The sequence below is a fragment of the Robertmurraya mangrovi genome, from assembly GCF_034427655.1.
In the GTDB taxonomy this organism is placed as follows: Bacteria; Bacillota; Bacilli; order Bacillales; family Cytobacillaceae; genus Robertmurraya_A; species Robertmurraya_A mangrovi.
Genome location: NZ_JAXOFX010000006.1, coordinates 115,344 through 219,829 on the forward strand (window position 1 = coordinate 115,344; position 104,486 = coordinate 219,829).

General features: G+C 34.5%; 123 protein-coding genes and 4 pseudogenes (1 of these 127 only partly in view). 36 read left to right on the forward strand and 91 right to left on the reverse strand.

Annotation, left to right across the window (positions count from 1 at the left end; all coding sequences use genetic code 11):
- On the reverse strand, positions 1-6 hold the 5' portion of the coding sequence (locus tag SM124_RS11280) for an NAD(P)-binding domain-containing protein (protein ID WP_322446624.1). It extends 1,359 nt beyond the left edge of the window; only the first 6 of its 1,365 coding nucleotides appear in the window; the start codon lies at positions 4-6; its stop codon lies beyond the left edge, outside the window.
- 18 nt (positions 7-24) lie between these two features.
- Positions 25-1,155: an NAD(P)-binding domain-containing protein gene (locus SM124_RS11285; protein WP_322446625.1), complete on the reverse strand. Its 1,131-nt coding sequence runs from the start codon at positions 1,153-1,155 to the stop codon at positions 25-27.
- A gap of 230 nt (positions 1,156-1,385) precedes the next feature.
- Here SM124_RS11285 and SM124_RS11290 point away from each other — a divergent pair, with 230 nt between their 5' ends.
- A complete protein-coding gene (locus SM124_RS11290; protein WP_322446626.1) occupies positions 1,386-1,832 on the forward strand; it encodes a MarR family winged helix-turn-helix transcriptional regulator in 447 nt (148 codons plus the stop codon).
- A gap of 95 nt (positions 1,833-1,927) precedes the next feature.
- Here SM124_RS11290 and SM124_RS11295 read toward each other — a convergent pair whose 3' ends face one another.
- Positions 1,928-3,478, reverse strand: coding sequence for a stalk domain-containing protein (locus SM124_RS11295; RefSeq protein ID WP_322446627.1), 1,551 nt, complete (start codon positions 3,476-3,478; stop codon positions 1,928-1,930).
- 227 nt (positions 3,479-3,705) lie between these two features.
- Between SM124_RS11295 and SM124_RS11300 the strand changes: the two genes are divergently transcribed.
- Positions 3,706-4,179 (forward strand): exosporium leader peptide, encoded by a 474-nt coding sequence (locus SM124_RS11300; protein ID WP_322446628.1) that lies wholly within the window; start codon positions 3,706-3,708, stop codon positions 4,177-4,179.
- Between the two features lie 161 nt (positions 4,180-4,340).
- Here the strand turns inward: SM124_RS11300 and SM124_RS11305 are convergent, their stop codons facing one another.
- The 3 genes from SM124_RS11305 to tagD form a co-directional block, all read right to left on the reverse strand.
- Complete coding sequence (locus SM124_RS11305; RefSeq protein ID WP_322446629.1) at positions 4,341-5,570, reverse strand: DUF5068 domain-containing protein; 1,230 nt, start codon at positions 5,568-5,570, stop codon at positions 4,341-4,343.
- 658 nt (positions 5,571-6,228) lie between these two features.
- Positions 6,229-7,059 carry an ABC transporter permease gene (locus SM124_RS11310; protein ID WP_322446630.1) on the reverse strand — a complete coding sequence of 277 codons (831 nt, stop codon included), beginning with the start codon at positions 7,057-7,059 and terminating at the stop codon, positions 6,229-6,231.
- A gap of 270 nt (positions 7,060-7,329) precedes the next feature.
- Positions 7,330-7,728, reverse strand: coding sequence for a glycerol-3-phosphate cytidylyltransferase (gene tagD / locus SM124_RS11315; protein WP_322446631.1), 399 nt, complete (start codon positions 7,726-7,728; stop codon positions 7,330-7,332).
- 258 nt (positions 7,729-7,986) lie between these two features.
- Between tagD and SM124_RS11320 the strand changes: the two genes are divergently transcribed.
- The gene (locus tag SM124_RS11320; RefSeq protein ID WP_322446632.1) at positions 7,987-10,089 is read left to right on the forward strand and encodes a CDP-glycerol glycerophosphotransferase family protein; all 2,103 of its coding nucleotides are present in this window, start codon (positions 7,987-7,989) and stop codon (positions 10,087-10,089) included.
- 427 nt (positions 10,090-10,516) lie between these two features.
- On the opposite strand, the gene SM124_RS11325 is transcribed toward SM124_RS11320, so the two are convergent.
- The 12 genes from SM124_RS11325 to SM124_RS11380 all read right to left on the reverse strand — a co-directional run bounded on the left by SM124_RS11325 (position 10,517) and on the right by SM124_RS11380 (position 17,108).
- Positions 10,517-10,648, reverse strand: a complete 132-nt coding sequence (locus SM124_RS11325; protein ID WP_322446633.1) for a hypothetical protein — start codon at positions 10,646-10,648, stop codon at positions 10,517-10,519.
- 534 nt (positions 10,649-11,182) lie between these two features.
- Positions 11,183-11,575, reverse strand: coding sequence for a VOC family protein (locus SM124_RS11330; RefSeq protein ID WP_322446755.1), 393 nt, complete (start codon positions 11,573-11,575; stop codon positions 11,183-11,185).
- A 71-nt stretch (positions 11,576-11,646) separates the two neighbouring features.
- Positions 11,647-12,105: a GyrI-like domain-containing protein gene (locus tag SM124_RS11335; RefSeq protein WP_322446634.1), complete on the reverse strand. Its 459-nt coding sequence runs from the start codon at positions 12,103-12,105 to the stop codon at positions 11,647-11,649.
- Positions 12,106-12,321: 216 nt separating this feature from the next.
- Positions 12,322-12,858 carry a GNAT family N-acetyltransferase gene (locus tag SM124_RS11340; RefSeq protein WP_322446635.1) on the reverse strand — a complete coding sequence of 179 codons (537 nt, stop codon included), beginning with the start codon at positions 12,856-12,858 and terminating at the stop codon, positions 12,322-12,324.
- Positions 12,859-13,057: 199 nt separating this feature from the next.
- Positions 13,058-14,188 carry a DNA polymerase III subunit beta gene (dnaN, locus tag SM124_RS11345; protein WP_322446636.1) on the reverse strand — a complete coding sequence of 377 codons (1,131 nt, stop codon included), beginning with the start codon at positions 14,186-14,188 and terminating at the stop codon, positions 13,058-13,060.
- A 257-nt stretch (positions 14,189-14,445) separates the two neighbouring features.
- Positions 14,446-14,511, reverse strand: coding sequence for a hypothetical protein (locus SM124_RS24075; protein WP_407691403.1), 66 nt, complete (start codon positions 14,509-14,511; stop codon positions 14,446-14,448).
- Positions 14,486-14,776 carry a HepT-like ribonuclease domain-containing protein gene (locus SM124_RS24080; RefSeq protein WP_407691401.1) on the reverse strand — a complete coding sequence of 97 codons (291 nt, stop codon included), beginning with the start codon at positions 14,774-14,776 and terminating at the stop codon, positions 14,486-14,488. The genes SM124_RS24075 and SM124_RS24080 overlap by 26 nt, the downstream gene beginning before the upstream one ends.
- A complete protein-coding gene (locus SM124_RS11360) occupies positions 14,760-15,065 on the reverse strand; it encodes a nucleotidyltransferase family protein (RefSeq protein ID WP_322446638.1) in 306 nt (101 codons plus the stop codon). Before SM124_RS11360 ends, SM124_RS24080 begins: the two co-directional genes overlap by 17 nt.
- A 219-nt stretch (positions 15,066-15,284) precedes the next feature.
- Complete coding sequence (locus SM124_RS11365) at positions 15,285-15,590, reverse strand: immunity 53 family protein (protein ID WP_322446639.1); 306 nt, start codon at positions 15,588-15,590, stop codon at positions 15,285-15,287.
- A gap of 44 nt (positions 15,591-15,634) precedes the next feature.
- Positions 15,635-15,946, reverse strand: coding sequence for a hypothetical protein (locus tag SM124_RS11370; RefSeq protein ID WP_322446640.1), 312 nt, complete (start codon positions 15,944-15,946; stop codon positions 15,635-15,637).
- A 126-nt stretch (positions 15,947-16,072) separates the two neighbouring features.
- Positions 16,073-16,261, reverse strand: a complete 189-nt coding sequence (locus SM124_RS11375; RefSeq protein WP_322446641.1) for a hypothetical protein — start codon at positions 16,259-16,261, stop codon at positions 16,073-16,075.
- A 328-nt stretch (positions 16,262-16,589) separates the two neighbouring features.
- Positions 16,590-17,108, reverse strand: coding sequence for an NUDIX hydrolase (locus tag SM124_RS11380; protein ID WP_322446642.1), 519 nt, complete (start codon positions 17,106-17,108; stop codon positions 16,590-16,592).
- 142 nt (positions 17,109-17,250) lie between these two features.
- On the opposite strand from SM124_RS11380, the gene SM124_RS11385 reads away from it, so the two are divergent.
- Positions 17,251-17,409: a hypothetical protein gene (locus tag SM124_RS11385; RefSeq protein WP_322446643.1), complete on the forward strand. Its 159-nt coding sequence runs from the start codon at positions 17,251-17,253 to the stop codon at positions 17,407-17,409.
- Between the two features lie 7 nt (positions 17,410-17,416).
- Here SM124_RS11385 and SM124_RS11390 read toward each other — a convergent pair whose 3' ends face one another.
- The 3 genes from SM124_RS11390 to SM124_RS11400 form a co-directional block, all read right to left on the reverse strand.
- Positions 17,417-17,686, reverse strand: a complete 270-nt coding sequence (locus tag SM124_RS11390) for a hypothetical protein (RefSeq protein WP_322446644.1) — start codon at positions 17,684-17,686, stop codon at positions 17,417-17,419.
- 800 nt (positions 17,687-18,486) lie between these two features.
- Entirely contained in the window at positions 18,487-20,568 is a 2,082-nt protein-coding gene (locus tag SM124_RS11395) for a HAMP domain-containing sensor histidine kinase (protein WP_322446645.1), read from the reverse strand.
- Positions 20,543-21,229 (reverse strand): response regulator transcription factor, encoded by a 687-nt coding sequence (locus SM124_RS11400; protein ID WP_322446646.1) that lies wholly within the window; start codon positions 21,227-21,229, stop codon positions 20,543-20,545. Before SM124_RS11400 ends, SM124_RS11395 begins: the two co-directional genes overlap by 26 nt.
- Positions 21,230-21,609: 380 nt before the next feature.
- Here SM124_RS11400 and SM124_RS11405 point away from each other — a divergent pair, with 380 nt between their 5' ends.
- Positions 21,610-23,226: a S41 family peptidase gene (locus SM124_RS11405; protein ID WP_322446647.1), complete on the forward strand. Its 1,617-nt coding sequence runs from the start codon at positions 21,610-21,612 to the stop codon at positions 23,224-23,226.
- A gap of 208 nt (positions 23,227-23,434) precedes the next feature.
- Here the strand turns inward: SM124_RS11405 and SM124_RS11410 are convergent, their stop codons facing one another.
- Together SM124_RS11410 and SM124_RS11415 are read right to left on the reverse strand one after the other, a co-directional pair.
- A complete protein-coding gene (locus tag SM124_RS11410) occupies positions 23,435-24,217 on the reverse strand; it encodes an ABC transporter permease (RefSeq protein ID WP_322446648.1) in 783 nt (260 codons plus the stop codon).
- Positions 24,210-25,115: an ABC transporter ATP-binding protein gene (locus tag SM124_RS11415; RefSeq protein ID WP_322446649.1), complete on the reverse strand. Its 906-nt coding sequence runs from the start codon at positions 25,113-25,115 to the stop codon at positions 24,210-24,212. Before SM124_RS11415 ends, SM124_RS11410 begins: the two co-directional genes overlap by 8 nt.
- Positions 25,116-25,253: 138 nt before the next feature.
- Between SM124_RS11415 and SM124_RS11420 the strand changes: the two genes are divergently transcribed.
- Positions 25,254-25,823 (forward strand): TetR/AcrR family transcriptional regulator, encoded by a 570-nt coding sequence (locus tag SM124_RS11420; RefSeq protein WP_322446650.1) that lies wholly within the window; start codon positions 25,254-25,256, stop codon positions 25,821-25,823.
- Positions 25,824-26,308: 485 nt separating this feature from the next.
- Here SM124_RS11420 and SM124_RS11425 read toward each other — a convergent pair whose 3' ends face one another.
- The 5 genes from SM124_RS11425 to SM124_RS11445 all read right to left on the reverse strand — a co-directional run bounded on the left by SM124_RS11425 (position 26,309) and on the right by SM124_RS11445 (position 31,332).
- Positions 26,309-26,785, reverse strand: a complete 477-nt coding sequence (locus SM124_RS11425) for a hypothetical protein (protein WP_322446651.1) — start codon at positions 26,783-26,785, stop codon at positions 26,309-26,311.
- 259 nt (positions 26,786-27,044) lie between these two features.
- Positions 27,045-28,592, reverse strand: coding sequence for a glycosyltransferase family 2 protein (locus SM124_RS11430; protein ID WP_322446652.1), 1,548 nt, complete (start codon positions 28,590-28,592; stop codon positions 27,045-27,047).
- 311 nt (positions 28,593-28,903) lie between these two features.
- Positions 28,904-29,140, reverse strand: coding sequence for a YjcZ family sporulation protein (locus SM124_RS11435; protein WP_322446653.1), 237 nt, complete (start codon positions 29,138-29,140; stop codon positions 28,904-28,906).
- Between the two features lie 264 nt (positions 29,141-29,404).
- On the reverse strand, positions 29,405-30,364 hold the full coding sequence (locus SM124_RS11440) for an RNA polymerase sigma factor (protein ID WP_322446654.1): 960 nt from the start codon (positions 30,362-30,364) through the stop codon (positions 29,405-29,407).
- 254 nt (positions 30,365-30,618) lie between these two features.
- Positions 30,619-31,332: an MOSC domain-containing protein gene (locus SM124_RS11445; protein WP_322446655.1), complete on the reverse strand. Its 714-nt coding sequence runs from the start codon at positions 31,330-31,332 to the stop codon at positions 30,619-30,621.
- A gap of 329 nt (positions 31,333-31,661) precedes the next feature.
- Between SM124_RS11445 and SM124_RS11450 the strand changes: the two genes are divergently transcribed.
- Positions 31,662-32,504, forward strand: a complete 843-nt coding sequence (locus SM124_RS11450) for a formate/nitrite transporter family protein (protein ID WP_322446656.1) — start codon at positions 31,662-31,664, stop codon at positions 32,502-32,504.
- Between the two features lie 45 nt (positions 32,505-32,549).
- On the opposite strand, the gene SM124_RS11455 is transcribed toward SM124_RS11450, so the two are convergent.
- Both SM124_RS11455 and SM124_RS11460 read right to left on the reverse strand, forming a co-directional pair.
- Positions 32,550-33,203 (reverse strand): nucleoside deaminase, encoded by a 654-nt coding sequence (locus SM124_RS11455; RefSeq protein WP_322446657.1) that lies wholly within the window; start codon positions 33,201-33,203, stop codon positions 32,550-32,552.
- Between the two features lie 80 nt (positions 33,204-33,283).
- On the reverse strand, positions 33,284-33,868 hold the full coding sequence (locus tag SM124_RS11460) for a hypothetical protein (RefSeq protein ID WP_322446658.1): 585 nt from the start codon (positions 33,866-33,868) through the stop codon (positions 33,284-33,286).
- Positions 33,869-34,158: 290 nt separating this feature from the next.
- On the opposite strand from SM124_RS11460, the gene SM124_RS11465 reads away from it, so the two are divergent.
- The 3 genes from SM124_RS11465 to SM124_RS11475 all read left to right on the forward strand — a co-directional run bounded on the left by SM124_RS11465 (position 34,159) and on the right by SM124_RS11475 (position 37,351).
- Entirely contained in the window at positions 34,159-35,181 is a 1,023-nt protein-coding gene (locus SM124_RS11465) for a metal ABC transporter substrate-binding protein (RefSeq protein WP_322446659.1), read from the forward strand.
- Between the two features lie 208 nt (positions 35,182-35,389).
- Complete coding sequence (locus tag SM124_RS11470) at positions 35,390-36,394, forward strand: permease (protein WP_322446660.1); 1,005 nt, start codon at positions 35,390-35,392, stop codon at positions 36,392-36,394.
- A 12-nt stretch (positions 36,395-36,406) separates the two neighbouring features.
- Positions 36,407-37,351 (forward strand): TIGR03943 family putative permease subunit, encoded by a 945-nt coding sequence (locus SM124_RS11475; RefSeq protein ID WP_322446661.1) that lies wholly within the window; start codon positions 36,407-36,409, stop codon positions 37,349-37,351.
- Between the two features lie 216 nt (positions 37,352-37,567).
- Here the strand turns inward: SM124_RS11475 and SM124_RS11480 are convergent, their stop codons facing one another.
- The 3 genes from SM124_RS11480 to SM124_RS11490 form a co-directional block, all read right to left on the reverse strand.
- On the reverse strand, positions 37,568-37,768 hold the full coding sequence (locus SM124_RS11480; RefSeq protein ID WP_311076346.1) for a helix-turn-helix transcriptional regulator: 201 nt from the start codon (positions 37,766-37,768) through the stop codon (positions 37,568-37,570).
- Positions 37,755-38,291 (reverse strand): DUF6773 family protein, encoded by a 537-nt coding sequence (locus SM124_RS11485; protein WP_322446662.1) that lies wholly within the window; start codon positions 38,289-38,291, stop codon positions 37,755-37,757. Before SM124_RS11485 ends, SM124_RS11480 begins: the two co-directional genes overlap by 14 nt.
- Positions 38,292-38,548: 257 nt before the next feature.
- On the reverse strand, positions 38,549-38,998 hold the full coding sequence (locus SM124_RS11490) for a hypothetical protein (RefSeq protein WP_322446663.1): 450 nt from the start codon (positions 38,996-38,998) through the stop codon (positions 38,549-38,551).
- Between the two features lie 58 nt (positions 38,999-39,056).
- On the opposite strand from SM124_RS11490, the gene SM124_RS11495 reads away from it, so the two are divergent.
- On the forward strand, positions 39,057-39,389 hold the full coding sequence (locus SM124_RS11495) for a DUF1259 domain-containing protein (RefSeq protein ID WP_322446664.1): 333 nt from the start codon (positions 39,057-39,059) through the stop codon (positions 39,387-39,389).
- Positions 39,390-39,737: 348 nt separating this feature from the next.
- Here SM124_RS11495 and SM124_RS11500 read toward each other — a convergent pair whose 3' ends face one another.
- On the reverse strand, positions 39,738-40,337 hold the full coding sequence (locus tag SM124_RS11500; protein ID WP_322446665.1) for an NADPH-dependent FMN reductase: 600 nt from the start codon (positions 40,335-40,337) through the stop codon (positions 39,738-39,740).
- 37 nt (positions 40,338-40,374) lie between these two features.
- Complete coding sequence (locus SM124_RS11505) at positions 40,375-41,229, reverse strand: VOC family protein (protein WP_322446666.1); 855 nt, start codon at positions 41,227-41,229, stop codon at positions 40,375-40,377.
- Positions 41,230-41,399: 170 nt separating this feature from the next.
- Between SM124_RS11505 and SM124_RS11510 the strand changes: the two genes are divergently transcribed.
- Complete coding sequence (locus tag SM124_RS11510) at positions 41,400-41,711, forward strand: winged helix-turn-helix transcriptional regulator (RefSeq protein WP_322446667.1); 312 nt, start codon at positions 41,400-41,402, stop codon at positions 41,709-41,711.
- Positions 41,712-42,023: 312 nt separating this feature from the next.
- Positions 42,024-43,217 carry a winged helix-turn-helix domain-containing protein gene (locus SM124_RS11515; protein ID WP_322446668.1) on the forward strand — a complete coding sequence of 398 codons (1,194 nt, stop codon included), beginning with the start codon at positions 42,024-42,026 and terminating at the stop codon, positions 43,215-43,217.
- A gap of 195 nt (positions 43,218-43,412) precedes the next feature.
- On the opposite strand, the gene SM124_RS11520 is transcribed toward SM124_RS11515, so the two are convergent.
- From SM124_RS11520 to SM124_RS11560, 10 genes and pseudogenes are all read right to left on the reverse strand, one after another.
- Positions 43,413-44,426: a S66 family peptidase gene (locus tag SM124_RS11520; RefSeq protein WP_322446669.1), complete on the reverse strand. Its 1,014-nt coding sequence runs from the start codon at positions 44,424-44,426 to the stop codon at positions 43,413-43,415.
- Between the two features lie 156 nt (positions 44,427-44,582).
- Positions 44,583-44,741: pseudogene (locus SM124_RS24085) on the reverse strand (class I SAM-dependent methyltransferase); the annotation flags it as partial.
- Positions 44,742-44,884: 143 nt separating this feature from the next.
- Positions 44,885-45,802 (reverse strand): MBL fold metallo-hydrolase, encoded by a 918-nt coding sequence (locus SM124_RS11525; protein ID WP_322446670.1) that lies wholly within the window; start codon positions 45,800-45,802, stop codon positions 44,885-44,887.
- 134 nt (positions 45,803-45,936) lie between these two features.
- Complete coding sequence (locus SM124_RS11530; protein WP_322446671.1) at positions 45,937-46,116, reverse strand: hypothetical protein; 180 nt, start codon at positions 46,114-46,116, stop codon at positions 45,937-45,939.
- A gap of 79 nt (positions 46,117-46,195) precedes the next feature.
- On the reverse strand, positions 46,196-46,771 hold the full coding sequence (locus SM124_RS11535; protein WP_322446672.1) for a manganese efflux pump MntP: 576 nt from the start codon (positions 46,769-46,771) through the stop codon (positions 46,196-46,198).
- Positions 46,772-47,037: 266 nt separating this feature from the next.
- Positions 47,038-47,388, reverse strand: a complete 351-nt coding sequence (locus SM124_RS11540) for a type II toxin-antitoxin system PemK/MazF family toxin (protein WP_322446673.1) — start codon at positions 47,386-47,388, stop codon at positions 47,038-47,040.
- Complete coding sequence (locus SM124_RS11545) at positions 47,366-47,563, reverse strand: DUF2281 domain-containing protein (protein ID WP_322446674.1); 198 nt, start codon at positions 47,561-47,563, stop codon at positions 47,366-47,368. The genes SM124_RS11540 and SM124_RS11545 overlap by 23 nt, the downstream gene beginning before the upstream one ends.
- A 586-nt stretch (positions 47,564-48,149) precedes the next feature.
- Positions 48,150-48,617, reverse strand: coding sequence for a CBO0543 family protein (locus tag SM124_RS11550; protein ID WP_322446675.1), 468 nt, complete (start codon positions 48,615-48,617; stop codon positions 48,150-48,152).
- Positions 48,617-49,102, reverse strand: coding sequence for a CBO0543 family protein (locus SM124_RS11555; protein ID WP_322446676.1), 486 nt, complete (start codon positions 49,100-49,102; stop codon positions 48,617-48,619). The genes SM124_RS11550 and SM124_RS11555 overlap by 1 nt, the downstream gene beginning before the upstream one ends.
- Positions 49,103-49,328: 226 nt before the next feature.
- Entirely contained in the window at positions 49,329-49,910 is a 582-nt protein-coding gene (locus SM124_RS11560; RefSeq protein WP_322446677.1) for a CBO0543 family protein, read from the reverse strand.
- Between the two features lie 328 nt (positions 49,911-50,238).
- On the opposite strand from SM124_RS11560, the gene SM124_RS11565 reads away from it, so the two are divergent.
- Positions 50,239-51,207, forward strand: coding sequence for an NAD(P)-dependent alcohol dehydrogenase (locus tag SM124_RS11565; RefSeq protein ID WP_322446678.1), 969 nt, complete (start codon positions 50,239-50,241; stop codon positions 51,205-51,207).
- Between the two features lie 198 nt (positions 51,208-51,405).
- On the opposite strand, the pseudogene SM124_RS11570 reads toward SM124_RS11565, so the two are convergent.
- Positions 51,406-51,522: pseudogene (locus SM124_RS11570) on the reverse strand (cupin domain-containing protein); the annotation flags it as partial.
- Between the two features lie 135 nt (positions 51,523-51,657).
- Between SM124_RS11570 and SM124_RS11575 the strand changes: the two are divergent.
- Positions 51,658-51,924, forward strand: a complete 267-nt coding sequence (locus SM124_RS11575) for a hypothetical protein (protein ID WP_322446679.1) — start codon at positions 51,658-51,660, stop codon at positions 51,922-51,924.
- A gap of 16 nt (positions 51,925-51,940) precedes the next feature.
- Here SM124_RS11575 and SM124_RS11580 read toward each other — a convergent pair whose 3' ends face one another.
- Positions 51,941-52,117, reverse strand: a complete 177-nt coding sequence (locus SM124_RS11580) for a hypothetical protein (protein WP_322446680.1) — start codon at positions 52,115-52,117, stop codon at positions 51,941-51,943.
- A 217-nt stretch (positions 52,118-52,334) separates the two neighbouring features.
- On the opposite strand from SM124_RS11580, the gene SM124_RS11585 reads away from it, so the two are divergent.
- Positions 52,335-52,511 carry a hypothetical protein gene (locus tag SM124_RS11585; protein WP_322446681.1) on the forward strand — a complete coding sequence of 59 codons (177 nt, stop codon included), beginning with the start codon at positions 52,335-52,337 and terminating at the stop codon, positions 52,509-52,511.
- 168 nt (positions 52,512-52,679) lie between these two features.
- Here the strand turns inward: SM124_RS11585 and SM124_RS11590 are convergent, their stop codons facing one another.
- The 6 genes from SM124_RS11590 to SM124_RS11615 all read right to left on the reverse strand — a co-directional run bounded on the left by SM124_RS11590 (position 52,680) and on the right by SM124_RS11615 (position 58,719).
- Positions 52,680-53,267: a Crp/Fnr family transcriptional regulator gene (locus SM124_RS11590; protein WP_322446682.1), complete on the reverse strand. Its 588-nt coding sequence runs from the start codon at positions 53,265-53,267 to the stop codon at positions 52,680-52,682.
- A gap of 175 nt (positions 53,268-53,442) precedes the next feature.
- A complete protein-coding gene (locus SM124_RS11595; RefSeq protein ID WP_322446683.1) occupies positions 53,443-53,814 on the reverse strand; it encodes a hypothetical protein in 372 nt (123 codons plus the stop codon).
- 513 nt (positions 53,815-54,327) lie between these two features.
- Positions 54,328-54,459, reverse strand: coding sequence for a hypothetical protein (locus SM124_RS11600; RefSeq protein WP_322446684.1), 132 nt, complete (start codon positions 54,457-54,459; stop codon positions 54,328-54,330).
- Positions 54,460-55,681: 1,222 nt separating this feature from the next.
- On the reverse strand, positions 55,682-56,158 hold the full coding sequence (locus SM124_RS11605) for a GNAT family N-acetyltransferase (RefSeq protein WP_322446685.1): 477 nt from the start codon (positions 56,156-56,158) through the stop codon (positions 55,682-55,684).
- Positions 56,159-56,336: 178 nt separating this feature from the next.
- The gene (locus tag SM124_RS11610; protein ID WP_322446686.1) at positions 56,337-57,878 is read right to left on the reverse strand and encodes a hypothetical protein; all 1,542 of its coding nucleotides are present in this window, start codon (positions 57,876-57,878) and stop codon (positions 56,337-56,339) included.
- Between the two features lie 163 nt (positions 57,879-58,041).
- Positions 58,042-58,719, reverse strand: coding sequence for a hypothetical protein (locus SM124_RS11615; RefSeq protein WP_322446687.1), 678 nt, complete (start codon positions 58,717-58,719; stop codon positions 58,042-58,044).
- 157 nt (positions 58,720-58,876) lie between these two features.
- Between SM124_RS11615 and SM124_RS11620 the strand changes: the two genes are divergently transcribed.
- Positions 58,877-59,365, forward strand: a complete 489-nt coding sequence (locus SM124_RS11620) for a DinB family protein (RefSeq protein WP_322446688.1) — start codon at positions 58,877-58,879, stop codon at positions 59,363-59,365.
- Positions 59,366-59,594: 229 nt separating this feature from the next.
- On the opposite strand, the gene SM124_RS11625 is transcribed toward SM124_RS11620, so the two are convergent.
- Complete coding sequence (locus tag SM124_RS11625) at positions 59,595-60,254, reverse strand: hypothetical protein (protein ID WP_322446689.1); 660 nt, start codon at positions 60,252-60,254, stop codon at positions 59,595-59,597.
- 462 nt (positions 60,255-60,716) lie between these two features.
- Positions 60,717-61,310 carry a GNAT family N-acetyltransferase gene (locus tag SM124_RS11630; protein ID WP_322446756.1) on the reverse strand — a complete coding sequence of 198 codons (594 nt, stop codon included), beginning with the start codon at positions 61,308-61,310 and terminating at the stop codon, positions 60,717-60,719.
- 430 nt (positions 61,311-61,740) lie between these two features.
- On the opposite strand from SM124_RS11630, the gene SM124_RS11635 reads away from it, so the two are divergent.
- Together SM124_RS11635 and SM124_RS11640 are read left to right on the forward strand one after the other, a co-directional pair.
- A complete protein-coding gene (locus SM124_RS11635; RefSeq protein ID WP_322446690.1) occupies positions 61,741-61,977 on the forward strand; it encodes an NUDIX domain-containing protein in 237 nt (78 codons plus the stop codon).
- Between the two features lie 4 nt (positions 61,978-61,981).
- On the forward strand, positions 61,982-62,230 hold the full coding sequence (locus SM124_RS11640; protein WP_322446691.1) for an NUDIX hydrolase: 249 nt from the start codon (positions 61,982-61,984) through the stop codon (positions 62,228-62,230).
- A 206-nt stretch (positions 62,231-62,436) separates the two neighbouring features.
- On the opposite strand, the gene SM124_RS11645 is transcribed toward SM124_RS11640, so the two are convergent.
- The 4 genes from SM124_RS11645 to SM124_RS11660 form a co-directional block, all read right to left on the reverse strand.
- A complete protein-coding gene (locus SM124_RS11645) occupies positions 62,437-62,667 on the reverse strand; it encodes a hypothetical protein (RefSeq protein WP_322446692.1) in 231 nt (76 codons plus the stop codon).
- Positions 62,668-62,826: 159 nt separating this feature from the next.
- A complete protein-coding gene (locus SM124_RS11650; protein WP_322446693.1) occupies positions 62,827-63,303 on the reverse strand; it encodes an NUDIX hydrolase in 477 nt (158 codons plus the stop codon).
- A gap of 159 nt (positions 63,304-63,462) precedes the next feature.
- Positions 63,463-63,816 carry a glyoxalase superfamily protein gene (locus SM124_RS11655; RefSeq protein ID WP_322446694.1) on the reverse strand — a complete coding sequence of 118 codons (354 nt, stop codon included), beginning with the start codon at positions 63,814-63,816 and terminating at the stop codon, positions 63,463-63,465.
- A gap of 126 nt (positions 63,817-63,942) precedes the next feature.
- A complete protein-coding gene (locus SM124_RS11660) occupies positions 63,943-64,713 on the reverse strand; it encodes a phosphotransferase family protein (protein ID WP_322446695.1) in 771 nt (256 codons plus the stop codon).
- Positions 64,714-64,912: 199 nt separating this feature from the next.
- On the opposite strand from SM124_RS11660, the gene SM124_RS11665 reads away from it, so the two are divergent.
- Both SM124_RS11665 and SM124_RS11670 read left to right on the forward strand, forming a co-directional pair.
- A complete protein-coding gene (locus SM124_RS11665) occupies positions 64,913-65,461 on the forward strand; it encodes a helix-turn-helix domain-containing protein (protein WP_322446696.1) in 549 nt (182 codons plus the stop codon).
- Positions 65,462-65,510: 49 nt separating this feature from the next.
- Positions 65,511-66,164: a cysteine hydrolase family protein gene (locus tag SM124_RS11670; RefSeq protein ID WP_322446697.1), complete on the forward strand. Its 654-nt coding sequence runs from the start codon at positions 65,511-65,513 to the stop codon at positions 66,162-66,164.
- 175 nt (positions 66,165-66,339) lie between these two features.
- On the opposite strand, the gene SM124_RS11675 is transcribed toward SM124_RS11670, so the two are convergent.
- Positions 66,340-66,687 carry a VOC family protein gene (locus tag SM124_RS11675; RefSeq protein WP_322446757.1) on the reverse strand — a complete coding sequence of 116 codons (348 nt, stop codon included), beginning with the start codon at positions 66,685-66,687 and terminating at the stop codon, positions 66,340-66,342.
- Between the two features lie 118 nt (positions 66,688-66,805).
- A complete protein-coding gene (locus SM124_RS11680) occupies positions 66,806-68,251 on the reverse strand; it encodes a J domain-containing protein (RefSeq protein ID WP_322446698.1) in 1,446 nt (481 codons plus the stop codon).
- 200 nt (positions 68,252-68,451) lie between these two features.
- On the opposite strand from SM124_RS11680, the gene SM124_RS11685 reads away from it, so the two are divergent.
- A complete protein-coding gene (locus tag SM124_RS11685) occupies positions 68,452-68,832 on the forward strand; it encodes a hypothetical protein (RefSeq protein ID WP_322446699.1) in 381 nt (126 codons plus the stop codon).
- Positions 68,833-68,929: 97 nt separating this feature from the next.
- Here the strand turns inward: SM124_RS11685 and SM124_RS11690 are convergent, their stop codons facing one another.
- From SM124_RS11690 to SM124_RS11705, 4 genes are all read right to left on the reverse strand, one after another.
- Positions 68,930-69,286, reverse strand: a complete 357-nt coding sequence (locus tag SM124_RS11690) for a hypothetical protein (RefSeq protein ID WP_322446700.1) — start codon at positions 69,284-69,286, stop codon at positions 68,930-68,932.
- A 59-nt stretch (positions 69,287-69,345) separates the two neighbouring features.
- Positions 69,346-70,038 (reverse strand): DUF6946 family protein, encoded by a 693-nt coding sequence (locus SM124_RS11695; RefSeq protein ID WP_322446701.1) that lies wholly within the window; start codon positions 70,036-70,038, stop codon positions 69,346-69,348.
- 45 nt (positions 70,039-70,083) lie between these two features.
- The gene (locus SM124_RS11700; protein ID WP_322446702.1) at positions 70,084-70,398 is read right to left on the reverse strand and encodes a hypothetical protein; all 315 of its coding nucleotides are present in this window, start codon (positions 70,396-70,398) and stop codon (positions 70,084-70,086) included.
- 377 nt (positions 70,399-70,775) lie between these two features.
- Positions 70,776-71,261 (reverse strand): YehS family protein, encoded by a 486-nt coding sequence (locus SM124_RS11705; protein ID WP_322446703.1) that lies wholly within the window; start codon positions 71,259-71,261, stop codon positions 70,776-70,778.
- Between the two features lie 168 nt (positions 71,262-71,429).
- Here SM124_RS11705 and SM124_RS11710 point away from each other — a divergent pair, with 168 nt between their 5' ends.
- Entirely contained in the window at positions 71,430-72,044 is a 615-nt protein-coding gene (locus tag SM124_RS11710; RefSeq protein WP_322446704.1) for a hypothetical protein, read from the forward strand.
- Positions 72,045-72,170: 126 nt separating this feature from the next.
- Positions 72,171-72,542, forward strand: coding sequence for a hypothetical protein (locus tag SM124_RS11715; protein ID WP_322446705.1), 372 nt, complete (start codon positions 72,171-72,173; stop codon positions 72,540-72,542).
- On the opposite strand, the gene SM124_RS11720 is transcribed toward SM124_RS11715, so the two are convergent.
- Complete coding sequence (locus tag SM124_RS11720; RefSeq protein WP_322446706.1) at positions 72,539-73,438, reverse strand: HNH endonuclease; 900 nt, start codon at positions 73,436-73,438, stop codon at positions 72,539-72,541. The genes SM124_RS11715 and SM124_RS11720 overlap by 4 nt on opposite strands.
- A 341-nt stretch (positions 73,439-73,779) precedes the next feature.
- Here SM124_RS11720 and sigH point away from each other — a divergent pair, with 341 nt between their 5' ends.
- The gene (gene sigH / locus SM124_RS11725) at positions 73,780-74,418 is read left to right on the forward strand and encodes an RNA polymerase sporulation sigma factor SigH (RefSeq protein ID WP_322446707.1); all 639 of its coding nucleotides are present in this window, start codon (positions 73,780-73,782) and stop codon (positions 74,416-74,418) included.
- 268 nt (positions 74,419-74,686) lie between these two features.
- Here sigH and SM124_RS11730 read toward each other — a convergent pair whose 3' ends face one another.
- The 5 genes from SM124_RS11730 to SM124_RS11750 form a co-directional block, all read right to left on the reverse strand.
- Positions 74,687-74,989 carry a YciI family protein gene (locus SM124_RS11730; RefSeq protein WP_322446708.1) on the reverse strand — a complete coding sequence of 101 codons (303 nt, stop codon included), beginning with the start codon at positions 74,987-74,989 and terminating at the stop codon, positions 74,687-74,689.
- Between the two features lie 142 nt (positions 74,990-75,131).
- Positions 75,132-76,490: an LlaJI family restriction endonuclease gene (locus SM124_RS11735; RefSeq protein ID WP_322446709.1), complete on the reverse strand. Its 1,359-nt coding sequence runs from the start codon at positions 76,488-76,490 to the stop codon at positions 75,132-75,134.
- Positions 76,491-76,499: 9 nt separating this feature from the next.
- A complete protein-coding gene (locus SM124_RS11740; RefSeq protein ID WP_322446710.1) occupies positions 76,500-78,296 on the reverse strand; it encodes an AAA family ATPase in 1,797 nt (598 codons plus the stop codon).
- Between the two features lie 63 nt (positions 78,297-78,359).
- A complete protein-coding gene (locus tag SM124_RS11745) occupies positions 78,360-79,607 on the reverse strand; it encodes a DNA cytosine methyltransferase (RefSeq protein ID WP_322446711.1) in 1,248 nt (415 codons plus the stop codon).
- Complete coding sequence (locus tag SM124_RS11750; RefSeq protein ID WP_322446712.1) at positions 79,585-80,871, reverse strand: DNA cytosine methyltransferase; 1,287 nt, start codon at positions 80,869-80,871, stop codon at positions 79,585-79,587. The genes SM124_RS11745 and SM124_RS11750 overlap by 23 nt, the downstream gene beginning before the upstream one ends.
- A 266-nt stretch (positions 80,872-81,137) precedes the next feature.
- Between SM124_RS11750 and SM124_RS11755 the strand changes: the two genes are divergently transcribed.
- The gene (locus SM124_RS11755) at positions 81,138-82,283 is read left to right on the forward strand and encodes a PD-(D/E)XK nuclease family protein (protein ID WP_322446713.1); all 1,146 of its coding nucleotides are present in this window, start codon (positions 81,138-81,140) and stop codon (positions 82,281-82,283) included.
- 255 nt (positions 82,284-82,538) lie between these two features.
- On the opposite strand, the gene SM124_RS11760 is transcribed toward SM124_RS11755, so the two are convergent.
- Both SM124_RS11760 and SM124_RS11765 read right to left on the reverse strand, forming a co-directional pair.
- Entirely contained in the window at positions 82,539-83,807 is a 1,269-nt protein-coding gene (locus tag SM124_RS11760; protein WP_322446714.1) for a hypothetical protein, read from the reverse strand.
- Positions 83,808-83,969: 162 nt separating this feature from the next.
- Positions 83,970-84,956, reverse strand: a complete 987-nt coding sequence (locus SM124_RS11765; RefSeq protein ID WP_322446715.1) for an NAD(P)-dependent alcohol dehydrogenase — start codon at positions 84,954-84,956, stop codon at positions 83,970-83,972.
- Between the two features lie 495 nt (positions 84,957-85,451).
- Between SM124_RS11765 and SM124_RS11770 the strand changes: the two genes are divergently transcribed.
- Complete coding sequence (locus SM124_RS11770; RefSeq protein WP_322446716.1) at positions 85,452-86,324, forward strand: helix-turn-helix transcriptional regulator; 873 nt, start codon at positions 85,452-85,454, stop codon at positions 86,322-86,324.
- A gap of 81 nt (positions 86,325-86,405) precedes the next feature.
- Here SM124_RS11770 and SM124_RS11775 read toward each other — a convergent pair whose 3' ends face one another.
- The 7 genes and pseudogenes from SM124_RS11775 to SM124_RS24090 form a co-directional block, all read right to left on the reverse strand.
- Positions 86,406-86,762, reverse strand: coding sequence for an ArsR/SmtB family transcription factor (locus tag SM124_RS11775; protein ID WP_322446717.1), 357 nt, complete (start codon positions 86,760-86,762; stop codon positions 86,406-86,408).
- Entirely contained in the window at positions 86,763-87,182 is a 420-nt protein-coding gene (locus SM124_RS11780; protein WP_322446718.1) for an SRPBCC family protein, read from the reverse strand.
- Between the two features lie 351 nt (positions 87,183-87,533).
- Positions 87,534-87,704 (reverse strand): LPXTG cell wall anchor domain-containing protein, encoded by a 171-nt coding sequence (locus SM124_RS11785; RefSeq protein WP_407691402.1) that lies wholly within the window; start codon positions 87,702-87,704, stop codon positions 87,534-87,536.
- Positions 87,705-87,807: 103 nt separating this feature from the next.
- On the reverse strand, positions 87,808-88,287 hold the full coding sequence (locus SM124_RS11790) for a hypothetical protein (RefSeq protein ID WP_322446719.1): 480 nt from the start codon (positions 88,285-88,287) through the stop codon (positions 87,808-87,810).
- A 148-nt stretch (positions 88,288-88,435) separates the two neighbouring features.
- Positions 88,436-89,008: a hypothetical protein gene (locus tag SM124_RS11795; RefSeq protein ID WP_322446720.1), complete on the reverse strand. Its 573-nt coding sequence runs from the start codon at positions 89,006-89,008 to the stop codon at positions 88,436-88,438.
- 197 nt (positions 89,009-89,205) lie between these two features.
- Complete coding sequence (locus tag SM124_RS11800; RefSeq protein WP_322446721.1) at positions 89,206-89,925, reverse strand: CPBP family intramembrane glutamic endopeptidase; 720 nt, start codon at positions 89,923-89,925, stop codon at positions 89,206-89,208.
- A 211-nt stretch (positions 89,926-90,136) separates the two neighbouring features.
- A pseudogene (locus SM124_RS24090) lies at positions 90,137-90,408 on the reverse strand (DUF2140 family protein).
- 223 nt (positions 90,409-90,631) lie between these two features.
- Between SM124_RS24090 and SM124_RS11810 the strand changes: the two are divergent.
- Complete coding sequence (locus SM124_RS11810) at positions 90,632-91,054, forward strand: hypothetical protein (RefSeq protein WP_322446723.1); 423 nt, start codon at positions 90,632-90,634, stop codon at positions 91,052-91,054.
- 105 nt (positions 91,055-91,159) lie between these two features.
- Here SM124_RS11810 and SM124_RS11815 read toward each other — a convergent pair whose 3' ends face one another.
- The 9 genes and pseudogenes from SM124_RS11815 to SM124_RS11850 form a co-directional block, all read right to left on the reverse strand.
- Positions 91,160-91,336, reverse strand: coding sequence for a hypothetical protein (locus SM124_RS11815; protein ID WP_322446724.1), 177 nt, complete (start codon positions 91,334-91,336; stop codon positions 91,160-91,162).
- Between the two features lie 113 nt (positions 91,337-91,449).
- On the reverse strand, positions 91,450-91,731 hold the full coding sequence (locus tag SM124_RS11820; protein WP_322446725.1) for a DUF2140 family protein: 282 nt from the start codon (positions 91,729-91,731) through the stop codon (positions 91,450-91,452).
- Between the two features lie 5 nt (positions 91,732-91,736).
- On the reverse strand, positions 91,737-92,072 hold the full coding sequence (locus SM124_RS11825) for a DUF2140 family protein (protein WP_322446726.1): 336 nt from the start codon (positions 92,070-92,072) through the stop codon (positions 91,737-91,739).
- Positions 92,056-93,018: an SGNH/GDSL hydrolase family protein gene (locus SM124_RS11830; protein ID WP_322446727.1), complete on the reverse strand. Its 963-nt coding sequence runs from the start codon at positions 93,016-93,018 to the stop codon at positions 92,056-92,058. The genes SM124_RS11825 and SM124_RS11830 overlap by 17 nt, the downstream gene beginning before the upstream one ends.
- Before the next feature lie 439 nt (positions 93,019-93,457).
- On the reverse strand, positions 93,458-93,718 hold the full coding sequence (locus SM124_RS11835) for a hypothetical protein (RefSeq protein ID WP_322446728.1): 261 nt from the start codon (positions 93,716-93,718) through the stop codon (positions 93,458-93,460).
- Between the two features lie 131 nt (positions 93,719-93,849).
- Positions 93,850-94,080, reverse strand: a pseudogene (locus tag SM124_RS24155) (transposase); the annotation flags it as partial.
- Positions 94,081-94,391: 311 nt separating this feature from the next.
- On the reverse strand, positions 94,392-94,541 hold the full coding sequence (locus tag SM124_RS11840; RefSeq protein WP_322446729.1) for a hypothetical protein: 150 nt from the start codon (positions 94,539-94,541) through the stop codon (positions 94,392-94,394).
- A gap of 448 nt (positions 94,542-94,989) precedes the next feature.
- Positions 94,990-95,169, reverse strand: a complete 180-nt coding sequence (locus SM124_RS11845) for a hypothetical protein (RefSeq protein WP_322446730.1) — start codon at positions 95,167-95,169, stop codon at positions 94,990-94,992.
- 84 nt (positions 95,170-95,253) lie between these two features.
- Positions 95,254-96,231, reverse strand: a complete 978-nt coding sequence (locus SM124_RS11850) for an SDR family oxidoreductase (protein ID WP_322446759.1) — start codon at positions 96,229-96,231, stop codon at positions 95,254-95,256.
- Between the two features lie 423 nt (positions 96,232-96,654).
- On the opposite strand from SM124_RS11850, the gene SM124_RS11855 reads away from it, so the two are divergent.
- The 6 genes from SM124_RS11855 (at position 96,655) to SM124_RS11880 (ending at position 100,256) form a co-directional block, all read left to right on the forward strand.
- Positions 96,655-96,819, forward strand: a complete 165-nt coding sequence (locus tag SM124_RS11855) for a hypothetical protein (RefSeq protein ID WP_322446731.1) — start codon at positions 96,655-96,657, stop codon at positions 96,817-96,819.
- Between the two features lie 1,121 nt (positions 96,820-97,940).
- Positions 97,941-98,186, forward strand: coding sequence for a spore gernimation protein GerQ (locus SM124_RS11860; protein WP_322446732.1), 246 nt, complete (start codon positions 97,941-97,943; stop codon positions 98,184-98,186).
- Positions 98,187-98,202: 16 nt separating this feature from the next.
- Positions 98,203-98,571, forward strand: coding sequence for a spore coat protein (locus tag SM124_RS11865; protein ID WP_322446733.1), 369 nt, complete (start codon positions 98,203-98,205; stop codon positions 98,569-98,571).
- Between the two features lie 18 nt (positions 98,572-98,589).
- On the forward strand, positions 98,590-99,726 hold the full coding sequence (locus tag SM124_RS11870) for a zinc-dependent alcohol dehydrogenase (RefSeq protein WP_322446734.1): 1,137 nt from the start codon (positions 98,590-98,592) through the stop codon (positions 99,724-99,726).
- A 17-nt stretch (positions 99,727-99,743) separates the two neighbouring features.
- A complete protein-coding gene (locus SM124_RS11875; protein WP_322446735.1) occupies positions 99,744-99,938 on the forward strand; it encodes a hypothetical protein in 195 nt (64 codons plus the stop codon).
- Between the two features lie 18 nt (positions 99,939-99,956).
- Complete coding sequence (locus SM124_RS11880; protein ID WP_322446736.1) at positions 99,957-100,256, forward strand: spore coat protein; 300 nt, start codon at positions 99,957-99,959, stop codon at positions 100,254-100,256.
- Between the two features lie 122 nt (positions 100,257-100,378).
- On the opposite strand, the gene SM124_RS11885 is transcribed toward SM124_RS11880, so the two are convergent.
- Positions 100,379-101,476 (reverse strand): L-dopachrome tautomerase-related protein, encoded by a 1,098-nt coding sequence (locus tag SM124_RS11885; RefSeq protein ID WP_322446737.1) that lies wholly within the window; start codon positions 101,474-101,476, stop codon positions 100,379-100,381.
- Between the two features lie 307 nt (positions 101,477-101,783).
- Here SM124_RS11885 and SM124_RS11890 point away from each other — a divergent pair, with 307 nt between their 5' ends.
- Entirely contained in the window at positions 101,784-102,791 is a 1,008-nt protein-coding gene (locus tag SM124_RS11890) for a DUF3231 family protein (RefSeq protein ID WP_322446738.1), read from the forward strand.
- Between the two features lie 78 nt (positions 102,792-102,869).
- On the opposite strand, the gene SM124_RS11895 is transcribed toward SM124_RS11890, so the two are convergent.
- Positions 102,870-103,733, reverse strand: a complete 864-nt coding sequence (locus SM124_RS11895; protein WP_322446739.1) for an SDR family oxidoreductase — start codon at positions 103,731-103,733, stop codon at positions 102,870-102,872.
- A 195-nt stretch (positions 103,734-103,928) separates the two neighbouring features.
- Between SM124_RS11895 and SM124_RS11900 the strand changes: the two genes are divergently transcribed.
- A complete protein-coding gene (locus SM124_RS11900) occupies positions 103,929-104,363 on the forward strand; it encodes an Rrf2 family transcriptional regulator (RefSeq protein WP_322446740.1) in 435 nt (144 codons plus the stop codon).
- Positions 104,364-104,486 lie beyond the last annotated feature (123 nt).

A 104,486-nucleotide genomic window follows, 5' to 3' on the forward strand; every position in this document is an offset into this window, starting at 1 on the left:
TGTCATGATCATTTCTCCTTTTTATTAAAGTGTTATCGCTTTACTTCCGTTTTTTACAATGGAAGGGATAATGGAATGGGCTGTTTTCTTAAGACCTAAAATAAATCGAAATGTTGGTCCATGACTATGAGAGGACAATGGGCCTGCAAAATATAAACCAGGAACGCTAGATTCAAAAGATTCCTTTAATTTTGGAAACTGATTGAATCCTTCTTCGCGATCAATCATTGATAAGAAATCATCGTCCAGGAATGGTACCTTATCTAGATTGATATGAAAGCCAGTGGCTGCGATAATGTGGTTTACAATTTTTTCTTCTCCACTAGATAAAGTGATTTTAATCTCTGATTCACTAACTTCTTCAACCTTCGTAACTTCTAAGCTACTATTTTGAGGAACAATTCCTTCTACATAAGGTTTTAGAAAATGAGCGACACTTCCAGCTGATTGACCCCATCCTTGTTTCTTTTCCTCTATTGGCAAGTTATAAAATACATCTCCATAATCACGAAGCGCAATTTCATTTTCTCTACTGCCTGCATAATTCGGACCAGATTTTCTATAGATTAATTCTACATCTGCTCCATCACGGTGTAATAAACCGGCCGCTTCCCATGCACTTTGGCCACTTCCCAATACAACAACCTTTTTTCCTTTAAAGTTAGAGAATGAAGTGTAGCCCGATGTATGTGTGACTAAATTTGATGAGAATCCTTTTAAAAATGATGGCAAGTGCTTATAATGTGTAACACCTGTAGCGATAATGACATTCTTTGCGGTATGTTTCTCTCCTGTTTCTGTGATCACTTCAAAATACCCATTAATAGGAGTAACCTTCCTAACTAGTTCAGTCGTAAATTCAATTCCTGTCTTTTGAGCAAACCACTCGGAATATTGAACGAAGATCGGTCTTGGTAGTGGAGAAACTAGTTCAATTCCGGTTTCTTCTTCAAATTTTTGCACTGTGTAATCTTCCTTTGGATCTGAGAAACTAACAAACTCGTGAGGAGTGCGAATAAACATATCTTGGGGCATTTGATTTTTCCAAAAATCCATAGGATACCCAAATAATTTATACTTCAAATCCTTTTCAACAGCATGAGCAGCTAACGATATTCCAAATGGACCAGAACCAACGATAATGACATCCAACATAGTAACCTCTCCTTTATTTGCAATTTGCAAATATTTTTCTTAATTCAGTTATAACAATTTTATTTGTAACTTGCAAGTGTTTTTTTCCAAGAATTTATGATTTTTAAAAATAATTCCATTTTATTTATATTATATCTAGACTGATTAATTGATTTAGTCATTTAAAGGAACCGTTTATAAGTTTGCATAGTACAATTATTATGTTATAAATAGATTGAGGTGAGTTTTTTATGGAAGATATCCGAGAATTATTTCAAATAATGACTAGAAGATTTGGTTTTTTGAGTAAGAACTGCTGCTCAGTTGGTGGTGCTGACATTTCAGTCGTCCAAAGTCACATCATCTATGAGATTGATAAACAAGAATCACCCTCCGTACAAATGATAGCGAATAAATTAGGAATAGATATCACTACATTCAGTAGACAAATTCAAAGTCTCGTAAAGATGGGACTGATCAAGAAGACCCCCTTACCTGAAGATCGCCGAGTATACATTCTTTCATTAACTACTGAAGGAAAATATGTTTCCACCACCATAGATACCCAAATGAAGGAATATTTAAATGAGGTTCTATCAAACATGAGTGAATTTGAGAGAGCTACTGTCTTACAATCTATTCAAATTCTTAATGAGGCAATGGCTAAATCTACGGTTTGTTGTAAGCCATTACTGTAAGGTGGGTTATATATACTTTTTTGGTTAAATAGAAAAGAGCCTATGCAATATAAATGCATAGGCCAAAAAATTTTAGTTACTAAATGATAGAGTTTTTATTTTTTATAACCCACTTGTAAATAAAGCGAACCAGTCGGTTCTATGAATTGGGCTTTCACGGTTCTTCCATTTGCCGTAAACTTTTCTGGAATATCATTTCTGTTGAAGTAATTCCATACTCGGTTTGCATCCTTACCAAAATATAATTTAAACACTTCTTTTGCTACAATTGGGATACGATACGATTGCTCGACTTCCTTAGTTTTCCATAGAAAGAATGAGATCCCTACTTCAGTTGAAGAACCTCCATCATGAATCACTTGGATACCTCGAACGGCCCCGAACACATCATAAACCATACCATCTTTCGAAAATCCTAATTCATTTTGCAGAGTTTTATAGTTTACTTGTGGATTTTTGCTCCATTTTGACTTTAACTTAGGGGCAACCCATCCATCTGAATACATCTTGCCTTTTGCTGGTGTTTTTCCGATTTTGACAGCATCTTTCTCGACATAGCCAAGATGTTTGCCTACTTTAATTTTGTATAAACCATCTTGCTCACTAAGAATATAGAATTGTTGATTTTTCACGATTCTATTACTTGAATAAATACTACCAGGATATTTAGTGACTGATTCAATTTTTGTTGCATATCCTTGTTTTTTAATGGATTTTTGTAGGCTAGAAGGAAGTTCCCCTACGTATATGGATGTTTTTGATTTGTCTTTGACTGTCTCCACAATATAATTCATCCCATCGGTGGATGAAATAAATTCAACGGGTACAAAAATTTGACCATTCTTGCTGATTGCCTTTGCTTCGTCTGGGGTCGTTCTTCCATTGATTGTTATGTTTCTTAACGGCACGATTTTTGTTCGGTCTCTACTATTTTTTTGTGATTCGTAAATAGAGGCAGTCGATTCACCGGCTTTTATAGTGGCAGAAGCTAAAAACGCTAGCCCCACATTGACTTCGTTTTTCCCCGGATACACTTCACTACCCATAAGCTTTGTAATCTCATTCAATGCAACGTAAGTGGTACCATTGCTTCTAAACGGACTCCCTTTACTAGATACTTGCTTGTTGTTTACTTTTAAAACAATTGGTCTTTTACTAATTTCATTCTTTATTGCTGATGGAATGTCTCCAATATAAATGATCGTTTGGTTATCTTCATTTATCGTTTCTACTGCATATGTCATACCATTTCCCGATGAAATAAATTCAAGAGGTACATAGACTTGGCCGTTTTTATAAATCGACTTCAATTCAGCGTTTACTTCTTTACCATCTACTTTTTTAATCTTCAATGGAACGATTTTCCCATTAAGCACAGCAAAGGTTTGGCCATCTTTTACACTTACCGTAAAGTTATTACCTTGGATGACTACCTTTTTCTGACTATCAATAGACGTAACAGCTTCTCCCATTTTTTCAGCAATTTCATTTAAAGGGACATACGTTGTGCCATTGCTAATAAATGGACTGTTCGATAGTTGCTTATCGTTTACCTTGATTACTAGATTTGATGCAGATACATTTAGAGTCAATGAAGGTAAAATTACGGATAGTACTAACATAATAGCTAAGAATACTTTCTTCATGTGCTTCCTCCTACGATGAACTTGATACTTTTTCATTATAATAATTTATACCAAAATTTACATTCTTTTGTTTATTTTACATTTAATTTTTAAATAATAGAGATAGATATTAAAAAACTGTAAGTAAGTTACACATTTATTAAGATTTTGATTTACATGTCCAATCGTAAAAATATTCCTTTTCATAGAGATATAGAAATATATCAATCTGAAAAGGAGTTGTTTTTATGGGCATTCAAAAAACGCCTGCGTATGGTAGTTTCTGGTCTGATGAATTCCAAACAGTTGGTTTTGACCGGCCTTTTTCATTCAGTTTCTCTGGGCCAACTTCTGGTGGAGTAACTCTAACAGATCCTAATACAATTCTTGTAGAAAATGGTGGAGATTATCTTGTGACTTACACTGTAACATGGAATCCACAATTACCAGTAGATACCAACTTTTATACTCCGGTAATCAATATTACGATTAATGGAATCCGCGTCCCTAATACACAAATAAGATTCGGACAACAATATCAATATGTACCTGGTGTGAACGATTTTTCTTGTTTTGAACTTCATGGAGAAGCTATTATTGAGATACCTGACGGTACCGAAGTTCGACTTATTAACGATAGCATTTTCAATAGGGAAACCATTCGGACTTGTGATAACGGTATTAACGCGGCAGCATTGAATCTTGTTAAATTAAGTATTTAATGTATTAGGAAAAGGGTAGCATATGAAATGCTACCCTTAGGCAAGAATGGTCCACTTAATATTAAGACATCTATTAAACTAGTGGGTCAAGGACCTGTCCCTGTGCCACAAAAAATCCGGTCTAAAATGAACATGTCATTTCAAACCGGATTGAGTGCTAGTTACTTTTTCACTGGTAAATCAAATGTCACTGTCTTCTCTTTAAATAGCTCATTCGCTTTATCATCTTTTAGCGGGCCAACTTTAAGTTCAAACTCTTTATAGATGCCGAATTCATCTTTTCTAAATAAGAATACAGTCAGGTACTCTTGTTTGTCCCCTGGGTTAAATGTACCGCTGACATTCGGCTCAAGCATTCCTTGATTGAACATAGTCCCACGATTTTTATCGATGGTCAGACTTCTGTTAACTAAATATTTGTCAAACGGAGTATCACTGCCATTTTCAATGGTGATTTTCGCGGTCAAAGCTACCACTCCGCTGTCACCGAAATCAGAAAAACTATCTTTATAGGCTTCCGTTGGCGTCACGTTCGCATACTGGACACCATTCAAAGTAATTTTCACACCATCAATTTCTTTCGTTTCATTGATATCCGTTTTTTCGAAAAATACTTCTTTATCCGCAATACTATCAGTCATCATTCGGTCTTGGTAAAGCTTTGATGATGCCGCCGCTTTTTCAACACCCTCATCATTAAAAGGGATTTTGAATATAGCTGCCTCTCCCAATTTTTGCGATACATCATCATTTAAGAATAACGCATCGATTTTTAAGGTTGGAGAGCTTAGTTTTTCAAATTGTGCCTTGGTCATTGAATGGGCGTTCATTCCAGTGAATGTTGTCCCTTTCGTGTATTGAGAAGGATTCTCCGTACTGTCATCATTAAGCCATTGTTCACGGTCAACAAGATACTCTCTCGGAATGATATAATCTACTCCATCATCTGACAATAAGGAAATACCGCCCGCATAATATACATCCTCATCTGAGTTGTTAACCAATGACATTTTATATGTAAGAACGTATCCTTCCTCTTCTCCATCGAAGTTCGACTTACTAGATTCGTTCATATTGGACACATGCACAATTTGATATTCGTCGATTTGAATGCTTACATCTTTACTGAACTCATGCTTCAATTCAGGATTTTTATTCGTATAAACAACTTCCACATCTGCTCCTAAATCCTCAGCAATAAACGGATTCAAGAATGTTCCATCATCTTTAGCTTTTTGTTCCGTATCCGATTCCACAGCTTCTGTTTGATCTTGCTTTTCTTCAGCTGCAACAGGTTTTGCCTCTTCCTTTACGTCAGTCTTACTTCCGCATGCTCCTAACAAAAGGACCGACGACATAGTACCAAATAACGCTAAGCTTTTTAAATTCATTGTTATGCCCCTTTTTCAATGTAATAACAGAAGTATCATAACATGTTAAAAATTGGTTTTGGGCTATTTGGCAGAAAAAGGAACAATGGACCTAATTAAATCCTATGGGGTTTAGTTCGTTCAGCTTATTAGATTGTTTTTACAGGTAAATCTGACTGGGATAAATAGGTAAACAGGACTGAAGTAATATACCTGTTCTATATATTCACTATTTTTCTTTGTCCTATGAAGTGTATTATATTTGAGATTTTTTACTTTAGTAAATATATACTTAATGTGGTTTAAAAGATTGCTCTAGCAGAATTTTAAAGCCAGTATTTTAAGCCAGACCAACAAAAAAGAGGATATTCATAGTGATAATGACCCTCTCAGATGATTATTGAAAAAGTAGGGGGAGTATAAATTATTGTCACCTCATCTCTTGCCATCTGAATTGGAAAGTTTATTAAGTTTTTGGAATAAAGTAGTAAGAAAGCAATATGAGTTGTAGAGACATACCTTGTTCCAGATGCTCATAAGGATAAAGTAGATCAGAACTGAGAAAAGGGACTGGTTGAACAAGTTTAACGTAAGTGGGGTATTTTTTAATATAGGCGAAAATGTTGATACATTAATCTAATTCTTACATTTCTTACACATCTGTATCCCTACATTTGTTTTATAAATAATCCACAAAATGGTCTCTAAATTTTAGATGAAGTGTAGAACCTACAATTAACAGTAGTAGAACCACTACCCAGAAATAGAGTGTGTACATTGTATATTCTACGGTATACCAAGCAGTCCCTAATAAGGACGCCCGGTACCCTTCAACAAGGTAGTAAAGAGGATTTAGCTTGAATAAAAATGTTACATCGATTCCCTTAAAGACTAGTTTATCTGTATGCCAAATTAAAGGAGTTACATATAATAACATTCTTAATACAGATTGAACAATTTGCTGAACATCACGAACTAATGTCGAAAGAGTAGAAGTTATAAGTCCCAGAGCTAAAAGGAAAACTAATGTTGCAAACATGAAATAAGGTAACTGGATATAATAAACTGAAACCTTAAAATCAGTAAATTGTAAAAAAAATACAACAGCAGCAACCAACATTAAATGTGTATAAAAATTGGCCATGATAACAAACGATGGGATGGTACTCATCGGAAAACTCATTTTAGATATTAGTTGAAGTCGTGAATGAATGGATCTAGTCGACTTGGAGATAGCTGGATTCACAAAAAACCAGACAATCATCCCCGTAACCATCCAAATAAAAAAAGGAACTTGGACACCATTTTCCATTGTTATATCTTGACCCCTGCGAACTCCAATCCCAAAGACAAACCAATAAATACCAAGCTGAATTGCCGGATTTAAGACTTCCCAAAGTCTGCCTAAATAATTATTACTATTTGCGCTTTTTATCTCAAAAGCTGAAAGTCTTAATATAAGGTAGAAGGAGCTAATTTGCTCCCTAATAATCGTAATAAGTGACTTCATAATGAAAGAGTGTCCTTCCTATAAACAATTAATAACGCTGATTTTTTATCATTATTGCCAATATGGTGCAATAAAATAAGTCTCCTTCTACCTATACTTATAGAATCTTCCTTTCAATTTCAAAGTAGCCTTTCCTTCCTAATTTTTCTATTAATAAACAAGTGAAGCTATACTGCCTTGTAGAATACTTGTCCTACTTTTTAGCTTAATTGGAATAAAAAATAAAAAGTAAACATAATCCTTAAAAAAAAAGAAAAATGGCCAGTTTACCTAACCATTTTCTACCACCTTTAGATCATTTTTAATTTTCGAAGTTGAGATACCCATTGTCCTTGGAAGGTAAATTACCTCACAGTATTCTTTTAGAAAATCAAAGCTACCCTTCCAATCATCACCCATAACAAAAATATCAATATTATATTTAATCACATCTTCAATTTTTTGATTCCAATTAGTTTCTTGTATAACTTCATCAACATAGCATATTGACTCCAAAATCATTTTTCTATTTTCATAGCTATGGTATGCTTGTTTATTCTTACCTTCATTAAATTCGTCTGTAGATAGACCCACAATTAAATAATCCCCTAATACTTTTGCACGTTTTAATAAATTTATATGCCCCAAATGGAGTAAATCAAAAGTGCCATATGTTAATACTCTTTTCATCTCCGTCCTCCTTAATAATAGGAATGGATTATTTTTTTCTTTAGTAATTATAGGGTTTTATTCTGTCTTTTATTCCAAAAATTCAAAAAGTTAAAATACTTAATTTTAAATGTTCTGGCAAAAATTAAATAATTACTTTGTCCCAAGTATTGAAAATATAAATAAGACCTAAAATGTAGAAATAGAAATTAAAGTATATCCATTCTTTTATCCGGTAAATAATAAAATTAAATATATTTATATTAGGGGTAGATTATTTTGATAAGAAGAAAAAAACAACTAAATAAAACTTGTCTTTTAGATTCACTCTATTTTAAAAATAAGGATTTACATATTCAAATGATTTTTCCTCATTTCACTCCTATAGAACAAGACCAATTAACTCTTCTATTTGTTGAACGATATACAACCAAAAAAAAAGAGTACCCCTTATCGAGAATTGATACCAAAGTTCAAGCATGTTTAACTGAACAGGATTTGGAGGGGTTGTTAACAGAAGGAAAAGACTGGGATTTGTATGTAACCCACCTAATCAATGACTCTAGTGAAAGAACACGCTTACAAAGTAATTACTCAGAGTTAGAGCTGCAATTCTTTCTCAAAGACAATAAATTATTGACACCATTCACAACCAACAAGGGTAATATTTCGTTTAAATCGCAATTACCTAATTTCATCGCAAAAATACACCAAATTGATTTTGTAAATAAAGATCATATCCGAATAGAGGGGTATGTCGTAAATCCATTATGGACTCAAGAACCTCCTGATCTTAAAAGAACGTTGGTATTTTCAACAAATGATGATGAATATTTATTCGAGGTTCCTTTAAAAACAATGAATCGTTTTGATTTTGTTAACGGAATTCCCACCGAAGGACGTGATTTCAAAAACATAGGTTACGAAGCACAATTCCCTATTGAAAATTTACTGTCCTATCATAATCAAGCCCTTACTTTAAAAGTAAAGATTAAATTCTCTTATTCTGAAGGCTATAAAATGGTAACAACTGAAACAACTCCAATCAAAATTAAAGTTCCTGATTTTAAACAAAAATCACTGTCAAAAAAAGTGAATGGAACAAAGAAGTTAATATTGATTACCAAAACACAAAAAACAGAACATTTAACCATTTCAGTTAGTGATCACAATTTTGATCTTAAAACAAAATTGAAGGAAACACTTGTAATTATAAAAAAACATTCTGTTGTAAAAAGACTTTATAAACATGCTTTTTTCTGTGTTGGAAAATTACCATCCCGTAAAACAATTGTTGTTTTTGAAAGTTTTTTAGGAAAGCAATTTAGTGATAATCCACGAGCTATTTTTGAGTATTTAAGGGAAAATTCATACCCATATAAGTTATATTGGAGTATCGATAAAAGGTATGTGAATAATTTTAAGGATAAAAATCTAAATTGCATACCACGGTTTTCATTAAAGTGGCTTTTCATAATGCCTCGTGCACGTTATTGGGTCACAAACAGTAGAATGCCTTTATGGATACCTAAGCCCAAAAAAACGGTTTATTTCCAGACGTGGCATGGAACACCCTTAAAGCGACTGGCGGCCGATATGGAAGAAGTATATATACCTGGAACTACTGCTGAAAATTATAAAAAAAATTTTATTAAAGAGGCAAAGAATTGGGACTATCTAATTTCACCCAATGCTTATTCAACAGAGATCTTTAGAAGAGCCTTTCAATTTGAAAAGGATGTTTTAGAAACGGGTTATCCAAGAAATGATTTTATATACAATTACAATAAAAAGGAAACGATTGATCGATTACTAGAACAATACCGGATTCCTTCGAACAAGAAGGTTATTTTGTATGCGCCAACATGGAGGGACAATCAATTTTATGCAAAAGGAAAATATCGATTTGATATCCAGTTAGATTTGGATTTATTGAAGGAAAAGTTGGGAGAGGACTATGTAATATTATTTCGCCTTCACTATTTGGTTTCAGAAAACTTGGATCTTACACCATATGAGGGTTTTGCTTACGACTTTTCTAATTATGAGGATATCCGGGAATTATACTTACTCTCTGATATATTAATCACTGATTATTCTTCCGTATTTTTTGATTATGGAAATTTAAAGCGACCGATGATTTTTTATGTATATGATATCGATCATTATCGAGATAATCTTCGTGGTTTCTACTTTGACTTTGAACAAGAGGCTCCAGGTCCGTTAGTGAGGTCGACCGAGGAAATTATACAAGCCATCAAACGGTTTGAAGAGGATGGCTTTATGGTATCCAAACAATTTGATTCCTTTTATAATAAGTTTTGTTATCTAGAGGACGGTAGCTCCACTCAAAGAGTAGTGGAAAAGATTTTTTCAAACTAAAAATCTCTTTTCTGAGTTAAAAAAGCAATTTGTTTTATAAAAACCTTATCATCCCCTACCGTTTTTTGTATATTTTATGGGATTAAATCAATAATAATCGTAAATGTTATTCAGAGATAGGAATGATACCGATGTTTAATAAAAATATTGTTAAGGGCTTATTATATAGCACGATACTATCCTCTGTTTTTAGCTTAGTGGTTATTACCATGACATTTTTTCATCATATGAGAGTCACGAATTTGCTGGAATCCATTAAGAACAAATAACCACTTAAGTGGATATTTGTTCTTAATACTCACTCACGTTAAAGGACTACTACAAAATGTTTACCACGAAATGGTCCTTATCTACCTTCGTTGTTAAACTCAAGCACCCGTTATTGCCACGGATAGTACAATAAACTTCAACTAAAAATAGCGTCAATTCATCCAACATTGTCAAAATGAACATCTAATCCATTGGGGCATGCCTCTTTTATATGTTCAAAAACGTTCTCCGTTTTATAGATGGCTACATCAAATCTCTCATTTACTACACAATATTCTGACCAGCTCATGACCGCAGAAACGGACTCCCCTACTTAGAGACTTATATGAGTAGAATGGATGCTTGGTTTAATAGCTAGAAAAATCTTATAATTTAGTTGACTCTTTTGGCTTAGAGTTTTTTTGAACAGTTTAAGTTTATTCCTCCCCAGTAAATGGCTATTGTCTATTAAATTTCCAACTAAATAGTATCCTTGAGCCTGACTGCTATTGGTTCTATTATTTGGCTTGTTTCTTCAACATAAGCACCTGAGTAATACTCTATTAGTCTTCTTTAAACATCCTACAATAACTTTTTAAAATAAAACTCTTACCCCTTATTTAACGCAGCTTTAATTTGTATTTAATAGACTCAGAGTATACTTTAGTGTAACTTTACACTTTTAAAATTAATACTTTAAACAATTTTTACTAAAAAAAAGAAAGATCGCCGTAGCAATCTCTTCTAAGCTCAAAACCCATTCCTTAATTGTTAAAATATCGCACACCAATGAGTTTAAATAATCTCTCTACAAACTTTCTTGCTAACAGGAAATATTAATTGATTAAATTCCTCTGTTATCTCTTAGTTCAATGATTGTACCTTCAGGTGCAATCATTTTACATAAATGGCCACCTTCCACTCTATAGATTTCTTCTCCATTTTTTTTAATAAAGTTATATCCGAATTGCTTAATCTTTTGGACTTCTTTAGCTAAGTCATCGACCCAAAGACAAAAATGAATGGCCCCTTGTGTGTTTGTGTTTGCACTATTAAGAGTTTCCCCTACTTTACCTGTTTGAAGCTCTATATAAAATGAATCTAATTTTAGCCAAGTGTTAAAATAACGATTATGGAAGTTAGGAGTTTCTTTGATCAATTCAAATCCAAGAATATCCGTATAAAATGTTAAAGAATCTTTGTAATGATTTGTTTGGATACAAATATGGTGGACAATTTATTACTCATTTTTCTCTCCTTTCGTTTTCACTTCTACAAGAATCACATTTTTTAGACTTCATCATTTCTTTATTGAACAGGAACCCATATTTCCATCTCATATTCTTCGCTTTCTTCTCTACCAATCATATGAACTTTCACCATTTCAATTTCAGGCATTCCCTCTTTTATCTTATATCCTTCCTCATCGAAAACTCTCCATAAATCCCAATAAGTATTTGGAATTTTCTTAGAGGGGCCAACATGTGTAAATACTACATATTTTTGCTCAGGAAAGGTATGTAAGGTCATTCCCTTCTCTATTTTAAAAAAATCAACAGATTCAATTTCAATTCCACAAGTGTAAAAGTAATGATCACTTCTTGGAGGTAGACATACCCCTACTATCTCATTGATATTGTTACCTATAAATTTGGTAGCCATATCCCATAATTGCGGAATGGGATAGACAATATCGTCATTCCACTTTCCTGCTGAACTATAACCTACTATGACAAATGAATCTTTTATTACTTCTTTAAATTTCATAGGAATCCCCCAATTTTTTATTTAAAAAGTCCTTAACCAATATAGAGTTAAGTATATTAATAATTAAAATTACTTTCTTAACTTTTTTTGCTATTTTAATAACTATGTATTGTGTGTTTCATGAAGTATATAGTGAAAAGCCGATTTCGTCTTGAAATCGGCTTTTCGTCCAAAAAAATCTATAGGAAGGTCTTATATATAGTTATTAATTGATTGTCACTGGCTATATTCATCTTTAAGCAAACCATAATAACAGAGGTCGTAAAAAACTCCATCTCTTGATACATGTTGCTTTAAAGTTCCTTCATATTTCAAACCGACTTTCTCCATGATTTTCCACGAACCTGGATTGTCGGTGAACGCACAAGCAAATACTTTATTTAATTTTAATTGGTTAAAGCTATATGAAATGAGAGCTTTGGTTGCTTCTGTTCCATAACCCTTTCCCCAATAAGGCTTTCCTATCCAATAGGCTAGTTCTCCTCGTTTATATGACTCAGCTATACTAACATTAATGATTCCGATTAATTGTCCTGATTCTTTTTCTTCAATAGCAAATATAGATATTCGTCCACTTTTTTCAGCTTCTAGTATACTAGTAATAAAATCTCTTGCAGAGCCTTCTGGATAAGGATGAGGTATCGTTAAAGTTGATTTTGCTACATCATAATCACTAGCTAAAACCTCAACTCTTTCAGAATCTTCTAATCTAAGTGTCCGTAATAATAGTCTTTCTGTCTCTAAATTTTGCATTTTACACCTTTCCCTTCTTTTATTCATATTACCATATCTACTTTCTCCATAATATTACCATTTACATTAAAATTTGTATGGAACGGACAGTATCCTAAATGGCTAAATCTCATTCTCTTAATAAGTAATAAAAAAAGAGCTGCTGATCTAAACTAGTTCAGCAACTCTTGCACCCGTTATCAAAATAAAAGCCTTGTATTTAATATGAACGAACAGGAGAAATAAGATGAAGATAGGAAGAGTTACCAACAGGTTGGAGTAAGACAGGGCGCATGGAACCACCAAAACTTAATTTTATCTCTTCCTCTTTTACTGCTTTTAATGCATCCATTAAAAAATTCCCATCAAGAGAGATACTTAATTCTTTTTCACCATCAATTGCTTTTACATTTTGTATTTCTTCTATTCTACCAACTTCGGAAGAGTGGGAGGAAATTTTAATTTTATTACCATCTACTATTTCTAAGTTTACGTTGTTATTCTTCCATTCACTTGCAAAAAGACAAGCTCGATCGATACCCATTAATAGCTTCTTTGTTTCAAGCGTAATGATGGTCTTTGAATCTTTGGGTATTAATCCTGAAACATTGGGATAATTCCCCTCGATTAATCGTGAAAAGAGAGAAGTAGTATTTGATTTAAATACCATATAGCTTTCGGTTACAAATAGATGGATTAATCCTGATTCATTTTGAATTAACTTAAGAAGCTCATTAAGGCTTGTACTTGGAACAATAAATGAACCACTTACATCTGAATCTATTGCAAGTTCTCTTAATGCTAAACGATGGGAATTGGTTGCAACACAAGTAAGGTGGTTTTCATTAAATGACAGATTTACTCCGGTCAAGACCGGTCTGGTTTCACTCTTTGATACCGCAAAAGCAGTCTGTTTAATCATATCTATTAATTCGTTACTAGAAATCACTATTTTATTAGTTTCATCAATCTGCCGAAGACTTGGGTATTCTTCAGAATTAAAACCGTTAAGGCTCGTCATAATTTCATCGGTTCGCAAGGTAACTACTTGTTTGTCACTAACTTTTAAATGAATTTGATTGGGTAATTTCTTAACAATTTCACTTAAATATTTTGCAGATAATACGACACTACCAGTTTCAATCACTTCTAATACCTTTCCTCCATCTATTGTCAGAGGAATCACTTTTTCAATAATAATATCCGAGTTACTTCCTATTAGAACTAGGCAATCTGGATGTGCAGTCAATTTAATACCTGACAAAATAGGAAAAGGTGTTTTTAAAGATACAGCTTTATTCACATCCGATATTGCTTTATTAAAACAATCACTATTAATAATAAATTCCATTAAGTCCACTCCATGTTATTGTTATGCATAACCATTCGACAAATATTTTAAAAACCCTTTCATCTATCGACTAAGATTAACGGGTTGACAAGTTATCGGACAAGTCATTTTCAACTTACGCACCCGTTAATTGAAGTGTAAAACTTCACAATAAGTTTAATGGCTTTTTATAATCAAGGTCCAATCTATACAATAAAGAGCCGCCAAATTGACGGCTCTAAATTAAGAAACAAAAAATGATTCTTCATGTATTTGACTTAAAGAATCTTTTTAATCTGTTGTCTTAATATATGAATTTTATTTTGAACAACATCCCAAACAATACGATAATTTATTGAGAAATATCCATGAATCATCATATCTCTCATACCAGCCATTTTTTCTCCATTCAATTTGAGGGTTATCTTTTCTTATTTGTTCAGGAATGTTTTTTGTTGCTTCTCCAATGACTAATATGTTTTTGATTACTGCATCAGAAACCAAATCGTTGTCTATAAAATCATCAAATGAAAGTCCAGCTGTAAATGTTTCAATTTTTACTGCAGCAGTATAAATATCTTCTAAAAAGACTTTAGGCTCCCTCTGCATATTTAGCACTCCTTAAAATAATTGGTTTAAGTGCTGGTTTTATATCATCGAGAATAACCAAATCTACTCGTTTTTGGAAGATATCTTCAAGGGTGAATTTTAAATCCATATAGTTATCAAACGTCATGGCATCTTCCTCAAATTCGATTAATAAATCAATATCACTTGATTGTGTTTGCTCTTCACGAGTATATGAGCCAAATAATGCAATACGCTTTACCCCATATTTACTCTTCCACATTTGCAAATTTTTCGAAAGATACTCAAGTATTTCATGTTGCGATAACATATTAATCACCGCCATTTCGAGGTTTTCAAATATTTTTCATTATAGCACACATTTTTTTAGTATATTCATATCTAATTCAACATTTCCTTTTTACACTGAGCGATTGTTGTACCAGAAACTCACCCGTTAATGTTATCTAACCTACACCGTTAGCTCAATAATAAAAGGCGCGATCTCCCTCTTGAAAAATCACACCCGTTACTTCAATAAAATTTATTATTATCTTTCAACCCATACTTTAAAAACATTTAAGATTTCCTCTAAATTTTCTGGACCACCATAACCAACAAAGTGAAAACTATCTAGTTCTTGTCCAAAGTCAGTTTTACAATAAAGCCAGTCGGTTTCAGTCCGTTCAATGTCTATACTTTCAAAGGGTTTATTCCTTACATCAGTATCTTCTACACTAATCATAATACTCCATCCCGGATTATCTATGGTTTCAATTCGAACTCCAAATCCGTGTTCCCAATCACCATTACATTGCTCAAAATACCATTGTTGAAGCCATTTTAATGTCTCCATTACATCCTCCGTGTAATATCATCCGTTCCATGAAGTCATTTTTCTTACAATTCTACTTGGTTTCGATACATATAAAGTGTAATGGCATTTAATATTAATGTACCGATGAGAAGGATGGCTGGAACTGATGCGATAACACTCATTGTATCCATAAGAGCACCCCAATCCTCCGCCTTTATTCTTTCATAAAAACTACCAATCTGAAAAAATAACGCTATAGAACAAGAACTTAGGCTTACAATAGAAAGAGTAATCCAATTCCTTGAACGCTTTTCATACCTCGTTATACTAATAGCTGGAAGAATCCAAGCAACTAGTCCAAGCAAGAGACTTCCAAGATTAAGCCAACCAATCATATATAATCTCCCTTTTATTAACTTACAGGAATTGTCTGTATAGAATATGTTTACTATTTAGACTAGGTTAAGAAATAGGAGCTCCCACCCATCTTTTGAAGTTTCGCCCCCGTACTTAAATAATCCTTAAAAGTATTTAATACTCAAACCCAAATAAATCAAACCTGAAACTGCAATAAATCCAGTGAAAAATAAGACTTTATTTCTGTTAGACCATTTTTTCATCCATCCCCATCTTTTTAGGTCTGTATCAAGCCAATAGTAGTCAATGACAACTGTTAAAATAAGAATAAGAAAGATTAGAAAAGAATTCATTAGCTCACCTCACTCTCTATTATCCAGTATATGTTAATACAGATTATACCATAATCGCTATTAAACAAAACTAGACCGTTAGTAGAATAGGAGTAAAGAGCTGACGATCCAAATTGATTTAACCCTTGCACCCGTTACTTTAAGTGCAATACTTCACAATCTTAACGCCTTTTTAAACTTAAGTTCCTTAACTGAGTTATAAAAAGACTATAAGTAATGTCCATAGGAAAAGCCACGAAACACCGATTTGACAGTGTTCGTGGCTTTTTAGTGGTTAATTTGGGAACGTCTTATTGAATGGATAAATTTAAGTCCTTGCACGTTTCATTTAAGAACGAATAGAGCCATAATGATGTCGACCCTCAAAAAGAAACGCAATGATACTCTCATAATAAGGTATAAATTTTTTTAGTTTGATTAGCTCTAAAATTTCCTCTTTAGAAGCCCATTTGGCTGCTTGTACCTCTTCAGTCTGTAAAGCCAACTCATTCAAATCGAAGTCATATTCAATTAAATAATAATCATCAAAGCCACGTTCAAAGTTAATAGTAAATTGTGGACGTATCTTTTCAAAGTTATAATGAATTCCCAACTCCTCGAATAACTCTCTTGAAGCAGCCTGCTGACTTGTATCGCCTGCAACAGCACTACCACCACAAGTGATATCCCAAAGGTTCGCCCATCCTTGCTTAAAAGGCTGACGCTGCTGAATGAGCATCTCTCCTTTTGAATTAAATATACATACGTGTACTACTAAATGAAACTCGTCTGATGTCATTTCATCTCCACGAGTTATTTGTTTCTGTACTTTATTACGATGCTTATCATATAAATCCCACTTTTCCATTTTAAACTCCTTATGTATATTTATGTAATAAGATTCTTAGTTTATTATACAATAAATTTATAAAAATGAATTTTACAAAAAATATTTAACCATTAGCTTAATGCCCTGTATAAGTGTTAGCCAATTGTTGAAGGATAATAAAATGAAAATGATACACTCGAATAACCAGCCTAAGCTTTTTGCACAAGTGGTCTATCATAAGAATAAATGGTTATCATCGGCTTCAAAAGCACTTATTAATCTATTACTATCAAGTAAAACAGAACACCTTAATACCCTGGTAAGTAAGGGGCATTTATAATTTTTCATTAATTTTTAGGATGCTTTTGTTTTGCTTGAACAACCCCTTTTACTGTACCTACAGCCAAAAGAGATAGTAAAGCATTTAAAATTACAGAAATGATTATAATTAAAGGTAATTCAAAAGCGGCAGAAACAATGAACCCAGATAACATACTAATTAGAATGACAATGACGGATTTTAAGTGAGGAAACAAAAAAGTGATTAATCCACTTCCAATTAACACCAATGAACCCATTACTAAAAAATAGAAACCAAACATGGTCCATAATTCCAAACGATCAACTCTCTTCAAATATCTAGATTAAATAATTTTTTGAATTTGTATAGTGAATTTCTGCCAACTATCAGCGTAAACACCATGCCAATAATAGCCATACTGATACCGAAAATAGATATGGGTAGCTGCGTAGCAAAGGATTCTGAGCGTCCGCCATTAACCCATGTGTAAGGAATCATACCTCTAATAATTATAATATGGATCAAGATTGTCAAAGAATAAAAAATTATCCCCATAAATACAGCAGTTTTCATACTCATTCTTCTAAGTTTCTCTAATATAAAATCACCTCATTTATAGTAAATTACTATTCCTATGTGATTTTCCATATGATATTTTTTGTTCAAATCCCTCTGAATTCTAAAATTTAGGCTAGTATTCTAATTAAATGAACCTGCTTCGTTCTTTTACTTTCATTGTATAATTCTATGATGTAATTTCTTTATTATTTATCATCTTTAGTATCAAAATGATCAAAATAAGTGATAGAAGCAGCATCAATACAGGCAAACACTGGGTATAAAATCGGAAAGCCAAAAACATTTATGATTTTAAATTCATCAAATAAAAATGTCACTGTATTCTTTCATAAAATATTTCACCTGTACTTTCTAGTTTTAAGGTGAGGTTGATTTCCATTCTGTACAAAAAAAAAGAGAAGCTTTATTATGATTGCTTCTCAAAACTTAAATATTGCAATGGACTAAAATTCTATTAAAACAAATTAAGCTGAATCATAGAACCACACCAGCTACTTTTCCCATTTTAGCAAACTTTAAAAATGCACCCTTTTAGATTCATTCTTTACCAAGATGATATTTCGGGAGATAGATGATAGCCTTAAATAAATCTCCGTCTATTTGTATGTTGAATTTCCCTTTTTGTATTTCAATTAAGCTTTTCGCAATGGACAGTCCTAACCCGCTACCTTGGCTGGTTCTGGACTCGTCACCTCTCTTAAAACGCTCCATTAATTCGTCTGCTGAAATATTTAACTCAGTAGCAGAGATGTTTTTGAAGGTAATGAGGATTTCACTGCCCCATTCCTCAATAGATATATATACCCTTGAACCATTGAGAGCATAATTAAATATATTTGATAATAAATTTTCTATGGATCTCCACAATAATTTCCCATCTGCTGTAATATATACTTTCTCCGGTGGATAACTCAACTTAATATCTAAATCTAGTAGTTCAATTTTGTCATTTACTTCTCCTAGTCCTTGGGTTAATAAAGACAAAACATCTATTTTTTCAAGATTGACTGGAATATTTCCGCTAGACGCCTTTGTCGCTTCAAATAAATCCTCTGCTAATGTTTTTAGCCTCTTTGACTTTTGATCCAGAACGTCAATGTATTCTTCTACCTTTGATGGGTCCTTTTCATCTTTCAATAAATCAACATAATTAATAATGGAAGTTAAGGGATTCCGAATATCATGCGATACATTAGTAATGAGCTCCGTTTTTAGCCGCTCACTTTTTAGTTCGTTATCCACCGCTTTTTTCAATCCGTCCGTGATACTATTAATGTTGGAAGCAAGCTTGCTAAATTCTCCTTTTCCTCCTACTTCAATACGGTGATGAAGATTCCCTTCCTTAATTCTCTCTACCCCGCTCTGTATAGAGTGAAAGGTCTTGATTTTCTTTAAGGCAAACCAGGCTGCCAAGCCAATCGTGACCGGAAACATAAAGAATGTTAAAGCAATTACTATCGGATAGCCAATGACAAGTAGTACTGTCTTTACACCGACACTACCGCTATGATATACATCCCCTATAAATTTTACTAGTTTGTGAATCAATGTAAAAATCAATGTATGTTTAAAAAATGTTCTATTTTTGAAATGTTTTACGAGTAACAGAATCAGAAAGAGTCCCAGAGCGGCCACAGGAATCGTGACAGGTATGATCATGTTTTCTATATTCTCAAACACATCCTCCACTAATGCCAGCCAAATTATCATTAGCATAATGCATAATATGATATTGATGTCATTGTATAATTTATTTGCCGAATGAAAATGCAGCTCTTGATCCTTAAATGACTTTCTGCCTACTATGAGCACAAGGTAAGAGAATGAAAGAATAAATCCTGTCAAGAATCCAAATAATTGGTTTACGTTTTTTACAACAATGACTTTTTTTGCTTGCCATTCTTCTAGTCTAAGAGTTAAAAATTCTTCAGGAAAAGCAACGTAAATAACGGTGTTTTCTAGATTTAGTTCATTTAGTGGATTCGTTATCATATTCAAATGTTCATTTTCTTCCGTTGCTTTTGGATATAATTCTCGTTTATATTCCTCAAACAGCATATAGGAAGGATAGTTTTTAAACTGTTCTTTTTCGGTCCATGTACTGTTCTTAAACTCATTTGTACCATCGCTCGCAAAATAAATTAGATCAGAATCCTCAATACTCTGCAAAAGCAAATGAAATTCTCTTAAATCCTCCCTAATCAGTTGATCCTTTGCCTGAGAGAGTTTGTCCCCGTACTCTTCTTTAAACTTTTTGAAATTGTTTTCTTCATTTAATTGAGGATTATAACTTCTAGAGTAGTATTGAAATTCTGAGTATAAGTTCTCTTCCACACTTCTCCATTCATCCTGGCTGATAGTTTTACCGCTTAATATATGTTCCTCATTTTTATATTCCCCTAGTAGTCTCGTGAGATCACCTATCAGATTCCCATTTTCTTGGGCAAATGCCCTACCCTCAAAGTATTCATCTTCTATCACAATGTCGAATTGCCCATTATTTACGAATTCTACCTCAACAATGGCACGAATGACCCCCGTAAAACAGACAATGGCAATGATGAAAGCGATTGTTTTTGTAATGACAGAATGACTATATTTTTTCAACTTTATATCCAACTCCCCACACCACCTTCAAATATTTTGGCTCTTTCGGATTGATTTCAATTTTTTCTCTAATTTTTCTAATATGAACGGTTACCGTATTTTCCGGACTGAAGGATTTTTCATTCCATACCTTTTCATAGATTTCTTCAATGGAGAAGACTCTCCCAATGTTTGCTGTCAGAAGCTTTAAGATTTTATATTGTACTGGTGTCAAATGGACTTCATTTCCATCGATGGTGACTAATTTTCTTTCGTCATCGATCATGAGCCCCCCTGTTTGATATACATGACTTCTTGTTTCAAGAGCCCCAAAGGTGGTATAACGCCTCAACTGTGATTTGACCCTTGCAATCAGCTCTAGAGGATTGAATGGTTTGGTGATATAATCATCTGCCCCTAAATTTAACCCTATAATTTTATCTGAATCCTCCGATTTGGCAGAAAGCATAATTAATGGGATTGTATGTTCTTCCCTAATCTTCATGGTAGCTTTAATTCCATCCATCTTAGGCATCATAATGTCCATGATAATAAGATGAATCTCTTGATCTCTAATTACTTCAATAGCTTCTTCCCCATTAAAAGCTTTAACTATTTTGTATCCTTCGTTTCCTAAATATATCCCTATCGCGTCTACAATGGCTTTATCATCATCACAAACCAATATGTTCATGGAAGTTCACTCCTAAATACAAATCTCAATATATAAACACCATCCCTATAGTATTCCCTCTAACAAAATGATAGCAAATATATCTTAGCAAACACTTTATGTAATTCTTAAGATTTTCTTAGTGTTGTTAGCCCTACTCATTTTCAAACACAGGGAACTGGAATATGTATAATTAGATAAACTTTATAAAAAGGCGATTGTTCTTATTGAACAATCGCCCCCCTTATTATATTTGAGTTTTTTATCTAACATTTGGTATTCATTGTTAATTTAGTAGTGTGAAATCATTAGAACTATATTCCACTAGTTACAAATAAAGGTTTACAATATTAAAATATTAAAATATAACTAGATTATACTGAAGGAATAGGAGAATAATAATGAAGCATATTTTAATCGTCCTCACGTTGGTTATATGGAGTATATTTCCTGTAATTACTAATGCTACTAATCATGATCAACCACAGGAATCAATCGTTGAAAATAATAGTACTTTTTCTGCACTTGAGGAAATAAAGCAAATATTAAAAGAAAGTTACTATAAACAAGTACCTGAAGATGTGCTAAATGCTAAAACAATAGAAGAACTTTTGAGCAAATTAAACGACCCCTATACGGACTATATGAGTAGCGAAGAGTTCGATCATTTTTTAGAAATGTTGAATCAAAACTATTCAGGAATCGGAGTAGCATTAGATATATCTGACGAAGCGGTACTTATTACTAATGTATTCAAAAATGGACCTGCAGATAAAATGGGGTTACAAAATGGGGATATCGTTACTAAGGTGGATAACCATGTTCTAACAGATCAACCGATAGAAGTAATTCAATCGTATTTCTTAGGGAAAGAAAATACAGTAATCACTGTCACTGTTAAAAGAGGAAAGAAGGAACTAGTTTTTTCTGGAAAAAGAGAAACGATACATATTCCTTTAGTTGAAAGCAAGCTTTTAGATGGAAATGTTGGTTATATCAAAATCACATCTTTTGGTGAAGAGACTTATGATGAATTTCTCACACATCTAAATAAATTAAATAAAAATAAGGCAACGAAATGGATCATAGATCTGCGTTCCAATGGTGGTGGCTTAGTCCTTCCTGCCCTACAGATGATGGATCACTTCATTCGTTATAAAGAAGATCCAGTTTTAAAGTTTGTATATGGGAATGGAGAGGAACCTATATTACTCGAGAAAACTAATTTGCCTTTAAACAAGTCTATTATTTTAACCGATGAATACACTGCCAGTGCATCGGAAATTCTTACCTATGCGTTAAAAACAAACCAAGCCGCAACCATTATGGGTTCAAAAACATTTGGTAAGGGTGTTATACAGGCTTCTGATAATTTATCAGACAATAGTTTATTAAAGTATACAGTAGCTGAAGTTAAATCAATGAATAATGAGAGTTATAACAACGTTGGAATTACACCTGATATAGAACTTAATAACCTTTTCCCTACTATTAAGTCTGCTTCTGATCAGTGGTTATCATTTGCCCGATTATATCAACAAAATAAAACAGGGAAAGCAACATTAAATGATATAAAAGTGAATATAGCTCCAGGTAAGAAGATCACACTTTCAAATTATCCTTTATTAACAAATGACTTAAAAGAAACGATTCAATCTCTGATGGCTCAAAAGAAAGTCGAGATACTTACCAAATCCGGATGGGTAGTAGCCTCTCCATCAAAACTATCAAGTATTAAGGTGAAAATGTACGAATTAGGAGATGGTTTATATGTATCAGAATCTAATTCTATTAAATATGAAACACCTTCTAAGAAAATGTTAGTAAAATTAAAAAAAGAAAACAAGGTGGCTTGGGGAAAAACCTATCTAAAAAAAGGCCAGATTGGAAGAGTGACCATCCTATCAAATACCCCACTGTACAAATTGAACTCAAGTGGCAAATATATTCTGCAATCTAAAAGCTTAAATTCTGGTAAACAATATCCTGTCTATAATTTAAAAAAATATAGTAAATAGACAGTTATCTTTAAATTCAAAAAAGTAGAGGATATATGTACAAGTTTGAAGGGACCCTATATAAACAAAATCTGGGTCCCTTAGTTATCTCTATTTATTTTTAGTTTTGACGAATCAATCATTTAACCTGTAAACCTAGTCCTATTAATAACACTTAGATCATCTTAAGTTGTCCATACTTTAATGTTACTAATTTGATTATTGATATTTACAACGGTAAATCTTTTCTTTTAAAGATGAAAATACCAAAAAGATAGAGGACAATGGATAACCCAACAAGAACGGTTAATTCAAGACCATAGTTTCCACCTTGAATCATTGCATCAGAATCATATAGAGTGATGAGTGTAAAGTTTTTCAAGGCTTCTAAATTTTCATTCATTCCAGAAAGCATATTTGTTGCAAAGAAAAACACGGATAAACCTGCACCGAGAGCAAGGGAACGGCTTGAACGGTTAAATAAACATGATGCTAAAAATGTAATCCCGCTGAATGCTAAGCTCAGGAAGAACGATCCTAACGTTAGGATGAAGAACTTATCTACTGGTAACTCACCAGGCTGAATGGTTTCAGCGACTCCGAAACCTACACAAAATATCAATCCAAACATGACAACAAGTGAAGATACAAAATAGATGATACTTGTAACAGTATATTGGGTTCTTGTAATAGGAGTAGAAAGGTAATAGGCCATACTACCTTTATCTACTTGATTTGCAATCAGTTTGTTACCAATAATGACACAATATATGATGGCAAAGATGAGAGTGAAGTTCCCAAAAAATTGATTCGCTACAAAAGAGATTAAGGTTGTGATATCACCTAAAGGATTTATAGGTGTATCAACACTAGCTCGTGCAATTTCATCCATCGTTTCTGGAGTGAATACACTCATAATAATCCCAATTAGCAAGGAAAGAGATCCACTAACTATAGAGAATATTTTTAGATTTGATTTCACCAAATGAGTAAATAAGGATGTATTAAGCATGGTCGTACTTCCCTTCTTTATAAAAGTCCATAAAATAGGCTTCAAGCGAATTTTTTATTTCACGAATGGAAGATACATCTCTTTTAGAAAGAGCACTTATCAGTTCGTTCATTTTCATATCCTCTATTTCTACAATGACCTGCAATTGATCTTCATGGACCTCAAGAATGGAGAAATCTTCCTTTTGAATAGATTCAAAGTCTTGAACATTTCGAAATGAAAGTTTAAATGTGGTTTTATCATATTGCTTAAAGTCCTGTGAATCCAAAACTGAAATGATTCGACCTTGTTTTATGATGGCAATCGTATCGCAAGTCCCTTCAATTTCCTCAAATAGATGAGATGACATAAGGATACTTTTCCCCTTTTGTTTTTCCTGTTGAATTAGTTGAACGAATACTGATTGCATAAGTGGATCTAGCCCTGTTGTTGGTTCGTCAAGAATGAGTACTTGAGGGTCATGCATAAACGCACAAACAATCCCAACCTTTTGCTTCATCCCCTTGGACATTCGTTTGATTTGTGTTGATGGATCCAAATCAAACATATCTAGCAACTCTTGAGCCCTTTTCATATCGCGAATACCACGCATATGAGCAGCATGCTGAATGAGCTGTGTACCCGTCATATTCTCTGGAAAAGCAATCTCAGCAGGTAAATAGCCAAGATGTTTTTGAATTTCTTTAGACTGACTCCAGCAATCTAAATTTAATATAGTCGAGCTTCCACTTTGTGGTTTAATGAACCCTAATAAATGTCGCATCGTAGTCGTCTTTCCAGCGCCATTTGGACCAAGGAAGCCAAATACCTGTCCTTCTTTAATTTCGAATGAGATATCAAATATTCCCCTATGGTTTCCGTAATCCTTTGTAAGATGTTGGATGCTTATTGCTGTCAATTTAAATCACCACACCATTTCCACTTTATTTATCCGACAACATGTCGTATGATTTAAGTGTAATAGTTATAAAACTCCCCATCAACCAACATTTACGTCTCAATTGTTGGATTTTAAGAAACCAGAGGAGGAAGAACGATGAAGAAGAATCCAACCATCACAGCTCAAACAAAGCAAAATTTAATAGATGCTTTTTGGGAGCTATATTGCACTAAACGAATTGAGAAAATCACCATAAAGGAAATTTCTGCGAGAGCGGGTTATAATCGATCTACTTTTTATGAATATTTTTCAGATGTTTATGATGTCTTGGATCAAATGGAAAACAATTTAATAGCTAAGCTACAGGAGTTACCTCTGCAACAACTATCCTCACCTAATGAAACTTTTCCTTTTGAAGCCATTTTTAACCTGTATTCTCAACATAGCAAATATCTAGTAGTCCTTCTAGGAGAACACGGAGACCCAGCATTTCAGCACAAAATGAAAGCTAGTATGAAGCCGATGATGAAACAAGCCCTCCTTTCACACGGAGCAAACGATGGTTTCGAGCTGGACTACACAATGGAATATGCTTTATCGGCTATGATTGGTATATTAAGCTACTGGTTTGGTCAAGAAGAAGCTCCATCTATTGAAAAATTGATGGAATTATTATCCGAGATTTCAAGTGAGGGAGTTATGAAGAAGTTACTGAGATATGAGTAAAAATTCTTTACCTCTCTGAGATAGAAGCAATAAATTTATTCGTACTTTCTATTAAAACTATACAAAACACTTCGTTATTAATAACAAAGTGTTTTTATTTTAAGAACTTAGAACAAGAAGGCTTATACTTTGTCCAAGTACATGCGAGTAGTAAGGGTTCAAATAGAGCTCCTACTAAATCAAAAGCTCAGGAAGGACATCATTAAAACTTTATATGGCTGTCTCAATCGATTCTTCTCAAAAGAATCGATTTTTTTCAAATTTATAAAAAATTGGGGTTTTATTGTGATCAACACAGGCTTTCTTGGCGTGCTCAAAAGAGTTATAGTTTAAGATAATAACAAATGCTAGAAGTAATAAAGTAAGTATTGATGCTATAATAAGCTTCACATCAAAAGCCTCTTTTTAAAAACTTGTGTCCTCTGCAACTCTACTCCCATGTTTGTACAATAAAGGACGAACAAACTTCTTTTTGAAGGTACCAGTTAGTTGAAGAAAAAATCACCTTTTAATTGCTTTTTAGCTTCTTCTACGATATGTGTTATTAATGTTTTCTCGGTGATATGATGGATGTTATCACCATAACGAAAGTCATCAATCTTCTCACTAATTTCATACCATACTGAATATTCTTCGTTAATAAAATGCTCTCTAACAACCTCATACATACGATAGGCAAGTCCAATAGCGTGATTTTCTTCATGTATAATTTTCAATAATAAATCCCTTATATAGAATCTTACACACTCTTCTTGTGAAGGTTTCTTTAAATTCAGTTCAATTGAAGCTCTATTAAAATAATCCTCAACTTCGAACATATTAAGGGGTTCACTTAACGAAGATAGGATATTTAAAGACGGACTAGAAAAACCATTAATCAACATTTGAATGGCCCAATTCACATAATCAATTGGTTTTACATCACCTTCATATATATTATAGTATAAAATCTTCGTATCCACTTTCTGCCCCCCTTACCATTACATATCTTTATATTCGATAAGTAGACCGGTGAACCCTTCCCACACTGTACTGCCTCAATTAAATGTTTCCTAATACGCGAGTAGGTGAAGGTACACTTTAAGCTAAGCTGGTTGTTAGCCTATTCATCATTCGATTCCTTCATCCATAAGGAAAAAGAATAGACCAAAGCATATGCTTTTGGTCTATTCATGAGTGTGCTCTTCATTTCAAAACTGAATCTGTTAGTCTCTTTTCGAACTATTGTACTTTCAGCCCTACATTCGAATGAATTGTCGTATAAAAAGTAAAATCCCTGTTTTCATATCGTATCTGATTTTCATTCATTTTCCGAATATTGATCTTATTATAATCATCATAACGTAGGAACATCGAGTAGCTGGATGATGGAAGTTGTTTTAACAGTTCCATATCAACCACAAGCCTTCCCTCTCCTCCCCTGTCTACTTCAACAGGAAACGAATATTCCAAATTCACATCTTCTCGGTCTCTAATGATCACGTCTGTAATCCGATCCACATAATCCCCATACACCGTGAAATCAAGGATATACTTGTTATCATAAAACTGGTCCTCTTTAAATATCGCAAGCATCGGCACTCGAATATTTTGATGTTTTTCATCTAGAAAAGGCGCTACATAGTATGGGAGGTTGTCCTTAATTAATACGTTCTTAACCTTTTCTTTCTTCTCCCACTCAAAAAGCTTCTCCAGCTGCTTTGTCTTGCCTTCCTTAAAGAGCTCGAAAGCGACTTTATTTAATGGATTATGAAAATTTTCAGTGATGTCATAGCGTAATCCATTCGTTGTTTTCAGAATTTCGTTAAATTTATTGTAATAAAGCTGTTTGAGCTTTGTTTTCTGAAAATGGCCCGTATTAAATAATCGAGTAATCGAATCAAATTCATACAACCGATTCATGATCATTTTTTCTTTTTCGGGCTCTAAATTTTTTTGGAGAATATAATGAATCACCTTAATATTACTATCCGTTTTTTGCATAATATTCGTTTGTTTCGTTAAAGAAGCATCATTATCATCTAGCCTGTTTAAGTAATAAATAGGTGCTTTAGTGGTAGAAATCGTATTACAGTGAATCAATACATCCATGAAAAACTGTTTATCCTCAGCAAACTTCATCTCAGGGAACACAATACGATTCTCTTTAATCACACTTGCCCGTACCATCCTAGCCCGTGGCCCTAAATGTTGAAAGATATGAGGAATCGAGTACGGAGAAACATTTCTCCGTTCTTTACACGACTCGTGCTCTCCTACAATTTTTGAACCATCGTTTTTAAGCTGGATCGTCTTTCCAACCACATAATCATCGCCCGTTTTCTCTAAAATATCATGCAAGACCTCTAATCCATTTGGTTCCAGCCAGTCATCTGCATCTAAAAAGGTTATGTATTTTGAGGTCGATAATTGAACGCCAAGGTTACGTGGCTGGCCAGGCGTACCCGTATTACATTCTAAAAAGACCGCAAATATATTTTCATATTTGGAGGAGTACTCTAACAAAATATCTCTCGAAGAATCAGTCGAACAATCATCCACTAAAAGATACTCAATATTTTCGAACCCCATCGTTTGATTGATGACAGAATCGATCGTTCTCCGTAAATACTTCTCGGCATTAAATACCGGTGTAATCACCGTTACCTTCGTTTTTTTCGTTTTATGTTCTAGCTTGTTATCAACGATATAATACCCGTCTGCGTTATACTCATATGGACGTTTTTTAGTAAATTTTATCGTTTTTAAAACCCATGGTACCTTTACCATAAAAAATTCTCCAACCTTCTGCTTTTTTTGATATGTAAAATGAACAAAGATAGTGAGACAATGACGTTTTATTTCATTTATCAACTAAATTCTGTAAAATTATTCATTTTTCACACCATACAGTTCATTAACTTAATTAGTCCGTCATAAAAGTGAGTGTTAAATCAACTTTTGAGACAGCCTCTTTTAGTATTATTTTCTGTAAAAGGAAAGGATATTATTTATGACAAAGAAAACGTTTCTTGATTCCAAAAGAAAAATCCTGAAGGCCACATATGCCGTACAGGATTTGAATAGCCAAACCATTTGCTTTATCCATGATTAAAGTAGCAAGTACATGCACCAACTATGATTAACAAGATAAATAACACGACAATTAAGATAAAATCATTGTTCCTATGTGTAGGATAACAATAAGCATAAGCTGGAGCTGTATAAGTTGGAATAGGGGCAACATTCGGACTAACAGCAGGAGCTGTCTGAGTAAGCTTAGGAGGAAGATTCACACCCTGAGTCAGAGGGGCATTTAAATTAGCATACATTTTCATACTTCCCTTCTAAAAATAGGTTTTTCACTACATGATATTCCCCCATGAGATTTTTAGAGCCCGTCTATAAAAAAAATGGGTGCGTGTCACGGACAGTCATAAAGGTCAACCCACTAAATATACCCTATCTCCCAGATTAAATTGTCCAGTCTTTATAGCTGTAATTATCAAGACACTTGCTAATAAAGTAATGCCCCTGCTAAGTATGGGGCATCTCAATTTTGCTTTATGTCACGTCTCTCTTCCTTTGTTCTGTTAATTTTCTTACCACTGATGACCAAATAACTCTTTTTCTTCATCTAAGCTAATTTGTAGTTCCTTTGCTGCAGAGGAAAGAAATTCTTTGCAAAAGTAATAGCTTTTGTGATGTACAATGTAACCATCTTCAATTTCAACCGTCGTTACATCCCAAAGGATAGGTCCAGCTTCAGTTTCCTTTGTATAAATAATGGCAGGCTTCCCCCAAAGAGTAATGAATTTCGCTGATAATTTTTGGCTTGAACCACCACTAGCCCAGTCACCCATTGAATTCTTGCGTATTTGAACCCTTCCAATATCCATTCCTCTGCCAACCACTTCATTCGTTGCATATTCTGCTAACAGAGTACCGATTGTTTTGAAATCTCCTTTAACAAACGAATCCATATACTGTTTAATTACTTGATTTTGTTCTCTAGAAATTGTGGTATTCTTTAGATTTTCTTCCCTCTTAAGATTATTTAATTTTCTTATGTTGTTTCTAGCTCTATTCAATAATGAATATACAGCTCCTTCTGTAGAACCGATGATTTCAGCTGTTTCATTCGAAGTAAACTTATAAATATCTACTAATAAAAGCACAGCACATTGTTTTGGTGGAAGATTGAGTACTAGAGTCTCTATAGCTTCGTAAACATCACCAAAATCGACTGTCTGTTCATAAAGTTCTTCTGATATAAATTCCTCTGTCTGAACATTATTTTTTCTAAGACTATCCATCCAGGTGTTTGTGGCAATTCGAAACAAATAACTTTTTGGATTCATCGCCTGTTTAACTCTACTGAGAGATGAGAATGCCTTTAATAATGTTTCCTGTAACAAATCTTCTGCATCCCATGGCGAACCAGTTAACTTCCTACAATAATTCCAAAGGGTACTTCGATAAGGTTGAATAATTGAATGAAAGGAATGATTGATTTCTTCCATTTCCTTACTAATCGTTAATAAGTCTTCATTTCTACTCATAATCCATCTCCTATAAATTTTCTTCACTATTTAAGACGGTAATGATTGATAAAACCATACGGCCTTTATAAATTTTTTTCATCCTAATCATTTACCTCGGTTTTTTCCACAACAAAGAGCATTAATCCTTCTTGCACTAATACTCTTGATGATTTCTTTAAATTGACTACCCTTTTATACCACTATAAGAGGAGTGCACTTGGTTCTTTAAAAATGGATTACTCCATTAGAGAGGTATAAATATTTTTAAAAGGTCAATCAACTAAATAGACCTTATCTCCTACAGTTATAAGTCCAGTCTTTTTAACAGAAGAATACATACCGAAATTTAGATTCATTTCCGCGTTAACTTTCTTTAACAATAAAGGATCTCGCTCAAGTGTAACAGGATCAATGGTGATGATCGAGCAACGTTCACAAAAAGTATCGATTTGTAGCTTTGCACTACCTACTAGTAGTCGCTTTCCTATCCAATCACTTTCGTTAAACAACTGGTCATCTATTGAAATAATTAAATTTGCTCTAAAACGACGCTTATCTATTTTCTTTTCTATAATATTTTCAAGTTTTCGTAATGAAGCATCAGTGATAATCAGGACACTTGCTACATCGACAGACATAAGTTCAGGGTCTTCAGGGTTCGATGCTTTGATATCTGTCATTGATATTTTTCTATCTGAGTAATTTTGAATTTCAGCCAATAAGTCTTCATTCCAACTAAAAATTTGTCCACCTGGTGAAGTTATACTAATTTCATCACCGACAAGTCTAGCCTTATATGTAAGCATTTTTGGTATTGTTCGAGCGGTTACAAAACTATCCCATCCATCCATAGTTTCATCATAAAAGGCACAAAAACGATCACCATATAATCCATATGTATCAATTTTGCAAGATTCCAAACTCTCTCCTGCAAATGATTTAACAGGATAACGGTTTATTTCCGTTAATTCACCGACTAAACTCAATACATTCCCTCTTTTCAATACAGTTTATTTACCATCTTGATTCCTTTGCTAATTTAAGCACTCTCATCACATTCTAACAAAAAACCTTCAATCACTTTAACATGTTCTTCTCCTCTCGAACACAAAATAGCCAATAGATATCCCTTGCTGACTTTTTTCACTATTAGTAAGAAGAAAATACACCCAAAATTCACGAACATAATTTGTCACACTATCTGCCACCATAAACTTAAACAGTCAATAAACGTTCACTTCAATGAATTAAATGAAGGTGTATAATAGTTTGTGTAACGTTTCACAAAGTTTACATAGGAAGGGACATGATTTGAATGGGGTTTTATAATCCGCAAGAAATTGCCAATTACACCTCTACCATAGGGAAGAAGAAAACAAGTCTGACAGTCATAGAATCTAGTATTCTAGGATTTCAAGCTGGAGCCTTTGTAGCGTTAGGATTTTTATTATATATTCGAGTGACAGCTAGTATGCCAGCTGAGTGGGGAAGTTTCTCTAACTTTATTGGTGCCTCTGTATTCCCTGTGGGACTAATTTTAACTTTATTAGCTGGTGGAGAACTTTTGACAGGGAATATGATGACTGTCCCCCTATCCCGTATGGTAAAGGCAATCAGAACACGACAAGTTCTATTTAATCTCTTCGTTATTACGATTAGCAATTTTATTGGGGCATTATTTGTAGCCTACTTTTTCGGTCATATTATTGGATTAACTGAAACAGGTGCTTTTTTAATAAAAACGGTTGAGGTTGCCGAGCACAAATTAGAAGCAAACTTTTTGCAAGCATTTGTATCCGGTATAGGCTGTAACTGGCTAGTAGCATCAGCTGTTTGGCTCAGTTACGGTGCAAAAGATATAGTAGGAAAAGTATTAGGAATTTGGTTTCCGACGATGGCTTTCGTGGCGATTGGCTTTCAACACGTCGTAGCGAACATGTTTGTGATCCCTGCAGCAATTTTTGCTGGTCACTTTACATGGATGGACTATTTACACAACTTTGTTCCTGTTCTACTTGGAAATGCGGTTGGTGGTGGCTTGTTTGTTGCAGGAGCTTACTGGGTTGCTTATTTACGAAGAGATCCAGTACCTCAATCAAAACAAGCTAACGAGGAATCTCCAAACTCTTCAAGTAAGCCAGTATCTAAATTGGCTTAGATACTGGCTTACTTGAACTATAGGAAGAAAATTAACAATAAAAAATTATATACTTCTAACTATTTGCAGGTCTGTTATTAACCATTCATATACATCCTCTATTTTTAAATTCAAAGAATGATTAAGTTTATCTAACTCAACCCATTCTTTAGCTATTTTCATTATTAGAGGATAATCTTCTGACATTAATTCATGTACTGCATTCGCTTTTTCATAACCAATACTAAGGTCAAAATAAACATTTAGAAGAATGGATAACTGCTCTAAATATGTTACGGGTCCTTCTATAACTATTGGTTTCTTACTAAGATAGGGTGTAGTCCCCTTCAAATTAGTACTACCGCCATATTTATCTTTAGCGGCATACTTAAGATTACGGATTCCGCTCATATAAAAAGCACTAAAACAAAGGGGACATGGTTCCAAGGTTGAATAAAGAACATATGAATTTACGTTTTTATGTACTCGATTATCTAACTTTAGTAATGCATTAACCTCCGCATGAGCTAATTCGTTATTTGATATTACCGTATCAGATAATTGCCCAAATGTAGCACTTTTACCTGTGGAAACTAAATTACCTTTATCATCTATTACAATGGCCCCGACAGGTCGTGACCCTTCTTGAAAAGATTCCCAAGCTACTTTAAAACATTCTCTCCACTCATTTGAAAATTCAGACCACTTTATTTTAAACACCTCTACTAAAATAGGATTTATATTGTCTTAATTACTATATTTCGACAGTGTTTGATTGATCCCTTCTGCTTATGTTCATGTTAATTCCAATCTATGTATCTTGCGTCTCCCCCAAATAATTCATCAGCTATCAATATACCATCTTTATCAAAAGCTCTAATAGTCCATGTATCCTCTGAATATTCGTCAGTGACAAATAATACATAGTTATTCTCTACTTGTTTTACATAATATTCGTCCATGTTTTCTCTTACATCATCAAGCGATAATTCATATTTATCCGTTGGCGCGACACCTTCCATATGGTTTCCCAGTACAATATACTCGATGTTTGAATTTTTGGCGGTTTTTATCGCAACTAAAAAATCATCATTGTCACCAATTCCACAGGCTTGAAATGGTTTACCTTCTTCTACCATATAACCCCATGAACCACCATCATACCGATACAAAAAACCAAGCCTTTTTTCTATTTTTGCCACTCCAAATGTCTTATGTACTTGATCTTCAAATAATACTGCTTTCGTGTTCTTTCCGATTTCACTCGAACGAATCATTTTAACATCGCCTGGTACAGCATTTACCACATTAAAGTGTAATTCTGATAAACTACCGATTAAAAATAAACTTAAAATCGCAATAACACCAAATAAAACTTTTTTCATTGATTTCACCTCTCTTATGCTATTTTACCAAAGATAACCAATGTACTGTATCTTTTTCCTAAATTTTCAACCTGTTGTAATTTTATAAAGAAACCTCAAATGCTGGAATGGGATCTTTTAGAAAAACCTTATTACCAAGGTTCACTGGTTAAAAAATATTTAGTAAAAAGATACTTCTAAATCATTTACAATCTAATATACTTGTTTTAAAATCTAAAACGTAATAATTACGGTTATTGTTTTTGTATTTTATCTTGATTAAAAAATGATTTTGTTAGGAGTTTGCGGATATGAAATTCAATAAGTTACTTTCTACTTCCATTTTTACACTAAGCCTTATACTTGCAGGTTGCGGAAACTCGGAGACTGTTAAATTGGAAAAAAACGAAACTGAAAAGTTAACCATCTATACAACGATTTATCCTCTTGAAGATTTCACGAAAAAAATCGGAGGTGACTATGTTGATGTACAAAGTATTTACCCACCGAATGTAGATGCTCACTCTTTTGAACCTTCTACAAAAGACATGATTGCTCTGGCAAAATCTGATTTATTTATCTACACTGGAGTTGGAATAGATGGGTTTGCAGAAAAAGCAGGTGAATCTCTGAAAAAAGAAAAAGTTACTATTTTAGAAGCAGGAAAAGGGATTGAACTATTAGAATCCTCTATAAACGAGGAACATCATCATGAAGAGGAAAGCGCTGAGGCTGAGGGTCATGAACATGAAGACGAAAGCGATAAGGCTGATAGTCATGAGCATGAAGAAGAAGAACATAATCACGGTGACTATGATCCTCATATTTGGTTAGATCCTATTCGTTCAATCGAATTAGCTGAAAACATTAAAGATAGTTTGAGTGAATTACAGCCAGAACATTCTTCAGAATTTGAAAGCAATTTTATTCGGTTAAAAAATGAATTGGAAAAACTCGACGAAGAATTTAAGACAGCAATAGAAAATTCTAAAACAAAGTATATATTAGTAGCTCATGAAGCCTATGGATATTGGGAAGAACGTTATGGAATTGAACAAATTGCTATAAATGGTTTATCTCCGACCCAAGAACCATCTCAGAAAGAGTTACAACATATTATTGAAGAATCAAAGGTACATAATATCCAATATGTTATTTTTGAACAAAGTGTATCACCAAAAGTGGCAAAGATTATTCAAAAGGAATTAGGAGCAGAATCACTATCCCTTCATAATCTTGAATCCATCACAGAAGAAAACATTAAACAAAAAGATGACTATTTCAGCATCATGCGAATGAACTTACAAACCATTAAGACGGCTTTAAATAATTAATAATCCACTAACTTCCATGATAAGGAATATATATAAAATTATCTCCCTCCCACTTGTTGGAAAGGATTCTTTTTAAATATCTCTTTGACAAGCCTAGAGTCTATTAATTATTCTGAAACAATAAATCAATTTTTTTCATAATCTATTAATATGTATTTATAGAATTAATAGATTAAATGCGGTAATCGGCTATTATAAGGAGGTAACAATGAATAAGATTATACGTGATAATATTATTGATATTACTGGCTTAGCGATCGTGGGTTTAACTCTTCTGTTTTTTTCATATATGACAGGTTTTAGTGGCACTTTTTCTATTCCACCATCTTTGTTGAATTTGAATACTATTTTTCTAAGCATATTAATCGAGGCTCTTCCTTTTGTGTTAATAGGAGTTCTAATTGCTGGAATGATTCAAATCTTTGTAACCGAAGAACATATTCAAAGATGGATTCCTAAAAATAAAGTAATGGCCGTCGTTATGAGTTGTATCGTTGGAGCACTTTTTCCAGCTTGTGAATGCGGAATCGTCCCAATTGTTCGTAGACTTATATCAAAGGGTGTACCCATTCATGCAGCTATGGGTTTTATGTTAACGGGTCCGTTAATCAACCCCATTGTCATTGCCTCTACCTATATGGCATTTGGAAACAGTTTTAAAATGGCTGGACTTCGAATGGGTTTAGGTTTCCTGATCGCTATTTTGGTTGCTTTGGCAGTAAGCATTATTTTTAAAGGCAGCCAATTAAAAGCGTCAATTAGCTTAGAGACTGCTCATTCGCATGTTCACACTGAAAGAAAGACATTTACTGACCGATTTTGGTCCATGCTTACCCATTCGATTGACGAATTTTTTGATATGGCGAAATTTCTTGTCATGGGTGCTTTTTTAGCAGCATTTGTCCAAACCTATTTGCCAGCAAAGGCGCTATTGGAAGTAGGAAATGGACCAGTCACTTCTTTACTCGTAATGATGGGACTAGCTTACGTTTTATCCTTATGTTCTGAAGCAGATGCCTTTATCGGTGCTTCCTTCAGTAGTATTTTCCCTATTTCATCAATTTTAGGCTTCTTAATATTTGGTCCAATGATCGATTTAAAAAATACGCTAATGATGCTTAGCGTTTTCCGCTTTAAATTTGTTATAGGTATGCTGGCTTTAGTTATTTCTACGGTATTTATTACAATTATGATGCTGCAAAGTTTTCTATAGGGAGGGAAATCTGTGAAATTTTCTTATCAGCAGGCTTTCAGGGCAATGATTTTACTAGCTTTTTCAGCGATGCTCTTCAAACTTCATTTTACCGGGGAGATTACCAAGTTCATTAACCCCAAATATGTCGGTTTAAGTCAATCCGCATCCGTCATTTTTTTAATCTTGTTTTTTATCCAAATAACAAGAATTTGGAGTGTGAAAGAACATAGCGATGGGCATTGTCATCATGAAGATCATGTATGCGGACATGACCATGGGGTATCAGCTTTTAATACTAAGAAGCTAGTATCTTATATGATTATCATTATTCCCTTGATAACCGGATTTCTTCTTCCTGCAAAGGTTCTAGATTCCTCAATTGCAGCAAAAAAAGGAGGCATGGCGGTATTATCCAGCCAAAACTCTTCTCAAAAAGATTCTCAAAAAGATACAAGTAACCAGGATTCAACAGATACTGACCAAGTTACACAAAGTGATACTCAGGTTGATGATAATCCCCTGGATCCTGGTTTAGCCGCAAACCAGGAAGTAATTTCAAAGGAAGAATTTGATCAGATAAAACAAAAGCTAGAGCTAGCTTCCAATATTGAAATGAATGACTTTGTTTATAACACCTATTACGAGGAAATCAGTAAAGATGTCAAAAAATTCAAAGGAAGAAAAATTGAATTAAAGGGATTTGTTTATAAAGAAGAAGGATTCCAAGATAATCAGTTTGTTCTTTCAAGATTTCTGGTCACTCATTGTGTTGCAGATGCTAGCATTATCGGATTCCTCTCAGAATTATCAGGAGCATCTAACATTGAACAGGACACATGGATTGAGGCAAATGGTGTGCTGGATATTACGAACTATAATGGAATGGAACTTCCTTACATCAAAATTACTGAGTGGAAATCAATCAGTCCACCAAAGGAACCTTATCTCTATCCTATTAGTGTGAAAATCTTATAATAAATCTGGATGGTGCCTGATACCATCCAGATTTGTCTACTATGGCACTCTATGGATTCCGCCGACAAAACGGAGATCCTGGCTACATAAATCAATTTTTGGATAACTTCAACAAAAGTGCATGATTCCTTCATGGATTCACGCACTCTTTACTCTAATTACAATAGCATATGTTCCACTGAGTATATATAAATTCATATGGTTAGCTGAATTGTATCATTCAGGTTCTTCCCAAAATAATTCATCCAGAGTTTTGCCTAGTGTGTGGCAGATTGCTAGGCACAGGTTGAGTGTAGGGTTATATTTACCTAACTCAATTAGTCCGATTGTTTGACGAGAGACACCTACTCGCTCTGCTAATTCTGCCTGTGATAAGTCATGTTCTACCCTAGCCAATTTTAATTTAATATTTTTCATCATCATCACCAGATTCGTCATCATCAAGAATTTTGTTTATCGCCTTGTCACTTCTTTTTTTGATCACGTCATGACCGACCACAAGAATGATGAGGAAAAATGGTAAATAGATCATCAATGAGACCGCAGCAGTCAAAAAGAAGTATGAAATACTTTGACGTACTCCCTCTGCATACTGTACCGCACTATTGATACCAAAAACAAGAGCAATACCAATACCAAGTGCAACACCGAAGTATAGGTTTTTCTTTTTCTGGGGCCATTTGCTTTTGCTATCATGCATTTCAACCTCAGCAGAATAAATCCCCAACTTGGTTGACCGATATAAATAATAACTGCCACTTAGAATCAAAATAATTAATTCCGTCGCTACAACTTCAATACCAATACCATATATAAAATATTTCACCACAAAAGAAATACTGCAAATCACACTAACCAAAATATAAATTTCTGCGTAAATCTTGTTTTTAATATTGGTGATACGTTCATCCTCTACCTTTGATGTTTTATATAGACCCATTTATATCCTCCTTATTCTTTATTAACATAATTATATGTTAGCTAACGGCTTTTTGTAACATATATATGTCATTTTGTATGATAAAATAAACATCTTTCGTTAGCACAATAACTTCAACAAAAAGAGCGTTCAATCCTTTTTGGATGAACGCTCCAGTTCGTAAAATTGATGACCTATTATTATATTTACTTAAATAGCGGTAGTCATGGTAGAACACCGTACTTCTGTGAATTAATACCGTGAATTATAAATTTTACTTAAATAACTTCATCACATCCAAATGTTGTAACATCCTCTTGAAGGTATTGGGCAAATCCAGAGAATGCATATTCAGAAACAGCAAAATCCACTACTAGTGTTTCTAAATCGGGATCAAGTGTTAATGTTACGCGAAACGGCCTAGGCTCTGTTTCACCTGTTATGAGCCCATCCCCTAGTACATCAATTACACAATTTCCTTCTTGTATATTACAAATTACTTCCCGAATTTGAGATGATTCAAATGAAAAACTACGGTCAGAACTTAACCCACTGTTATCATCAAATGAGAAATTAACGAAACTTTGCTCCATTTGTTCAGCACAAACATTTACAAGATACGTGATGGAACCTAAACGCTGCTCTTGATTATCAAAGTATACAACGATAATAGGTCCTATTGGTTGTAGGCCTGGGATAATGAACCCACATGAACATGTGAGACCCATTCACGATCACCTCCTTTGAACAGTTTCTATTAGTCTATGTGTAAAGGAATCTACATGTTTGGACGAGTTTAAAGTTTGTTCGGTAGAAATTGAGCGTAATTTAAATGTTACCATTCAAGGTCGTCCCAGTCGTGGGGAACTTCATGCAGAAATTTCATTTGAATCCTTGGATTATGAAGGAAATGCACTTAATCTTGGTGAAACAGTCATCCTCGAAGAAGAAATACCAGCATTTATTAATATTCTAGTTAAAAATGGTATAATCATTAGCGCACTTCATAATCATTGGCTGTACACAGAACCGAAAATTCTTTATATCCACTTTCAATCGGTTGAACCACCTCTAAACTTTGCTCGTAAAGTTGCTGAAGCATTCAAGATATTAAGATAATTTATAATCTGCTAGAGAATCATACTTTACCTTACTTTCTTGTGCTTAGGTATTGTCCACCCCAATATCAGCTATTGTTTTGTCATATCATAGCCTTATTCTTTCCCGAGATAAAAGAAAAGAGACAGGTTTTCCCTGTCCCTAACATTCATATTACTAATGCACTTCTACGTATTTGTCACATAAATTTAAACGCGTATAGGTTAAGCACTTATTCTTGTACTAGAGTTCTCGTTACACGAATAATTAATAAACTCACTTCATATTTTTGTCCCATTATTCATTCTCCTCTATGACTATGATTTTTTTAAAATAGTTTAATTGAATGTCAGACTTACAATCTCGTTTTTATCTCAATGTTTTTAAAGCACCGCTCCATGCAACAACTTCCTCAAGCATAGTATTAACATTATTAAGATGTAATTCTTGTGGTTTAAATTTCGTTCCATTTTCAAAATCTGTAAATAAACTTAATGTCGGATGTGTGCGAACATCAGCAATTTTTAATTCTCCGCAAATTCCACGTAAATGTTCAGCTGCACGAGCTCCACCAGTTGAACCATAACTAACGATACCAGCGGCCTTGTTATTCCAGGCTTCTCGAGCAAAATCAAGTGCATTTTTTAATGCGCCTGTGATGCTGTGATTGTATTCTTGAACAATGAATACGAATCCATCCAAGTTAGCCAATTTTTCATTCCAAGCTGCAATACCAGGTTCTGATCCATCAGTTGTTCCTAAAAAAGGTAAGTTAAAATCAGCAATATCTACAATCTCATAATTCGCATCTCCGCGTTGATTAGCAATTTCTTTCACCCATTCTCCTACTTGTGGACTCACTCGCCCTTGGCGTGTGCTCCCTAAAATAATACCAATGTTTAATTTTTCATTTGTCATTGTTACTTCCTCCTTATTTTGATTTCCAAAAAACTTGCTTAAAAACCCCATTATTTACACCACCTAGATTTTTTTATCCCCAGCCTATTTATTTATTAGCAATTAAGCGAATACGATTTCCTGAAGGATCTGTCGTTACGACAGAACCATTATCTTCTGTTACGGATGCCCCAATTTCCTTCAACTGTGAAATAATGTTATTTTTCTTTTCCTCACTTGAAAGCATTAGGGTAAATGATTCAAGCCCGACACTATTAGGAGGAGGTGTAGGTGCACCTACGCCATTCCAAGTATTTAAACCAATATGATGATGGTATTTGCCATCCGAAATAAAAAGTGCCTGAGAACCGAATCGGTTTACGACTTCAAATCCAAGCCCCTTAATATAAAACTCTTCTGTCTTTTTCAATTCCGACACATGTAAATGGATATGCCCCATGACCGTCTCAGCCGGTAGACCTTTCCATGACTGCTGTTTCCCAACTGATAAGAGATCCGGGAAATTCAATGGATCCACTGTCATTTCTACCTCTCCATTACTCCAATTCCATTCGGAAGGGTCCCGGTCTACATAGATTTCAATTCCGTTTCCATCCGGGTCAGATAAATAAAGAGCTTCACTTACTAGATGATCAGAGGAACCCAACTGTATGCCGATTTCCACAAAATGCTGCACAATTTTAGCTAAATCCGTTCGCTTAGGTAGAAGAAGAGCAAAGTGATATAACCCCGTCGTCCTTCCTTGTTTTGGAACGACCTGTTCTGGTTGTTCTACTGACAATAAAGCTGTTTTTCCATCCGCACTAAATGTAGCGAATCTTGATGTTTGTTCCAGCACCGTAAAACCAATAATTTCTTTATAAAAAGCAATTGAACGTTCTAGACTTTGTACCTTTAGGTTTACTTGACCTACAAATGTAATAGGTTCACGATGAAAATTCATTTAAGTTACCTCCTGATGATTTATAGGATTTAAACACAATTTGTTAGTTAGTTACTTTATGTAAGTTAGTATATTATTATAAACTAGTATAGTCAAGTAACTTTTTTACAAAAAATTATTCAATAATTTCTCAAAGCAGTTTATAATATATAAGTAAGGAGTTGATTTAATTGGATAAGTCGATTTGTCCTAGATTTGAAAGAGCTATGGGTTTATTGAGCCAAAGATGGACAGGTTTAATCATTTACCAGCTTCTATCTGGTCCACAGCGTTTTTGTAGTATTGAATCATCCATCGGTGTCAGTGGTAGAGTCCTATCAGAAAGGTTAAAGGATCTTGAAAACGAAGGCATTGTAAAACGAGAAGTTTTTCCAGAAACTCCAGTTCGAATCGAGTATTCATTGACTGAAAAAGGAATTGCTCTTGAACCTTTCATGCGAGAGATGGAAAAATGGTCACAAAACTGGTTAGAAGCAAAATAAATTACTATAGGTGATATATATTTCATAGGATGCATTTGCGAGATATTTCTCCCCTTTTGTATCCTTTTCACTTTGTTTTTTGAAGATAGTATTATCCGGAAGTAATAAGAAAAGTACAAATTATTTAAGTAATATTTCGATAATTAAATGCAAAAAAATAACCGCCCAAAATTGGCGGCTTTTTACTTTTTACAGTTTATGTAACAAAAATATACTTTTCACCATCTATATCCTAAGACGACCACACTTGGTCTTTTCCCTCTATCCCCACTGTAATATAATAAAAAAACTAAACTAGAGGTAGTTGAGCAAATGATCCAATTAACAAACCGCCAGGCACGGCAATTTCTGTTGTTGAAACATGGACTTTTGGACGAATATAAATTTAGCGGGAAGCAAGGCGTTTTGGATTTTGCCCGGCAAGTTGGCTGTATTCAATACGACCCCATCGATGTTTGCGGAAAAAACGCTGAATTGGTGTTACAGTCTCGAATCAAAGGATTTACTAAGGGAATGCTCACCGATTTGCTGTATGAGGATAGAAGCCTTGTCGATTATCCCGATAAGAACCTCGCCATTATCCCTGTCGAGGACTGGCCGTATTTTGAGCGATACAGGGAGGCCGCCCGACAACATGCCGTACGCTATCCCGAAATGGAAGCGTTGACAGCACAAGTACGGGCTCATATCCAAATTCACGGTGCAATAAGTTCGGACGATTTAAAATTGGATGGAGATTTCTCTTGGCAATCGGCCATACACTGGAGCAGTGGAAACAATTCAACTCGATCCGTGCTTGAACAGATGTATTCGACTGGTGAGTTGATTATCCATCATAAAAAAGGAACGCGTAAATATTACGATATTGCCAAAAAGTACATACAGCCAAACCTGCTGAATGCATCAGAACCGCTGGAAGATGAGCTAGAGCATCATAAGTGGCGGGTACTACGTCGAATCGGCTCGGTTGGCCTCTTATGGAATCGTGCGTCAGATGCATGGTTGAATATATGGGGACTGAAATCAGCACAGCGGAAAGAGGTTTTCCGTCAGCTATTACACGAAGCTCGAATTGTTCCTATTGCCGTGGAGCAAATGAAGGATGTGCTTTATTGCCTCGTGGAGGATTTACCGCTTATTGAAGCCGTTCTGCAAAATCAGAAGCCAAAATTGCGTTGTGAGCTTATTGCTCCGCTAGATAATTTAATTTGGGACAGAAAACTTATCAGTGAATTGTTTGACTTTGAATACACATGGGAGATTTACACGCCTGCAATTAAACGAAAGTTCGGCTATTATGTGCTGCCTCTATTGTATGGTGAGAGTTTCATAGGACGAGCAGAGATTATCGCGGAGAGAAAAACTGAAACACTCGTTGTTAAAAACATCTGGTACGAGAACGGTGTGAAGCATACAACACAATTGCGAACAGCTTTGAACAGTTGTATACAAAAGTTTGCGATATTTAACGGTTGTGTGAAAGTTTCGAGAGAGTCTATGAATTGATATTTCTGTATAGAGATAATAAAGTTGTATTTTTCAAGTAAACTAATAAGCGCCTTACTACAGTTGCATTCAATTAAACTGCCCTGAAAGTCAATTACAAAAAAGCGATGCTTGCTTCTAGAAGCAGCATCGCACCCGTTAATGAAAAAACACCTTGAACTATGTTACCCATGTTCTACTCATAAGAAAATAACTTCACCTGAAATGTTGTATTACTGTTCCTCGCCCATTTTCCAATTGAATTTCTGCGTAGGCCCCATTTATAAAGGTGATTTGCGGAGGAACATGTCCACAATCAATATCGTAAATAATAGGTATTTGAATTTCTTCTGAAAGCTCTTTATAAACATCTTCAACTGTATAGTTATTAACAGGAGTATTCGCAGGACTTCTACCAAACATTATGCCAGAACAATTTTCAAACCATCCAGCTAATTTCATTTGTACGAGGGACCTACGCAGATCAGTGGTTGATAACTCACAATTTTCCAGAAACCAAATTATTGGTTGTCCCTTAATATAATTTTCTTTAAAATTCTGTACATCTCCATATGGTGTACCGACCAAATGTCTTATGACATCAATGCATCCTCCAAGTAAGTACCCCTGAATCTTAACAAGATTGTTTAGAGCTGATTTCCAATTAGTTTGTTCTGTTAAATGGAACACACACGGAGTTGGTTTATCATGTTGCCATTCCTTTTGATACTTTTTGGACGAGTGTTGAATGATAGATTCACCTTTTTTGGTTGATAAAACAGATTCCCACATGGCTGTCGTCTCATCAGAATATTCCTCTCTTAAATCAACCAAGTTTGTTCCATGAGCCGTAGCTAATCCAGTTTTCAATGTGATGGACAGCAATAACATACTTATATCTGAATAACCTAATACCCACTTATTCTGCAGATTATTAAAATCAATATATTCAAGTGTCTCAATGAGTAGTTCCCCACCCCAAGGAGGAATAATAATATGGATATTTTCATCCAGCATCATCCGATTAAATTCATCTGCACGCTCTTTAGCGTGTGCAGATTTCGCTTTATCTTGTTTCCAAGTAGTTTCTCTAATGATGACTTTATATCCCTTCTCTTCCATACGATTACATGCAGTCTTCAACACATCATGTAATTCACTTGGTACTCCTGATGATGGAGCAGTAACCCCAACCGTTGCTCCTTTTTCTAAGAATGGATAATTTATCATTTTTATTCCTCCTCTTATGTATTCATTGTTCACCAATAAATGGAGACCTTACTAGTTTCTCTTCCCCTCTCCACTATTTTGTTGCTTCTATACACCAATACACACCTTTTTGAGGTAGTTTTATGTTTTGGAACTTATTATTTATTAATATTTCTTCTATCTCTTTTGTATGTAGTAAATGAAAGTTTTTTGTGTTCTTGGCATTTTTTCCATTTGTAATTTATCGGTAATAGATAAGAATAGTTTGCCACCTGGTTTTAAAACCCTGTAAGCCTCTGAAAGTCCTTGGTTAATGTCAGTCCAAAAGTAGAGAGTATGAACTGAAAAATACCCTTATCAAAGTAAGAATCACTGAAAGGTAGGGAGCTAATGTCTCCTTTATATAAATCAACCATTCCTGCTTCTATATGTTTTTGGGCATAGTTTGTAAATCGAAATTTTGGGTACCTCTTTATTCATTATTTCAACTGGGTGCGAATAACCTCTATATTTGAGTAGAACGTCTGCCTCCCTTTCCAGCTTGAATAAGGTTCTGGTATGTCAATTAACGGTACATCTGTATTCTGCTTTGATAATTGAATCATCTCAGTCATATAATTTACTAGAGTAGTAAGGTCACCTATTTTCCCCACTTTTCCATGCCCAGGTATCCAATGGGAACATGGATATTCTGAGATTTTTTTTAGAGACTCTAACCATTCAAAAACATTACCATCTAGCATATATGGATGTGTATTTTTTACTAATATGTCTCCCGTAAATAAAACTCCTCGTTCAGGTATAAATAAAATGCTGTCATCTTCAGTATGTCCTTGTCCAACAGAAATCAGTTGGGCTGTTAATTGAGACCCTTTTATGGTCATACCTTCATTAAATGTGTGACTTGGGCTAATATACTCAACTTCAGGAAGAGTTGAAATGATTTCTTCCATTTGAAGAATGGAATCTGTTAAAGATTCAATTTCTTCTTTATCCTCCTCTAGTTCTCTATTTTTACGTAGATTAGTAACATGGTCTTTGTACTGATGTATAGATTCCTTATGCTCTTTTAATAGTGATGGGTGTGTTTCATCTATTTTCATTTTGGTTTTTTGTGAAGCGATAATGGAACAGTCCTTAAACACCATGTTTCCACGAATGTGATCTCCATGCCAATGACTATTAATCACGTATGTAATAGGGCTCTTGGTAACTTGTTCGGCAATTTGACGTAATTCTTGAGCTGCTTGGATCGTAAAAGATGTATCAAATATAATGGTTTGATCCCCCAAATCAATAATTCCAGAATTGGAACAAGCACCCCCTGAATTCTTGGCTATAGCAGCAAAAACCCCTTCAGATACTTCTTCTAAAGTGTAGTGTTTTAATTGATTCACCGATGATCTCTCCCATTTACATTTTTAAAAAAATGACATGCGTTTTTATAATGATAACATAAATAACAAACGTTAGTTAACTATAATATAGGGAAAATTAGGTTAAACAAAATACCCCTTAGCTTATGGTCTCTTTATCCAAGCGCCAAACCAGTAAGTATAAATATAAAAAACAGCATGAACACCAATGAAACCTTCTCCTTTAGACTAAATGGTTTTGTTAATGGAAGAGAGGAGAATTGTTTATTTCTCATTTTGGAATGATAATAGCCTAAAGAAAAGATGATTATGTTGATTAGTAGTTGTTCCATCATTTTATCCCCTTTATAAAAAGACTCCCCCCAACACTTCGCTATACTACCATTTATTTCCTCCCTCAACAATCCGAACCATTTAGTTGAAAATTATGCCCAAGTGTTCTAAAAGAATTTTTAATCCGATTAATATAAGAACAAATCCACCAAAAATCCCTGCTTTCTTTTTTAGTCTTTCCCCGCTTAGCTTTCCAATAAAGATGCCTATGATCGATAATAAAAACGTTGTAATTCCTATACAAATAATTGAAAACAAAATAGATACGTTTAAAAACGCAAAACCAACACCGACTGCTAAAGCATCTATACTCGTTGCTAAGGAAAGATAGATTAATACTTTATTATTTAATGGATTAATAGGAGAGCCTTCATCTTCTTGACTATTAATTGAATCTATGACCATCTTTACACCGATTATTCCTAACAGAAAAAATGCAATCCAATGATCTACATTTTTGATATAGAAACTAAATTGACTACCAAAGCCCCAACCAACTAATGGCATGAATGCTTGGAAAAAGGTTAAAAACAAACCTATCTTTAATATATTATTTAAACGAAATCTTTCCTTTAAAACGCTTCCACTTGTAATAGCAACCGCAAATGCATCCATTGCGATTCCAAATGAAAGTATTAATATTCCACTAAAGTTCATCTTTTCCGTCCCCAATTATTAATTTTTATTGCCAAATTAGATTAACATTGGAATATTGAGTGGGTCTACGGAAACCTTGTTGCATGGGGGCAATATTTGACCTCGAGGGGCTAGGTGCTGTAGCTGGACGCGGACAAAATAAACTGTAATAGTTACCCACAATATGAAAATTATATAGTTTTCTAAAGCACAAAAAAAGACTGCTTATTGCAGCAGCCCCTCTATCTATGAAGTGTAAAGTATTATTTATATTCCATTAAGTGTTATTATTTTATTAAGTGTTCTATTTTAGTCCGTACACTATTTAATACTTCTGTATTTACTTTGCCAAATCTTTTTCTTATAATTCCTTTTGAAAGTGTATAAACCTTGTCTGCTCTCACTGCTGATATAGCTTTAAGTGTACCTTCGTTTAAGTCCTTTTGTTCAATCATGACTGAATAATCAAGGTCTTTTAATTGTGATGTAATTGCAACAACAAGAATATCATCAGTCATATTATTATAATCATCGTTTGAAATAATGAGTACTGGACGTTGTTTTCTATTTGATAAGTCACTAAATGGTACTGGGATTAAAACAATGTCACCTTGTTTATGCATCATTCCAAACCTCATCGTCTATATCATTATCCCAAAAATCTATGCTACTCTCGCTTGCTTTTGTTAAATCCACTGATAAACTTTTTTCTTTTTTTGCCTTTAAATATTCAGCAAAGTCTAAAATTTTATCGACTTCTTGCTCTGGAATTTCATCAATGATTTTTAGTAAGCGTTCCTTGGCAGTATTCATGATGTCCATCACCTCTTTCATGAATATTTTTTCTAATTATAACATTTTGCTTTACTTCAAACCATCGGTGTATTACGTACATATTTTTATTCCTTTATTTGAATTTGAAAAAGTAACTTCCTTCTTTAGTTCAATAATATAAAGCAATACCCTACTTTTATTACTTTATGTTCATATTCTGACAAACTAAACGCTATTTCTTGGTTACCTTAGTAAATAACCAAGGAATCCCTACAAAGAAAAGGATTCCTGATAAAAAGGATAGGAAAATGAATGAACTTATCACATCCGTCAAGAAAAGGACCACTAGCATCACAATGACAAATATCCTCCAATATAATATTGAGTTTTTCAAAAAAGCTCTCCCTTTTTTTCTATTGAAAAGGCCTTCAAAATATTTTTGTACCTATAGTAGAAAATTCATCACACTAATTAAATATTCCTTTATTCACTATACTGATTCATTTGAAAATAAAAAAAGAGCTGCGATCCACATTGATCTTCAACTCTTGGGCTCGTAAATTGAAGGGAAATAAATATACTAACTACAAAAAACTATGTACCAGTTATTTACTCCGAAAAGTACTTAACTCTTTAAACCTTTTTGAAACCAAAATATAAAAGTCTTTAAAATATAAAAAATGAGCAAGTCTGCTAATACATGGACAGTCCAGTTCCAGTTAATGAAATGAAAAAGCTTACTATACCTTTCTAAAGAGAAAGTAAAAATTGGAATAACCATTGAAAAAAACAAATAATAAAATAGTAGCTTTAATTTATTAAGTTGTTTAGGATAATACAGAATAAACAAAACGCCAACTGTAGGAAAAACGATGTAATATAGTGAAAAACTCATTTCGGTTGCAACCTTAAATTCCCTATAAGGAAATTCAACCAGTTTAAAGAAGGTGATGATAAACTCAAAAATCCATGCTAATGCTTGAGTAAATAAGAAGGTGATTTGAGTTAATCGTGTTCTTCCTTTGGAGATTATTAACAGTGTAATAATAGATATAACCCATAAAATCACTAAAACGAAAAATTCTACACTCATCAAGCTTTCACCTTAATTAACTTTTTTTTATACCACAGATAGTATTTATGGTTCAAAAATAAAGAAATGATAACAGTAATTAATGTCCAATACCATGTCCACTCATGGTATTCTACAAGCCTGGTTGTTCTTTCAAGCAATACCTCAATACATGTAAAAAACCCCGCATAACACACGTAATAAATAATTGCCCCTAACCTTTTGACATTCGGAAAATATAAACTAAAGATGATAGCTACAATTGGAAAAATGAAAAATTCAAATGTTAAGCTTGTTCGGTTATATTGATTTGTTCTTTTTAAAAGTTGAATCGGATACTCAATCCATCCCATCTCCACTACAAATAAACCAGCTGGCCAAGTAATAACTTGAAGAAATAGCAATAGGACCCAAGCTTCCCTTGCTCTCTTTCTTGGTATTAATGTAAATATTGCTAAAATAGTAACAAAAATAACTCCTACTAAAATCCATCTCTCAAGATTCATTCATTCATCCTTCTCTTTTAAAGGAATTTATTAACTATATCTTTCCATGGATTCCAACTAAATATCACATATAATTTTCCTAATCATGATTACCTCAATGCAAACTAAAACATTTTCCTCTTCAATTAACCTATCCATCACCTTCAACAAGGAAAAAGCGATCCTTCTGTATTGAAGAATCGCACTTTTTTCGCTTAAGTAGGAAGGTGTTATGTTCAGTTAGGTCTTAACTTCTTGGCTCCACTTTTTTACTCTTTATTAATAAAGCAAAATTGTCTTTTTTTGTGATATAGTGTGCAAGCAAATAAATCAAAATTTGAATAGGTAAAGAATAAGTATATTTCCAATGCTTGAGATTATAAATTTGAAGCTTATTAAAGAAAGGTTCGGCTAGATAGGAACTGATTATTGCAAATATGAGAGCTTTAACAAATGGATTTCCCTCTGGTTTAAACTGAAGAATTACTATTACTGTTACTGGCATTAATGTAATGTCCCAAGGCAAATATGTTGGTAGAACAGGTATCACATTATAACGGTAGCTCCATATTCCTAATTGATCACCTAATACATCTAAACAAAGGGAAATAACCATTACAAATAATGCCGCATACATCAAACGGTCTGCACTATCCTTTTTTCTTATTAAAAACCAAATTATCCAAGGGATAATGGAAAGAGCGACACCTAACCACCATAGTTCACTGAATAGCACATACTCTTTCCATATATCGATTCTTTCATATACTAATTTTTCAATTTCATTACCGTTTTTATCGACTAAACTAACATATTTATCATTAACCATAAATCTCTCCTAGCAAGATTCCAGTAATATTATCATCACCCCTTTTTTAAACAGTTATGTGTTTAACCCGTTTAGTACCGATAATGAAAAATGGACTACTATTTACTTCATTAACCCCACCGTAACATCACAAACCTTCCCCCATTTCACATTCTTCCTCCTCTAAGAAACACCAAATATGTAATAACCAAAAAAATTCTCTAAAGTCTTTAAAAATTAACTTAAGTCAATGAAAGGTCTCTATCCCCTTGTTACTATTAAATAAATTTAAAACAAGGAAACTTATTTTTAAAAGCCAATTATTTTAAAGAAATTGGAGGGAGTTTTTATGAAAGCAATCGTTTGTAATAAATATGGATCACCAGATGTACTTGAATTAAAGGAGATAGGAAAACCTTTACCAAGCGATAATCAAGTATTGGTAAGAGTTCATACTGCATCCTTGAACTTTGGTAACTTAGTTCTTTTGAAAGGTAAACCTTTCTTAGCCCGCTTTGCCTTCGGACTAACGAAACCAAAATACTCTGTTCCAGGAGGTGACATATCTGGTACAGTTGAAGCTGTTGGTAAAGACGTTAAGCTATTTCAAGTAGGTGATGAAGTATTTGGAGATCTCTCTGGTTGTGGATGGGGTGGTTTTGCTGAATATGTAACAGTCCCCGAAAATGCTTTAGCTCTAAAACCAACCAATATCTCCTTCGAGGAAGCTGCTGCGTCACCTATGGCAGGTGTGACTGCCTTACAGGGACTACGTGATAAAGGTAAGATTAAATCGGGACAGAAGGTATTAATTTATGGGGCATCTGGTGGTGTCGGTACTTTCGCGGTACAAATCGCCAAATCATTTGGTGCCGAAGTAACAGGTGTGTGTAGTACAAGAAATATAGAGATATTGCGTTCGATAGGAGCAGACCATATCATTGATTATTCAAAAGAGAATTTTGCCCAAAATAATGATTGTTATGATCTGATTCTTGGTGTGAACGGTTCTAATTCCATTTCAGCTTATAAACGTGTACTAAAACCAAATGGAAATTTCGTTCACGTAGGAGGTTCCGAATCCCAGTATTTTCAAACACTATTTCTTGGACCTTTTATCTCAATGACTGGAAGCAAGAAAATAAGTAACCTGTTACAGAGAGCAAATCAAAAAGACTTAAATTATGTAAAAGAATTACTTGAGACTGGTAAAGTAAAACCAATAATTGATAAACGGTATAAGTTAAGTGAAGTAACGGAAGCATTTAAATATTTTGAGGAAGGTCACGCTCAAGGTAAAGTGGTAATTACTGTATAATTTAAAAATCCCATAAACATTCCTACTTATGTAATAAAAGAACGATCATTTAGAAAGTGGTCGATTCTTATTCTTTAAGAATACTCTTCCTAGAGAACTTTCTAATCAAACTAACCTGGTCCGTTAGTAAAATAAGAATACGAGCTGCAATCCAAATTGATCTTCACCTCTTGCATTCGTTAGTTGAAGTAATGACTTTTAAAATGACGGTGGAGTAACGGAAAATAAAATGGATGCTGTTTGTTTAAAATTGTTTTCCCATTTGTGCTTCATATAGGAAGGTATCCTCACACTATCCCCTGTATTTAAAATATACATTATCAACAATAGAGGATTTTGGGTACAAGAATCTAGGTTATAAATATAAACCAGAACAATTCACCCTTTTTGTTAGAACAACATTAACCAAAGACCAATCTAAAAAAATAAAAGAACTAGAGTTGCTAGTAGATGACTTTATTAAACGAGCTGGATTACCTAAAAAAACGGGCAATCAGAAATACCAAATTATCATTCAAGATGCAAAGGAAAGAACGATTAGCAGTTGAAAAACGCTTTGACTTTGAGATTCTTAATTATCAAAATGACTTCAGCGGCTTCAGCACTTATTGCATGCTAAAGCCGCTAGTTTTATCGGAAATTCATCTACACCAAATGGTCGTACAGGAAAGAGAATATTCTAACAACGATCAATTAATTGAGATCTATCATTTATAGAAATTGCCCAAAAGTCTTACCTAGTCAAAATATAATAAATAACGTAAAACCAACTAAAGAACCCGTGAATGATAGCCCATAGAATGGATTTATGGATACTCCAAGATATGGTAATGGCTAAAGCAGATCCAAAAGTAATCGCACCTTTAGAACCAACTGGAACATTGAATTTTTTTTCTTTCCTTTCTTTCATATTCTCCCCTCTATTCTTCTAATCTATTTTTCCTATTGTATAGTTTATTTCTCATTGACAAGATTATTCCCTTCAACTATTAAACTTCTTTAACTGCAATTCCATCGCTCCCAATTTTTGTTGTACTGTTATTTCATAAATTGAATAACTTTAATTAATGTTTCATTTTAAAAGGTACAAAGAGTGGACTTAAACATTTGATTGGAGGAGTTACAGCATGGAAGCGTTAGCTATCATACCTTTTTTATTTATGATTATCCTATATTTGGGTGTACTTGGTTTTTCTATTTGGTTTGCAGTTAGCCTGATTAAAGCTCAAAGAGAACGAAATATGGTTCTGAAGGAAATATCAAACAAACTAGATTTTTATAATTATGGTAAAAAGGAAGAGTAATCTTACTCTTGCTTTTTTTATTTTCACAGTTTGTGTGTCTGCTATGTACTTTTGATTCCTTACGAATGCATTCAACAAAAATCATATTAATTCGTTTTTAGGTGAGAGAAGTTTTGTTATTTGGTTGTTGTTTTATAGGGGAGACAATTTGAAAACCGTGCGAAATCTTTAATCATCGTCCTTTTCTATTCGTTTCTTAATTCTACTTAACGATTCAGGAGTAATCCCTAGAAAACTTGCTAATTGATGTTGTGGTACACGGTCAACCAACTGAGGGCGTTTTTTTATGATGGTTTTGTAACGTTCTTCAGGAGAAGAATGGATGAAATCAGCGAATTCCTCTTGTACTTCACTTATGTTAATTTCCATCATTTTGCGAATCATCGTTTCTAGTTGTGGAAAGGAATGATACATCCCCTTCTCAGAATCAAGGTCACCAACAACTAGAATTGAGTCTTCTAAACAAGCATAAGAGAATCTTGAAAACTCATCCTGTCTTTTATCATTAAAGATGGGAATCGCTTGTTCTTCCGTAAAGAAATTCGATGTAACCTCTTTTCCATACTCATCTACAAAAAACTGTCTGACACAGCCTTTTAATACAAAATAACATTTGATAACCGGAACATCCCCTTGGTGTAGAAGAATGGTTCCTCTTTTATATTTCTCAATTTGTAAAGCATCAAGGATGGAACGTTGTACTTCTTCACTGTGAGAGGTAAATTCAGTTAGATACTTTAACAGTTTTTCCTTCATAGTTATTATCCTTTCAATATACAAATTTAAATAAGGTGATTATTAATATATTTCTAGATGTAACTACACATTCCTTTAATAACTGACCTGGTTTGGAACACAAATTTTTAACAAAAGCCCCCCTGTAGTTTAAGTGTAATTGCTCACAAACTTATTAATTAAATAGTTTCATCTATTATTTTTCAATCGCCATACGCAAGTTCGAGATAACTCCAATAAGCAATACTAACGAACAAATCATTTTTTCAAAAGGTGTTCCAAACAATTGTTGTATAAATCCAAAAGACCAAAGTACAACAAAAAACCAACATATAACGGTTATTCCTCTTTTGTATTTATATAGTTTAATTCTACCAACAGTCAACGTAAAAACTACTCCAATAATAGAAATAACGATGTTTATAACTGATATTGGTAGCTGTTCAGCGAATGATTCAGACCTTCCACCATTAACCCATGTGAATGGAATACTTTTGCTTATAATAAGAAAGTGGATTAAGATAGTCAAAGAGTAAAAAATAATCCCCATAAATACAGCAGTTTTCATATTAATTTTCCTAAGTTTTTCTAAAATAAAATCACCTCATTTTTTAGGCTCTCCAAATTTCTTTTTCCAGATTTTTTGTTAAATTTTATAGCCACTGTCTAAATAAAACTCTTATATACCTTTACTCTTTAAAGTAGGATACATCTTATTCAACAGTGAGATTACTTGCTAGACTATACTCAATTGAACCAGCCTATACCTCCTTACATCGTTACCGCCGTACTTCACCCTTCCTTCTCGAAGTACTCTGTTCCGTTATTCAATTAAGAAAAGAGCTATTGATCCAGTTTGATCTTCACCTCTTACCCCCGTTAGTGAAAAAAAGATTAACTCTTAATGTCCAATAGAGTGTAGTATCTGACTAATACTCATAAGTTCCAAAGCTATCAATACACTTGAAAAAGCAATTACAATAAGGCATATAACTTTGATTAAATTATATTGTTTATCACTCAACTAATATCCCTCCCTAATTCATACAAATCCTGCTCCGTTAGTTGAGGTGAAGTTCTTTTACTTTTCGTTCAACTGTTTTAGTAATTCAATGATTTTTTTATTTTGCTCTCTTGTTATTCTTATATTTATATCCATTGATATGCCTGTAACAACTAAAGCAATAATACTAATTGTGATAATAAACTCCATATTATTTCTCCTCTCACCTTAACTAACCTATTAACATATAAAAACCAATATACTCTTAAGTAACCTGATTCTTTACTTCCATAAAACAAGACACTAATCCTTCTTGGATCAATGCCTGCATCTTTTTAGTAAAGCACCCGCTAGTTGAGTAAGTAGATAAAAGAGCCAATACGTGATTACTCACTAATAATATTATTTTAGTTTAATATAAAACATTTTTTATAAAAAATGTCTTTGCCTCATTCGTGTGTTCTGTTTCAAAAATTTCTCCTTCTGAATCCAGAAAAATATAGTAAGAGGAAACATTGATCTTATATCGGTTATTGTAGAATCTATTGAATTCTTTAGTATTGTAAAGATTTAACGTTTGCATTTTATGTGGTGGTTTTGTGTCAAGAAAGTCGGGAAGCGTTTCAGTATAGTGATTATCTTGGCTTATAAAAAATACTGTATAAAATCCTTTGTCTGGTATATCCAGCTTATTTGGAAACACATTTGCAGTCTCTTTAACACAACCACTTAAACAGATTATACTTAGTAATATTAATAGTTTATTTTTCAATAGAAATGAATAATTACTATTTTTTATTTTTGTACTTATCATACTTCACCCAACCAGAAAAAATAATTACAGCAATTAACGGAAAATAGGAAGGTATCCAAAGGTAGTTTAGTGGTAAAAGGAAAAATAATATTACTGAAAGCAATATTATTGGAAGCATCCAGATAAACCACAGTCTTACGTATTTATTGTTAAGGCTGAAGTCAAACCTCTCCATTATTCATATTCCCCCTTCATCTTATTTTATGGGAATATTCAAATAATTACCAAACATTTTCCGTTAACCTTCCCTTGAAAAGGGGACGATCTCTTCTAAAAGAATACACCCTTTGTGTAAAAAGGGAAGTTTGATTCCATAGTTTTGTTGGCTCTCTTCTAGGTTTAGAGGCTTTGTTTTAAGGTTTTTACCAGGTATTTTGTTCAGAGCCCCTCACTTTGATGGAGTGACAAAAGAGGTGGTATAGCACTCGCTCAAAACCTTCTTCGAATAGAGGGTAGACCTTTGGAGCCGGTGACGATACGGAAAAGGACTGGCCGGCTGCTTTAGAATTATCCTCTTGGATGTGCTGACAAGCTTCTATGAGTGGAATTCAAATAAGATAAAGAAATCAACTTTCTTCGTATGTAGAAAGTTGATTTCATCTTTTATTGATTTGGTAATTAATTATTAAAAATATATCCTGTTGATTTCTCATATTTAAAAAGAATTAATTTGGAAGTAAGTTTAACTTCTTTCGTCTTTTTGTATCCAAACTTCTCATAAAAATGATGATTACGAAAACTTAGGAAAGGAGTATACAAGGTCCACAATTTTACATTAGGAAATTCTTTCTCAAGAAAATTCATAGCAGCTGTACCTAAACCTTTATTTTGAATAGATGGGTTAATAAATAATTTATCAATATGCATACGTTCATTATTCCCCCTCACATCAATCGCTCCTATAATTTCCCGACCTTCTAAAATAGTATAATGATGATAGTTCAATATATTCTCCGTCAATTTTTCAATGGTTTCACAAGCTGGATTGGTTTCGTAATCCTCATACTTCTCCAAGTCCTCCTGAAATGCAGCTCTTTGAATGGGAAGTAAATCCTCGATATCATCTAAAATAGATTTTCTAAAAACAATTGGCATATATCAATCTCCTAAAATCATAACTTTAGTATCTTACCTGATAAACTGTATTGTGTTAGCTATATTCAACACAAATAGCGTTAATCCTTCCTGGATCAACGCACCCGTTAGTGTTAGTACAATCCTGCACAAACTTGTTTTCATTTTGAAGAAACACCACTGTCGTATAAAACTATATTTAATCTAACTTTTGGCACTGTTTTTGGGTTTCTTCTTGCGAAATATGTTTATCTATCTTTACATTCGTTACTTGTAACCCTGTTAGGTTAGAATCCCTTACAGAAAAAGTAAGTTTATCAAAATCTCCACCGTGGTGTCCTGCATAATTTAATGCACTGGCAAAAATGAAATGTCTCCTGGGATCCCCATCAATGGGTTCAATCTTAATTTTTGGACACATAAAAAAGTCATCATAAGAAGGACCCAAATAATTTAAATAACGAGTAAACAATGCTTCTTCAAGCAATTCTTCTTTGGTAGGTCCGTTCAATTCTTTTCTCCACCCTACTACGAGCCAATCATATAGGGATTGGGACTTTATTTGCACTTTATGGCTATTCTCCGAAATGATTAATTCCCCATCTTTAGCTGTACAGGTTTTGCGTTTGTTTTCAAGTACACACTTATAAGCATGTTCAATGGTAATCACTTCATCATTTACTGTTTTTAATGTCAATTTATTGGATGGTTTCTCTAAAGATACCTCAGTTGTTCCATTCACTTGGCTAGAAATATTAAGCCAGTGTACCACTTTTCTGAGTACACGTTCTTGAAACCCATCGTTGATACTGAATATACGCTGTTGCCCAGAATCATTTTCAGTTTTAATATTTTGAACCTCATAATGCTTTAATGAGTGCGTCATTAATTGTTCCAAAAAAGGAACCCTTTGTTTCTCCAGCTGATCACTTAATTTTTTAAAGTTTTCTACTGCATCGGATAATGATAATTGCTTTGCTAATGTAGTTCCTTTCTGTATAGAATCCCTAGCTTTTTCAAATAAATTTGCCTTTATTTGAGCATCTGCAAGTGTGTACCAATAGAACCACGCATTCATTTTTGATATTTTCTCGTTATAAAATTTTTCAATTACAGGATAGTAACTAGAGTATAGATCTTTATCTAGAACTAATTTTTGTCCATACCACTTTAGAACATCTACAAAATAGGTATCTGCAATGTACCTTTGCCAAACAGCTATACCAACTCTCTGATTACTTAATAGCTCCATCATATGATACGGAACTTCCGCTATCATCTTTAAAGAATTATGATTCCATTTAAAAATCTCTAGATTATTTCCTGCTGAAGCACCAATTGTGACACCAAAGAGATACTCTTTAATACCATCACCAGTAATATCAGCAACACCAGAATAATCTAATCCTACCCCCTGTGTTTGGGTCTCCCAAGTCTTTTCCCATCTTTTATTTTGTTTTCTTAATACTATTACGCCATATTGTGAAGGATTTGGTTGTTCTTTTGCCTTAGTTTCAAAAGTAATAATAATCTCTTCTAGTCCATCTTGGTTAAAGTCATAAAACTGATATGGTTTAGTCGATTTAGGTTCTTCGGGACTTACCAGTTTTGAATTTGGTGGAAGAAACTCATTGATCATTTTCATTAGGTCTTTATTTAATTTTTCTTCAGCGTGAGTAGGAACTGACGAGAGATTTAAAATAACTGATACTAATATGGTGAATAATATGATTTCCTTCATCAATAATCCCCTTTGTTTAGCTCATATTAAAGATTATTGTTTCCTGATTTTACCCTGAATATCAGTAACCTTAGTTCAACTAACCTGCATCGTTAGTCCAACAAGATAAAGGCTGCCATTTTAGCAGCCCGTCCTAAAGGGAAATCATTAGTAAGTTCACCGATTAAAAATCTTTTAGTTGAAATTCAATTGATTTTGCTTGGTACATTTTATCGCGATATTCATAAGTGATAAGAATGCTACCAACAAATGCCCCAGGAGAAAATTGGGGATGCAATGTAGCAGTAAGTTTATTATTTTTCACTTCATACTTAATAATGCTCTCGAAGTTAATTTCATCAAATACCGTTTCAGGAAGAAGTTTTAATTCTTTAACATTAATTAAATATTGTTTCTTTCCGATGGTAATCTCTGCTTTGCTAGGAGTCAGGCTTGCTTTTATGTTTTTATTTACTATCGCCATTGGATGGTCAACAAGCACTTCGCCAAACCGTTTATGATTAATATGGAATACACTAACTTCTTGGTCTAAGACACCAGTACCATAGTCTTTCGTCAAGATAATGATTAATTCTTTCTTTTCATCGTTATTAATGTCTTCGTAATATATTTCCGGGGCATATGTTGGATTGGTAGCATTCATCCAAAAAGGTCTTGAAAAAACTTTCCCCTTAAAATCAATTTTAAAGTCATAATATAAACCATCCATTTTCTTGGCATAAATAGTTATATTATCTTTATCAGATTTTGCTATCACAGTATATCCTGGAATTGTTGCTTCTGCTTTATTAGGGGCAACTACAAAAAGAATAGCTAATATTGAAACGATTAATATTTTCATTGGTTAACACCTCATTTTAGTGTTCCCAACCGAGTGTATTCAACTATCTCTTCGTTAGTTGAATAACAAATTAATTCGCTAATGGTATCGTGAGAGGATTATTTCCACCTAATTAAGAATATAAAGTAATAAAAGTCCGAAAATTGGAGTGTGAAACATGATACATGATATAAAAGAATATGTAAAATATTTAGATGGGGTTCATAAACGAACGATGCAATATTTGAAAACAATCCCTATTGAACTCCTAGATTGGAAGCCTTCAGAAGATAAATTTTCTACAGGGGATTTATTGCGACATATCGCATCATCTCGATTGATGTTTCTAGGTATAATTGAACATGGTTATTGGACATACACTGGACATGATACAAGCAAGGGAGCAACTATTGAGGATATTTCAGGTTATTTAGAGGAATGTCAGTTTAAACTGACAGAGGGCCTATTAAAAGCTGGAAATGATGTATTGGCCAAAAAAGTTTTAACCCTTCATGGTCATGAAGTTAGTGCTTGGCGAATACTTATGGCAATTCCAGAACATGAAATCCATCATCGTGGACAAATCTCTACTTATTTACAAATAAACAAAATTGAACCTCCTCAAATTTTCGGCTTAAAAATTGAGAATGTTAAAGCAACATTATAATTTTATGAAAGAGCTTTGGAGATCACTATGTATCCAAAGCTTTATTTTAATATCTTGTTATACAAAGCTCGCATTCCAACATTCACCTTTATATTTACTAGGGAGAACTTCTATATAACAAGAACCTTCAAGTGAATTGGCATCATAAATTATTTCAATCACATAATCACTCCCCCTTTTTTTCGAGGCAAATTCCAACATAGCCCCCTTTAATGGACTAATCTAATGGTTACTTCTTAATAAATAGTGCTTTTAAAATTGTTTTTCCCATCCATTCGGTTTCTCTATGGACGATTACCTTATCCAAAAAAGGAAAATCATTTGGAGTAACTGATAACTTTGCCAGTGGTCTTACTTTATCTTCAGATACCCACTCATCCCTAATACCACCTTGTCTAAAAAGATGCTTTGAAAAGAAATAAATGGTACCGTCTGTCCAAGGACTTCCTACATCATCATTATTTATAGAAAAATAATAATAACGTTTAATTCCTTTGTTAGTTGGTACAGTTAAACAAAGGTTTCTTATGGAACCTACATATCCTTTCCTATTTTTTACGGAAAAAAATAACGACCATACACCGTCAGTTGAGGCAAAAACAGCTTTGATAGGTTTACCATTGAAGAGCGAACTATTTCTTGGTTCAAATTCATTTATTAAAGAATTATTAGAGCCGTGCACTAATACATTTTTATTCTCAATAACATAGTTCAAAAATAAAAATAATGGGTATTTACTATAAAAAGGAATATAATTGCCGTCCCCTGCTTCTATGTATTTTTGATACATTTCATCAAACTCATTAATCGCTTCCTCAGGCAAATTTAACTCTTCTATTTTTAAGAGTTGGGTTTTATCGAGAATGAACTTTTTAATCATGCTCAGCATTCATATATGCCCCCTTTGCATACTTGAAAAGATTCCGCTTTCGTCTTCAAACTTCCTTTAATTGAATAAAGACTATTCATCCATCCTTTATATATTTTAACATAAATTACCTTTCTCCTTTGTAAAGGCTTTTATATTAACACTATAAATATCAACGGAAAATTCATATGAAATAATTGAGTGACAATCGTTGTCATTCTGTTAAACTCTATGCTAATTTGAATGTCAATACACTTACAAGTGAGACTTAAGCCCTTATATATTAAATTAAAAAACGAGTATAAAACCTTTGCGATTTCATACTCGTTTACCTATGTTTTTTCTAATGCTTCTCCACATAATCTGATCTACTTAGACTAATGATTAGGCGCTTTCTTCTTCATCCAGCTGTATATGTTTCAATCTTTACTGCAGCAGTATAAATATCTTCTAAAAAGACTTTAGGCTCCCTTGTTTAAGAAGCTAAACTAGCTGTTTTTCAAAACAGAAACATTCATGAACTCGTTTAAACTTTTGTTTCATTCCATCTTTATCATCACCAACATAATGGGCAAAGGCTTGAACGGGATACAACTTTGGGATTTCAGTTTTTAAAACTCCCTTTAATTCTTCTCCATCATCAATAAATACATGTACATACGATTCTACCTTTTCAAACTGGTTATTCTCGTACCATTTATTTACCCATTCATCGTCCCTTGTCCATGCCTCAATACGGTTCAATCCAATCTCTTTAGATATTTTCTCAGCTTCTATTAGTAGTTTCTTACCAATTGCTCTTCTACGAAAATCTGGATGGACTGCTAGATGCCACATCATTCCACCAATACCTTCTCCTCTAGAACAAACTGTACCTTCTTGGATCTCATACTCAATATCTAATAATCCAACAATTTGATGATCAATCACTGCTACTAACTCAATAGATGGATTTTCATATTTTTCTTTTTCCTTTAGCACATGATCAAAATACGCAGTATCTAAAAAGGAAAGTATTCTACAGCGTACCCAACCCATTTCATCTTCTAGTCTATATCTTCTAATTTCCATATTTATATTCTCCTTAATGGTAAAAGTTGTTTATTCTGTTAGGAAGGATACTTGCCATTTCATATAAAAAGACCTCCGCAAATTAACGAAGGTCTTGTTTAGAAAATTAATATAAAAAATAATTTACTCACTCAATGAGGGGGAAGAAACCATCGTAAAAATTTGGGATATTTTATTAATCATTTTCATCTAAATCCCCTCCTTCATTTCCTAAAATTTCCTAACAAAGTAATTATACACAAAAGTCTGAAAAAGGAATAGGTATTTTTTTTCAGAAAGCCTGTTTTCTAAAATATTGTGGTTTTCAAATAATGATTATAAGCTAAATGGGATTTTATGTTAAAATATAGATACAGATGTTATTCAATTAAAGGCAGAAAAGTGTAATAAAGTTGGTGAATAGCTTTTAAACGTTGCTGTACAAGGAGGTTAAAATATGCCATTTCCTACGCACATTGTATCCGCAGGTGGTTTTGTTGAAGATGGTGAAGGAAATATCCTTTTAGTAAAAACTCGTGATGGTGGTTGGGTTTACCCTGGCGGACAAGTGGAAGTTGGTGAAAACTTGATGGATGCTTTGGTACGTGAAATCAAAGAGGAAAGCGGGATTGACACTGCTATTAACTACTTAATTGGTATCTATTCTAATACAGGTATTTTTAAATGGGTATGATGGTGTGACAAATGTTCCTACACAAGTTATATTTGATTTCGTATGTAAACCTGTTGGTGGAGAGTTAGCTGTTTCCGAAGAAACAACCGATAGCCGTTGGGTAGCGAAAGATAAAGTTCTTGATTTTATCACACATCCAGCTATTCGCACTCGCTATCAAACTTATTTGGAGTTTAACGGAGTAGTAAATTACATAGATTATGTAACGAACCCTGAATTCATAATTAAAAACCAAACAGGTATATCGAAGTAGTTTTCTCGTTGTTAAACAAAGGGTGCTTTAATGGAACAAGCAGATACAAGCAATCCTAATAACAGTTTCGTTTTTAAATAACGAAACTGTTTTTGTATGATTATACTAAAAAATTTGGCTTTTTCTTATTCAAATAACCTGTACCGTTAGTTTTACATAGATTTACACATAAAGTGCATAATTTAAATTGATGTGACTTTAAGTCATTATTTCTTTCTTTTTCGTTCTAGAAGTATAGGCGCTATATTTAGTAAGATAGAAACAATTGTCAAAAACCATAATGCCCTTTCCGTACCAGGTACTACATCCTCTAAAGCTGCCCAATCCTCCACTTCTACCCAATCCGATACAAGACTGTATTCTGCACAGAGTGTTAATGCTGTAAATGATAATCCCAACGCCATAGCAAGCTTATAATCCTTTCCTACTGTATACATATAAAGATTTATAAAAGTTACTACTATTGCAATAACCCCTTATACTACCCACATAGCTAGTCCTCCATGTAATTTTATTTATGTCGTGTAATACTTTCCCATATTGAAAGAAGCTAATGCCCTTGTTAAGCATTTGCTCCCGTTAGTGGGGGAATAAATTTAATTTTCAATCCGCAAATATTCAGAAGGCTTTCTAATTGCAAAGTGTTTTTCAATTGACATAAGCACTTCATCATTGCCAGGTAATGTAACCGTGTCTATGGCTTCACTAAATGATAGCCATTTAAATTCGCTATGTTCATGGTTTAATGTTACCTCTTGTTTCTCTTCAACAAAGCCAACAAATACTGGAGCGACATAAATGTAATTTTCTTCTGGTGAATATATTTGGTCAAACTTATTGGATGTGTATAATGATATATTTGAAATTCCTGTTTCTTCTCTAACTTCTCTTAAAGCAGATTCCCAAGCCTTTTCGCCACCTTCAATACTTCCTCCGATATAACACCAAACATCTTTTAGTATTGAAGTAGCTCTTTTTAAGAGTAAAACTTTGTATTCATTTTCTATTTTTTTCATTAGAACAATTGCAACACCTGTACATCTAATTGGAACTTCGTAATAGTTATTACTCAATTCAGTACACCTCTTTATTGTAATGTAGTCCTCGATTTTCTCTTATTAAACTGCTCCGTTAGTTGAATAGAAAAAAGAGATGACCTACCCAATTAATCTTCAATTCTTGTACCCTACTTTATGTACATAACTTCACAAATATTGTAAAACTGTCTAATACTAACCAATTTCTTCGTAAAATGTGATTCGGTTCGAGAAAGGGTCAACTACTGTTAATTCAATAGTATCCCAAGGTGTTTTTTCTATTGCTGGATTAGAATAGGGATATTCCTTTTTTAATAAAGATGAATGAAAACTTTTCAAATCCTTTATTTTAATCCGAATTGCACTGCCTGGAGATGAATCACCATGATGTTCGGATAAATGTAAAATAGCATCATGTAAAGAAACTTGAAAATACAAAGGCATATTTTCTGCATATTGATGTTTCCAATCAATGTTAAAGCCTAAGTATTTAATGTAAAACGATAGAGTTTTCTCCAGATCAAAAATTCGAAAAATGGGTGTAATCATTAAAACATCACTCCTGTACACATTTGGATTAGAGTTATTTAACTCCCTCTGTTTATCAACTACCACTTCATTAGTTAGGGTATGTGAGAACCTTTGTGTGACTAACGTAAAGCACCATATAATTGACTAGAAAAATTCATAAAGTCCCTCATTGAAATAATGAAATTCTTCCTTTGTCACTCTATATCGAGTATAACCCTCATAAAAGGCAGTTAAATATTCAGGGTTATTCCAAAATTTCCTTATTGCTAGGGATTCATCATATCGAGGATCTCCTACTGTCATGCCAGCTACATCAATAAATAGTTGAACTTCTCTATCAATCACAAATACATTATCCGTTGTACAATCACCATGTATCATCGTTTGTTTGACTGGTGTAGGCTTTTTAGTCTTTAGATGGTTTAATAATGTTAAATCCCCGTCAGTTTGTCCATTTTCAACATAGTTTTGTGCTTTTAAAAGCTGACCTTCTAACCACTCCCCTTCACCTACAAGAATTTCAAGGGGCTCCTTTTCATGAAATTGATGAAGGAATTGACCAAAACTTCTAATTAACGATTTCTTTTCGGTGAGTGAAGATGCCTTTGTTAAAGCTGCCGTTAAGGACATCCCATCCTCAAATGACATGATTAGATGATCGCTATGCTGTTCCTTAATAAAACCAACGTATTCAGGAATGGAAATGACCGTATTCTTATTAAGCTTTTTTAAAACCTGAGCCTCTGCCTTCAACCATGTTCGATATTTTTCTTTATAGGAACTTTTAAGTAAAAAAGAACGATCCCCTGTGAAAATTCTACGAACCTCAGAAGTCCAGCCTTGTTCATCTAGCACGTTCATCTTATGTATGGAACCTATTACATTCTCAATTTTCTCTTTTAAGCTATGATTCATATCATCTTCGTCTCCAGTTCCTTTTAATATCTTATAAAAATATTCTCTTAAATTGTAAAATTATCCTCTAAAAAAGTATTTTACTTCAAATTTCGTTATTCCTATCGAAAAATATGGTCTAGATGAAAAACTTATTGACTTATACGTTATCAAAGTGAGAATATAATCATATAGATAGTATTGGAAGGTGATAATTAAAATGGAAGTTAGCATGAAGGAAATAATGGATTGCATCGTTAACCCTGTTAAAAGTCAAATCATACTTTCCATCCAGAAAGAAGGAGAATGTACAGCAAAGGATTTACTATCATCATTAAACGATATCCCACAGGCAACGCTTTATCGTACATTAAATCGATTGGTAGATAGCGGGATTTTAGATATTGTGGCAGAAAACAAAGTCCGTGCTGTAACGGAGAAAGTATATGCATTGAATAAGAGCTTTCTAAATGTCAACCAATCGATTATTGAGCAGAACGATGGAGAAGCATACTTTAAGTTATTTACGAACTTCATCATGTTATTGATGAAAGAGTTTCAAAATTACGCTGAAAAACCGTCTATAAATATTGCTAAGGATGTGTCAGGATTCAGCGCAGTGCCTGTCTATGCTACAGGTGAAGAAATGTTAGAAATCGGAAATAAATTTAAAGAAATCATTGCTCCCTATCAAACCAGAAACACAGCGATCAAGGAACAAAATATGCGTATTCTAGCAACTATTATCACACCACCAAATGATAAATAAATGTGATGTGATTGTTTTGAAAACAAAGAATAAAAGGAGGAAAATTCGTATGTTAATGATTAGTGTAATTGGAATATTGGGACTTTGTATTGGGATTATAGCCTTACGATTGTTCTACTTGTCGAGCGCAACAAAAGGCGAGTCAATCGCCAAATATTACCGCCCTAAAAGCGCACTTCTCGTATTAGATATCCAAAATGATACCCTGGGGATACCCCTATACGGTAACACGGAACCGTTAATGGCTAACATCAACAAAGCTATCGAATACGCCAATGACACTAACATGGAGATCATTTACACGAAGCAAGAGTTTACAGGACACCCTTTAGATTCATTGCTCACGGGTGGTATGTATCAAGCAAATAGTGAAGGAGCTGACTTATATGATGAGTTATCCATTCAATCGGATAACATTTTTAGCAAGCTTCGCACGGATGCTTTTTCTGTGGAACTTTTTGAAAATTACCTCATAAAAAATGAAATCAGTACCCTTTACATTGTTGGTGCTGATGCCAGTGCTTGTGTATACAAGACAGCTTTGGGAGGCATAAACAGGGGTTATCGAGTGATCATTTTGGAGGATTCTATATTTTCAGTAAAAAGGGATAAGCTGAATACCATGCTTAATAAATATCAGTCTAAAGGGATCGAGATAAGTAATATGAAGAATTTTATTCAAACGCAAACAATCAATTTCTAATAGATCGAGGAGATTCATTCCTATCAGCTTAGATACGTTTGTTCTACTCATATATTGGACAATGAATCTCCTAATGGCTAGTTTCAGATTGAACTAAATTCTTAATGGAACAAGAAAAAAGGAGCTGAAACTACAACTCCCTGGCTATCATAAAAATATGAATGACTACAACCCGCTATTTCTCCCAAAGCTCAATCAGTCTACCTTCAGGATCTTTAATATGAATAAACTGACCATATTCATTAATCTCTTTTCCCTTTACTAGCGGTACGCCTATTTGTTCAAGATGCTTAATCATCTCGTTTAGATTATAAACTTGGAAATTTAACATCATTTGCTGTTCTGTTGGAAAGTAAGGGTCCTCTTCAGTAAAGAAGGAAAAAATAGTTTCATTTTCTGAATGAGGTTTAATAATTGTTCCATTCCAATTTTCAAATTCAATCTTCAATACTTCCCTGTACCATTTTTTTGTAGCATCGAGATTTTTTGTCCTCCAGAATATTCCTCCGAAACCTTTTATCATCATAGTAAAGTTGCTCCTTTCTCTCATTTTATCTTTTTTGATTAATCTACAAAACAAGATAACCGATTCTACTCCCCTACCCAAACTAGTTTAAGCTTATCAATTGCAACCATTTTCCTTAAGAATGTGCATACTCATTAAAGATTGAATCCAATGCTTCATACGCTACATTTATTTCTGACATTTTCGCAGAGTCTCCATCAGCTGAATCTGGGTGATATTTTTTCGCTAGTTTTTTATATTGTCTCTTAATGATGGTAAAATTTCGGACATTAGGATCTAGCTCTAATATTCTTAAATACTGAACAATCCTGTCTTCATTAGTAGAACTATGATTATTTCCCATTGGACCTTGTTCACTTTTACTATGTAATCGATCTAAATCGATAAAAATTTGTTGTATTTTTTTAAACATTTCCTCATATAACTCTAGCATTTGCGATTCTATAAGGTAAACATCGTTAACAACGAAAGTATATACATCGGCATCTCGTATGAAAGCTCGATTAATAGCCTCATTAAATAAATCTATGCTAAATAAAAATTCAAACAGAGCTTCTTTTAAAGTCTGTATATCTAATGGAAAATGATCTAATTCATTAAGAAGATAATAAATCGTATTTGGCAAACTATACTGCCCATTCGCTTGTGGTATAGGGATGATTCGGTTATTAACTGTAATGCCTTTTACCTTAATGGTTCGGTCAGAAAGTTGGTCTAATTTAATTATGATATCTAATTTTTCTTTAATGATGAGAGTACCTGCTCCAAAGCCAGTAAAATTAAACTTCTTAGTATACATATAGATTGGACCTTTAAGCATGATACCTAGTTCCGGAACGAGTACCTCTTCCCTATCAAAACGTAAATCATATTTAAGTTTTTTATCTGTACTTTGTGATACATAATCTTCCATATAACTTTCATAAGTAAAAAAGTGTTCTGTATGCTTCTCTAATAGTTTAGCTCGCTTTTTTTCAAGACTAGACTTAGCAACTCCACCTTCAATAAAATATCCATTTTGCTTATTTGAAAATTCAAGTCCCTCGATCCGAACACGGTCAAAAATAGCCCAATGTAACAATAGCTGTCTTAACGTATGTACAAAATTCGGGTCATCTAGTCTATTCAGTACATTCAATATTTCTTTATATTCTTTAGAAATATCGATGGTACCTTTCTTCTTTTTTAATTCATAGCTGTCTAGTTCAAAGCCAGTCATTCCTACATGCAATTCTCCTACGAATTTATATGGCCCTAAATAGATAGTAGCTTGATGGCGTCCACTAGTGACGATTATTTGTTTCATTTCCTGCACTCCAACAGAGAACTCATGAAAATTGTTAATTCCAAATAATTGTGGGTAAACTCTTAGAGGACCTTTTACTATGACATTGCTTCCTTTTAATAATTCTTTACCTTCCATAAAATCTTCAAAAGGTGCAATTTCTTTAAACAGAAGTTTACTATCGATGTTCTCTATTTGTTTAGCTCTAGACTGCTGTGAGATAAATACAAACGTAGACATAATTAAAACAAAGATGATAAAAGCCAATACTTCCATTTCTTCTTACTCCCTTTCTAATAATCTCCCAACTAACCAAACCACTATGTTTTTTCAATAAAATAATGGTCGTTAAAACAACCCATTTAATAAAAATGGTTACGTATTTGTTTAGTCGACGTTATAATTGATTTATAGTATTATTTTCCCATAAACAACTAGTAAATTGCTACTAGCAAAACACAAAAATGGAGGTTTTTATGGGTACATTTAAATTATTGTTAAAAAACAAATATAATGGGATGGATTCCGGAAAATATGAGGTAGTGAATCAATATCTAGCTGGACTTGAGGAGGTAATAGCAGGTGGGATGAGAGAGAGCTATATCACTCAACCCGTTAAGAAAAACATATATATACAAATCTTTAGTGAAATGTTAGATGATTTTGTTCAAAAACGCTATCCCTCTGGGTGGTCGCGTGAGGCAATCCAAGCAACAGAGGATTCCATAAGTATCCTAACAGGACTTGTCATAGAATTTTACTTCAAAGGACAAAACCCGAACAATCTAGAATCATATGCAGCAATGATACAAAAATCCGGGGAAATTTTATTTGAAGAATACTATTTAAAGAGATAACTCTTTTCTGTCCTTATGGGCAGTTTTTTTATAACAAAAGGATAAAGCCTATGCTGTTAATAGCATAGACCTTTTGTATTTAACTAAGAACCCCCTTCTACTCCCCAACCCAAACCAGCTTAAGCTCATATGTAATCCCATCTTTTTCTACCATTCGATCTAACTGATTCTCACAAATTAACTTCTTAAACTCTTTCAACATATGAGTATTCCAAATGGTTTTGTCATCACCTGATTCACACGTATAAATCCCAGGGAATCTTGTTGAAATTCTTTGAATGTCCTCATAATCGAGGTGATGTTTATAGTTATAAGGTGATTTTGGATGATCGGATTTTTCCTTCAATGGCAACACGGGGTGATCAATCTGTTTCCCTTTTCGAGTAAAAGAAATAATATTAACCTTGCCTGACGTGATTTTATCTACTTCTATTATGATTTCTTTCGTTTGCATAGCTTACCTCCGTACATATAAATTTTCATGCCTTCTATTCTGCAAGACTATGATTGTGTTTAGTCTGTTTTTCCTTCTACCGTTGATGCCTCAGTTACCCAGCCAAAATAAAGGTCTATCCCATTCAATTGCACAGGTCCAACAATAGCATTCTTTTCAGGAGACAATTGAAAAAGTGTAACAAACTCAGCATAATCTTCAAACCACTTTCCTGTTTCACTAAAAGAATGGACGAGCATGAGTGCGTTATTGGCGTTAACTTTCAGAGCTTCTATCAGCGCAGATGCTGTCCTATGTATCAATTGATATCGTTTATCTAATACTTCTCTCTCGTCTATCTCTAATAGGTCTAGCAAGTATTTCAATCTTTTTCTTTTACCCTCACTAGGAGTGTCCCCTAACCAGGATCCTACCGTTTCACCAAAAGGTTCAGATACTTTCCCTTCCACCATAATGGTTAATAGTTTGTTCTGGACCTTTGCAAGTACATATAAATCATTTTGCGAGCTTGCACTTCCTCCAGGTAGAGGAACTTTGTACTCAGGGAATCCATATAACACTTCTACTTCTTTAAACAGTGGGTTCATACTCTTTTTAAATACTTTTTCCACACTAGATGGGAGGTTGTTTGCCCCTTCCCAACTATGAGCTAATTCATAAGCAGAATACCCTTGTTTCCATTGTTTCTGAGGATCCGCAAGCAATTCCCTCCATGATATTGTCCCGTGTGATGGCACATAGAATTTTCCCATTTTTTCACTCCTAGGCTCCCTTTTGGGATATTAATAGATTGCTTTTTATATCAGATTGGCTAAATAAATAATTCTTTGAAAAAACTCTTTTATCTCTCTTCTAGTAAAATCAATGGTTCCTAAATGTGGCTCGCGTAGAGTTAAATGAATTGAATCAAATTGATCTGAATAACGGAAACGCCACCATGAACCTTTAGTTGGAGCTCTTTGTTCCATTGGAATATGAGTGATTTGATTAATTAAATTAATGATGGGAATAACCTCATCCACCTTTAGTTTACCCACTGGAAAATCAATGGCTACTTTCACACCATTTTTTTGAGGAAAAATATAACCAATTTTTTTTATTTTCGCTTTCATTAAATTGTGGCTTTAACCCATTCGCCCACGGGACCCTATGAGGACAGGTAATCATGGCACGGCCATCCTTTTGTTTGACGTCCGTAATAAAACACCCATCTAAACCGTCAAAAAATTTGACCCAGTTATCAAACTCACTCTTTACTTTATGTTCCATATATATCAACCCTTCCAAACTGATGCCCAAGTATTTACCCTACGATTTATAGCGTTCAATTCCATTAAAACATCATCTAAATTATATAATCTTCCATCATTTAGATATAACTAAATTTTACCATATCCACCACAATATCATGAAGAAACTAGTGTAAGGGAACCAAATTAAAAAAGATCACTAACTAAAGTGACCTTAACACGAACATATAGGTTATTGTTTACCCTCTATACTTACTCGCCAATCCCTTCAAGAAATTCCGAGCAAACTTGTCCCCACACACACGGTAATTACTATGACCTTCTTTTCTTAAGATGGCACTAAGCTCACCTTTTGCAATTCTAACTCCTGCTGCTTCCAAAATATCCATAATATCGTCACTAGTTAAGCTTAAGGCGATTTTCACTTTCTTGAATAAGAGATTATTCACATGTTCGTTTGTCAGAGCCGGTGTTTCTGGCTGCCCTGGTTTTGGCTCTTGTCTTCCTCTTTTAAAAATAATCAAACCATTAAAGAATGACTCTAACATGCTATGACTGCAAACGGCTTCCTCTGGAATATCGTCTTCCTCATCATATTTAGTAAGGATCTTCGGTAATTCTACAGGCGATACTTCCACACCACCAAGCTTAAAAATCTCCACCATTTCTGCATTTTTTAAATTTAATGCATATCGTAATCGAATTAATATATCGTTGTTTGTCATCTGTAATCCTCCTCAAATAACACCTTAGACAAGTTGTTTCAAGTATAACCTTTTTACTATAACGTTAATTCCTTATATTTTCTACTAAGAATCTCTTTACTTAAAGAAGAGTAGTTTGGAACTTTTCTTTTTATTAAACGTCTAATCATAAAAAGAGGAGGAGACACGATGAAAAAAACAGGTTACATTCCTTTATTGGTCAGCTTCCTATTATCAATGATGATCATATCCACCGTTTCTGCTACAAGCTGGGTTGATTTAGAACCACAAGAGGTGGTTGATAGAGCGGAAGTGATTGTTCTGGGTAAATATGACTTTACAGGTAAACCGAAGCCGGGTAAATTTGTTTTTCAAGGTTTGGATTTCAACGTAGAAAAGTTTTACAAGGGAGATCTATCTGAACAATTGACAGCAGGCATTGATTATAATGATGTAGGATGGGCAGATGAATTCCAAAAAGAAGGTGGCGTATTCCTTCTTTTTTTAGAAAAAGGGAAGGATGCTGATTTCCTCATACCCGTTGGCGGTCCAAACGGGATAATTCAACTTGCGAATGGAAAAGTGGAACATCCTAATGATGAAAAAAGGACTTTTTTCGAAGATTTTCTAAAAATAAATCCAGAAAAGACAATGGATGCAAAACCTGAGACCCAGAATAATAGTCAGAATAATAATCAGGAGGGTAGTCAAAATGATCAGTCATTCCCCTATTTATATGTTATTGGAAGTATTTTTGTAGGTTTTGCAGTATTATTTCTACTATATCGCTATAAAAGGAAATAATAATATTTTGCTAGTGGGTGTTGTAGTTAATCATGGTATGCTGTTTGCTTTTGGGACCATAGGAGTAGAGACAGTTCAGCAAAGACAGAAATAATAAACTTCTGTTAGCCAAAGGGGATAAGAAGAATGAAGTTATTTTTAGTGTTGGCGATCTCAATATTTATGGTATTAACTGGTTGTTCTTCTGAACCTGGAAATACTGATAAAAACATTATCCCAGAAGAAGCAGCTGGCTCGTATGTAGCTTTGTTAAGAATAAACGGGGCTGAATATCTTTCTGTTGGAAAAGACAATCAGGGTGAGTATACAATAGGTAAAGAGATTGGGAAAGTTGAAAAAAGAGTACCTCCAGAAGTTATGCCAAGAGTAGATTTTGTATCAAATTACTTGGACGAAGGCACCCTAATTTTTTCTGTTAAAGAAAATAATGATGTGATTCTTGTTGAAACAAAAGTACAAGGTGTTTATGAAATTTTTGAAAGGCTAAAGAGAGACTAGTAACGATATTCACTCCCCCCACCCCAGATAGCTCTTCCACCCGTATGAGCCGTTTGGGCATGGGTTTCTTCATCAACTAATTGTAAAACACCTGGATTTTCATGATGATGCCACGTATATCCTTCTGGTGTTTGACCGTTAGCGAGTGCTTGTAAGTCAGCCTGAGTTAAACCTAACTCATTAGCAAGATTTGGCTCTGCTGTAATCGCTTGATAGAAGGTCTGATTGGCCACGTCAAAATGGACATCATCACTTTCTAAATACAATTCCTCTGCAAGCACCACATGAAAGGTAGACTCAAACACAGGGAATGTCCCCTCTATGACTTGTACATTTGGCAATTCGACGGTCTTTTCAATGAATGGTACTCCCGTTTCTGGATGCTCGTATCCGTTCAGATGGTCATTTCGTGTCTCCAGTTCCTCTGCTTCTACGATGTCTGCCCCATCCATGACATCCACCACTCCAATCGCAAGGCCTGATACCGCAACCACCTTACCAAGATTCTTTAATCCTTTGATGGTCTGTTCTCTATCTCCACTTGTAAAACCTTTATAGGTCGTACTCGCGTTTTTAGCCGTATATTTTAAAGCAGAACCGATTCCCTTCACCGTTCGACCAGTAGAATCCTTTAAATCATGTAATCCTTTTTGCTTATAATAATCATCCTTCTTAATCGCACCATATGAACTTTGGATGGCTCCATCAACAAATTGTCCCGCATTGTCTAAAGCTACCTTGGAAGCCGATTCAACACTCTCCCCCACTTCCTCTAACCATTCACCGGTTTCTTTCCACTTGCTACCGACAGCCTTTCCAGTGACCTTCACCGTACCTCCGATTAGGCCTCCCCCAACGGTTCCTATGCCTTTTCCGATTTTACGAAATACATCCACGTTTCTCTCTCCATTCACATTAAAATAGAAACTATTAATCTAATTGCTGCTCAGAAATTAAACTCTTATTTATAGTTATTAGATTTACGTTCTTAGTGGGTAAAAAGTTTCATAAATGAAAATAGGCAGTGTTAATTAGCCTTTAACTAGAGGGAAATTTCGAACCCTTTATTTCCTTTGCTTTGTTATTACCACAAAGATTCAACGGGTAAAAAATGTATCTAGTAACATCATCTTTGCTATTCACAATTGTCAATAAAATATAAAAGGTCATTTGACGCAAAAAAAAAAAATAATGTATAATTAAACTATCAACAGAAGCGTAGGTCGGGGTGGTATTGTTGGACAATCCAGAAAATGATTACAATTTTTTCGGTCTACCTGACGAAGAGATTGTAGAAATAGTACATAATGGAGATAGTGAGGCACTTGATTTCCTCATTCATAAATATCGACCATTTGTTTATGCTAAAGCAAAATCTTACTTTCTGATTGGAGCTGACCGGGAGGATATTATTCAAGAGGGCTTAATTGGCCTTTTTAAAGCGGTCAGAGACTTTAATAAAGATAAATTGACGTCTTTCAGGTCCTTTGCTGAGTTGTGTATTACAAGACAAATCATTACGGCTATCAAGTCAGCAACACGACAAAAACATATTCCTCTTAATACATCTATCTCATTGGACAAGCCTATCTTTGACGAAGAATCAGACCGAACATTATTGGACACGGTAACCGGGTCTAAGGCGCTCGATCCTGAGGAATTGATTATTAATCAAGAAGAATTTAACACGATGAAAAATAAAATGTCTGAGCTCTTGAATGAACTAGAACTTGAAGTGCTTTATCTCTATTTAGACGGACAATCTTATAAAGAGATTTCCGAAGAGCTAAATCGACAAGTAAAAGCCATAGACAATGCCCTAACAAGAGTTAAAAGAAAACTAGATAAATATATTACTAAAGAGAGAATGCGATAAGGGCCAATAGATTTTATCTTAAAAGGTAAAGCTTGAAAAACCTTAATGAGAATTTCATACCAACACTAACACCGACAAATATGTTTCTTAAAAACTTTCTAATTCCCTAAATACATAGAGCCTGGCTTTTTCTTCACATATATAAATCACAATCCAATATCAAAATAAACCCTCTTTCGACTAGCTAGCAAAAGAGGGTTTTTAGTTACTTCGTTAGAACAAAGAGAAAGCCAAGGATCATTGGCGTCCTGTATAAATTCTAATTAATTTATTTCCGCATTAATGCTACTCGATAAGGAAATAGAATCCCATCCATCATTCCCTCAGAAATGGCAGGGTCACTTTCCATAAATTGTCTTGCGCTCGTTTCAGATTCTGCTTCAAAAATAACAATACCAAATCCACTATTGTCTTCATTAAGTGTACGTCCTGCTAATATGACTTTCCCTTCTTCGGTATATTTTTTTAACCTAAGAAAATGACGGTTGATAATCTCTTCTTCTTTTTCTGTCCAATTTTCATTATTTAGGTAGATTGTTTTTAATTTTAATTTATATAAAAATTGCTCCATTTGGACACCTCCAATTAAAATCATCACATAGCTACTTCTCCAAAAAATGACATAATTCCTTCTTTTACTGACCATACAACTTATTCCCTGTCCTAAACAACAAAAAAAGCACTCGTCACCATATGGCATCGAATGCTTCAATCTAATTTACATATTCATGAACAGGCCGTTTCCCATCTAAATACATCCCAAACGTACCTAACTCCATTCTTTCATAATGAATATACATTTGGAATACCCTCACAACTGGCAACTTCACTAGCATAATATCGCCTAATTGTAACGCCTTCAAGAATTCAATCGAAACTTCTCCCAAATACTCGATTGATTCCTGTTCAGATGGAAATAAGAGTACATTATGAACCACTTCTACGTTCTCTAGTTCCATGTATTTTTTAAAAGCTAACTGATATAAATATTGCTTGGTGACGTCTCCCACACCTGGATTTCCGTGTAAAGTATTTTCTGTTAACTGGATGTTATAATACTTTGCATCGGAAATCATGAAGTACTTTTTATGATTTCTCATGAACATACTTATCACATCAGGTTTCAATGTTTCGGCAGCATGTCCATCCTTACCGACGGGCGTCCAGATTGGTTTATCAATGTACTGCTTAACATTGTCATACTGATTATCAAGGACAAATCCACATATCTTCTCCCAGACAACTTCGAAGTTTCTTGTACCGTAGAATTCAATGGATTCATTCGTTTCAAGCATTCGATCATGGGAAACAAAGGCTGCGATTGCTTTTAACACCATTTGCTTTCGATTCACAAATTGTACGGACAGTTCCGATTCAATTCTCGATAAAACGATTTCTTTTGAACCAAAGACTCCCTCATCCACGTCAAACATGACGGGTGGAAAGCCCAGATACTCCCCTAGCTCTGTTTCCTCCAGAATTCGTGAACATGCCGTTAATACATGCATATGAAGTAAACGGAAGTAATCATTTTCATCGTTAATCACACTGTTGACATAGTAATCTACATAGATGGGCTGTCCATCGTTAATGATGGCGTATTGATCATGTATCGTTTTGTTCCAATCAATCTCTCCATTATCTCCGTTCAGAATGTAGACGTTCTTGTCATTCTGGTATAAATCATTCTCTAAATAATCATTGAGAAGGAACATGATGACAGAAAGAAGATTAAAGGTGGAAAGGGATTCCTGACCACCAAAGCTCTCCATTTCGTCTTGGTCTAACTTTTCTCTTTTACTATATTCTCGAAAAAGAGTCAGAAGCTGCTTCATCGTTTCAGTGGAATCTGATTTCTTAATGTATTTGGGAATGCAGAAAAATAGCTTTTTAAAACATAGGAGCATTCCCACAAACTGAAGAACATACCGACCGTCCTTCGCCACTTTAAGGATCCTCTTTGCCTGCAGTTCCTGTATGGTGATTTTGTACTCATCATCTGTTAAGCCTAGCAATTCCTTGAACTCAGTGGGATGGTACTTTTTTAGCTCCTGTAAGTAGACTGGTTTCATCAGAGATACCTACTCTTCTCCCAAGTTTTCAGCCACAAGCATGTTGGAGGTTACTCCTCTAGCTTCGTATGGAATCGCATTTTTAATAGGAAAATCAAAGATGTTCTGCTTGTTGTCATAGGCAGTAAGAATTTTAGAAAATGTATTTAATCCAGGTGCAAAGAACTTCCCACTTCTATGCTTCAGTACATCCTCAAATAAATACATTAAGAGCTTGCTTTTGAAAATCGAGTCAAAGTTTTCGGAAACAAGATCATTTTTATTAATGAAGAATGGACCGATTAACTTGTCCTCATTTACGTTAAGGTCATTTTCCGTTAAGCGCTTGTTAATGGCTTTACGTAATGTATTCCATGCTATTTCTCTCTCAAAGGATAAATCAACCGTAATTCCATTCAGTTGGTCTTGTCCCTCATCAATTCCAATGTATTCAAAGCTCCAACGACGTTTAAATGCGGTATCCATCGGGTAAACCCCTTGGTCGGCACTGTTCATCGTTGCCCAAAGATACATATTATTCGGAAGAGATATTTCTTGAACTTCTCCAGCCGAAAAGCCCCACTCTTTCATTAAGTAGTCCTTCATGTCTTCAGAAGCGGCAATCGAATATTCACTCGTTCCCCTTCCATCACGGTCCAATAGCTGGAACACATCGCCAAACACAGCCGCCACATTGGCACGATTAATTTCCTCAATAATCAACAAATGATTGGTTGAAGACCCTGACTTTTTACTTAACATCGCTTGAATCCATACTCTTAAAAATGGACCTGGTACAAATTCATAAGAAATATATTCTTCGCCATTGTCTTTCAACTTTGGTTTCGGTTTATATGTCCCTACGAATTGCGCGTAAGAGTAGTTAGGATGGAAAGTCACTCGCTCATATTTTTTCCCAAACAGCTTACGGTCTTCTTCCAGTGTAAAACTTTTACCCGTTCCTGGAGCACCAAATAGAATTCGGTTATGGGGCTTATTGATATCAGCTTGCGGCTCATCCTGAGTTTCTTCTACACTCTCTTCAAGTTCCTGTTCCTCATTCTCTTCCTCTACCTCATCCGACTCGATGTCCATATAGCGGAAATACTCATCCTCCGTGATCGTTCGAGAACAAGTTAAGAAGGAATCATCTCTTACAATCTTCAAGAGCTGAGTCCACGTTTGTTCAGTAAAACGACCCACAGCAAGTGACAATCTACCACTGTTCTCCACCAAAAATCCTGAGTACATTAAAATCTTGATGAAATTAGAGAAATGTCGATCCAGTAAATCAAATTCATCTGGAGTCACATGTGCCGGTAATACCTCGGTTTCTCGGTATTGGTGAATGTCCTGAAGAACTTGAAGTAAATTATGATTCCGGTTAAACACTACGTTTCGGTTTTGAAAAACAAAATGAAGAATCTCTTCTTTTGTTATATAACCTCTTGTACCTGATGAAATATATTGTAGATATAATAATTTTAAAATCGTACGTAAGGGAACAAGCTCAACGCCAGCATCTAGACTCGTTTGAAGACAAGCATTCGTACGGATATTCGGGTACTGAAATTTTCGGATCAGATTTTGCAGGACACTATCTACATCTCCGTTTAAAATTCTCGTTACTCCATTAGCCGTATGTCCGTCATAACTAGATAGTGATAAGAAAAACTTCGTTGCGTTAAACACATTGTGCGCACTTTTTTCATCAGGCGAAGGAGGATGGTCCGTCATAATTTGATGAGCAATCTCTCTTACGCCTAAATCAAATTCTTGTCTATTGTTGTACATGCGAAAATCGTTCGTAAATACGTATTTATACAATGCTGACATCCTCTCGGTTAGGTTAACGGTATTTTACTACTTCTGCTATACAAATAGGAAAAATCAAGAGGGTACGACTTCGCCTTCAGAGATGGTAACCATTAATTCATGAATAGCCATTCCAATCGCTTTTGCAAACTTCGGTGGAACGGCATTTCCAATCATTTGATAAGCATGTCCTTGTGTACCGACAAAATCAAAATCATCATCAAACGACTGAATTCGCGCGGCTTCTCTTACGGTCAATGTACGGGCTTGGGTAGGATCAAAATGAATATAGCGGTTTCCATCTTTATATAAATGAGCAATAATGGTCGTTCCAGGAAGGTCTGGTCTTAAAACATGATAACGATGAATCGGTGATTTGGAGCCTACCTCTTTTTCGTATAGCTCGCTAAGCTTTTTACTATCGGTATACTCACATCTGCCCGACTGTAAATCATCTGCCAGCATTCGAAATATCTTCATATCGCGCAAGTTATGATAACGGGGCTTATGCCACGTAATATCACAATTCGGAGTATGATGGGATTTCTTTTTCTTATGTGATTCCTCATCGTAAATAGGCTCACAGGCTGGTAAATCTCCAATAGCATCCAATAAGGTCATTTTCGTTTGAACCATTTGCTTCGGTAAAATGTTGGTATAAAAGTTCTTTAATATTTCTTGAGCATTTTTATAGTAACTCTTATTTAGTCCCACTAAGATAACGCGCTTTCTATTTTGGGGTACACCGAAATGACTACTATTGAGAAGCGCATATTGTTTCATATCTTCAACGATCTCATAGCCAATGCTTTCAAAGCCTTCTCGAATTAAATCGGTAATCGGTGTTCCATCTGGCATCGAACTAAGCATTCCAGGCACATTTTCAAAGACGAACATTTTGGGCTGATATCGTTTCACCACATTTAAGTAGTGTTCAAACAAGTAATTACGATAATCATTTTTCATATTGTTTTCATCACGAACACGACCGGCAACGGAATAGGCCTGACATGGCGGTCCACCAATAATCATATCAATGTGTCCCGCTTCATGAACAAAATGATCTAACCCTTTGTTGCTTCCGTATTTCTCATCGTTTTCCCAGCCATGAAACAGCTCTTCTTCTCGCTGCATATCGAAATGAAGAACTCTTTCCTTCGCATCCTGAACTCCCCATTTCGTTTCTAAACGGTGAATGAGTGTATTCACTTGTGGCTTCATCCATTCTACGGATGCTACTTCCTTATATTTACCAGTTTGAAGAAAACCATCTAATAATCCTCCACATCCGGCAAATAAATCAACTATATTGTATGGTTTCATGTTTGTGTTCCTTCGTTAAGTAATTTTTTAGCTGCAACGCGATATGATAGCCGAGCATAGGTGGAACGGCATTCCCCACTTGCTTGTATTGCTGTGTCTTATTTCCGTAAAAAATAAAATCATCTGGGAAACTCTGTAAACGAGCACTCTCTCTCACCGTTGGAATCCTATTATGCTCGTAGTGAAAATGGGATCTATGTCCCGTATTGATAGTAAGTGAAGGCTTTTTACTATGATAACGAGTTAATGCCTCATTATACTTAAACTGGGAGCTATATTCCTCTGGCAAAGCCTTAAAGTTCTTTCCTTCAGGAACCATAGAGATGAGCTTAACGGTCTTCTCAGAATGAATCGTTCCGATATGGTTGTAAAGCTTGTCCGCATTTTTACGCATAAGCTCTTGATAAGGGGTTTGTGGTGGCATCGGATATTCCTGTATCTCTTCCCCTAAAATCCCTTCAAGTGCAGGCAAATCAGATATCGCATCTTCACAAGTAATAAATTCATGTGGAAAAAGGACAGGGTCCGGGAACTTAAAGTATTCCTCTGACTCTAGTAAAGCAACAAAGAAAACGCGTTTTCTAATTTGCGGAATTCCAAATTCAGGAGCATATAAAATCTCTGGTTTAATTTTATAGCCTATATTCTCGAAATCCTCCACGATTCTTTGTGCGCCTTTCCCTTCATAAAGCTTCAAAAGTCCAGGAACATTTTCTAAAATAACAGCCTTTGGTTTTAATCGTTCAGCTACTTTCACCATGGCTGTATATAATGTATTACGCTCGTCATTGGCCTCACGTGGTCCTGCAAGAGAGAATCCTTGACAAGGTGGGCCTCCTACTAGCACATCTAACTCTATATTTCTTTCATTTAAGTACTGTTCAATTTGATTGATGTTTTCGTGGTCAAATAAATCGAGCTTCATAGATTTCGCACTACCATGATTCGCTTCAAATGTCTTTAGTGCCATCTCATCAAAATCGACACCAAGTACGACGTTATAGCCAGCATCCATAAAACCTCTGGATAATCCACCTGCTCCAGAAAACAAATCTAATACGGTATATTGTTTATTCCATTCTTTATTTGACTGTAGTAAAGTTTCTAATCCCAAGGTAATACTCCCTCTGATTTTGTCATTTATAGTTGTACCATGAAAATTCGCATTTAGAAGGTTAATAATTTCATCCTCGATTTTAATTCGATATTCTTTCCCGTGGATTTGCTTTCTTCCAGCACCTTCCCGTTTTCCTCCGCGCTTCATAACCCACTCTCCTATTCTATGAATTATATTGATAAAACGGAGACTTTTCAATACAGATGCACCAATTTCAATAAATTTTAAGAATAAATGTTCGTAGAAATGAAATCAAACAAGAATCTAGCACCTATCACAGCTCTATTCTAGCTCTGTGCAATTCCATAATATACCTCTCTGTTAGGAAATCTAAATTAGCCATTCTCATCACTATTAAATGTTATCATGAGAATATACAAGCTTTTGACTCCATTAAGAATGCGAGGTTTACCATGATTACATCGACAAAAGAATTGAAATCGCAACTGAATAAGTTAATCAGTGATCCTGATTTTTTAAGATTACAAGAATCCTTCGAAAAGGAAAGTTTGTTTCAATTACTAGGTTTTGGACACCGAGAAACGATGCATAGTGCCTTTATTAGTTGGTTGCTCTCGCCTACTTCTTCTTTAAACTTAGGTACCTTTCCACTAAAGAGATTTCTTTATTATATAAACGAGGAAAACGTTGCAAGAGAGGAATCGGTCATGAGCCTTGATTTAATTGAATCGAACTCACTAGAACTTGAGAAAATGGAAGTGGCCACAGAAGTTGCAGCATCTGCCATCGATCCAGAAACCGATCAGAAATTAAATGCTCGTTTTGACTTATATTTAACGAATGATCATGTACGAATCATTGTAGAAAACAAAGTATTATCCCGTGAAAATAAAGATCAAACGGAGACTTATACGAAAATATTAAATCATTTAGATGAGTTGTATACATATGATTTAAAGGTGTTTTTATCTCCAGACTCAACGGTAAAACCAAAATGTCCGGAGTTTATCCAAGTCGATTATCAAGGACTATACGATTTTGTCATTGTTCCTTGCTTAAACCATCCGAAAATATCAATGAAAAATAAAAACCTGTTAGAGGAATATGCCCACAATCTAAGTATGGTATATAGAGGAGTGAATAAACCGATGGCAAAAGTAAACGAAGAATTATGTTTGGCCATTTACAATAAATATAAAGACGTATTAGATGAAATCTTTGATGCTGTTAAAAATGAAACTCCTGAAAAACGTAAAGTCAAAACGTCTTCTACCATTCGCAAATCAACGATTTCATGGAATGACATATACTCTCGTCTTAACGAAAACGAAAAACAATTAGAATCTACTTATGGAAACACCATCACAAACGCCGAAATTGACCTAACAAGCGGCCACATCCTTTTTCAAGGAAAAGAATATCAAAGTCTATCAAGCTCTGCCGTAGCTGCGGTTAATTCTATTAAAGGCGATAACTACACCGATCGCTACAATGGATTTGAATTTTGGAGCATTGTGTATCCGAATGGTGAGAGGAAGAAACTTTCTGAAGTGCGAGCTGATTTAGCGTTAGCTTTGGCGCAAGATGAGGAAGATTAACAACTACTCAAATGAGCCTATTGCGTTTTGCAATGGGCTCATTATAATTTAGAACAGTAGCTCATGTTTTATCCTGGGTATCCCTCTTTGGTACTGAAATTATTACTTCTATAAATTGTTTAATATTTTATTAATATCTCTAAGAAATTGGTTGCTTTTCTCAAAATAACACATTAAATTCATCATTACTTCATGAACTTTGTGTTGATTCTTCAAACAAACTTCTTTACATACTACTAATAGATGTTACAGAAATTATGTATCAGGTGTAATTCGCTGAGGTAAAACTAAGTATCCTTTCGCCTTTCGTGCTCTAAGAACTTTGATTAGATGCTTCTGCATAGAGGCAGGACATGTAACCTGCATAAATACCTCACTTTTACCGCTTTCAAAGACTTTTATTTTCTTTTTCTGGAGAACTAATTCAATTATCAACCCTAAGCTGAAACCGCCTACTAAGCCAATCAGCCCCCAAATTACTGGCCCCCATTTCCAAACAAATCCATATATGGTTCCAAGGAGCATAATGATTGTTGCGCTTACCATGGCTCCGTCAAGAACACTTCTGCCATCAACCCTATGAAGAGAATCAATAATTTGAGTTTGAGATTCTAGGTTTTCAAGGGGCAATGCAACAATATTCTCAGATGGTACTCCTATCGTCTCAATATCGTGAATAAACATCTCCACAAAGGGAGAATGTTCGAATGTGGCGACGATTTGTACTGTGCCATCATTCATTTTATTTTGTCTTTGTAGTGTCAACCTTTCATCCCTCACTCTAAGGAAACGTATTTGTTCTATATCGTATAATGCGTTATTAGCTACTACTGATGAATATGCCTGATAGATTGCAAAAGCGTACATTGACGGCAGAAAGAGAAACCATTGCCAGTCCACATTTGCTGAAGCTGTGCTAAAATCTCCAATAAACGAATAGAACCAAGCACCAATCGTTCCCGCCTTATAAGTAACAAATATCCACCATGCCAAAACAAATGTGCCAACAGCCGTAGCACCACCATATAATTGACCCAAACCAGGTGTTAGAAATGACCAAACAGCTCCCAATATGGGCTTTTTCTTTTCTAAGAGGACAACATCCAAAAAGTTAATTACTGAAGGGGTCATTGGTGCATCTTCTACTTCTGACAAAATATGACTTTTATTAATTTCAACCGCAGAACGATAGCTGTCCCAAATGCTATAAATATAGACTGCCATATAAAGCAAAATCCAGTCCTCGTTAATTACATCCTTTGCCTCCTCGAATTTACCGAGCATCGATAAAGCAATCCCTAAGTTTAGATTAGCTTGAGTGTTTACCACAATCCCCCAAATAATCAACATAAATCCATGTAAATGCTTACCTAAAAACATGTGTCCAAACCCTGGAAAAGTAAACGACCACCAGGCTGCAACCCAAGGAATTCGAGGATATACAGAATTAGAACCAAATGAAGATATCGCCCCTTTGGAATAGCGAGGTTTTATGGTAGCTGACTCAAACTTCTGGTGTGGCATTGGATACCTACTCTCTCTGTATAATCTCAACATTTAATATTTCCAGTACCTACCAATGTTATGCATTGGTGGGACTAGGGGACAGGTACCGCGTCGCAGCCAAAGATGGGACACAGTGGGACCTGTCCCCTCGTTTCTGAGGGCATACATTTACTTCATTTATTAGGAGTTGTTGTTTGGTTCCACATTTATGACGACATTTCCCTTCTTGTGTCCTTTCTCGACATACCTATGTGCATAAACGATCTCTTCAAACTCATAGTACCTATCAACCACAACTTTTAACTTCCCCTGCTCTACAAGCTCCTTGAGAAAGTTTAGGGCCTCGGAGTTTTCAGGTGAATTTCTCCCTAAGATTAGTTTCCTGCCGCTTGTCAATTTAGTCCAAAGCATTCTAACACCTGGTAATTGTACAGAGACATTTATATAGGTTCCGTCCTTCTTTAGCGATTTCATACAAGCTGAAAACGAACTCTTGTCTACCGCTTCAAAGATCACATCATAAGTCTCACCTTTACTAGAAAAATCTTCGGTAGTGTAATCAATTACCTTATCCGCTCCTAAGGACTTTACCAATTCTAAATTCTTTGTACTGCATACCCCTGTAACTATTGCTCCAAGTTCCTTGGCAATTTGTATTGCATAGCTCCCTACACTTCCGGATGCGCCATAAACAAGTACCTTTTGACCATTCTGAATGTTAGCTTTTCTAAGATGAAACAATGCTGTACGTGCCCCTATCGGAATAGCTGCGGCTTCCCCAAAAGATAGATTGTTGGGTTTGATAGATACTGGACCATCTTCAGGTAGGCACTTATACTCGGCATAAGCACCAAACCCCACTAGGGAAGCTGCAAAAATTTGGTCACCTTCCTTAAATCGCTTAACATTCTTTCCTACAGACTCTACTTCACCAGCTAACTCCATCCCTAATATAGCTTTTTTGGGACGTCTAATCCCCAATGCCATTCGGGCAGGTAGCCATACAGGGAGAGGAACGGTAAAACTCCGTGCGCGAATATCTGCTACTGTTACAGTAGTCGCTTTTACTTTTACAAGTATTTCTTTTTCTTTAGGATTAGGTTTTTCTATCTCTTTCAGTTGAAGAACTTCGGGGGAACCGTACTTTTTGTACACAATTGCTTTCATTTTTCCACCTCTAATTTTTCATATTTATGAATTTAGTACGAATCTTTCATCAGACTTCATCACAATGTATCGGTTTTGTTTGTACCCTTTCCTTATGGCTATAAGTTATTAAATAATGTTGTTGATATAACCATAACATCGTAGGTAAAAAGAGACTTTCCAAATCTTGCTGTGATTTGTTCTGCTTTATCAGAGGAGTATTCTGCAAAGAACAAAAGCGCAAGCGCCTCGGTCAGCCCCGACAAGCAAATGTTCTTCAACCCTAAAAGTCTGATTTTCGACTTTTAGGGTTGAAGGTTATTTGACCTCGAGGGGCTAGGCGCTGGAGCTGGACGGGGACACTCAATGTTAAAGAGTTATCCAGAATGCGAAATATTTTATCATTTCCTAAACGATCAAAAAGGCCCTCTTTTGGACGGCCAGCAGGTTATACATAATGTATATTTAAAATAAGATATCAAGAAGTGAATAAATTTTCTGGAATTAGGTGGCGAGATGGAACATTATGAAGTAATTGAAAAATCCTTATTGTATATTGAAAACAATTTACAGCAACCATTATCATTGGAGTCTGTTTCAAATTCCTTCAATATGTCTAAATACTATTTTCATAGACTTTTTTCTGCAATAATGGGCTGCTCATTAAACCAATACACTTTATCAAGAAGATTAAATGCATCTGTTCAATACATACAAAACGACGAAGACTTATCATTAACAGAAATTGCGTATCTACTAAACTTTGGTACTCCATCGTCTTTCACCCGTGCTTTTAAAAGCCAATATGGTATTTCACCAAGCACTCTACGAAAAGAAGGAAAGACCATAGCCCTAGAAGACATTCCGCCAGTAATTAAAAGACCTATCAAAAACATCAATGGGGACATTGTTGCCGATTTTACACTAACAAACTTTCATACAACTAGAATAAGTGGGGTAGCATTTGAAGTTGATTTAGCAAGAAGTGATTTTAAAGAAACGATTCGATCTTTTTCGAGTATGTTTGTAAACAGCATTGATGAAACAATCAGTAGTTCTTGTTATATCATCTATTCCAATTGCCAACCAAACTCAACAAAGTTCAAGGCTCTAATCGGGATTCCACAAAATCTAAAAATCAACTTACCAAATTATTTTACAGTAGATGTTCCACAATTTTTTTGTGCTAAGTTTATGTATTTTGGTGACCTACTAGATATAGGAGATGTCTTTACTACTGACTTTGCAAGATTTCTAAAGATTTCGAAACAAGAAACAGAGAAATCCGATATTGAACTTATTCAAGTATTCGAGAATATTCATAACCTTGAATCTTCCTATCATATTTTCGTACCAATCAAAAAACTCTCCAGTGACAACGATGATTAGTGTCTAATTGATATTCCCGTAATTGAATATAGTAAAAAACCGACAACACGTTTGTCGGCTTATGAATTGGTAACATTAATTTTATTCATGGTCTATTTTTATAACTTTTAATCCATCATTTTCATCTTCATTTTCAACTATGTGTTTAAGAATTGACAATTTGTTATTCCAAAATTGTTCGTAATAGGAAAGCCACTGTTTAACTTCTGATAGCGGTTCTGGTTGTAATTGATAGATTTTTTCTCTGCCTACCTTCTTCCCACTAACTAGATTTGCTTCTGAAAGGATCTGAAGATGTTTTGCTATGGCTGTACGACTAATTGGAAAATGAGAGGTTATTTCTGAGATAGCTAATTCTTTGTTAGCAAGCAACCGAAGAACCTCTCTTCTTGTTGGATCAGCAATCGCTTGAAATACATCATGCTTTACTGCTGTCACTTATCCTTCAACAACCTTTCGAAGTCGTTCATTCACAATAGCAACCCAACCATGATCCATTCTCTCCCGGATAACAGAACTTTTCTCGTTCGCTTTAGGAAGAACAGTATCTGGAGATTTCCAACCACTATGTATAAGTGTAAACTCCGTTTTTTCACCCAAGTCTTTTAGTAGAAAAGAAACAACCCATCCATCTGTGTCCCATGAAAACGAAATTTTGTTTGGTTCATCCACTTCTAATACTTTGCATGGAGATGGACCAAATGGTGATTGTACATGGAATTCATGTCCAACTTTAGCTTCAAAATCATTGGGCATAAACCATAATGCAATACCTTCAGAGGTTGAAACCTTACCCCATACTTTTTGTATAGGTGCCTCAAATATGATTGTTTGCTTAATATCTTGTAATGTTTCCATTTAAATTTCTCCTTTTTACAAAACATAAAATAAAACCATTTGGTTTCACTTTTTTTGATAATATAACACCTTTTGGTTTCATGTCAACATTAAACTGATCTGTATTTTATTTAGAATGGTTATTAAACATAACTGCTTCTTAGTCGAATAGAAAATAAGAGCTGCTAATCTAAAATGATATAAAATCCACCCATAAGATCTTTTTACTCATAGCTTATCAGTCACCTTTTTTAAACTAAACTAATCGATAGTCTATAATAAGACATCTAAACAAATCACTGCACAGTATTGTTGCACTGTGCATTAAGAGATCCACTTAAAACCCAGGAGCTCCTTCAACTAACGCACCCTTTAGCTAAAGAGTTTCTGTTTCTTCTTTTTCCCAATAAAAACGCCCAACAACATAAAGCCAACACCTAATATATTTAGAATAATATTACCTAAATTGCCGAAGTTATCAATTCTAAGTCCAAACAAAATCGCACCCAAAAGAATAATTGGAATAACCAAAAACATCTTCAATATTTCACCCTCCTCCAACATGTTAACTCAGCTGAATTAAACTAAATCTATAACGAAAAAAGCGAATGCTACTTGTTCTCGCTTCCGTTAGTTCAAAAAGAATTTATAATAATGGAAGAATATCAGACAAATCGATAAATTCTAGTTCAGCTTCTGCTTCTGCTTTCGAACGATAAACGGTAATTTTATCATAGGGTTTCATGTTGTCTTGCCATGTTCCTATATTACTCAGAAAATCTTCTACGTTTTCAGAAATTATAAAGCACTCTAAATCCCTATTGATATAACAAATTGGTGCGTCACTTTCCGAATCACACTGTTGATAAACAGTTCCGATAAATCCACCTTTACTATCTTTTGCCATAATATCTACATGTGGAACCGTAAAAAACTCTAAATGCGGAATATCATCGTCAAAGATAAATTGAATATCATAATCGTTAGCGTATCTTTGATACTCCTCATTTCTATCATGAACACCCATTGAATAAATGGTTGTTCCTGCTGATATAATCTCAGTATCTTCTAAATTAACACCTATGGCTCCAGAGAATGCTGTTCTATCTAGATAAATTTTTCGCATATAAACCCCCATTTAATCTTATTTTAAAGTAAAATGCTCATTACTTTTGTGATTTCTTATTCAACTAAACACCCTATACTTCAACAAAAAGAGGTACCAATCCTCCTTAGATCAGTACCCGTCTTATTTAAGATTTGCACCCGTTAGCTTAAGAAGGATTATTGATTTCTTGCAACAATAATTCCAAATCATATTTCAAGTTACTTCTTGTCTCTGTATCAAATTCTCCTGGTACTTCTTGTATAGGGTATTTTTGTTTATGAATTATATAATGTTTTAGTTTTAAAAAAGTGGTTAAAGGAAAATCAAAATCATACCACTCTTCTCTGTAACCAATTATTCCGTGTCTTTTTATTAAGGCATCTATTTCTTTTAACACAATCATAATAAAATCATCATATGGGTATTCCGTTTTTATTAGTGTTTTAGTTTTGTCTTTACTAAATTCATCTTCATAATACACGGCTTTTATGTTCAGTATATTATTTTCCTTTAATTCGAAAGACCAAATAATCCCCTCTGGTTCACCCTCCCATTCACACTCAGTTTCTTTTCTTATCTCATCTTTCGGTACACAAAAGGAGTTTAAAAGCATTAGTGACCTTAGAAAATCATATAAACAATCTGTTAAATAACTTGCTGTAAATTCTAATTTTTGTCCATTTACTTCAACAATACAAGTAGCCCATCCAATTCCACTAAGATAATATTTAAACTCCACTTCCATCCCACCTACTTCGAAAGTTATCACTACATTTATGTTATCACTATTCCTTGTTCAACTAAATTGCCCGTTAGTAGAATAAGATCCAGCCACCTTTTTGGCGGCTGGATCTTCAACTATTGCACCCTTTAGTTAAATAAGAAACAATAATAATAGATTCAAATTTCTTTTCATTTACAGTAAATTTGAAGAGATTAACCTTTTGTTTCTACCCATTGGTCTTTCGAATAAAGTTTTGAATGAAAGAACTTGATAAATATATAAGTTAGCAACGGCACTGCTAAATTGGGTAATAGAAAATTTATCAAAAAGTTAAGTTCATCCATTAATTGTATATTTTCATTTCCTTTAACCAATATTTGTTCTCCCAATGGACCTTTTGAAAAAATTGAATTATAAGTAAAGTTCCACCCTAAATGTAATCCAATGGGCAATGCAATTGATTTTGTTTTTAAAAAGGCGAGTGCCCATACTAAGCCTGTTATTGCTGTCATAATAAAAACAACAGTCATTGATACTACGTCTCCTAAAACACCATAGGAAAACCAATGATAAATACCAAAACTAATCGCTGAAAGAAAAATTCCTATTCTTGCTCCCAATTTTTGAATTGCAATATAAAGTAGTGCACCCCTAAAAATTAATTCTTCAAAGACAACAGATTTGATGTTCCACCAAAGAAAATTTACAATTCCAACAAAGGTTGCGTTAGGATTTAATTCCCATTGCGCATTTGTTAGTGTTGAATCAATAATTTGTATGAAAGCACATAGTACACCAGTAAAAATAAATCCAATAATAAATTGAAATAACCTTTTTCTTACAGGGGTAAAGCCTAAAACAAATAAATTTTTCTTAGTAAATACATAAATAAGTATCCATGAAATAATTATTTGTACTACTATTCCTAACAAAATCATCGCTCCAATCTCATTACTTTATTTATATGACATCCTTCTACCTCGAAATAATATCATAATATTCTGATATTTATGCGTGCTTTTTTACTAACCTGCTCCCTTAGTTTAAGTGAAATACTTCACAAGATAACAAACATTCATACTAAAATCATATCAGAAAAATAACAGATCACGTCCCTGTGATAAAATTCAGTAATCTATAAACCTAGCGTTTTGTGGGCACCTTAATTTTGAACGGAATATGATCATTCTTTAAATCAAAGCTCTGTACCTTTACTTTAAAATTACTTTTGACTTCCATTTGCGTTACACCAATATAAATAAATTGATTTTTAGAGTCAATTGCAACAAATTCAGGTGTTTTTAATTCTTTCTTCATGTCTTCAAGTATCTTTTTTCAGGCAATTTCAATAAACCAAGTGACATATTCGACACATACAAAATGATATCTCCGTTTTCTTGTACAGCGGGTTCCATTGTGATTAATATGGGGATTTCGGTTTGAAAGGCTTTGACTTACCCCAGCAATTGTGGACCTGTCCCCCTTGTCCCCTTGATAAGTGTCCCCTTTAACAAATGTTTTCTTTTCCTTCTTACAAATTGTCTCATTTTTAACATATTTTCGTTAGGAGATGGCCATAATAATCCAGTAAGTGCCTTTAAAAGAAAGGAAATCTTTAATATGGGGATAGGTGATCGTTTGTCATTTCGAGGTGATGCTCACAGATTTTATGTGGAGCTAAGAAATGTTGCAAAAAGAAATGAAACAGTGAAGGATATAAAGGAACTGGTAGAGGTGCAAGAAATTGTTTCGTTTTATCAGTCTATTGATACATTTAATTTAAAACTAATTTATTATCGAATGGTAAAAGAAAAAAATGGATCAGGCATCATTCCCTTATTGGTTACCTCCGTACCTTGGTTCTTCTTTTTGTTCTCAAAACAATTACAGGAATTCCTTTTTCAAGAGGGAAGTTCACTATGGCTTCTCTTTAGTTTTTTTTATCTGGTAACGCTTTCCTTAAGTATCGTTCTACATTTCCGTGAAAAAGCATGGGCGGAACTACACATTAAAATTATTCAAAATATAATAGACTCACGAAATGAAAAGAAGAAGTCGTAAGCGTTTCTTCTCCATTTTTTTGGACTAAGGGACAGGTACCGCGTCCTAGCCAAAGCTGGGACAGTAGGATTTTTCCCCGTGTCCCCTGCTTAAGTTAATCGGCTTCTACTTTTTTCTCCATATCACTAAACTTCTTATCATCGATCCTACAAACATAATCCCTGCTCCACTGAATATAAGAATTAAAAATAAGTTCTTTGTAATAACACCGAATGGATATAGGGCACTACTCAATATCAACAATGCTCCTAAGACTGATAGTGACCAAGCAACTTTTCCCATACAAACACCACCACACATTCTTTTTATGTCTATCATAACTAATTACGGGACAAAAGGACAGGTACCACGTCCCAGCCAAAGCTGGGACAGTGGACCTGTCCCCGTGTCCGTCTTCATAAACCTAATGTCTTATTGGGTACCTTAATTCTGAACGAAATATGATCATTCTTTAAATCAAAACTCTGTACCTTTACTTTAAAATTACTTTTGACTTCCATTTGCGTTACACCTATATAAATAAGTTGATTTTTAGAGTCAATTGCAACAAATTCAGGTGTTTTTAATTCTTTCTTCATGTATTCAAGTATCTTTTTTTCAGGCAATTTCAATAAACCAAGTGACATATTCGACACATACAAAATGATATCTCCGTTTTCTTGTACAGCGGGTTCCATTGTGATTAATATGGGTATTTCGGTCTGAAAGGCTTTGACTGACCTTTGACTGACCCCAGCAATTGAACATTTTCATCAAATTTGACTGTATATTTATCATTTTTATCCTTCATGATCTTATCTACATATTCATTCACTAGCTCATTCAAATTTTGCTTACTCGAATAAATGATGAATTCGGCCCCAGCTTCCTCTTCAATAAACTCTTTTCTAGGCATTTCGGTATCTGATGCGGGCCACAGTAAAAAAAGGAAGAAAAAGAAAACGAAGCATACATTCACTCCAACTACGCCTAAAAATAATTGCTTCCATGATGGCTTTGATTTAATCTGTACTTCCATTTACTTCACCTTCTATTTTTGTAACCTCGATTGGCAACTCCGTTTCTTCATACTTATTCAAATACTCTAAGACGCGCTGTGCCATTAATTTATACCCAATCGTGTTTGGGTGAAAATTGTCATCTGCTAATAGGTTGATGCTAGAATGAGAGAATAAGTCCTTTGTAGGAATATAGTTTATATTCTCATACTCTTCAGTGACCAATTCCCCTGCTTCATTCCAATCATTAAGAATCATATCTAACTGTTCAATATCACCAAAATAACGCTCAAATGGATTATAAAAACCAATCAAATAGACTTGGATATCTGGATTTAATTCATTAATTTTATTAAAAATAGCCGTTAACCTTACAACGTATTTTTTTTTTTCTTCTTGAAAAGGCTCTATTTTAAGGTTTGTATAATTACTTCTAATCACTTTCATAATATCATTTGCACCAATCGTGATTAGCATGATATCCGCATCCTTAACAGCTGATGCAACCTCTTCTGTCTCCAACCTTTTTAATAATTGATCCGTTCGATTTCCTCTTTTACCGAAATTTTGTATGGAAATATCTAGATTATTATCTTCAAATGTGTGGTTTAGAATTCCTACATAACCGCCACTGTCTGTTTCATCTCCAACACCCTGAGTCAGTGAATCACCGATTGCAACGATTTTTTTCCCATTACTAAAAAAAGCAAAAGTACCTTCAATAACTTCTCTGACTTTTTCTTTAACTATTTCCGCCACTGGTTTTGCATCAATGTTAGATGATTCTTGTAGTTCTTCTTCCTCCACTGTAGTAACAACAGAAGGAGTATCTTGATTTCCATTAACAAATGATGCCCCACTCACACGTTCTCTATTTAGCTGACTAAAGTCTAGAAGAAATAAAGAAAGAAGGGCACATACTAAGATCACACCTGAACTAGTGATCCAAACCTTCTTATTCTTCACGCAGTCCTCACCCACTTGTTTATATGTTAAAATATCTAAATTAGTTTCTACATTAAAAAAAGCTAACAAATTATTTTAACATCCATACAGGATAAAAGTAATGGAATATTTTATAAAACATTAAAACATAGGACAGACCTGTTGATGTTATTGTAATGTTGTAACAACTAGAATCTGTAGTTTATTTTTTATGTTAAACATAAACTTGCTATCAATTTAACAAATTTAAACATAAAAGAGACCCTATATCTATACAATATCTGGGTCCCTTAATTGCATTTATTCATTTGTGAGTTTGGACAGATTTTTGTTGGTTTATCTTGTTTTAGGAGGTACTTCGCAGCTTGTTTGGAGTACATTAGATTACACATAATCATCTTCTCCAAATTAATTGTATATTAGACTATTGTTTCGAATTGCGTAATAATAAAATTAAAATTTAATTTTCTATTCGCTTTTCAAGGTTAAACAGTCGCTTGTCCATTTCTGTTAACCTGTTATTTAGATATTCGACTTCAAATTCCGTTTTCTTATTAGTCACTTTCAACATTCCAACCACGTCTTCAGTTTGTGAAGCCTCGATTCTGTTTACGGTTCCTTTAATTTCTTGTATTTCGGTTTTTACCTCTTTAATATCGGTTTTTACCTCTTTCATATCCTTTTGTAGTTCCAATAAGACTTCTAAAATTTGTTTATCCATTCCGTTCACCATCCATTTGTTTTTATTATAAAGGATTTTATAGCTTCTTTCTACACTTATTAAGAATTACTTCACTCTTACCCCATACTTTACCTGCTTCGGAATATTTGCCCTAACCAGCCCGTTAGCACAAGAAATTCCTCCACTGTTTCTGTCTCATTCTTTTCCTTCCCATCTGTTTTATCCTTATATTTAAATGTTACACATATGATATACCTCGATACGATTGAGTCCAATCGCAGGTCAACGAATATAACGGCCATATATCGTAACTGCTCTTTTACATTTCCCTTCTGTTTTGGGGCATGCACATAGAAGCCTTCAACATTATTGTTGAACGCCTTTTGTAATCGTGGTTCTAATCCCTGTCATGTTTAAACTTGTTTACGAATGAATAAGACAAAATGCCTTTCCACATTTCTGACAAGAGTTGAACAAACTCTATTATTTTTTCGGTATATAGAAAAAATAACAAGTCCCATAGTTCCTACGGATGAACCAACAATTACACCTGTGAGACAGACCTCGTCTTTCTTTGCAACATTAGAACTCTCCTCTATTTTAGGAAAATGCAATGCGAAAATAAATTTAATGGAATGAGTTCGTGGAAATAGTATAAACAAATGGACGGGGCTTATCGTTTCTTTTAGACAATAGGAACCGCCCACCTGTTTTAATGTTCATATGTAATATCTGCAGAATTGTCATAATCAGAACGAAATCCATCTATTTGATAAGACACACTCTGAATATCGGCATTATTTTCTAAAGCTTCTTTCAAGTTCCTTCTTTTATAACTAGATTGCTCGTTTCTTGACTTCATTAAATGATCTCCAATTTATATTTTCTTCATTATTATTCCAAAACAAACAAGCAAAAATGTACCCTATCAGCCTACTTTTCCCCTTATTTGATTATTTTTGGCTTCAAATCTCTAACTTTTTGCTGTATTTTCTACGTTTTTACAAGATTAGGCATTTCGACAGAATTTTTTTATCTGGTTATATTTAGCCTACCCTGGAATACATTTGGTAAGCGCGCTTTCCTGAAAGGGATTGTTATGGAGAGCTTTAATCAATTAATGAAAAAATATGAACCGATGATTTGGAAAATTATTCAAACGTTACACAATTTATAATACGATATTGACGACTACTAAAACCATTTAGTATTTTTCTTCACTCTAACATTCATTAAATTATTGCTAAAAAAACAAAGGGACGCTTCTGTTCGGCATCCGAAAAGTTAGATTTCACTCTATCTTTTAGGGATCACATCGTAATTAAACCACAACCACCGTCCCCTTGTTGACTCGCTCCGCCCAATTCCTTTGCATCCACCATACCCATAAAAATAACATCTTCCTTTTCATAATCACTGATATAAAAATAGGCATTCAACGATCTTTTTGTCGCCACACTATCTAGAGTATCTTCAAAGAGATCAAACACACTCTAGAAGAGGCTGCTCCAAAAGGGTTGCATCAACCTTTTAAGTGCCGCCTCTCTTTCAGTTTATTCCATTTAAACTGCTGATTATGAATGAGTAGATTCCCCACCGTCTACATGAAGCACTTGGCCTGTAACGAAACGAGAATCATCAGAAGCTAAATACACATATGTTGGGGCAAGTTCAAATGGATGGGCTACCCGTTGCATCGGGTTAGAGGCACCATATACAGCAACCTGGTCTGATGAGAAGCTAGCTGCGATAAGAGGTGTCCAAATCCGCCCAGGTGCTACAGCATTAACCCGGATCCCTCTATTTACCACATTTTTTGCCAATGCGCGCGTGAATCCCACGTTAGCTCCCTTTGTTGCAGTGTAATCAATCATTTGTTTTTCTCCAACATAAGTCACTACAGAAGAAGTTTGGATGATTGAACTTCCCGGTTTCATGTATGGAAGTGCTGCTCTGGTTGTATAGAAGTGGGAATAGATATTCACCTTAAATGTATCATCGAATTGCTGGTCCGTAATGTCCGTTAGGCTCTTTTGCTGGAACTGGATCCCTACATGGTTGCAGAGGACATCCAGACGGCCAAATGTCCTTATGGTTTGCTCTACAATTGCAACACACTGCTGTTTATCCCGCAAGTCACCCGGCATTAACAAACAACGCTGACCGAGTTGTTCGATCCTCGTTCTAGTTCGGTTTGCATCCTCATGTTCATTTAAATAAGCGATGGCTACGTCCGCGCCTTCTTTGGCAAATGCAATTGCGACTGCCGCCCCAATTCCGCTGTCACCACCTGTAATAAGCGCGACCTTTCCTTTTAATTTTCCGCTGCCCTTGTAATTTGGGTTTTCTATGATCGGCCGGGGCACCATTAAACCTTCTACACCTGGATGAAAGAGCTGGCGCTGTTCCGGCAAATTCAACGGAATTTCCTCATACCTAGTTATTTTCCCATAGTTAGGGTACATCGGGTATGGGTGTTCCACTTTGTTTGCATCAAATGCTTGTTGCAGCTGTTGGATTTGCTGCAGCTTCATTTGATTCTTCGTACCCATTACATGATTTTTTTGATATTGGCCCATTACGTTGTCCCCTGGATACTGACCCATTTGTGACATGTGATATTGAGGCATTTGAGGCATCTGGTAATAAGGAATCTGATTCGCTTGTTGCATATAATTCATTTGCGGTTGGTGCATTGGGTCCATGGAATCCATTTGATTCACAGAAACCATATCTTGCATTTGATCCATCCGTGGCATTTGGCGATCTATCTTATCTTGACTCATGGCAAACCTCCTGATAGTAAACGTTCTGTTTACAGTATGATGGGCAGAAAAGTGAAGTGCCTGTTTCCAATCCACAAATTATATTAAAGGGTACCTGTTCCAGACTATCTTGGAAACAAAGACTTGCTCCTCAATGATGGGCTTTGAATAAGGTAAAACGTAAGATAAAATATCAAGGAGGCTGCTATTTTGCGATTCGAATTTAATCCGGAAGTAAAATTATTGCTGGTAAACTATTCCGATGAAAAAGTAAGGATGGATTATATCAATCATTCCTGGCCAATGTCTGAAATAGGATGGAGACCTCCATTCTATACAAACCCTCGTTATGGTTTTAATTACTCTATCATTTAGCAAGTTTATATTTTTTAGGTTTAGGTCAGTTAAAGGATAATCAAAAGTCAATCTGGGCATATTCCTACTTGCAAAAGTTCAAAAACGTCGAAAAGCCTGTATTATGGAGTAATCTCTAATACAGGTATTTTTGATTTCAGATAGATTAATAGCGCTTTGTTTGAAAGTGGTCCGAATGAGTTATTGCAATTTGGAACTCTTTCATGTGTGAAGGATATTTCGAACTAAAAACTATCGAATTAGTACATAGGCTGACCGTAATAATATAATCAAAATTCTTGGAAATAGTCTTAAAGAAGAGTAATGAATTGAGGGAATAACGCTGAATGTTTCAAAAAGCTGATTAAATTATTATCTAACTGCAATTGAATAAAAATAAGTTTCAAGAGAAAGATATTGTTGCAGCATTAATAGAAAAGGCGGTGATATTAATGTATCGTAATAATAATCTGGCTGGTTTAGGAATAATTGCAATCCTTATAACATCTATTTACACTGCAATTTTAGCTTCACTACTTATGAAAACTAAAGAACGGGTTGATTATATTTATCATAAGGAACGTTCAAATAAAGATGTTTAAATACGGCGATGACTTCATCGCCTTTATTATTTATTAATCACTAATTAATCACCCTTTCTTTACTACGCAGTTATTCTCTACTACGTAATAACATCCCACCCGATACCCGAAACAAGTTAATACACAGCTTGTTAAATATAAAAAGGGTTGGAATTGGAAAACCACTTTTTATTCGCTTTCTTTTTCCTTATTTATTGGTCAGAATTTCAATGTCTGTTATAAGACGTTTCTTTAATAATAATTATGATTTTTCTTAGATGAAGGTTCTTAATCAAAATAAGAGTACAAAGGTTGAGGCGTTTCTTATTCCTTTCGTATCATAAGTTCAACCAGATATTTCTGGTTGAACATTTTTGTAGCTATTAGAAAAAAACCGCCACAGCAATCATCCTCAGCTATCACAATAAATGAATTCCCCAATTATGAATATTCCAACCTTTATAGCTAATTAACGAATTTTAAAAAACATTAAAGAATGTTTCTCTCCTATTTTGGAACAATACAATTGATTGTATTAAGGAATAAGGAGGTACATTAGAAATGGATAATCAAAAATTAGCCGATCATGAATCATTGGATTTACACGAAATTATTAATTTCAAAACCCTTTGCTTAGCGAAATCAAAACTAATGCAAGGACTCGTATTTGATCAGGATTTGAGAGCATTAATGCAAAAAGATGTTGAACAATCCATGCAAGCGCTTGGAGAATTACAGGCAGTTTATCAACGTGCACCTTTTGAAGCTCCTGTTCCTCAAAACCGGCCAACACCAATAGTAAATTGATAAGGAGGCAAATTCATTGAATCATGACTATTTAGACCCTATAAACTCGCTTCACGTACCCGAGCTAGCAGATACCACATTTGCGATGGATTTACTTCTTCGTGCCAAAGAAGGTGTACGAAATATTGCTGTCGCACTAACGGAGTCTGCATCACCTGACGTTAGAACCATCTTACGAAACCAATTAATGCAAGGTATTGCCATGCACCAAGAAATAACAGAACTAATGATTAATAAAAAATGGTTCCATCCATACGAACTAAGTGAACAGTATAAACTAGACCAACTCTCTGCTAACAACACAATGATGATTGCCAAAATGAACCTATTTCCTGTTGAGACCAATAGAAAAGGTATGTTTGACCGGACACCGGATGATCACTAACACTGGAGGCTGTAACCAATGAAGGCAGTTACGTATCAAGGTATTAAAAATGTTGTAGTCAAAGAAGTTCCAGATCCAAAGATTGAAAAACCAGATGACATGATTATTAAAGTAACGAGTACAGCTATATGTGGGTCTGATTTACATTTAATTCATGGAATGATTCCAAATATGCAGGAAGACTATATTATCGGCCATGAACCTATGGGAATTGTCGAAGAAGTTGGTCCAGATGTGACTAAGGTAAAAAAGGGAGATCGAGTCATTATCCCTTTTAATATAGCATGCGGTGAATGCACTTATTGTAAAAACCATTTGGAAAGCCAATGTGATAATTCAAATGATAATGGTGATATGGGTGCCTATTTCGGATATTCTGGTAATACGGGTGGCTATCCAGGCGGGCAAGCTGAATATTTAAGAGTGCCGTTTGCCAACTTTACTCATTTCAAAATTCCAGAGACCTGTGAAGAACCAGATGAAAAATTATCCGTTATCTCTGACGCTATGACTACAGGTTTTTGGAGTGTTGACAATGCAGGCGTGAAGGATGGAGATACAGTTATTGTTTTTGGCTGTGGTCCAGTTGGTCTTTTTGCTCAAAAATTCTGTTGGTTAAAAGGGGCAAAGCGAGTCATTGCCGTTGATTATGTCAATTATCGCCTGCAGCACGCCAAGCGTACCAACAAAGTAGAAATTGTTAACTTTGAGGACCATGAGAATGTAGGAAATTATCTTAAGGAAATCACCAAAGGCGGTGCGGATGTTGTCATTGACGCTGTTGGTATGGACGGTAAAATGACTGATATGGAGTTCCTTGCGAGCGGAATGAAGCTTCAAGGCGGAGCATTAAGTGCGTTTATCATGGCTTCACAAGCAGTGCGTAAAGGCGGGACAATTCAAGTTACTGGCGTTTACGGGGGCAGATATAATGGTTTCCCATTTGGAGATATTATGCAGAGAAATATTAATATCCGCTCTGGGCAAGCTCCTGTAATTCACTATATGCCATATATGTTTGAATTAGTTTCGACAGGTAAAATTGATCCAGGAGATGTTGTGAGTCATGTACTTCCACTTAGTGAAGCAAAGCATGGCTATGAGATTTTTGACACAAAAATGGATGAATGTATAAAAGTTGTGTTGAAACCTTAAGGAAGGAGGTATAAAAAATGAACTACGCCTTACATGAAGTTCTTGAGGTCCATGAGATGGCGGCATTTAAGACCACTTGTTTAACTAAATCCAAAACGATGAAAGCGTTAGTTACAGATCAGCAATTAAAAGATATTATGCAGCAAGATATTGATGTATCTACGAGACAATTACAAGAATACACTTCTATCCTTTCCAATGCTAAGCAGTAAATTAGGAGGTGAATGAACATGAATCCAATCATTGAAACTATAACTGGCATGGACGCATTATCGGATCAAGTGGTTACAATGGATCTACTCATTTCGGCTAAAAGTGGAGTTAGAAATTATGCCATGGCAGTTACGGAGGCAGGAACACCGGAAATTAAAGAAATGCTCACTCGCCATTTAGTGGATGCTCTTGATATGCATGAACAAATATCCACATATATGGCAGAAAAAGGATGGTACCATGCTTGGAATACAAACGAACAAATCAGTTTGGATTTAAATAATATCAATACAGCATTGAACTTACCGACATTATAAAACTTCCAAGGAACAGTTTAACAATCACCAGAAAACTGTTCCTAGCAAACCATTTTTAGTTTATTTCGCAGAAGTAAATAAAATTAATACTTCTTGCTTTCTAGTGTTTGATTTAATCTATATTATGAAAAGGTCGGAGCAGGAAATTCATTAATTTTTATACGAAGTAAGCTATAAGGTTTCTGTCGTAGGTCTTTTCCATAATGAAATCTAGGCTGCCGATGTAATTGGTTCACTATGACATACAAATATTGATCCGGACCAATTGAAAAAGTATCCGGCCATAAAATTCTCGGATCATGAGCGATAGTTTCCATTATGCCATTTGGCAATATTTTACGGATACTGTTGTTTTCATAATCCCCAGCATAAACCGTTCCCTTTGCATCGCTGATCATACCATCAGATGCACCTTTTTCTCCCCAATACTCCACATGATAAGGTAAATCCATATCCGGTATCGTTTGGTCTCTCAGGGCTACTGTTGAGATTGAGAACAGATGACGACTTGTTAGTGGACAAAAAAATAATACCTTTCCATCAGGAGAAATCGCAATACCGTCAGACGCCAATCTAAATGGAGAAGTTGAACCATCTTTGTTTCGATTCATTAAAATTTGACCTTCTACTTTCGGTAAAAAATAGGGATCGGGTGAAGTTGAATTTGCACCATTTAACCGTCTAAACGCGTCTCCATTCGATAAATCTACAACGATAATAGCTCCTGGTCCTCTTGAAGAAGAGTCCGTTATATAGGCATAACCTGCCGTTCCAACACGAAAATCAAAACGGACATCATTCAGATAAGTTGTAGGTAGGACAACATCTTCTGTAAAGGTATATACTTTTCTTATTGTATTAGTTGCTAAATCTACAGCAACTAACTTTGCCCCCCCTTTAATAGGTTCAGAAAAATTAGGTGCCGCTGTATCCAATATCCAAAGCGTTCCCCTTCCATCAGCCACTACACTTTGCACACTAATGAAAGTCATCAGGATATTCTCAGGGGAAACCAAATTAGTTTGTAAATTAGGATAAGGCTGCAATTTATCCCCAACAATTTCCGCAACCGTAAATTTAACATCGTCTCCCCATTTCGGAAAGCAAATAAAAATACGACGAGTTTCTGAAACAGTAACACCTGTAGGCATAGCCCCATAAAATGTATAAACTAGTTCTAAATTACCGAAATATTTTTCACTAGGTAACATAGGTTTCATATTATCCTCCTCAAGGATTCAAACGGGATATCATCTATATATGATTTATATTTTTTCTAGTGCATGTTCTTAACAAGGTTTCTATTACGAAAAGATTTTACTTTATAGGTCTCTAGAGGAGGGTGAATTCAATTAGCAGGTAGCGAAGTTCCATTTGCTGAATATTTGAAAAGCCCTTTTTAGTTATGATATCTCCCTTCTCAAACCAAAAAATTATTAATTTTCCATGCAATATTACATAATTGATAAAAAAAAACCAGATACTTGTAATAGAATATAAAATTAATCTTAAAAAGGATTTGATTATATGGATAATACAAAGGCTGCAAAGTTAACTGCGGGTGAGTTAGCACACTGTTGGGAACAGTTAATGAATAATAGTATGTCAAATGTTATTTTGGAGTATCTTACCTTAACATCAGAACTAGAAGAAGTTAAATCTCTTTGTAGTGAGGCGGGTTCTATTTCTAAATCTGCTGTACAATTTTTTGAATCTGTTCTACGAAGTGAAAACTATCCAATCCCCAAAGGCTTTAACATTAGAGATGATCTAAATCCAAATGCCCCTAAGATGTATACGGATGTTTTTATACTATTTTATTTAAATAATATGTCTAAAATTGGAATGGCCTTAACAAGTATGGCACTATCCGATTCAGTAAGGGAGGATATCCGCAATTTCTTCCACGAGCAATTAAAAAACGTTTCAAGTTTATATGTACGTACAACAACTGTTCTATTGGAAAAGGGAGTCTTTGTAAGACCTCCTTCCATTACCTCCACTCATGAAACAAGCCCCGTTGCAGATAAAGGATTTTTGGGTAACTTCTTTAATGATAATAGAGAATTAACGGCAAGAGAAGCAAATGAGCTACACAAAAATGTTTTTATGAACTATATTGGTAAAAACTTATTAATAGGATTTATCCAATCTACATCTAATCAGGAATTAATGAGTTTATTGCAACATGGAAAAGAATTATCTTTAAATATTATAGAAAAATTAGGTGATATTTTAATTCAAAATGATTTGCCTATTTCAATGACTTGGGATACAAATGTTTTGGATGGTAAAACATCTCCTTTTTCGGATAAATTAATATCTTATCTATTAGACCAACTTAATCGTGATGGTATCGCCAGTTATGGATATAGTGCAGCAGTAAGTATCCGAAAAGATTTAAAAACTACATATGCAAAGATAATGGCTGATGTGTATCAATATGAAGAAAATATAAAAACCTTTATGATAAAAAATGAGTGGATGGAGAAACCTCCTGTTGCACTAAATAGGGATAAGCTTGCTAAAGACTAGACAAAAAAGCTACCAAGTACGGTAGCTTTTTTGTTTATCAAAGGAGTATTCCAAATCTTCATTATTCTTTTATGTTGTTTATGAAATTTGTTTAACGAGTTGGTTCAATGCTTCATTAATCGGAGTAATTGGACGACCAAGAATTTTCTCGAAATCATTGCTATTTACTTCTAGTGAACCATTCCGAATGCTTTCTTGAATCCCTACAACAATCGGGATCACAAAATCAGGTAAACCTAAGCCTCTCATGATTTCTGCATATTGTTCGTCACTAACTTGTTGTACAGGTATATCTTTACCCAGTACATTCCCAAGAGCAGATGCCAATTCATCTTGAGTTAAAAGTGGACCTGAAAGTTCATACACTGTATTTTCATGTCCGTTTCCAACTAGGACGGCTGCAGCAGCATCAGCGTAATCTTGTTGTAGTGCCCAACCTACTTTACCTTCCCCAGCAGATGTTACCCATGGAGCTCCTGCAAGAGCACCTTGAATGCCTCCAATTTCGTTTTCCAAATACCAATTGTTACGTAGGAAAGAATACGGGATACCCGTTTTAATGATAGCTGCTTCAGTCGCAACATGAGGTGGAGCCATTAAATTTTTGCTTTCAGTAGCATTGGCTATGCTTGTGTAAGCAATAAATTTTACCCCTGCACGTTCAGCTGCTTGAACAGCATTAGCATGTTGTTGAATTCTTGTTTCATTGTCACCATCAGCAGAAATAATTAATAATCGGTCAATGCCTTTAAAAGCATGATCTAATGTTTCTGGTCGGTCAAAATCACCTTGACGAACTTCCACTCCACGATTACGAAGTCCTTCTGCTTTCTCTGGATTTCGGACACTTACCACCACATTACTTGCAGGTACTGATTTCAATAACGATTCAACAACCTTTGAACCTAATTTTCCCGTTGCCCCAGTAACTAAAATTTTCATTAGTATTCCCTCCGTTTATGATTTATCTGTAACAACATTGACTACATGTATTTAGTTTAGTTACATGTAACTGTTTTGTCAACAGGTGAAATATTATATATGATTTTGTTCATATTTTGGTATAATAAAACTTGTAATCAAAACAATTACATGATAAAGAAAAATAGTAATAGTAGATAGAGGCGGTGACTGAACATGTCCATCAGCAGTCGATTTGCAGTAGGAATTCATATATTGGCTCTAATTGAATTAAATAAGGAAGGAGTTACTTCTTCTGAATTTATAGCCAAGAGTGTTAATACGAATCCAGCTGTTATAAGAAAACTAATGGGGATGTTAAAAAAAGCTGGTTTGATAGAAGTAAATCCAGGAATTGCAGGTGCTAAACTCGCAAAGGAATTATCTAGTATCACTCTGTTCGACGTATATAAGGCAGTAAATGTTGTCCATGAAAAAGAGCTGTTTAGCATACACGAAAGTTCACATCCTGATTGTCTTGTAGGAAGGAACATCCAGAATACAATTGAGCCTTTATTCACAGCTGCACAATTAGCAATGGAGAAGGTTCTAAAAAACGTTACTTTAGAAGATGTTGTGAAAGACATCGCTACTAAAGAAAATAACTGTTAGAAGAGCCTGGGACAAAACCCACCTCAAAGATGAAAAAGCCGGTGAAATTTTACGACGAGTAAAATTTCACCGGCTCTAATTATTTTTGGAATAAAAATAAGGACCACTTCTGATAAAATAAAG

Excerpts from the sequence above, each read along its gene's own strand:
- SM124_RS11285 (WP_322446625.1), bottom strand. The coding sequence starts at position 1,155 with ATGTTGGATGTCATTATCGTTGGTTCTGGTCCATTTGGAATATCGTTA.
- SM124_RS11290 (WP_322446626.1), top strand. The coding sequence starts at position 1,386 with ATGGAAGATATCCGAGAATTATTTCAAATAATGACTAGAAGATTTGGT.
- SM124_RS11295 (WP_322446627.1), bottom strand. The coding sequence starts at position 3,478 with ATGAAGAAAGTATTCTTAGCTATTATGTTAGTACTATCCGTAATTTTA.
- SM124_RS11300 (WP_322446628.1), top strand. The coding sequence starts at position 3,706 with ATGGGCATTCAAAAAACGCCTGCGTATGGTAGTTTCTGGTCTGATGAA.
- SM124_RS11305 (WP_322446629.1), bottom strand. The coding sequence starts at position 5,570 with ATGAATTTAAAAAGCTTAGCGTTATTTGGTACTATGTCGTCGGTCCTT.
- SM124_RS11310 (WP_322446630.1), bottom strand. The coding sequence starts at position 7,059 with ATGAAGTCACTTATTACGATTATTAGGGAGCAAATTAGCTCCTTCTAC.
- tagD (WP_322446631.1), bottom strand. The coding sequence starts at position 7,728 with ATGAAAAGAGTATTAACATATGGCACTTTTGATTTACTCCATTTGGGG.
- SM124_RS11325 (WP_322446633.1), bottom strand. The coding sequence starts at position 10,648 with ATGAGCTGGTCAGAATATTGTGTAGTAAATGAGAGATTTGATGTAGCC.
- SM124_RS11335 (WP_322446634.1), bottom strand. The coding sequence starts at position 12,105 with ATGAAATTTAAAGAAGTAATAAAAGATTCATTTGTCATAGTAGGTTAT.
- SM124_RS11340 (WP_322446635.1), bottom strand. The coding sequence starts at position 12,858 with ATGCAAAATTTAGAGACAGAAAGACTATTATTACGGACACTTAGATTA.
- dnaN (WP_322446636.1), bottom strand. The coding sequence starts at position 14,188 with ATGGAATTTATTATTAATAGTGATTGTTTTAATAAAGCAATATCGGAT.
- SM124_RS24080 (WP_407691401.1), bottom strand. The coding sequence starts at position 14,776 with ATGCAGAGGGAGCCTAAAGTCTTTTTAGAAGATATTTATACTGCTGCA.
- SM124_RS11360 (WP_322446638.1), bottom strand. The coding sequence starts at position 15,065 with ATGTTATCGCAACATGAAATACTTGAGTATCTTTCGAAAAATTTGCAA.
- SM124_RS11365 (WP_322446639.1), bottom strand. The coding sequence starts at position 15,590 with ATGGAGACATTAAAATGGCTTCAACAATGGTATTTTGAGCAATGTAAT.
- SM124_RS11370 (WP_322446640.1), bottom strand. The coding sequence starts at position 15,946 with ATGATTGGTTGGCTTAATCTTGGAAGTCTCTTGCTTGGACTAGTTGCT.
- SM124_RS11375 (WP_322446641.1), bottom strand. The coding sequence starts at position 16,261 with ATGAATTCTTTTCTAATCTTTCTTATTCTTATTTTAACAGTTGTCATT.
- SM124_RS11380 (WP_322446642.1), bottom strand. The coding sequence starts at position 17,108 with ATGGAAAAGTGGGATTTATATGATAAGCATCGTAATAAAGTACAGAAA.
- SM124_RS11385 (WP_322446643.1), top strand. The coding sequence starts at position 17,251 with ATGAAAATGATACACTCGAATAACCAGCCTAAGCTTTTTGCACAAGTG.
- SM124_RS11400 (WP_322446646.1), bottom strand. The coding sequence starts at position 21,229 with ATGAACATATTGGTTTGTGATGATGATAAAGCCATTGTAGACGCGATA.
- SM124_RS11405 (WP_322446647.1), top strand. The coding sequence starts at position 21,610 with ATGAAGCATATTTTAATCGTCCTCACGTTGGTTATATGGAGTATATTT.
- SM124_RS11410 (WP_322446648.1), bottom strand. The coding sequence starts at position 24,217 with ATGCTTAATACATCCTTATTTACTCATTTGGTGAAATCAAATCTAAAA.
- SM124_RS11420 (WP_322446650.1), top strand. The coding sequence starts at position 25,254 with ATGAAGAAGAATCCAACCATCACAGCTCAAACAAAGCAAAATTTAATA.
- SM124_RS11430 (WP_322446652.1), bottom strand. The coding sequence starts at position 28,592 with ATGGTAAAGGTACCATGGGTTTTAAAAACGATAAAATTTACTAAAAAA.
- SM124_RS11435 (WP_322446653.1), bottom strand. The coding sequence starts at position 29,140 with ATGAAAATGTATGCTAATTTAAATGCCCCTCTGACTCAGGGTGTGAAT.
- SM124_RS11440 (WP_322446654.1), bottom strand. The coding sequence starts at position 30,364 with ATGAGTAGAAATGAAGACTTATTAACGATTAGTAAGGAAATGGAAGAA.
- SM124_RS11450 (WP_322446656.1), top strand. The coding sequence starts at position 31,662 with ATGGGGTTTTATAATCCGCAAGAAATTGCCAATTACACCTCTACCATA.
- SM124_RS11460 (WP_322446658.1), bottom strand. The coding sequence starts at position 33,868 with ATGAAAAAAGTTTTATTTGGTGTTATTGCGATTTTAAGTTTATTTTTA.
- SM124_RS11465 (WP_322446659.1), top strand. The coding sequence starts at position 34,159 with ATGAAATTCAATAAGTTACTTTCTACTTCCATTTTTACACTAAGCCTT.
- SM124_RS11470 (WP_322446660.1), top strand. The coding sequence starts at position 35,390 with ATGAATAAGATTATACGTGATAATATTATTGATATTACTGGCTTAGCG.
- SM124_RS11480 (WP_311076346.1), bottom strand. The coding sequence starts at position 37,768 with ATGAAAAATATTAAATTAAAATTGGCTAGGGTAGAACATGACTTATCA.
- SM124_RS11485 (WP_322446662.1), bottom strand. The coding sequence starts at position 38,291 with ATGGGTCTATATAAAACATCAAAGGTAGAGGATGAACGTATCACCAAT.
- SM124_RS11490 (WP_322446663.1), bottom strand. The coding sequence starts at position 38,998 with ATGGGTCTCACATGTTCATGTGGGTTCATTATCCCAGGCCTACAACCA.
- SM124_RS11500 (WP_322446665.1), bottom strand. The coding sequence starts at position 40,337 with ATGGGGTTTTTAAGCAAGTTTTTTGGAAATCAAAATAAGGAGGAAGTA.
- SM124_RS11505 (WP_322446666.1), bottom strand. The coding sequence starts at position 41,229 with ATGAATTTTCATCGTGAACCTATTACATTTGTAGGTCAAGTAAACCTA.
- SM124_RS11515 (WP_322446668.1), top strand. The coding sequence starts at position 42,024 with ATGATCCAATTAACAAACCGCCAGGCACGGCAATTTCTGTTGTTGAAA.
- SM124_RS11520 (WP_322446669.1), bottom strand. The coding sequence starts at position 44,426 with ATGATAAATTATCCATTCTTAGAAAAAGGAGCAACGGTTGGGGTTACT.
- SM124_RS11530 (WP_322446671.1), bottom strand. The coding sequence starts at position 46,116 with ATGATGGAACAACTACTAATCAACATAATCATCTTTTCTTTAGGCTAT.
- SM124_RS11535 (WP_322446672.1), bottom strand. The coding sequence starts at position 46,771 with ATGAACTTTAGTGGAATATTAATACTTTCATTTGGAATCGCAATGGAT.
- SM124_RS11540 (WP_322446673.1), bottom strand. The coding sequence starts at position 47,388 with ATGAGGTTTGGAATGATGCATAAACAAGGTGACATTGTTTTAATCCCA.
- SM124_RS11545 (WP_322446674.1), bottom strand. The coding sequence starts at position 47,563 with ATGAATACTGCCAAGGAACGCTTACTAAAAATCATTGATGAAATTCCA.
- SM124_RS11550 (WP_322446675.1), bottom strand. The coding sequence starts at position 48,617 with ATGAGTGTAGAATTTTTCGTTTTAGTGATTTTATGGGTTATATCTATT.
- SM124_RS11555 (WP_322446676.1), bottom strand. The coding sequence starts at position 49,102 with ATGAATCTTGAGAGATGGATTTTAGTAGGAGTTATTTTTGTTACTATT.
- SM124_RS11560 (WP_322446677.1), bottom strand. The coding sequence starts at position 49,910 with ATGGTTAATGATAAATATGTTAGTTTAGTCGATAAAAACGGTAATGAA.
- SM124_RS11565 (WP_322446678.1), top strand. The coding sequence starts at position 50,239 with ATGAAAGCAATCGTTTGTAATAAATATGGATCACCAGATGTACTTGAA.
- SM124_RS11575 (WP_322446679.1), top strand. The coding sequence starts at position 51,658 with ATGACTTTATTAAACGAGCTGGATTACCTAAAAAAACGGGCAATCAGA.
- SM124_RS11580 (WP_322446680.1), bottom strand. The coding sequence starts at position 52,117 with ATGAAAGAAAGGAAAGAAAAAAAATTCAATGTTCCAGTTGGTTCTAAA.
- SM124_RS11585 (WP_322446681.1), top strand. The coding sequence starts at position 52,335 with ATGGAAGCGTTAGCTATCATACCTTTTTTATTTATGATTATCCTATAT.
- SM124_RS11590 (WP_322446682.1), bottom strand. The coding sequence starts at position 53,267 with ATGAAGGAAAAACTGTTAAAGTATCTAACTGAATTTACCTCTCACAGT.
- SM124_RS11595 (WP_322446683.1), bottom strand. The coding sequence starts at position 53,814 with ATGAAAACTGCTGTATTTATGGGGATTATTTTTTACTCTTTGACTATC.
- SM124_RS11600 (WP_322446684.1), bottom strand. The coding sequence starts at position 54,459 with ATGGAGTTTATTATCACAATTAGTATTATTGCTTTAGTTGTTACAGGC.
- SM124_RS11605 (WP_322446685.1), bottom strand. The coding sequence starts at position 56,158 with ATGCCAATTGTTTTTAGAAAATCTATTTTAGATGATATCGAGGATTTA.
- SM124_RS11610 (WP_322446686.1), bottom strand. The coding sequence starts at position 57,878 with ATGAAGGAAATCATATTATTCACCATATTAGTATCAGTTATTTTAAAT.
- SM124_RS11615 (WP_322446687.1), bottom strand. The coding sequence starts at position 58,719 with ATGAAAATATTAATCGTTTCAATATTAGCTATTCTTTTTGTAGTTGCC.
- SM124_RS11620 (WP_322446688.1), top strand. The coding sequence starts at position 58,877 with ATGATACATGATATAAAAGAATATGTAAAATATTTAGATGGGGTTCAT.
- SM124_RS11625 (WP_322446689.1), bottom strand. The coding sequence starts at position 60,254 with ATGCTGAGCATGATTAAAAAGTTCATTCTCGATAAAACCCAACTCTTA.
- SM124_RS11635 (WP_322446690.1), top strand. The coding sequence starts at position 61,741 with ATGCCATTTCCTACGCACATTGTATCCGCAGGTGGTTTTGTTGAAGAT.
- SM124_RS11645 (WP_322446692.1), bottom strand. The coding sequence starts at position 62,667 with ATGTATACAGTAGGAAAGGATTATAAGCTTGCTATGGCGTTGGGATTA.
- SM124_RS11655 (WP_322446694.1), bottom strand. The coding sequence starts at position 63,816 with ATGATTACACCCATTTTTCGAATTTTTGATCTGGAGAAAACTCTATCG.
- SM124_RS11660 (WP_322446695.1), bottom strand. The coding sequence starts at position 64,713 with ATGAATCATAGCTTAAAAGAGAAAATTGAGAATGTAATAGGTTCCATA.
- SM124_RS11665 (WP_322446696.1), top strand. The coding sequence starts at position 64,913 with ATGGAAGTTAGCATGAAGGAAATAATGGATTGCATCGTTAACCCTGTT.
- SM124_RS11670 (WP_322446697.1), top strand. The coding sequence starts at position 65,511 with ATGTTAATGATTAGTGTAATTGGAATATTGGGACTTTGTATTGGGATT.
- SM124_RS11675 (WP_322446757.1), bottom strand. The coding sequence starts at position 66,687 with ATGATAAAAGGTTTCGGAGGAATATTCTGGAGGACAAAAAATCTCGAT.
- SM124_RS11680 (WP_322446698.1), bottom strand. The coding sequence starts at position 68,251 with ATGGAAGTATTGGCTTTTATCATCTTTGTTTTAATTATGTCTACGTTT.
- SM124_RS11685 (WP_322446699.1), top strand. The coding sequence starts at position 68,452 with ATGGGTACATTTAAATTATTGTTAAAAAACAAATATAATGGGATGGAT.
- SM124_RS11690 (WP_322446700.1), bottom strand. The coding sequence starts at position 69,286 with ATGCAAACGAAAGAAATCATAATAGAAGTAGATAAAATCACGTCAGGC.
- SM124_RS11695 (WP_322446701.1), bottom strand. The coding sequence starts at position 70,038 with ATGGGAAAATTCTATGTGCCATCACACGGGACAATATCATGGAGGGAA.
- SM124_RS11700 (WP_322446702.1), bottom strand. The coding sequence starts at position 70,398 with ATGAAAGCGAAAATAAAAAAAATTGGTTATATTTTTCCTCAAAAAAAT.
- SM124_RS11705 (WP_322446703.1), bottom strand. The coding sequence starts at position 71,261 with ATGACAAACAACGATATATTAATTCGATTACGATATGCATTAAATTTA.
- SM124_RS11710 (WP_322446704.1), top strand. The coding sequence starts at position 71,430 with ATGAAAAAAACAGGTTACATTCCTTTATTGGTCAGCTTCCTATTATCA.
- SM124_RS11715 (WP_322446705.1), top strand. The coding sequence starts at position 72,171 with ATGAAGTTATTTTTAGTGTTGGCGATCTCAATATTTATGGTATTAACT.
- SM124_RS11730 (WP_322446708.1), bottom strand. The coding sequence starts at position 74,989 with ATGGAGCAATTTTTATATAAATTAAAATTAAAAACAATCTACCTAAAT.
- SM124_RS11735 (WP_322446709.1), bottom strand. The coding sequence starts at position 76,490 with ATGAAACCAGTCTACTTACAGGAGCTAAAAAAGTACCATCCCACTGAG.
- SM124_RS11745 (WP_322446711.1), bottom strand. The coding sequence starts at position 79,607 with ATGAAACCATACAATATAGTTGATTTATTTGCCGGATGTGGAGGATTA.
- SM124_RS11750 (WP_322446712.1), bottom strand. The coding sequence starts at position 80,871 with ATGAAGCGCGGAGGAAAACGGGAAGGTGCTGGAAGAAAGCAAATCCAC.
- SM124_RS11755 (WP_322446713.1), top strand. The coding sequence starts at position 81,138 with ATGATTACATCGACAAAAGAATTGAAATCGCAACTGAATAAGTTAATC.
- SM124_RS11760 (WP_322446714.1), bottom strand. The coding sequence starts at position 83,807 with ATGCCACACCAGAAGTTTGAGTCAGCTACCATAAAACCTCGCTATTCC.
- SM124_RS11765 (WP_322446715.1), bottom strand. The coding sequence starts at position 84,956 with ATGAAAGCAATTGTGTACAAAAAGTACGGTTCCCCCGAAGTTCTTCAA.
- SM124_RS11770 (WP_322446716.1), top strand. The coding sequence starts at position 85,452 with ATGGAACATTATGAAGTAATTGAAAAATCCTTATTGTATATTGAAAAC.
- SM124_RS11780 (WP_322446718.1), bottom strand. The coding sequence starts at position 87,182 with ATGGAAACATTACAAGATATTAAGCAAACAATCATATTTGAGGCACCT.
- SM124_RS11790 (WP_322446719.1), bottom strand. The coding sequence starts at position 88,287 with ATGCGAAAAATTTATCTAGATAGAACAGCATTCTCTGGAGCCATAGGT.
- SM124_RS11815 (WP_322446724.1), bottom strand. The coding sequence starts at position 91,336 with ATGGGAAAAGTTGCTTGGTCACTATCAGTCTTAGGAGCATTGTTGATA.
- SM124_RS11820 (WP_322446725.1), bottom strand. The coding sequence starts at position 91,731 with ATGGAACCCGCTGTACAAGAAAACGGAGATATCATTTTGTATGTGTCG.
- SM124_RS11825 (WP_322446726.1), bottom strand. The coding sequence starts at position 92,072 with ATGGAAGTACAGATTAAATCAAAGCCATCATGGAAGCAATTATTTTTA.
- SM124_RS11835 (WP_322446728.1), bottom strand. The coding sequence starts at position 93,718 with ATGGATAAACAAATTTTAGAAGTCTTATTGGAACTACAAAAGGATATG.
- SM124_RS11840 (WP_322446729.1), bottom strand. The coding sequence starts at position 94,541 with ATGAAGTCAAGAAACGAGCAATCTAGTTATAAAAGAAGGAACTTGAAA.
- SM124_RS11850 (WP_322446759.1), bottom strand. The coding sequence starts at position 96,231 with ATGGGTACGAAGAATCAAATGAAGCTGCAGCAAATCCAACAGCTGCAA.
- SM124_RS11860 (WP_322446732.1), top strand. The coding sequence starts at position 97,941 with ATGGATAATCAAAAATTAGCCGATCATGAATCATTGGATTTACACGAA.
- SM124_RS11870 (WP_322446734.1), top strand. The coding sequence starts at position 98,590 with ATGAAGGCAGTTACGTATCAAGGTATTAAAAATGTTGTAGTCAAAGAA.
- SM124_RS11875 (WP_322446735.1), top strand. The coding sequence starts at position 99,744 with ATGAACTACGCCTTACATGAAGTTCTTGAGGTCCATGAGATGGCGGCA.
- SM124_RS11880 (WP_322446736.1), top strand. The coding sequence starts at position 99,957 with ATGAATCCAATCATTGAAACTATAACTGGCATGGACGCATTATCGGAT.
- SM124_RS11885 (WP_322446737.1), bottom strand. The coding sequence starts at position 101,476 with ATGAAACCTATGTTACCTAGTGAAAAATATTTCGGTAATTTAGAACTA.
- SM124_RS11890 (WP_322446738.1), top strand. The coding sequence starts at position 101,784 with ATGGATAATACAAAGGCTGCAAAGTTAACTGCGGGTGAGTTAGCACAC.
- SM124_RS11895 (WP_322446739.1), bottom strand. The coding sequence starts at position 103,733 with ATGAAAATTTTAGTTACTGGGGCAACGGGAAAATTAGGTTCAAAGGTT.
- SM124_RS11900 (WP_322446740.1), top strand. The coding sequence starts at position 103,929 with ATGTCCATCAGCAGTCGATTTGCAGTAGGAATTCATATATTGGCTCTA.